Genomic DNA, 109,079 nt, shown 5'->3' with positions numbered 1-109,079 from the left:
CCGGTGAGTCATTCATGAGATTATTTACCCGGGTAAAAATTCAGCCTAATATTGCCCGGGTGAAAAAGGAGGTCAATCATGGACCGGAGCGCCCGCAAGGCTGCCTGCGCCGCCTACAAGGAACGGAAGCCAGGCTATGGCGTGTTCGCCGTCATCTGCGTCGCCACGGGGGAGACATGGGTCGGACAGAGCCGCCATCTCGACACCCAGCAGAATAGCCTGTGGTTCACGCTGAGGCAGGGAAGCTGCCCTTATGGCGCGCTGCAGACCGCCTGGAACGTCCACGGGCAGGGCGGATTCAGGTTCGAGGAGCTCGAGCGTCTGCGTGACGATTTTCCGGCCCTGACCCGCCCCAGCGAACTCAGGAACCGGCAGTCCATCTGGCGGGAGAGGCTTCGGGCGGCTGCCCTCTGATGCCGCCAGCGGCCGCGATCCTTCCTCTCCGGCGGCCTCCGCGAGGAGGGCGAGCCGGCAGGGGGAACGACCGCGGGCCGCGCCGGTTCCATGGCTGCCACCTCAACAGGATGAACGGTCATGATCCGCCGCAATGCCCTGGCCGCCCTCGCCGGCGCCACGCTGGTCCCCCTGCTGCTTCCCGCCGGCGCCCGGGCGCAGGGCACGATGCCGGCCGGCGCCATGAGCTCCGACCTCATGGAAGCACGGCAGGCGGCGCTGGCGGGCGGCACCTTCGCGCTCAACAGCAGCCAGCTCGCCGCCAGCCGCGCCGGGCAGGCGCCGGTGCGCGCCTTCGCGCAGTTCGAGGTGGCGGAGCAGCAGGCGCTGCTGCAGGCCATGCAGCTCGCCGGCCTGCCGCTGCCCGCCACGGTGATGATGCCGGGCGAGAAGCTGGCGATGCTGCAGCAGCTCGAGACGCTGCAGGGCGACGCCTTCGACACCCTCTACCTCCAGGGCCAGCGCCTCGGCCACCGGGAGCTGCTGGCGGCGCACCAGGCGCTGCGCGGCGGCGGCCTGCGGGAGGAGCGGGTGATCTCCACCCTGGCGGTGGCCAGCATCAAGCAGCATTTGGCGATGCTGCAGGCCCTCGGCGCCGGCTGAGGCAGCCGGCGGCGGCAGACCTGCCGCGCCGGCAGCGGAGCCATGCGCGGCAGGGCTGGTCTTTGTCTGGACTCGCGCGGGAGAGAGGGGTATACGCCCGCCTCCGCCGCAATCACGCCGTGCTGCGCGCTCCCCGCGTGCCAGGCCGTTGCGGCGTTTTCTTCAGGGACGCGGGAGGCCCGGCCCCAGCCTATCGGGGACAGCCGCAAGCACCGCGCGCCTCTGAGAGCGCAGAGGAACGACTATGGCGAAGAAGATCGTCGGCTACATCAAGCTGCAGATCCCGGCGGGCAAGGCGAACCCCTCGCCGCCGGTGGGCCCGGCCCTGGGTCAGCGCGGCCTGAACATCATGCAGTTCGTGAAGGAATTCAACGCGGCGACGCAGGGCATGGAGCCCGGCACGCCGACGCCGGTGGTCATCACCGCCTTCTCCGACCGCACCTTCTCCTTCATCACGAAGACCCCGCCCAACACCTACTTCCTGCTCAAGGCGGCGAAGCTGGACAAGGGCAGCCAGACCCCCGGCAAGGGTGGCGTGGTGGGCCGCGTGACCAAGTCGCAGCTGCGCGAGATCGCCGCGACCAAGATGAAGGACATGAACGCCAACGACGTGGAGGCCGCCGTGCGCATGCTGGCCGGTTCCGCCCGCTCGATGGGCATGTCCGTGGTGGAGGGCTGATCATGGCCAAGCAGGGCAAGCGTCTGAAGGCGATCTACGCCGGTCTGGACCGTGACAAGCTGTTCGCGCTGCCGGAGGCCGTGGCCACGGTGAAGGCGAACGCCAAGGCGAAGTTCGACGAGACCGTCGAGATCTCGATGAACCTCGGCATCGACCCGCGCCACGCCGACCAGATGGTGCGCTCCATGGTCTCCCTGCCGCACGGCACGGGCAAGACCGTCCGCGTCGGCGTGTTCGCCCGCGGCGCGAAGGCCGAGGAGGCGCAGGCCGCCGGGGCCGACGTGGTGGGCGCCGACGACCTGGCCGCGCTGGTGCAGGAAGGCAAGATCGAGTTCGATCGCTGCATCGCCACGCCGGACATGATGGGCCTGGTCGGCCGCCTCGGTAAGATCCTGGGCCCGCGCGGCCTGATGCCGAACCCGAAGCTCGGCACCGTGACGATGAACGTCAAGGACGCCGTGGCCGCCGCCAAGGCCGGCCAGGTGGAGTTCCGCGCCGAGAAGGCCGGTATCGTCCATGCCGGCATCGGCAAGGTCTCCTTCTCGGAGGAGCAGCTGGTCGAGAACGCGCGCGCCTTCGTCGAGGCGATCCAGCGCGCCAAGCCGACCGGCGCCAAGGGCACCTATGTGAAGAAGGTGGCGCTCTCCTCCTCGATGGGCCCCGGCCTGAAGGTGGACGTCACCTCGCTGGCCTCGGCGTAAGCCGGGCCACAGAGATACGCGCTCCGCTCCGGCGGGGTGCGGGCAAGGGGGCGGGCTGGCCCGCCCTCTGAAACCTGTCCGAGAACGCATGTGGCCCAAGGGCTTTAAGGGGGCATCCGCCCCGCAGGCGTGAGATGGGGATGCCGAGAGAGATCGCAGCCTTGGCCGCACAGGCGGCCGGGCGTGATGGCTTGGTCTTCCGCAGACTCAGACAGGCGAACCGGGGCTTGCGCGGGTGAACACCTGCGTCGGCCCCCGTGTGAACCGGCCGGACCCCCTCCACAAGGGCCGGCCACCGACGGAGACGGGAGTTGGATCGTACGGAGAAGCGTGCGTTCGTTGCCTCCCTCGCGGAGGTGTTCGCGGATACTTCCTTTGTGCTCGTCGCCCAGAACAAGGGTCTGACGGTCGCCGAGGTGAGCAATCTGCGGCGCCAGATGCGAGCGGCGGGCGCGACGTATAAGGTCGCGAAGAACCGGCTGGCCACCCTCGCCCTCGACGGCACCCGCTTCCAGGGCATCTCGCCGCTGCTGAAGGGGCCGACCGCGCTTGCGTGGTCGACCGACCCGGTGGCCGTGGCGAAGACCGCCGTGGAGTTCGCCAAGGGTAACGACAAGTTCGTGATCCTGGGCGGGGCAATCGGGAACCAGACGCTGAACGCCGATGGCGTGAAGGCCCTGGCGACCCTGCCCTCGCTCGAAACCCTGCGCGCGCAGCTGGTGGGTCTCATCCAGACCCCGGCGACGCGGATCGCTGGTGTGCTTCAGGCACCCGGCGGGCAGGTGGCGCGCGTGCTGGCGGCTTACGCCAAGAAGGACGAGGCGGCCTAACAGGCGCCTTTCGCGGAAGACCCCCCGGGCGGCCTCACTCCGCCGGCCGGGGATTGCATTCATCATGCCAAGCGATTACATCGAAGGATAGAAAACCATGGCCGATCTCGCGAAGCTGGTTGACGAGCTCTCCAGCCTGACCGTTCTGGAAGCCGCCGAGCTGTCCAAGCTGCTGGAAGAGAAGTGGGGCGTCTCCGCCGCCGCTCCGGTGGCTGTTGCCGCGGCCCCGGCCGCTGGCGCCGCCGCCGCGCCGGTTGAGGAGCAGACCGAGTTCACGGTCACTCTGGCGAGCGCCGGTGACAAGAAGATCAACGTCATCAAGGAAATCCGCACCATCACCGGCCTGGGCCTGAAGGAGGCCAAGGATCTGGTCGAGGGCGCGCCGAAGACCGTGAAGGAAGGCGTTTCCAAGGACGAGGCCGAGAAGATCAAGAAGGTCCTCGAGGAGAACGGCGCCAAGGTCGAGGTCAAGTAAGACCGTCCCGGCCCCGCGCCATGCGTGGGGCCGGGTCAGACTGGGCGAGTCGGGCAGGGACCCTCGGGTTCCTGCCCGCGACTGCGTTTCGCAGGGCAATCTTGCGGCGCGCCAGAAGGTGGGGTGACCCGCCGGCCGGGACGGTTGGGCCGGAGCGAAGGGAAGCAGGACGGGCATGAACGCGATCACGAAGTCGTTCACCGGGCGGAAGCGCATCCGGAAGTCTTTCGGGCGGCTGCCCGAGGTGGCGCCGATGCCGAACCTCATCGATGTGCAGAGAGCCTCCTACGAGGCGTTCCTGCAGATGGGGGTGGATCCGGACGCTCGCACGAATACCGGGCTTCAGGAAGTGTTCAAGTCGGTCTTTCCGATCGACGATTTCGCGGGCCGCGGCCGCCTGGAGTTCGTGCAGTACGAGCTCGAAGAGCCGAAATACGATGTCGAGGAATGCATCCAGCGCGGGCTGACTTTCGCCGCGCCGCTGAAGGTGCGCCTGCGTCTCATCGTGTGGGACGTGGATGAGGATACGGGCTCGCGCTCGGTCCGCGACATCAAGGAGCAGGATGTCTACATGGGCGACATGCCGCTCATGACGGACAACGGCACCTTCATCATCAATGGCACCGAGCGTGTCATCGTCAGCCAGATGCACCGCAGCCCGGGCGTGTTCTTCGACCACGACAAGGGCAAGACGCACAGCAGCGGCAAGTACCTCTTCGCCGCCCGCGTCATCCCCTACCGCGGCTCCTGGCTCGACTTCGAGTTCGACGCCAAGGACATCTGCTACGTCCGCGTGGACCGGAAGCGCAAGCTGCCCGCCACGACGCTGCTCTACGCCCTGGAATCCGCCCGCACCGAGCAGCTCCGCGCCGAGCGCGGCGAGGCCCTGGAGCCGGGCGAGGTCCGCGGCATGGACGCCGAGGAGATCCTCAACACCTTCTACGACCAGGTGGTGTTCCGCCGCGGGCCGAAGGGCTGGAGCCAGCCCTTCCAGCCGGAGGGCTTCCGCGGCCTGAAGCTGATCGAGAACCTGGTCGACGCCGAGAGCGGCGAGGTGGTGGCGGAGCGCGACACCAAGCTGACGCCGCGCCTGGCCCGCAAGATTGCGGAGAACGGCACCAAGGAGGTGCTGGTCTCCCGCGCCGAGCTGCTGGGCCGCTTCGTCGCCGAGGACATGGTGGACCTCACCACCGGCGAGATCTGGGCCGAGGCCGGCGAGGAGCTGACCGAGCCGAAGCTGGCGCAGATCGAGCAGGCGGGCATCGACACCCTGCCGACGCTGGCGACCGGCCAGAATGTCGGCCCCTGGCTGCGCAACACCCTGGCGGTGGACAAGAACGCCACCCGGGACGAGGCGCTGATGGACATCTACCGGGTGATGCGCCCGGGCGAGCCGCCGACGCCGGAGACCGCCGAGGCCCTGTTCCGCGGCCTGTTCTTCGACGCCGAGCGCTACGACCTCTCCACGGTCGGCCGCGTCAAGATGAACATGCGCCTGGGCTTCAGCCTGGACGACGTGCCGGACCACATCCGCACGCTGCGCAAGCAGGACATCCTGGCCACGGTCAAGACGCTGCTCGAGCTGAAGGACGGCAAGGGCCAGATCGACGACATCGACAACCTCGGCAACCGCCGGGTGCGCTCGGTCGGCGAGCTGATGGAGAACCAGTACCGCGTCGGCTTGCTGCGCATGGAGCGCGCGATCAAGGAGCGCATGGGGTCGGTCGATATCGATACCGTCATGCCGCATGACCTGATCAACGCCAAGCCGGCGGCGGCGGCGGTGCGCGAGTTCTTCGGCAGCAGCCAGCTGTCGCAGTTCATGGACCAGACCAACCCGCTCTCCGAGGTGACGCACAAGCGCCGCCTCTCGGCGCTTGGCCCGGGCGGCCTGACGCGCGAGCGCGCCGGCTTCGAGGTGCGCGACGTGCACCCGACGCATTACGGCCGCATCTGCCCGATCGAGACGCCGGAAGGCCCGAATATCGGCCTGATCAACAGCCTCGCCACCTTTGCCAAGGTGAACAAGTACGGCTTCATCGAGACGCCGTACCGCCTGGTGAAGGACGGCAAGATCGTCGGCTCGCCCCGCTACCTCTCCGCCATGGAGGAGGAGAAGCTGGTGGTCGCCCAGGCGGATGCCGAGGTGAACGCCGACAGCGGCGAGTTCCTGTCCGACCTCGTCTCCGTCCGCCAGGGCGGCGACTTCCGGCTGGTGAAGCCGGAAGAGGTGACGGCGATCGACGTCTCGCCCAAGCAGCTGGTCTCCGTCGCCGCGGCGCTGATCCCGTTCCTCGAGAACGACGACGCCAACCGCGCGCTGATGGGCTCCAACATGATGCGGCAGGCCGTGCCGCTGGTGCGCTCCGACGCGCCGCTGGTCGGCACCGGCATGGAAGCGGCCGTGGCGCGTGACTCCGGCGCCACCATCGTGGCGCGCCGTGGCGGCGTGGTGGACAGCATCGACGGCGCCCGCATCGTGGTGCGCGCGACGAGCGAGGAGGACGGCACCACCCGCGGTGTCGACATCTACCGCCTGCGCAAGTTCCAGCGCTCCAACCAGAGCACCTGCATCAACCAGCGCCCGCTGGTGAAGGTGGGCGACCAGGTGGCGACGGGCGACATCATCGCCGATGGCCCCTCCACCGAGCTGGGCGAGCTGGCGCTGGGCCGTAACGTGCTCGTCGCCTTCATGCCCTGGAACGGGTACAACTTCGAGGACTCCATCCTCATCAGCGAGCGCATCGCCAAGGATGACGTCTTTACCTCGATCCATATCGAGGAATTCGAGGTGATGGCCCGCGACACCAAGCTGGGCCAGGAGGAGATCACCCGCGACATCCCGAATGTCGGCGAGGAGGCGCTCCGCAACCTCGACGAGGCCGGCATCGTCTATGTCGGCGCCGAGGTGAACCCGGGCGACATCCTGGTGGGTAAGGTGACGCCGAAGGGCGAGAGCCCGATGACGCCGGAGGAGAAGCTGCTCCGCGCCATCTTCGGCGAGAAGGCGTCCGACGTGCGCGACACCTCGCTGCGCCTGCCGCCCGGCACGACCGGCACCATTGTGGACGTGCGGGTGTTCAACCGCCGCGGCGTCGACAAGGACGAGCGCGCCATGGCGATCGACCGCGCCGAGATCGAGCGGCTGGCCAAGGACCGCGACGACGAGAAGTCGATCCAGGAGCGGAGCTTCCACTCCCGCCTGCGCGAGCGTCTGCTGAACCAGAAGGCCTCGGGCGGCTTCAAGGGCGTCAAGGCCGGCACCGTCATCAACGACGAGGTGCTGGACCAGTTCGCCAAGGCCACCTGGCGCCAGATCGGCGTGCAGGACGACGCCGTGATGGTCGAGATCGAGGCGCTGAAGCGCGAGTTCGACGCCGCGGTCGAGAAGCTGCAGAAGCGCTTCGAGAGCAAGGTGGAGAAGCTGCAGCGCGGCGACGAGCTGCCGCCCGGCGTGATGAAGATGGTCAAGGTCTTCATCGCGGTGAAGCGCAAGCTGCAGCCGGGCGACAAGATGGCCGGCCGCCACGGCAACAAGGGCGTGGTCTCCCGCGTCGTGCCGGTGGAGGACATGCCGTTCCTGGAGGACGGCACCTCGGTCGACCTCGTGCTGAACCCGCTGGGCGTGCCCTCGCGCATGAATGTCGGGCAGATCCTGGAGACGCATCTGGGCTGGGCCTGCGCCAATATCGGCAAGTCCATCGGCGAGCTGGTCGAGGATTACCGCCGGGCCGGCGCGGCGCGCGAGGCGCTGCTCGACAAGCTCCGCGATGTCTATGGCGACGAGATCTTCGGCCGCGACATCGAGGACATGTCCGAGGACCAGCTGATCGAGCTGGGCGAGAACCTGAAGAAGGGCGTGCCCATCGCGACGCCGGTCTTCGACGGTGCCCGCATGTCGGACATCGAACAGATGCTGGACAAGGCGGGGCTCGACACCTCCGGCCAGAGCCAGCTAACCGACGGCCGCACCGGCGAGATCTTCGAGCGCAAGGTGACGGTCGGCTACATCTACATGCTGAAGCTGCACCACCTGGTGGACGACAAGATCCACGCCCGCTCCATCGGCCCCTACAGCCTCGTCACCCAGCAGCCGCTGGGCGGCAAGGCGCAGTTCGGCGGCCAGCGCTTCGGCGAGATGGAGGTCTGGGCGCTGGAAGCCTATGGCGCCGCCTACACGCTGCAGGAGATGCTGACGGTGAAGTCGGACGACGTGTCCGGCCGCACCAAGGTGTACGAGGCCATCGTCCGCGACCAGGACAGCTTCGAGGCGGGCATTCCGGAGTCCTTCAACGTCCTGGTGAAGGAGTTGAAGTCGCTCGGCCTGAACGTCGACCTGGAGAACCGCCCGGCGTGAGTGCCTCGCCGAGCCTGAACCAAACTTTGCTCAGCCGCGCCGGGTTCGCCCCGGCGCGGCGGCCTCACCTTGAGAGGACGGCCGCATGAACGAGCTGATGAAGATCCTGGGCCAGACCGGCCAGGCGATGACGTTCGATCAGATCAAGATCACCATCGCCAGCCCGGAGCAGATCCGCTCCTGGTCCTACGGTGAGATCAAGAAGCCCGAGACGATCAACTACCGCACCTTCAAGCCGGAGCGGGACGGGCTTTTCTGCGCGCGCATCTTCGGTCCGATCAAGGACTACGAGTGCCTGTGCGGCAAGTACAAGCGGATGAAGTTCCGCGGCATCATCTGCGAGAAGTGCGGCGTCGAGGTCACGTTGGCCAAGGTGCGCCGCGAGCGCATGGGCCATATCGAACTGGCCTCGCCCGTCGCCCACATCTGGTTCATGAAGAGCCTGCCCTCGCGCGTCGGCCTGATGGTCGACATGTCGCTGAAGGAGCTGGAGAAGGTCCTGTACTTCGAGAGCTACGTGGTTCTCGAGCCGGGCCTGACCGACCTCAAGCTGCACCAGCTGCTGACCGAGGACCAGTACCTCTCCAAGCAGGACGAGTTCGGCGAGGACGCGTTCTCCGTCGGCATCGGCGCCGAGGCGGTGAAGCAGATGCTCGCCGGCATCGAGCTGGACCGCGAGAGCACCCAGCTGCGCGCCGACCTCAAGGAGACCACCTCCGAGGCCAAGCGCAAGAAGCTGGTCAAGCGGCTGAAGATGATCGAGTCGTTCAAGGAGGGCGGTGCCCGCCCTGAGTGGATGATCCTCGACGTCGTGCCGGTGATCCCGCCCGAGCTGCGCCCGCTGGTGCCGCTGGATGGCGGCCGCTTTGCCACCTCCGACCTGAACGACCTGTACCGCCGCGTCATCAACCGCAACAACCGCCTCAAGCGGCTGATCGAGCTGCGCGCGCCGGATATCATCGTGCGCAACGAGAAGCGCATGCTGCAGGAATCGGTCGACGCGCTGTTCGACAACGGCCGCCGCGGCCGCGCCATCACGGGTGCCAACAAGCGCCCGCTGAAGTCGCTCTCCGACATGCTGAAGGGCAAGCAGGGCCGGTTCCGGCAGAACCTGCTGGGCAAGCGCGTCGACTATTCCGGCCGTTCGGTCATCGTCGTCGGCCCCGAGCTGAAGCTGCACCAGTGCGGCCTGCCGAAGAAGATGGCGCTGGAGCTGTTCAAGCCCTTCATCTACTCGAAGCTCGAGAAGTACGGCCACGCCACCACCATCAAGGCCGCCAAGCGGATGGTGGAGAAGGAGCGTCCCGAGGTGTGGGACATCCTCGAGGAGGTGATCCGCGAGCATCCGGTGATGCTGAACCGGGCGCCGACGCTGCACCGCCTGGGCATCCAGGCCTTCGAGCCGATCCTGGTCGAGGGCAAGGCGATCCAGCTTCACCCGCTGGTCTGCACCGCCTTCAACGCCGACTTCGACGGCGACCAGATGGCCGTGCACGTGCCGCTGAGCCTCGAGGCCCAGCTCGAGGCGCGCGTGCTGATGATGTCGACCAACAACATCCTCAGCCCCGCCAACGGCAAGCCGATCATCGTGCCGAGCCAGGACATCGTCCTCGGCCTCTACTACCTCTCGCTGGAGACGCCGGAATTCCGCGCGGCCCAGAAGGAGCTGGAGGAGATCAGGGCGCTGATCGCCGGCACCGACGGCAAGGCGCCCGAGGCGCTGGGCGCGGCGGAGAAGCGGGCGCTCAACCACCGCCCCTATGTCTTCGGCGACCTCGGCGAGGTGGAGCAGGCGCTGGCCGCCGGCTCCATCACCCTGCACACGGCCGTCATGGCCCGCGTGCCGGCGCCGCTGGAGGGGAACCCGAAGCGGCATGAGACGGTGCTGACCACGGCCGGGCGCATGATGATGGGCGCGCTGCTGCCGCGCGACCCGCGCACGCCCTACAGCCTGGTCAACCGCCAGCTCACCAAGAAGTCCATCTCGGACGTCATGGACGCGGTGTACCGCCATTGCGGCCAGAAGGAGTCGGTGATCTTCGCCGACCGCCTGATGGCGCTCGGCTTCCGCCAGGCGGCCAAGGCCGGCATCTCCTTCGGCAAGGACGACATGATGATCCCCGCCGAGAAGGAGGGGCTCATCGCGCGCACCAAGGCCGAGGTGAAGGAGTTCGAGCAGCAGTACCTCGACGGCCTGATCACGGCGGGCGAGCGCTACAACAAGGTGGTCGACGCCTGGTCGCGCTGCACGGACGAGGTGGCGGGCGCGATGATGAAGGAGATCTCCAAGCAGGAGATCGGCCGGCCCATCAACAGCGTCTGGATGATGTCGCATTCCGGTGCCCGTGGCTCGCCGGCGCAGATGCGCCAGCTGGCCGGCATGCGCGGCCTGATGGCCAAGCCCTCGGGCGAGATCATCGAGCAGCCGATCATCGCGAACTTCAAGGAGGGCCTGTCCGTCCTGGAGTACTTCAACTCGACCCACGGCGCCCGCAAGGGCCTCGCGGACACCGCGCTGAAGACCGCGAACTCCGGCTACCTGACCCGCCGCCTGGTGGACGTGGCGCAGGACTGCATCATCGTCGAGAACGACTGCGGCACCGAGCGCGGCATCACCGTGCGCGCCGTGATGGATGGCGGCGAGACGGTCTCCTCGCTCTCCGAGCGGATCCTGGGCCGTACCGCGCAGCGCGACATCGCCGACCCGGCGACGGGCGAGGTGCTGCTGCCGCGCAACACGCTGATCGACGAGCCGAGCGCCGACCTGATCGAGAAGGCGGGCGTCGAGGAAGTCTACATCCGCTCCGTGCTCACCTGCGACGCGCGCTCCGGCGTCTGCGGCTTCTGCTACGGCCGCGACCTGGCGCGTGGTACCACGGTGAACATCGGCGAGGCTGTCGGCGTCATCGCCGCGCAGTCGATCGGCGAGCCGGGCACGCAGCTGACCATGCGTACCTTCCACATCGGCGGCGCGGCGCAGCGTGGCGCCGAGCAGTCGGCGGTGGAGGCGACCAGCGACGGCACCGTGGCCGTGCTGAACCGCAACGTCGTGGCGAACAGCCAGGGCGTGCCGATCGTGATGTCGCGTAACTGCGAGATCGTGCTGTCGGACGCCAATGGCCGCGAGCGCGCCCGCTACCGCGTGCCCTACGGCGCGCGCCTGCTGGTGCTGGAGGACGGCGCGGAGGTGACGCGCGGCCAGAAGCTGGCCGAGTGGGACCCCTTCACCCTGCCGATCATCACCGAGAAGGCGGGCACCGTCGAATACGCCGACCTGATCGAGGGCATCACCCTCGTCGAGCGGCAGGACGAGGTGACCGGCCTCTCCTCCCGCGTGGTGGTGGACTACAAGCAGGCGGCGAAGGGCGCCGATCTGCGGCCCCGCATCATCCTGAAGGATGAGAAGGGCGGGATCGTCAAGCTCGCCAACGGTGCCGAGGCCCGGTACTTCCTGTCGCCGGACTCGATCCTCTCGGTCGACAACGGCGCCCAGGTCCAGGCCGGCGACGTGGTGGCCCGCCTGCCGCGCGAGAGTTCCAAGACGCGCGACATCACCGGCGGTCTGCCGCGCGTGGCCGAGCTGTTCGAGGCCCGCCGCCCGAAGGACCACGCGATCATCAGCGAGATCGACGGGCGCGTGGAGTTCGGCAAGGATTACAAGGCCAAGCGCCGCATCCTGGTGGTGCCGGAGCAGGTGGGCGACGAGCCGCCCGTGCCGCGCGAGTACCTGGTGCCGAAGGGCAAGCACGTCTCGGTGCAGGAAGGCGACTATGTGAAGGCCGGCGACCCGCTCGTCGACGGCCCGCGCGTGCCGCACGACATTCTGCGCGTGCTGGGCGTCGAGGCGCTGGCGAACTACCTGGTGAACGAGATCCAGGACGTCTATCGACTGCAGGGCGTGAAGATCAACGATAAGCATATCGAGGTGATCGTCCGCCAGATGCTGCAGAAGGTGGAGATCCTGGATCCGGGCGACACCACCTTCCTGGTGGGCGAGACGGTCGAGCGCATCGAGTTCGAGATCGAGAACGAGAAGCTGCTCGCCCGCAAGGAGCGCCCGGCGCGTGCCGAGCCGGTGCTGCAGGGCATCACCAAGGCCTCGCTGCAGACCACCAGCTTCATCTCGGCCGCCTCCTTCCAGGAGACCACCCGGGTGCTGACCGAGGCGGCGGTGGCCGGTAAGGTCGACTACCTGGCGGGCCTGAAGGAGAACGTCATCGTCGGCCGGCTGATCCCGGCCGGCACGGGCTCGGTGATGAACCGCCTGCGGGCGCTCGCCGCCCAGCGGGACGGCCAGCGCCTGCCGGGCCAGGGCGCGCTGCCCAAGCCGGGCAGCCAGGCCGCCGAGTAAGCGGATCAGGCCGCGGGGAGGGGGTCTCTCTCTCCCCGCGGCCGCTTCGGGGGTGCCCCTTACGGGGATTCACGCCCCCACAAACCCGGCCCTGCGCCGGGTGCATGGGAGCCGGGCCTTTCAAGGGCCCGGATTCAGGTGTTCGGGGGTGCGGCGCGCTTGACTCATTGGGGGTCGGGGCGTAGGTTCCGCGCCCTCGACGGGGCTTTGTCCGCCATAGGGACATAGCTTGCGGAGTTCTGGACGACAGGTTCTGGGCAACCGGCGCCGCCTCTACTTCAGGGGCTGAGGCCGGGGGCGGGACAAGCCCGAGGGGTGGCGCTGCTGCGCCGCCTTTGCGGGCGCTCTTGCTTGTCAAGGGCCTGGGCGTTCGAAATAGGGCACGAAGGGGCGTCATGCCGACGATCAACCAGCTCATCGCCACGGGGCGTGAGCCCAAGCCGAGCCGTAATAAGGTTCCGGCCCTGCAGGGCTGCCCGCAGAAGCGTGGCGTCTGCACGCGCGTTTACACCACCACTCCGAAGAAGCCGAACTCGGCGCTGCGTAAGGTGGCCAAGGTTCGCCTGGTGAACGGCCACGAGGTCGTGAGCTACATCCCGGGTGAGGGTCACAACCTGCAGGAGCACTCGGTGGTGCTGATCCGCGGCGGGCGCGTGAAGGACCTTCCCGGCGTACGCTACCACATCCTGCGCGGCGTTCTGGATACGCAGGGCATCGCCAAGCGGCGCAAGCGGCGCTCGCTGTACGGCGCGAAGCGGCCGAAGTAAGGGAAGAGAGCGATGTCGCGTCGCCACAGCGCCGAGAAGCGCGAAGTTCTGCCGGATCCGAAGTTCGGTGACATCGTCCTCAGCCGTTTCATGAACGTGCTGATGTATGACGGCAAGAAGAGCACGGCCGAGCGTATCGTCTACGCCGCCATGGACACCCTGAAGCGCCGCGGCGGTCCGAACAGCGACCCCCTGCGCCTGTTCCATGAGGCGATGGACAACGTGAAGCCGGCCGTCGAGGTCCGCTCCCGCCGCGTCGGTGGTGCCACCTACCAGGTGCCCGTCGAGGTCCGCCCGGAGCGCCGCCAGGCTCTGGCCATCCGTTGGCTGATCGAGTCCGCGCGCAAGCGTGGCGAGCACACCATGGAAGAGCGCCTCTCCTCCGAGCTGATGGACGCGGCCAACAACCGCGGCACGGCCGTGAAGAAGCGCGAAGACACGCACCGGATGGCAGAGGCCAACAAGGCCTTCAGCCACTACCGCTGGTAACGACACCCGATCGGGGACTGAAGACAATGGCGAAAGCTAAGTTTGAGCGGAACAAGCCGCACTGCAACATTGGTACGATCGGGCACGTGGACCATGGCAAGACGTCGCTGACGGCGGCGATCACCAAGGTTCTGGCGAAGTCGGGCGGTGCGTCGTTCACGGCGTATGACCAGATCGACAAGGCTCCCGAGGAGCGCGCGCGCGGCATCACGATCTCGACCGCTCACGTTGAGTACGAGACGGCGAACCGCCACTACGCGCATGTCGACTGCCCCGGCCACGCCGACTACGTGAAGAACATGATCACGGGCGCGGCGCAGATGGACGGCGCGATCCTGGTGGTCTCGGCGGCCGACGGCCCGATGCCGCAGACGCGCGAGCACATCCTGCTGGCGCGCCAGGTTGGCGTTCCGGCGCTGGTGGTGTTCCTGAACAAGTGCGACATGGCCGACCCCGACCTGCTGGAGCTGGTCGAGATGGAGGTGCGTGAGCTGCTGTCGAGCTACCAGTTCCCGGGCGACGACATCCCGGTGATCAAGGGCTCGGCGCTGATGGCGCTGGAGGACAAGTCGCCGGAGCTGGGCGAGAACGCGATCCTCGAGCTGATGGCGGCGGTGGACAGCTACATCCCGCAGCCGGAGCGCGCCAAGGACCTGCCGTTCCTGATGCCGGTCGAGGACGTGTTCTCGATCTCGGGCCGCGGCACGGTGGTGACGGGTCGCGTCGAGCGCGGCATCGTCAAGGTCGGTGAGGAAGTCGAGATCGTCGGCCTGAAGGCCACGGTGAAGACGACGGTGACCGGCGTCGAGATGTTCCGCAAGCTGCTCGACAGCGGCGAGGCGGGCGACAACATCGGCGCGCTGCTGCGCGGCACGAAGCGCGAGGACGTGGAGCGCGGCCAGGTTCTGGCCAAGCCCGGCTCGATCACGCCGCACACGCAGTTCAAGGCCGAGGCCTACATCCTGACGAAGGAAGAGGGCGGCCGCCACACGCCGTTCTTCACCAACTACCGCCCGCAGTTCTACTTCCGCACGACCGACGTGACGGGCGTGGTGAAGCTGCCCGAGGGCGTCGAGATGGTGATGCCGGGTGACAACGTGGCGATGGACGTCGAGCTGATCGCCCCGATCGCGATGGACCAGGGCCTGCGCTTCGCCATCCGCGAGGGCGGCCGCACCGTCGGCGCCGGCGTCGTCGCCTCCATCAGCAAGTAAGCGGCAGCGGAAGAAGAGACAGGCGCCAGACATGGACAGCCAGAACATCCGCATCCGCCTCAAGGCGTTCGATCACCGCGTGCTGGATGGCAGCACGCGGGAGATCGTCAACACCGCGAAGCGGACGGGCGCGCGCGTGCGTGGGCCCATCCCGCTGCCGACGGAAATCGAGCGTTTCACCGTGAACCGCTCGCCGCACGTCGACAAGAAGAGCCGTGAGCAGTTCGAGATCCGGACTCATCGGCGTCTGCTTGATATCGTCGACCCCACTCCGCAGACCGTGGACGCGCTGATGAAGCTCGACCTGGCCGCCGGCGTGGACGTCGAGATCAAGCTCTAAGGCCCGGGGAGCAATCTGCCATGGCCGCGAAGAATGGTCGCACCGGCCTGATCGCGAAGAAGCTGGGTATGACCCGGCTGTTCAACGACGACGGCTCGACCGTGCCCGTTACCGTGCTGCACCTGGATCAGGTGCGCGTGGTGGCCGCCCGCACGGAAGAGAAGGACGGTTACAATGCGGTTCAGCTTGGCTTCGGCCAGGCGAAGCCGAAGAATGTCTCGAAGCCCAACAAGGGTCACTTCGCCAAGGCGGGTGTCGAGGCGCCGAAGAAGGTCGTGGAGTTCCGCGTGGCGGCTGACGCCATGCTGGAGCCTGGCGCGAAGCTCTCCGCGAATCATTTCGTGAAGGGCCAGATCGTCGACGTGACGGGCACCTCGAAGGGCAAGGGGTTTGCCGGCGCCATGAAGCGCTGGAACTTCTCCGGCCTCGAGGCCTCGCACGGCGTGTCGATCTCGCACCGTAGCCACGGTTCGACGGGCAACCGTCAGGATCCGGGCAAGACCTTCAAGAACAAGAAGATGGCTGGCCATCTGGGCGTTGAGCGCGTGACCACGCAGAACCTGGAGGTCGCCGGTTTCGACCTCGACAAGGGCCTGCTGATGGTCAAGGGCGCGGTGCCTGGTGCGAAGGGCGGGTATGTGCTGGTTCGTGACGCCGTGAAGGTGTCGCGCCATGCCGACGCGCCGTTCCCCGCGGCCGTGGCCTGAGGGTAAGGACATGCAGGTTCCTGTCATCACCCTGGACAACGGTCAGGCCGGCGAGATCGACCTCCCGGACGCGCTGTTCGCCGCCTCCCCCCGCGCCGACATCATGGCGCGCGTGGTGCACTGGCAGCTCGCCAAGCGCCGCGCCGGCACCCACAAGGTGAAGGGCATGGGCGAGGTTTCCGGGACGACCAAGAAGCCGTATCGGCAGAAGGGCACCGGTAACGCGCGCCAGGGCTCGCTCCGCGCGCCGCAGTTCCGCACCGGTGGCGCCGTGCACGGCCCCGTCGTGCGCGACCACGGCTACTCGCTGAACAAGAAGGTCCGCCGCCTGGGCCTGATCAGCGCGCTGAGCCAGAAGGCCGCCGAGGGCAAGCTGATCGTCCTCGACACCGCCTCGCTCGGCGACGCCGCCAAGACCTCCGCCATGGCCTCCAAGGTCAAGGCGCTGGGCTGGAAGAGCGCGCTGGTGGTGGATGCGTCGGTGGAGGACGGCTTCGGCCGCGCCGTGCGCAACCTTCCGAACGTGAACGTGCTGCCCACGCTGGGCGCCAACGTTTACGACATTCTGAAGCATGACGTGCTGGCGGTGACCCGCCAGGCCGTCGAGGCTCTGAAGGAGCGGCTGGCATGAGCGAGACCGCGACCAAGAAGAAGCCCGTGATCTCGCGCGAGAAGATGTATCTGACCATCCTCGCGCCGGTCATCACCGAGAAGGCCACCGGCCTCGCGGAGCAGAACCAGGTCACCTTCAAGGTGCCGCTGACTGCCTCGAAGCCGGAGATCAAGGCCTCCGTCGAGGGCCTGTTCGGGGTGACGGTCGTCGCCGTGAACACCCTCGTCATGAAGGGCAAGACCAAGCGGGTGCGCGGCCGTGAGGGCGTGCGCTCCGACTGGAAGAAGGCGGTCGTCCGCCTGGCCGAGGGCCAGAGCATCGACCTCACCACGGGGCTCGCTTAACGCCATGGCGCTGAAGCACTTTAACCCGGTCACCCCGAGCCTGCGCGGCACGATCCTCATCGATCGTTCCGAGCTGTACAAGGGCAAGCCGGTCAAGCAGCTGACGGAGGGCAAGAGCCACTCCGGCGGCCGCAACAATCATGGCCGCATCACCGTCCGGTTCCGGGGCGGCGGGCACAAGCAGAGCTACCGCGTCGTCGATTTCAAGCGCCGCAAGTTCGATGTGCCGGCCACCGTGGAGCGGCTGGAATACGACCCGAACCGCACCGCCTTCATCGCGCTGCTGAAGTACGAGGACGGCGAGCTCGCCTACATCCTCGCGCCGCAGCGCCTGAAGGTGGGCGACACGGTCGTGGCCGGTGAGCGTGTGGACATCAAGCCGGGCAACGCGATGCCGCTCGGCTCGATCCCGGTCGGCACGATCATCTACAACATCGAGATGAAGCCCGGCGCGGGTGGCAAGATCGCCCGCTCGGCCGGCACCTACGGGCAGCTCGTCGGCAAGGACGCCGGCTACGCGCAGGTGAAGCTGATGTCCGGTGAGCTGCGCCTGGTGCGTGGCGAGTGCATGGCCTCGATCGGTGCGGTGTCCAACCCGGACAACCAGAACCAGCATATCGGCAAGGCCGGCCGCTCGCGCTGGCTGGGCCGCAAGCCGCATCAGCGCGGCGTCGTCATGAACCCTGTCGACCACCCGCATGGTGGTGGCGAGGGCCGGACCTCGGGTGGCCGCCACCCGGTGACGCCGTGGGGCAAGCCGACCAAGGGCTACAAGACCCGCACCAACAAGCGCACGGACAAGCTGATCGTCCGTCGCCGCAACGTGACGAAGGGCTGACCGCGATGTCGCGCAGTGTCTGGAAGGGGCCGTTCGTCGACGGCTACCTGCTGAACAAGGCGGACGCGGCCCGTGCGTCGACGCGCAACGAGATCATCAAGATCTGGTCGCGTCGCAGCACGATCCTGCCGCAGTTCGTCGGGCTGACCTTCGGTGTCTACAACGGCAAGAAGTTCATTCCCGTCCAGGTGTCCGAGAACATGGTGGGCCACAAGTTCGGCGAGTTCTCGCCGACGCGCACCTTCACCGGGCACTCCTCGGACAAGAAGGCGAAGCGGGGCTAAGCGATGAGCAAGCCAAAGCACGAGCGCACGCTCGCCGAGACCGAGGCGAAGGCCGTGACCCGGAACATCCGGGTCTCGCCCTACAAGCTCAACCTGGCCGCCGGGCTGATCCGTGGGAAGAAGGCGCAGGACGCGGTCGCGATCCTGACCTTCTCCAAGCGCCGCATCGCGCAGACGGTGAAGGCGACGCTGGAGAGCGCCATCGCGAACGCGGAGAACAACCACCAGCTCGACGTCGACCGCCTGGTCGTGTCGAAGGTGGAAGTGGGCCGCGCCATCGTGATGAAGCGCTTCCACGCGCGCGGCCGCGGCAAGGCGGCCCGCGTGGAGAAGTGGTTCAGCCACCTGTCCATCGTGGTTGCCGAGAAGCAGGCGGACGCCGAGCCGGCGCAGCAGGAGGCCGCGTAAACATGGGCCATAAAGTCAATCCGATCGGGCTGCGGCTCGGCATCAACCGGACCTGGGATTCCCGCTGGTTCGCCGATGCCGACTATTCCCGGCTGCTGCACGATGACCTGAAGCTTCGCAACACGCTGAAGTCGCGCCTGAAGGGCGCCGGCGTGTCGAAGGTGATCATCGAGCGCCCGGCGAAGAAGCCGCGCGTGACGATCCACGCCGCCCGCCCGGGCGTCGTGATCGGCAAGAAGGGCGCCGACATCGAGGTTCTGCGCAAGGATCTGGCCAAGCTGGCCGGGGCCGAGGTGGCGCTGAACATCGTCGAGATCCGCAAGCCGGAGATCGAGGCGCAGCTGGTTGCCGAGAGCATCGCGCAGCAGCTGGAGCGCCGCGTGGCGTTCCGCCGCGCGATGAAGCGCGCCGTGCAGTCCGCCATGCGCCTCGGCGCCGGCGGCATCCGGATCAATTGCGGCGGCCGCCTGGGCGGCGCCGAGATTGCCCGGATGGAGTGGTACCGCGAGGGCCGCGTGCCCCTGCATACCCTCCGCGCGGATATCGACTATGGCACGGCGACCGCGAAGACCACCTACGGCACCTGCGGTGTGAAGGTCTGGATCTTCAAGGGCGAGATCATGGCGCACGACCCGCTCGCGCAGGATAAGCGCGCGGCGGAGCAGGCGCCGCAGCGCTGAGGATAACGGACAATGCTTTCCCCGAAGCGCACGAAGTTCCGTAAGGCGCACAAGGGCCGTATCAAGGGCGTGGCGAAGGGCGGCTTCACGCTGTCCTTCGGCGGCTTCGGCCTGAAGGCGCTCGAGCCGGAGCGCGTCACCGCGCGCCAGATCGAGGCCGCGCGTCGTGCCATCACCCGCGCCATGAAGCGCCAGGGCCGGGTGTGGATCCGCATCTTCCCCGACGTTCCCGTCTCCACGAAGCCGGCGGAAGTCCGCATGGGTTCGGGCAAGGGCGCGCCGGAGTACTGGGCGGCCCGCGTCAAGCCTGGTCGCATCATGTTCGAGATCGACGGCGTCTCGCTCGAGACGGCGCGCGAGGCGCTGACCCTCGGTGCGGCGAAGCTGCCGATCAAGACCAAGCTCGTGACCCGCCTGGGCGCGGCGGAGGCCTGATCCTATGACCAAGATCGTGGATGTCCGCGCCAAGAGCGCGGACGAGCTGAAGACGATGTTGCTGGACCTCCGCAAGGAGCAGTTCAACCTGCGCTTCCAGCGCGCGACAGGCCAGCTTGAGGCGGTTTCCCGCATCAAGGTGGTGCGCCGCGACATCGCCCGTGTTAAGACCGTCCTGGCCGAGCAGTCCCGCTCGGCCGCCAAGGCCTGACGAGGAGACCCCGGCTATGCCGAAGCGCGTCCTCACCGGGCGGGTGGTTAGCGACAAGATGGACAAGACCGTCACGGTTCTTGTCGAGCGTCGCGTGATGCATCCGCTCTACAAGAAGTTCATCCGGCGCTCGAAGAAGTACGCCGCGCATGACGACGCCAACCTGTGCAAGGAAGGCGATGTCGTGGCGATCGAGGAGTGCCGCCCGATCAGCAAGCGGAAGACCTGGCTGGTGATCGAGCGCAACGGCGCCGCGGTCGAGACGGCCGGCTTCACCGTGGGCGCCCCCGTGGCCGCCGACGCGCAGGCCTGAGAATCGAGACTGACCGATGATCATCGTTGAGTCCAACCTCGAGGTCGCCGACAACTCGGGCGCGCGCCGCGTCCAGTGCATCAAGGTGCTGGGCGGCTCCAAGCGCCGCACCGCCTCGGTGGGCGACGTCATCGTGGTGTCCGTGAAGGAAGCGATTCCCCGCGGCAAGGTGAAGAAGGGCGACGTGCAGCGCGCCGTGATCGTGCGGACGGCCTATCCCGTCCGCCGTCAGGACGGCACCGTCATCCGCTTCGATCGCAACGCGGCCGTGCTGCTGAACAAGCAGAACGAGCCGATCGGCACCCGCATCTTCGGGCCCGTCGTGCGCGAGCTGCGCGCGCGGAAGTTCATGAAGATCATTTCGCTGGCGCCGGAGGTTCTGTAATCCATGGCCGCGAAGATCAAGAAGGGCGACCGCGTCCAGATCCTGACGGGTAAGGACAAGGGCAAGCGCGGCGAAGTGCTGCGCGTGCTGCCCGCCGAGGGCCGTGCCGTCGTGCAGGGCCTGAACATGGTGAAGCGCCATACCAAGCCGAAGGGCATGGGCCAGCAGGGCGGCATCGTGGAGAAGGAAGCGTCGCTGAACCTCTCCAACATCGCCCTGATCGATCCCAAGTCCGATAAGCCGACCCGCGTCGGCTTCAAGGTGCTTGAGGACGGCAAGAAGGTCCGGGTCGCGAAGGCCTCGGGCGAGGTGATTGACGCATGAGCGACGCCAAGGAACTGCCCCGTTTCCAGCAGCTTTACGCTGAGACGCTGCGCCAGGCCCTGACGGAGCAGTTCGGCTACCAGAACCCGATGCAGGTTCCGAAGCTGAGCAAGATCGTCATCAACATGGGCGTTGGCGAGGCCGCGGCCGATCAGAAGAAGCTCGATGCCGCGCTGGCCGAGCTGACCGTGATCGCGGGCCAGAAGCCGGTGAAGACCCTGGCGAAGAAGGCGATTGCCGGCTTCAAGATCCGCCAGGGCCAGGCCATCGGCTGCAAGGTGACGCTGCGTCGCGCCAAGATGTTCGAGTTTCTCGACCGTCTGGTGACGATCGCGCTGCCGCGCATGCGTGACTTCCGTGGCCTTCCGGGTAATAAGGGCTTTGACGGCCGCGGGAACTACGCCCTCGGCCTGAAGGAGCAGATCGTGTTCCCCGAAATCAGCTATGATAAGGTGGACGTGGTCCGCGGCATGGACATCGTGTTCGTCACGACGGCGAAGACGGACAAGGAAGCCAAGGCTCTGCTGAAGGGCTTCGACCTTCCTTTCGTCAACTGAGTTTGGAAAACCGCCCAGGTGCCCTCAGCCAGGGGTGCCGGGCAGGTTCCGGAGGATTTAAACCGCATGGCCAAGACCTCGGCTGTCGAGAAGAACAAGCGCCGCGAGCGCCTCTCGAAGCTGCATTCCGCCAAGCGCTCTGCGCTGAAGGCCACGATCATGGATCGTGAGCTGCCGGTGGAGGAGCGCTTCGAGGCGACGCTGAAGCTCGCGGAGATGCCGCGCAATGCTTCGCGCGTTCGCGTGCGCCTGCGCTGTGAGCTGACCGGCCGCCCGCGCGGCAACTACCGCAAGTTCAAGCTGAGCCGTAACGCGCTCCGTGACCTGGCCTCGAACGGCCAGATCCCGGGTCTCGTCAAGGCCAGCTGGTAAGGGGGACGCATGTCGCTGTCCGATCCGCTGGGCGATATGCTGACTCGCATCCGCAACGGGCACCGTGCCCGTAAGGCGCGCGTCACGTCTCCCGCCAGCCGCCTTCGCGCCGATGTGCTCGAAGTCCTGAAGCGTGAAGGCTTCATCCGCGCGTACCGGGCCGAGGAAGTTCGCCCCGGCATCAACGTGCTGGACATCGAGCTGAAGTATTCGGAGGGCGAGCCCGCCATCAAGGAGATCATGCGTGTCTCCAAGCCTGGCCGGCGCGTCTACTCCAAGATCAAGGAGCTGCCGAAGTTCTACAACGGGCTCGGCATTTCCATCCTCTCCACGCCGCGTGGCGTGATGAGCGACAACGAGGCCCGCGCTGCCAATGTCGGCGGCGAGGTCCTGTGCCGCGTGTTCTGAGGGAGGGATAGGTATGTCGCGCGTCGGCAAGTATCCCGTCACGGTTCCCGCCGGTGTTACGGTCGCTCTGAAGGACGGCGTCATCTCCGCCAAGGGCAAGCTGGGCGAGCTCTCGCTCCCGCTGGTCACGGATGCGGTGGATGTGTCCGTCGAGGACAACAAGGTCACGGTCAAGCCGCTGGGCTCGGACCGCCGTGCGCGCACCCTCTGGGGCACCACGCGGAGCCTGATCAACGGCATGGTCACCGGCGTCTCCGCTGGCTTCACCAAGTCCATGGAGATCACCGGCACGGGTTACCGCGCCGCTGTCCAGGGCAAGGAGCTGGTGCTGAACCTCGGCTACAGCCACGAGATCCGCTACGCGATCCCGGAAGGCATCAAGATCACCACGGAGCGCCCGACCGCCATCAAGGTCGAGGGCGTGAACAAGCAGGTGGTCGGCCAGGTTGCCGCTGAGATCCGCGCCTTCCGCGGCCCCGAGCCGTACAAGGGCAAGGGCGTGCGGTACACGGACGAGACGATCCTCCGGAAGGAGGGGAAGAAGAAGTAAGATGGCGAACAAGCTCAACCTGCTGGAGCGGCGGCGCAAGCGCCTGCGCTACCAGCTGCGCCTCAAGAGCGGTGGTCGGCCCCGTCTTTCGGTCTTCCGCTCCGGGAAGCACATCTACGCCCAGGTCATCGACGACAAGGCGGGCCGTACGCTCGCCGCGGCCTCCTCGATCGAGAAGGCCCAGCGCGAGGGCCTGCGCACGGGCGCGGACCGCGAGGCGGCGACCGCGATCGGCAAGCTGCTGGCCGAGCGCGCTCTGGCCGCCGGCGTGACCCAGGTCGTGTTCGATCGTGGTCCCTACCTGTATCACGGCCGGGTGAAAGCCCTGGCGGACGGCGCCCGCGAGGGCGGGCTGTCGTTCTAAGGAGCACAGAATATGGCACGTGAACCGAGGAGCGGCGGCGGCGGTGACCGCGATCGCCGCGGCCGGGGTCCGGACCGCAACACTGAGCGCGAGCCGGGCGACGAGCTGAAGGACAAGCTGGTCACCATCAACCGCGTCGCCAAGGTGGTGAAGGGTGGCCGTCGCTTCTCCTTCGCCGCGCTGGTCGTGGTGGGTGACGAGAAGGGCCGCGTGGGCTGGGGCGCCGGCAAGGCGCGCGAGGTTCCGGAAGCGATCCGCAAGGCGACCGAGCGCGCCAAGCGGACGATGATCCGGGTGCCGATGCGCGAGGGCCGCACCCTGCATCACGACGTGATCGGCGAGTTCGGCGCCGGCCGCGTGATCCTGCGCGCCGCCCCCGCGGGTACCGGCATCATCGCCGGCGGCCCGATGCGCGCGGTGTTCGAGACGCTGGGCATGGGCGACGTCGTCGCCAAGTGCACCGGCACCACGAACCCGCACAACATGGTCAAGGCGACCTTCGCCGCCCTGACGCGCTGCACCAGCCCCCGCGCTGTGGCCGCCCGTCGTGGCAAGAAGGTGTCCGACCTGCTCGGCCCGCGCAAGGACGCGGAGCCGGCGGCGCAGGAGGCTGCCAGTGTCTGAGGCCAAGAAGACCGTTCGGGTGACGCAGGTCGCGTCCCCCATCGGCCGCAAGCCCGGTCAGCGCGAGACGCTGATCGGTCTCGGGCTCAACAAGATCCGCCGTTCGCGCGAGCTGGAGGATACTCCGGCCGTGCGCGGCATGATCCGCAAGGTCGCGCACCTGATCCAGGTGGGCGAGACCACGGAGAAGTAAGATGAAGCTCAACGAGCTGCGCGACAACGCAGGCGCCCGCCTGAAGTTCAAGCGCGTCGGCCGTGGCATCGGGTCGGGCAAGGGCAAGACCTCCGGCCGCGGCGTGAAGGGCCAGAAGGCCCGCACGGGCGTGTCGCTGAACGGGTTCGAGGGCGGTCAGCTCCCGATCTACCGGCGGCTGCCGAAGCGGGGCTTCGTCAACCTGTTCCGCAAGGCATACGCTCCGCTGAACCTGAAGGCGCTCAACGCCGCGCTCGAGTCGGGCCGCCTGCCGGCGGACCAGCCGATCGACGAGGCGGTGCTGGAGGCGGCCGGCCTGGTCCGCACCGGCGCCAAGATCGCCGGCGTGCGCCTGCTGGCGCATGGCGAGATCAGCCGCGCGGTGACCATCACGGTCTCCGGCGCCTCGGCGGCCGCGAAGGCGGCGATCGAGGCGGCGGGCGGCACCATCACGGTGCTGGTGCCGGCGAAGGAAGCGGCGCCCGCGGCGTGACGCTTGCGCCCCCCGCCTCCGGGGGGCTAGGTGATGCATCGTCAGGGCTGGCAGCGGCGCCGCGGGAATTGCCCCCCGGCGCCGCAGTCATGTTGCCCGCCGGATGAAGAAGGGCGAAATCATGGCGTCCGCCGCCGAACAGCTTGCGGCCAACCTCAACCTCGGCGTCCTTGCAAAGGCCACCGAGCTCAAGAAGCGCATCTGGTTCACGCTGGCCGCGCTGATCGTCTACCGCATCGGCACCTACGTGCCCGTGCCGGGGGTCGATGCCGCCGTCATGGCGGACATCCTCCGCCAGCATGGCAGCGGCATCCTGGGCATGTTCGACATGTTCACGGGTGGCGCGCTGGGCCGCATGACGGTCTTCGCGCTGAACATCATGCCGTACATCTCGGCCAGCATCATCATCCAGCTCATGAGCGCGGCGGTGCCGGCGCTCGAGGCCCTCAAGAAGGAGGGCGAGTCGGGCCGGAAGAAGCTGAACCAGTACACCCGCTACCTGACGGTGCTGATCGCCGTGTTCCAGGCCTACGGCATCGCCGTGGGGCTCGAGCAGATGCAGGGCAGCTTCGGCCCGGCGGTGTACGATGCCGGCCTGTTCTTCCGCATCTCCTGCGTGGTCACGCTGGTGGGCGGAACCATGTTCCTGATGTGGCTGGGCGAGCAGATCACCGCCCGCGGCGTCGGCAACGGCATCAGCCTGATCATCTTCGCGGGCATCGTGGCCAACCTGCCCTCCGCCCTGGTGGCGACGCTGGAGCTGGGCCGCACCGGCGCCCTCTCGCCGGTGTTCATCATCGCCTTCCTGCTGATCGCGCTGGCCGTCATCGCCTTCGTGGTGTTCATGGAGCGCGCCCAGCGGCGCATCCCCATCCAGTACCCGAAGCGCCAGGTCGGCAACCGCATGTTCGGCGGCGAGAACACGCACCTGCCGCTGAAGCTGAACACGGCCGGCGTCATCCCGCCGATCTTCGCCTCCTCGCTGCTGCTGCTGCCGGCCACCTTCGCGGGCTTCGCGGCGGCGGACCCCACGGCCGATTCCTGGCTGCTGCGGGTGGCGAACATGCTGGCGCACGGGCAGCCGCTCTACATGGCGCTCTACGTGGCGCTGATCATCTTCTTCGCCTTCTTCTACACGGCCGTGGTGTTCAACCCGACCGAGACGGCGGACAACCTCAAGAAGCATGGCGGCTTCGTGCCCGGCATCCGCCCCGGCCAGGCCACGGCGGACTACCTCGACCGCGTGCTGAGCCGGCTGACGGGCGTGGGCGCCATCTACCTCTGCATCGTCTGCCTGCTGCCCGAGATCCTGATCAGCCAGTACGGCGTGCCCTTCTACTTCGGTGGCACTTCCCTTCTGATCATCGTTTCGGTCACCATGGACACGGTGGCGCAGGTGCAGTCGCACCTGTTCGCGCACCAGTATGAGGGCCTGATCCGCAAGGCCCGCATGGGCGGCGGCCGCGGCGGCACCCCGCGGCTCCGCTGAAGGGAAGGGGACGGAGCATGTGCATGAGGCCGGGAAAACAGCGCCGATGAACCTGATTCTGCTGGGGCCCCCGGGGGCCGGGAAGGGCACCCAGGCCAAGCGGCTGGAGGAGCGCCACGGCATCGCGCAGATCTCCACCGGAGACATGCTGCGCGCCGAGGTGCGGAGCGGCAGCGCCATCGGCCAGCAGGCCAAGGCGATCATGGAGGCGGGCCAGCTGATGCCGGACGCCATCATCACCGCCATGCTGGCCAACCGGGTCTCGCAGCCCGATTGCGCGAAGGGCTTCATCCTGGACGGCTTCCCGCGCACCACGCCCCAGGCCGAGGCGCTGGACGTGATGCTGCGGGACAAGGGGCTGCGGCTCGACCACGTGATCGAGCTGAAGGTGGACGACGCGGCGCTGGTCGAGCGCATCGCCGGCCGCTTCACCTGCGCCCAGTGCGGCGCCGGCTACCATGACAGCTTCAAGCCCACCGCGAAGCCGGGGGTCTGCGATGCCTGCGGCAGCACCGAGTTCGTCCGCCGCGCCGACGACAAGGCGGAGACGGTGGCCGCGCGGCTCGAGGCCTACCACCGCCAGACGGCGCCGCTGCTTCCCTACTACGACGCGCAGGGCAAGCTGAGCCAGGTGGACGGCATGGCCTCGATGGACGAGGTGGCCCGCCAGATCGAGGCGGTGCTGGGCCGCTGAGCCATCGGGGCCGCGGGCCGGGGTGGCGAGGGGGGCGGGTTTTCCGCCCCCTTTTTCATGCGGTCGTTCCGGCTTGACTCCTGGGGCGCGCCCTCGCTAAACCCGCCCCTCTCGCGGGCGGAGGCAACTCCGGCCGCGATGATGGCCGTGTCTGAGGCACTTCCGACCCCGGGCCCGGCTGATCACCTTCGCCGGACACATTCTGCCGGTACCGAACGGGAGCCCATGAAGGCTCCAGGAGCAGGTCATCGATGGCACGCATTGCAGGCGTGAACATTCCTACCAACAAGCGCGTTCTCATTTCCCTTCGCTACATCTACGGCATCGGTCCGTCGAACGCGAAGGTGATCTGCGAGCAGCTCGGCATCCCCGAGGATCGCCGCGTCAACCAGCTGACGGATGAGGAAATCCTCAAGATCCGCGAGCTGATCGACCGCGAGTACCGGGTTGAGGGCGATCTGCGTCGCGAGAACGCGATGAACATCAAGCGCCTGATGGACATGGCCTGCTATCGTGGCCTGCGTCACCGCAAGGGCCTGCCCGTCCGTGGCCAGCGCACCCACACGAACGCCCGTACCCGCAAGGGCAAGGCCGTGGCGATTGCCGGCAAGAAGAAGGTGACCAAGTAATATGGCCCGTCAGCCCACCGGTCGCCCGCGGAAGAAAGAGCGCAAGAACATTGCCTCTGGCGTGGCGCATGTCCTCGCCTCCTTCAACAACACCATCGTCACCATCACCGACAGCCAGGGCAACGCCATCGCGTGGTCCTCGGCCGGCAGCCAGGGTTTCAAGGGCAGCCGCAAGTCGACCCCGTACGCCGCCCAGGTCGCCGCCGAAGACGCCGGCCGCAAGGCGCGCGAGCACGGCATGGAGACGCTGGAGATCATGGTCTCCGGTCCCGGCTCGGGGCGTGAGTCGGCCCTGCGCGCCCTGCAGGCCGTCGGCTTCTACGTGACGGCCATCAAGGACGTGACCCCCATCCCGCACAATGGCTGCCGTCCGCGCAAGCGGCGTCGGGTCTGAGGCGAGGCTGCAGGAGAAACCGTAGTGCTCGAGCGCAACTGGCGTTCCCTGATCCGTCCCGAGAAGCTCGATGTCGAGCCTGGGGCCGACCCCTCGCGCGTTGCGACGGTGGTGGCGGAGCCGCTCGAGCGCGGCTTCGGCATGACCCTCGGCAACGCGCTGCGGCGCGTGCTGCTGTCGTCGCTGCAGGGTGCGGCGGTCACCGCCATCCGCATCGACGGCGCGCTGCATGAGTTCTCCAGCCTGCAGGGTGTGCGGGAGGATGTCACCGACATCGTCCTGAACATCAAGCGCCTGGCCATCCGGATGCAGGGCGAGGGCGCCAAGCGCCTGCAGCTCACCGCCTCCGGCCCCGGCGAGGTGACGGCGGGGCAGATCCAGACCACCGGCGACATCGAGATCGCCAACCCGGAGCTGGTCATCTGCACGCTCGACGACGGCGCCAAGCTGTCGATGGAGCTGACCGTCGATGTGGGCAAGGGCTATGTCCCCGCCTCCGAGAACCGCCCCGAGGATGCGCCCATCGGGCTGATCCCCGTGGACGCCATCTATTCCCCCGTCCGCCGCGTGGCGTACCAGGTGCAGCCGACCCGCGTGGGCCAGCGCACCGACTACGACAAGCTGGTGCTGACGGTGGAGACGGACGGCACGGTGGCGCCGGACGATGCGGTGGCGCTCGCCGCCCGCATCCTGCAGGACCAGCTGCAGCTCTTCATCAACTTCGATGAGCCTCGCGAGCGCAAGGTGGAAGAGGTGCAGGACGACCTGCCCTTCAACCGCAACCTGCTCCGCAAGGTGGACGAGCTGGAACTGTCGGTCCGCAGCGCGAACTGCCTGAAGAACGACAACATCGTCTACATCGGCGACCTGGTGCAGAAGACGGAGCAGGAGATGCTCCGCACTCCGAACTTCGGCCGCAAGTCGCTGAACGAAATCAAGGAGGTTCTCGCCTCGATGGGGCTGAGCCTGGGCATGACCGTGCCCGGCTGGCCGCCGGAGAACATCGAGGACCTCGCCAAGAAGATCGAAGAGCCGTTCTGATTTTCGGCCGCGTGAAGGAATAGGACCATGCGTCACGGGGTTGCCGGCCGGAAGCTCGGCGTTACCTCCACCCACCGTATTGCGATGCTCCGCAATATGGCGACCAGCCTGCTCAAGCACGAGCAGATCACCACGACCCTGCCCAAGGCGAAGGAGCTGCGCCCGTATGTCGAGCGCATCATCACGCTCGGCAAGCGTGGCGACCTGCACGCCCGCCGGCAGGCCTATGCGCAGATCATGGACAAGAAGGTGGTGGACAAGCTCTTCACCACCATCGCCGAGCGCTACAAGGCGCGCCAGGGTGGCTACACCCGCGTCCTGAAGGCCGGCATCCGCTACGGCGACGCCGCCGACATGGCGGTGATCGAGCTGGTGGAGCGCGACGTCGCCGCCAAGGGCCTGGATTCCGGCCCGAAGCCCGAGGTCGCCGAGACCGAGGGCCAGCAGGACGCGGCGTAAGCCGCTCCTGCCACGGCAGGGTTGAGCGGGCGGGGCGGATGGGCAACCATCCGCCCCGTCTGCGTTCGCGGGGATCTTGCGGTGGGCCGTGCCGCGGGGCTTGATGCCCGCCACAGCGGAAGGAGCGCCCCGCCATGCGTGTCTCGGTCGTGCAGATGAACCCTGGCCACGACAAGGCCGAGAACATCGCCCAGGCCACCCGGCTGGTCGAGGCGGCCATCGCGGCGGACCGGCCCGGCCTTGTCGCCCTGCCGGAGATGTGGACCTGCCTCGGCGGCGACCGCGCCACCCGCCTCGCCGCCGCCGAGGCACTGCCGCCCGAAGGCTCCGCCGCGGCGGGCGGCGAGGCCTATGAGTGCCTGCGCGGCCTGGCACGGCGCCATGGCGTGTACCTGCATGGCGGCAGCATCGCCGAGAGCGGGGCGGAGGGCGGGCGGCTGTACAACACCACCCTGGCCTTCGGGCCGGACGGCGCCGAGCTGGCGCGCTACCGCAAGATCTTCCTGTTCGACATCACCCGGCCGGACGGCAGCGGGCACCGGGAGAGCAACACCTACGCGGCCGGCGATCAGGTCGTCACCTACCGGGCGGGCGATCTCCGGGTCGGCTGCGCCATCTGCTACGACCTCCGCTTCCCCGAGCTGTTCCTGGCGCTGCGGCGGAAGGGGGCGGAGCTGATCCTGCTGCCTTCCGCCTTCACGCTGGAGACGGGCAAGGACCATTGGGAGCCGCTGCTGCGGGCGCGCGCCATCGAGACGCAGTGCTGGCTGGCCGCCCCCGCCACCTGGGGCCAGCACCAGGAGCGCGCCGGGCCGCGCCGCACCTACGGCCATTCCCTCGTCGTCGATCCCTGGGGCCATGTGGTCGCCCGCGCCAGCGACGGGAAGGGCTGGGCCACGGCGCGGCTGGACCCGGCGCTCACCGCCCGGCTGCGGCGGGACATGCCGGTGCTGGAGCACCGCGACGCCGCGCGGGTGCGCTGGGCATGACCGCCGCGCTGCTCGGCCCCGGCCATCTGGGCGACATGCCGGACCTGCCGCGGGAGCTGCACGGCCGCATCGCCTTCCTCGCCGCGCCCACGGAGGTGGCGGAATCGGCGCGGGCGCATTTCGTGGCCCTGCATGGCGATGCGCCGCCGGAGGAGGCCGCGGTGGTGGTGGCGCTGGGGGGTGACGGCTTCATGCTGGAGACGCAGCACCGCTTCCTCGGCCGCAACCTGCCGGTCTATGGCATGAACTGCGGCAGCGTCGGCTTCCTGATGAACGCCTTCCAGCCGGAGGACCTGCCGGCGCGGCTGGCCGTGGCGCAATCGGCCACGCTGCACCCGCTGCGGATGCGCGCGGTGGACGCCACCGGCACGCTGCGCGAGGCGCTGGCCATCAACGAGGTGTCGCTGCTGCGGGAGACGCGCCAGGCGGCCAAGATCCGCATCCTGGTCGATGGCAAGGAGCGCCTGCCGGAGCTGATCTGCGACGGCATCCTGGTGGCCACCCCCGCCGGCAGCACCGCCTACAACCTCTCGGCCTATGGCCCGATCGTGCCGCTCGGCGCCAACCTGCTGCCGATGACGCCCATCTCCGCCTTCCGCCCGCGCCGCTGGCGCGGCGCGCTGCTGCCGGCCGACGCGGTGGTGCTGTTCCAGATCCTGGAGCCGGGCAAGCGCCCCGTCGCCGCCGTGGCCGACAATGTGGAGGTGCGCGACATCCGCTCCGTCGAGGTGCGGGAGGACCGGAGCCTGCGCATGACCATGCTGTTCGACCCCGACCATGGCCTCTCGGAGCGGATCATCGCCGAGCAGTTCACCGTGTGATCCCCAGGCTTCGCTTCCCGTGCCTGATGCCGCCGGTCTATCGTTGCGGGTGTGCAAAAAGTTCCTGGGAGGAACGGGAATGTCGAACGGTGTCTCGCGGCGGCTGGCGCTCGCCATGCCCGCCTTGCTTCTGGGCGCCCCGCCGCTGAGCAGGCCCGGGCGGGCGCAGGGTGGCTTTCCCGCCCGGCCGGTGCGCTTCATCGTGCCCTACACACCGGGTGGCGTCTCCGACATCACGGCCCGGCTGATGGCCGAGCCGCTGGCCGGCAAGTGGGGCTTCCCCGTGCCGGTGGAGAACCGCCCGGGGGCGGATGGCATCATCGGCACCGAGGCGCTGGCCCGCGCGGCGCCGGATGGCCACACGCTGGCGCTGGTCTCGGTCGGCCACCCGGTGAACGCGGCCTTCTACCGGCTGCCCTACGACACCATGGCCGATTTCAGCTTCGTCACCCTCACCACGCGCACGCCGCTGGTGCTCTGCGCCGCGCCCGGCTTCGGCCCCTCCACGCCGGAGGAGCTGGTGCGGCATGCGAAGGACAAGCCGCCGGGCACCGTCACCTTCGCCGGCACGGGGGGCGTGGTGCGGCTGGCGCCGGTGCTGTTCGCGCAGCGGGCGGGGGTGGAGTTCACCTACGTGCCCTATCGCGGCAGCACCCAGGCGCATCCGGACCTGATGTCCGGGCGGGTGGACATCATGTTCGACACGGTGCCGGCGGCGCTGGGCCATATCCGGGCGGGCAAGCTGAAGGCGCTGGCCACCACCGGCGCCGAGCGCGCGCCGCAGCTGCCCGACGTGCCCACCATCGGCGAGGCGGCCATGCCCGGCTTCGAGGCCAGCACCTGGGGCATGGTGATCGCCCCCGCCAGGCTGCCGCCGGCGGTGCTGGCGAAGCTCTCGGCCGATTGCGCCGAGGCGGTGCGCCAGCCCCCGGTGGTGGAGCGCCATGCCGCGCTCGGCGCCGCCATCCAGACCTCCGCGCCGGAGGAGACGCGCGCCTTCGTGCAGGCGGAGATGGAGAAATGGGGCGAGGCCGCCCGCCGCGCTGGCATCCAGCCGCAGACGGTGGGCTGAGCGGGAAGGGGCGGGGGGAGAGGAAGCCCCCCCCCGCCGTGCCGTTCAGTTGGCCTTCCGCACGCCCATGGCGACGGTGCGCTCATCCATGCGCGGCTCGTAGGTGAGGCCCTTCCGCACCGCCCAGGTGTTCACCAGCTGGTAGAGCGGCGTGACCGCCACATCGTCCATGGCGAACTTCACCGCTTCCTGCAGCAGCTTCTCGCGCTGCGCGTCGTCGATGGTGGCGGCGGCGCGGGCCGTCATGGCATCCAGCTCGGGGTTGGAGTAGCGGCCGGAATTGCTGGCGCCGGTGCGCTTCTCCCGGTCGTAGGTGCCGATGATGTTGACCAGCAGGTAGCTCGCCTCGCCGGTGGTGCTGCCCCAGCCAGACAGCCGCATGCCGAATTCCTGCCGGTTGGAGCGCACCGAGAAGGTGGTCCAGGGCAGCGCCTCCACCTGGGTCTGCACGCCGATGCGGGTCCACATCTGCGCCACGGCCTGGGCGGTCTTGGCATCGTTCGGGTAGCGGTCGTTCGGGCTGTGCAGGGTCATCCTGAAGCCTTGCGGGAAGCCGGCCTCGGCCAGCAGCTTCTTCGCGCCGTCCGGGTCGTAGGCCGGCGGCTTGACGGCGGGGTTGTAGCCGAAGGTGCCGGGCGGCAGCCACTGGCCGGTGGGCTGGGCGGTGCCCTCCATGATGCGCTCGGCCAGCGCCTCGCGCTGGATCGCCATGGAGAGGGCGCGGCGCACGCGCACATCCTGGAAGGGGTTCTGCGGCAGCGGCTTGCCGGCATTGTCGGTGACGAAGGACACCTCGCCGGTGCGCGAGAAATCCGCCATCAGGTAGATCAGCCGCACGCCCTGGATCTCGGCGATGGTGATGCGGCTGTCGCGGCGCAGCCTGGCGAGGTCGCTGGAGGGCACCTGGTCGATCACGTCCACATCGCCGGCCAGCACGGCGGCGCTGCGTGCCCCGTCATTGCCGATGAAGCGGAAATTGACCTTCTCCCACGGCTCCTTGCCGCCCCAGTAGGCGTCGTTGCGCACCAGCTCGGCGCGGTCGCCGGGGCGGTAGGCCTGCAGCCGGTAGGGGCCGGTGCCGATGGCGGCCTTGCCGCTGTTGTAGTCCTCGGTGGTGGCGCCCTCGCCGGCATGGCGGGAGATGATGGAGATGGCGCCCAGCTCCACCGGCAGCAGCGGGTGCGGCGCGGCGGTGTGGAAGCGGATGGTCAGCGGATCGACCACCTCGACCTTGGTGATCGCGCGCACGAAGCCGCCCATGCCGCCCGGGCTGTTCGGCACGTTGGGCGCGCGGGCGATGCTGAAGGCGACGTCATCGGCGGTGAAGTCACGGCCATCGTGCCACTTCACGCCGGAGCGGAGCTTGAACTCCCACAGGGTGGGTTCCACGGCGCGCCAGCTCTCGGCCAGCATGGGGTAGGGCTGCGCGTTGGCGTCGCGCCCCACCAGGTAGTCGAAGACATGCATGGCCAGCGCGTGGTTGGGCGCCGCGTTGTAGAAATGCGGGTCGGCCGAGGTGACAGCGCCGCCGATGCCGATGTTCAGGGTCTGCGCCTGCGCCGGCAGGGCGACGGCCGAGAAGGCCAGCGGCACCGCGAGCAAAGTAGCGCAAAGCGATATTTTTCTTGGAATTTCCATGTTTGTTTCTCCGGACTGTCAGAACGCCGCAACCTAGCGACCCGGGGCCGCGCCTGCTACACTCCGCCGTGAAGAGGGTGTAATCTCCCGGGGGACGGTATCATGATGATCAGCATGCGGGCGGCCGCGATGGCCGCCGTTTCGGCGTTTGCGCTGAGTTCGGCGGTACCCGCCTCGGCGCAGAACCTCTCCATGGCGGTGGGCGCGCAGGTCACCTCGCTCGACCCCCACTATCATGCGCTGTCGCCGAACCTCGCCGTGGCGACGATGATCTTCGACACGCTGACGGCCTTCGATTCGGAATCCCGGATGGAGCCGGGCCTGGCCGAGAGCTGGCGCGCGGTGGAGCCCACGGTGTGGGAGTTCAAGCTCCGCCCGGGCGTGAAGTTCCACAACGGCAACGCCTTCACCGCCGAGGACGTGGCCTTTACCATCGCCCGCGTGCCGCAGGTGGTGAACAGCCCCTCCTCCTACGCCATCTACACCCGTGCCATCGAGCGGGTGGAGATCGTCGACCCGCTGACGGTGCGCTTCCACACCCGCTCGCCCTACCCGGTGCTGCCGAACGACCTCGGCCAGGTGGCGATCCTCGACAAGGAGACGCATGAGGGCGCCTCCACCGAGGATTTCAACAGCGGCAAGGTGGCGGTGGGCACTGGCCCGTTCCGCTACGTCAACTTCCGCTCGGGCGACCGGCTGGAGCTGGAGCGCAACGACGCCTATTGGGGCGACAAGCCGCACTGGGCCCGCGTGAACTACCGCATCCTGCCGAACGACGCCTCGCGCACCGCGGCGCTGCTGGCCGGCGATGTGGACTTCATCGATCAGGTGCCGACCAGCGACCTCGCCAACCTGCGCCGCAGCGACAAGGTCCGCGTCTCCGAGAAGGACGGGCTGCGCATCATCTTCCTGGCGCTGGACCACCTGCACCCGGAAGGCTCGCCGCAGATCACCGACGCCGAGGGCAAGCCGCTCGGCAAGAACCCGCTGCACGACCTGCGGGTGCGCCGCGCCCTCTCCACCGCCATCGACCGGCCGGCCATCGCCAGCCGCGTGATGGAGGGCACCTCGATGCCCTCCGGCCAGTTCCTGCCGCCCACCGCCTTCGGCGCCATCCCCGACCTCGCGGCACCCAAGGCGGACCCGGACGCGGCGAAGAAGCTGCTGGCCGAGGCCGGCTACCCGAACGGCTTCCGCATCACGCTCAGCGGCCCGAACGACCGCTACATGAACGACGCCCGCATCGTGCAGGCGATCGGCCAGATGTGGACCCGCATCGGCGTGCGCACCCAGGTGGATGCGCAGCCCTGGACCACCTTCATCAGCCGCGCCGGCCGCCAGGAATTCTCCGCCTTCCTGGTCGGCTGGGGCAGCTCCTCCGGCGAGGCGTCGAACCCGCTGCGTTCGCTCGTCGCCGGCTACGACCGTGACAAGGGCTTCGGCACCTCCAATCGCGGCCGCTATTCCAACCCCGAGGTGGACGCCAAGCTCGAAGCCGCGCTGCGCGAGCTGGACGACCCCAAGCGCGAGGCGCTGCTGCGCGACGCGACCCGGCTTGCCATGGAGGATGTCGCCATCATCCCGATCCACATCCAGAAGAACCTGTGGGCGATGCGCCCGACGCTGCAGCATGACAGCCGCGCCGACGAGCTGACCCGCGCGCAGGATGTGCGCCCCGCCAGCAGCCAGCCCGCGGCGCGCTGACGGCCATGGCGGTCTATCTCCTCCGGCGGCTGCTGCAGTCCGCCCTCGTCATGCTGGCGATGTCCGTCATTGTCTTCATCGGCGTCTATGCCATCGGCGACCCGGTCGAGATCCTGATCTCGCCGGACGCCGACCAGATGGAGCGCGAGCGCGCGATCAAGGCGCTCGGCCTCGACCTGCCGCTGTGGATGCAGTACCTCTCCTTCCTCGGCAACGCGCTGCGCGGCGATCTCGGCCGCAGCTTCGTGTTCAACGAGCCGGCGCTGCAGCTGATCCTGCAGCGGATGCCGGCGACGCTGGAGCTGGCCTTCGGCGCCATGTTCATCGCGCTGCTGATCGGCCTGCCGCTCGGCCTCTATGCCGGCCTCAAGCCCAACTCGACCGGCTCCAAGCTGGTCATGGCCGGCTCCATCCTTGGCTTCTCGCTGCCCACCTTCTGGGTGGGGCTGATGCTGATCATGGTGTTCGCCGTGCAACTCGGCTGGCTGCCCTCCACGGGCCGTGGCCCGACAGTGGAGGTGCTCGGCCTGCGCTGGTCCTTCCTCACCTGGGACGGGCTGCGCCACCTGGCGATGCCGGCGCTGAACCTGGCGCTGTTCAAGATCAGCCTCGTCATCCGCCTGACCCGCGCCGGCGTGCGCGAGACGATGCTGATGGACTACGTGAAGTTCGCCCGCGCCAAGGGCCTGAGCCCGGCGCGCGTGACCTATGTCCACGTCTTCAAGAACATCCTGATCCCGGTCGTCACCGTGGTCGGGCTGGAGCTGGGCTCCACCATCGCCTTCTCGGTGGTGACGGAGAGCGTCTTCGCCTGGCCGGGCATGGGCAAGCTGATCATCGACAGCATCAACGTGCTCGACCGCCCCGTGATCGTCGCCTACCTGATGATCATCGTGCTGATGTTCATCACCATCAACCTGCTGGTGGACCTCGCCTATTCGGCGCTCGACCCGCGGGTGCGGCTGGAGAACAAGTAAGATGAGCGCTTCCACAGCCGAAACCGCCGTGCCGCCCGCCAAGGCGCCCAAGGTCGAGACGCCGTTCCGCCGCTTCGTCTCCGAGTTCTGCGAGAGCAAGCTGGCGCTGGTCGGGCTGATCGTCTTCGCGATCATCGTCTTCATCGCCGTCTTCGCGCCCTTCCTGTCGCCGCAGAACCCCTACGACCTGGCGCAGCTCGACATCATGGACGGCCGCCTGGAGCCGGGCACGCGCGACGGCGCCGACACCATGACCTACTGGCTCGGCACCGATGACCAGGGGCGCGACATGCTCTCCGGCATCATGTACGGGCTGCGCATCTCGCTGATGGTGGGCGCGGGCTCCGCCATCATCGCCTGCGCCGTCGGCGCCTCGCTCGGCCTGCTCGCGGCTTACGCCGGCGGGCGGACCGACACCGTCATCATGCGGCTGGTCGACCTGCAGCTCTCCTTCCCGACCATCCTGGCGGCGCTGATGATCCTGGCCTTCCTGGGCAAGGGCATCTTCAACGTCGTCATCGCGCTGGTCATCGTGGAATGGGCCTACTACGCCCGCACCGTGCGCGGCACGGCGCTGGTGGAGCGGCGGCGGGAATACATCGAGGCGGCGCAGTGCCTGGCGCTGCCGACGCGCCGCGTCATCTTCCGCCACCTGCTGCCGAACTGCCTGCCGCCGCTGATCGTGGTCGCCACCATGCAGATCGCCCGCGCCATCGCGCTGGAGGCGACGCTGTCCTTCCTCGGCCTCGGCGTGCCGATCACCGAGCCCTCGCTCGGCCTGCTGATCTCGAACGGCTACGAGTACATGCTCTCCGGCAAGTACTGGATCAGCTTCTACCCGGGCATCGCGCTGCTCGTCACCATCGTCTCGATCAACCTGGTGGGCGACCAGATGCGCGACGTGCTCAATCCGCGGCTGAAGAAGTAAGGGGCGGCATGTCTCAGACCCAGATGCAGACCACCTCCATGGCCGCCACCGCCGCGGCCCCCACGCTCGAGGTGCGCGACCTGCAGACCCACTTCTTCACCCGCGCCGGCGTGGTGAAGGCGGTGGACGGCGTCTCCTTCACCGTCGGCCGCGGCAAGGTGCTCGGCCTGGTGGGCGAGTCCGGCTCCGGCAAGACGGTGACGGGCTTCTCCATCCTCGGGTTGGTGGACGCGCCGGGCCGCATCGTCGGCGGCGACATCCTGTTCCACGGGCAGAACCTGGCGAAGCTCAAGGAAGAGGAGATGCGGCAGCTTCGCGGCAACCGCATCGCCATGATCTTCCAGGACCCGATGATGACGCTGAACCCGGTGCTCCGGGTCGACACGCAGATGATCGAGACCGTGCTGGCCCACACCAAGGTCAGCAAGGAGGAGGCCCGCCAGCGCGCCCGCGACACGCTGGGCATGGTGGGCATCCCCTCGCCGGACGAGCGCCTCAAGAGCTACCCGCACCAGTTCTCGGGCGGCATGCGCCAGCGCGTGGCCATCGCCATCGCGCTGCTGCACCGCCCCGAGCTGATCGTGGCCGACGAGCCGACCACGGCGCTGGATGTCACCATCCAGGCCCAGATCCTGGCCGAGGTGCAGAAGCTTTGCGCCGAGACCGGCACGGCGATGATCTGGATCACCCACGACCTCTCCGTCGTCGCCGGCCTCGCCGACGACATCGCGGTGATGTACGCAGGCCGGGTGGTGGAGCGCGGCGCGGTGAGCGAGGTGCTCGACCAGCCGCTGCACCCCTACACCCACGGCCTGATCGGCAGCGTGCCCAGCCGCAACAAGCGCGGCGAGAAGCTGCGGCAGATCCCGGGCATGACGCCCTCGCTGCTGAGCCTGCCGCCGGGCTGCGCCTTCCGCACCCGCTGCCCCCGCGCCCAGGAGGATTGCGCCCGCGACCCGGCGCTCTCCGAGCTGATGCCCGGCCGCCTGGCGCGCTGCTTCCATCCGCATCTGGCGGCCCAGGGCTCCGCAGTCCGGGGCGCGGCCGCCGAGGGGAACCCCGCATGAGCGCGACCAGCACCGTCCGTTCCGCCGCCTCCGTGGCGGCAGGTGAGGCCGCCGCGCCGATCATCGAGCTGAAGGGCGTCTCCAAGCGCTTTTCCAAGAAGCTCGATTTCGCCGGCAAGATCGCCCAGAAGCTCGGCGCCCCGGTGAAGGACGAGACCGTCCACGCGGTGGACGGCGTCGACCTCGTCGTCCGCAAGGGCGAGGTGGTCGGGCTGGTGGGCGAATCCGGCTGCGGCAAGTCCACCCTCGGCCGCATGGTGGCCGGGATCATGCCGGCCAGCGCCGGCGAGATCTTCTGGCACGGCAAGAAGCTGGACACGCTGACGGGCGCCGAGGCGCGCAACGCCAAGCTGCAGACCCAGATGATCTTCCAGGACCCCTATGCCAGCCTGAACCCGCGCATGCGGGTGGCCGACATCGTGGGCGAGGCGCCGCTGGTGCATGGCCTGACCCGCCGTGGCGAGTGGGACGCCTATGTGGACAACCAGATGCGCCGCGCCGGGCTCGATCCGGCCTTCAAGCGCCGCTACCCGCACCAGTTCTCGGGCGGCCAACGGCAGCGCATCGGCATCGCCCGCGCGCTGGCGGTGCAGCCCGAGTTCATCGTCTGCGACGAGGCGGTGGCCGCGCTCGACGTCTCCATCCAGGCACAGATCCTGAACCTGTTCATGGAGCTGCGGCAGGAGCTGAACCTCACCTACCTGTTCATCAGCCATGACCTCGGCGTGGTGGAGCATCTCTCCGACCGCGTGGTGATCATGTATCTGGGCCGGGTGGTGGAGGAGGCGCCGGCCGAGGAGATCTTCGCCCGCGCCAACCACCCCTACACCCAGGCCCTGCTGGCCGAGGTGCCGCGGATCGAGGCGCGCAAGAAGAGCTTCGCCGGCATCAAGGGCGAGATCCCCTCGCCGCTGAACCCGCCTTCGGGCTGCCACTTCCACCCGCGCTGCCCGCACGCCTTCGCGCGCTGCAAGCTGGAGCGGCCGGCGCTGCGCGAGATCGCGCCCGGCCACAAGAGCGCCTGCCACCTGAACGACGCCGCCTGAGTTACAAGCCGGCGTGAGGGAAGGGGCCGGGGCCTTGCGGCCCTGGCCCCTTCCTTGCGAGGTGGCGCCCATGCGCGGCTTCCCGCTCCCCATCCTCCTCCCGCTCCTCCTGGCCGGCTGCGGCATGGCTGATTCGCGCGACGTGGAATTGTCCCGCACCAGCCTCATCGGACTGACGCGCGCCGACCTGTATGTCTGCGCCGGCTTCCCCACCAAGCGCGAGCGGATCGACGTGGTGCGCGAGATGCTCAGCTACGAGCTGAAGAGCGGCCAGGGCGGCGGGCTCAACCTCACCCTGCCGGTGGTGGGCGACCTGACCGTGACCGGCAGCGGCCATTACTGCCATGCCACCTTCGAGCTGATCGATGCCCGCGTCACGCGCGTGGGCTTCGCGGGGGACAAGGACATCCCCGGCGCGCCGGGCGCCTATTGCGCGCCGCTGATCCGCGAATGCCTGCGCCCCGTGGGCGCCGCCACTAGCCCGCCCGCCGAATAGGGCAGGGGAGAGGGGCCTACTCCTCCTCCGCCTCCGCCACGGGCAGGATGGCGGTTTCCTTGGCGGAGGTGATGGCGAGGATGGTCTCCGTCCGCTCCACCCCCGCCTGGCCGCGCACCTGCTCGGCCACGAAGCGCTCCAGCGCCGCGAGGTCGGGCAGGCGCAGCTTCAGCAGGAAGGTCCAGGCGCCGGTGACGTGGTGGCACTCCAGCACCGGCTCCGCCGCCCGCATGGCGATGCGGAAGGCGTTCTCCTCCCGCCCCGGCCGCATCGAGACGAAGACGAAGGCGAGCATGGGGCAGCCGATGGCGGCGGGGTCCAGGTCGGCGCGCCAGCCGCGGATGGTGCCGCGCTCCTCGAGTCGCTTCACCCGCTCGGCGGTGGCGGAGACGGAGAGGCCGGCCACCTTGGCAAGCTCGGCAAGGCCCGCCGCGCCATTGTCCTGGAGGGCGACGAGGATGTTCCGGTCGATGACGTCCATGGCGCGAGTTTATCCGGCGTTTCCCGCGCAGGAAACGTGCAAATCTCGCGGAGCAGGGTGGCCCGGAAGGGAAAAGGGGAAGGCGGAGGGGAAAATGCCCCTCCGCGGTCCGGTCAGATGTAGTGCTCGGCCAGCGGCGCGAAGCCGTTGAAGCCCTGGCTGGCATAGGTCGTGACATAGGCGCCGGTGGAAAGCAGCTCCACCCGGTCGCCGCAGTCGAGCGCCAGCGGCAGGCGGTAGTTGGACTTCTCGTACAGCGTGTCCGTGCTGTCGCAGGTGGGGCCGGCGATGGTCACCGGACCCTCGGCGCCGCCGTCATGCGGCGTGCGGAAGGCGTATTTGATGGCCTCGCCCTCGGTCTCGGCCAGGCCGCCGAAGCGGCCGATGTCGAGATACACCCAGCGCACCGGGTCGTCCTGCTCCTTGCGGGAGACCAGCACCACCTCGGCCGAGAGCACGCCGGCATCGCCCACGATGAAGCGGCCAGGCTCGATCAGGATCTCGGGCAGGGCGTTGCCGAAATGCTCGACCATGGCGCCCATGATGGCGGCGCCGAACGCGTCGATCTCCGGCACCTCGGCGCGGTAGCGCACCGGGTAGCCGCCGCCGAGATTGGCCATGCGCAGGTTGATGCCGGCGTCCTTCAGGTCGGTGAACAGCATCGCCACGCGGGCGATCGCGGCCTCGTAGGCGGCGGTGCGGGTCTGCTGGCTGCCGACATGGAAGGAGATGCCGTAGGGGTCGAGGCCGAGGTCGCGCGCCATCACCATCAGGTCGCGCGCCATCTCGACCTCGCAGCCGAACTTCTTCGACAGCGGCCACTCGGCGCCGACATTGCCCACCAGGATGCGGCAATAGACCTTGGCGCCCGGCGCCGAGCGGGCCAGCTTGCGCAGCTCCGGCTCGGAGTCGAAGGCGAACATGCGCACGCCGGCGGCGTAGGCGGCCTGGATGGCGCTCTCCTTCTTCACCGTGTTGCCGAAGGAGATGTCCTCCGGCCGGGCACCGGCGTCGAGGCAGAGGCGGACCTCCTCCAGCGAGGCGGCGTCGAAGCAGGACTGCATGTCCACCAGGCGGCCGAGGATCGGCGCGGCCGGGTTGGCCTTCACGGCGTAGTAGATGCGGGCCAGCGGCATGGCGGCCTTCAGCCGGCCATAGTTCTCCGCGACGCGGTCCACGTCCACGACAAGGCAAGGCGTCGCCGGGGCGGCGTCGCGCAGGAAGCGGGAGACCTTCGGGGTCATCGCACACCCTCCGATACGGGAGGACTGCCCCGGTTTTTGCCAGGGTCAGCCCCAAGTTGACGAAACGGTCGAACGAACCAGCGACCAAAGAGAGACCGGATGGGGGCTCGCGCCCTTCGCCGGGGTTGCCAGAACGCTTGACGTCGTTGCGTAAACCTTTGGCCGGACAAGACCGGCCTGGGGCCAGAGGCACGTGCGTACTGCGTCTGAGGGGGCATATAGAGATCTCTGCCCCGCGCGCAAAGCGTTTTCGGTCCTGCGACCCGGTTTTTTTCCGCATACCTCCCCCGCAGCGCAGGAAAGTTCCGGTGAAGAAGCGCAGGGCGGCGGGAAGCCTCGCGCGCCAAAGCCCTGCTTCAGGCGAATCCCTCCGTTTCCGCCGCGGCCAGCGCGGCGGGGCTGCCGTGCAGCCGCACCACGGCCCGCGCCGCCTCCCGCGCCAGGGCCAGGATCTCCGCCTCGGAGGGCGAGTCGGCCAGCCCCAGCGTGGCGCGCAGGAACAGGTCGCCGCGCAGCAGGGCCAGGAACTGGTCCGCCACCAGCGCCGTGTCGGTGCCGGGGCGAAGCTGGCCCCGCGCCGCCTGCTCCTCCAGCCAGCCGGCCAGCCAGTGCCGCAGCGCCTGGGGGCCGGCGGTGTAGAAGGCGCGCGCCAGCTCCGGCGCGCGGATGCACTCGGCCACCACCACGCGGTGCAGCGCGCGCACCCTTGGCTCCAGCAGGAAGCGCAGCCACCGCGCGCCCAGCGCCGCCAGGGCGGGAGCCAGCGCATGGCCCGTCCCGGCCTGCGCCGCCGAGGCCATCTCGTCCCGCATGCGCCGGCAGTTGTTGCCGACGATCTCGGCGAAGAGCGCGTCCTTGCCCGGGAAGTGCGCGTAGAGCGTGGCCTTGGAGACCTGCGCGGCGCGCGCCACCGCGTCCATCGAGACGGCGGCATAGCCTTCCGCCATGAACAGCCGCGCTGCCGAGTCGAGCACGGCGCGGCGCTTGGGGGAGGCGTCGTCGCAGCAGGGGCCGGGGAGGGGCGCGGGGGCGGTTGCGGGCATGATGCGTTGAATAGGGGGAGGAGCAGCCCGGCTTCAAGGAGGAAACTGAACGGTTCAGTTCAGTCTTGACTTGGGGTGGCGCCGGGCGCATCTGCCCTCCGAAATGAACTGAACCGTTCAGTTCCGAGGCTGTCCCGATGAACGCTCCCGTCTCCCCCGCCGCCGAAGCTGCCCGCGCCACCCCGGCCGGGCCGCCGCCCGCGCGCCGCTCCCGCCGCCGCTGGCTGCTGCGCCTGCTGCCGCTGGTGGTGCTGGCCGGCGCCGTGCTGGGCGGCGGCTGGTACTGGCAGGTGGGCCGCTTCCTGGCCGAGACGGACGACGCCTATGTGCAGGGCGACATCGTCGTGCTCAGCCCGCGCATCGAGGCCGAGGTGGCCGAGGTCCTCATTGCCGACAACCAGCGGGTGAAGGCGGGCGAGGTGCTGATCCGCCTCGACGACCGCGACGCCCGGCTGCAGCGCGACCAGGCCGCCGCCGCCTTGGCCGAAGCCGAGGCCGCCGTCACCACGGCGCGCGAGACCCTGGCCCAGCTCGCGGCGCAGGTGGATGCCAGCCAGGCGCAGATCGAGCAGGCCGCCGCCGAGCGGCAGAGCGCCCTGGCCGAGCGCGAGCGGGCCGAATCCGAGCAACGGCGCACCGCGGCGCTGGCCGGCAGCGGCTGGTCCTCCCGCCAGTCGGCCGAGCAGGCGCTGGCAGGGCAGCGCAAGGCCGAGGCTGCACTCCGCGCCGCCGATGCCAGCCGCCACGCCGCCGAGGCGGAGCTGCTGGTGCGCCAGCGCGCCGTGCCGGTGCAGCGTGCCCAGCTCGCCCAGGCCGAGGCGCGGCGGGAGCAGGCGCGCGCCGCGCTGGGCCTGGCCGAGAACACCCTCTCCTACACCGAGCTGCGCGCACCCTTCGACGGCATCGCCGGCAACCGCGCGGCGCGGCTCGGCCAGCATGTGCGGCCCGGGCAGCAGCTCATCGCCGTCTCGCCGCTGCCAGAGACGCTCTATGTCACGGCCAATTTCAAGGAGACGCAGCTCGCCGGCATGCGCCCCGGCCAGCCGGTGGAGCTGGCGGTGGATGCCTTGTCTGGCCACGCGCTGCACGGGCATGTGGACAGCTTCGCCCCCGCCACCGGCAGCCAGTTCAGCCTGCTGCCGCCGGAGAACGCCACCGGCAACTTCACCAAGATCGTCCAGCGCGTGCCGGTGAAGCTGGTGCTGGAGCCGGGGCAGGACCCGGCGCTGCTGGCGCGGCTGCGCCCCGGCCTCTCGGTGGTGGCCGAGGTGGACATGCGCGCCGACCCGCACGCGCCGCGCGGCCTGTTCTCGGCCGCCGCCGCCACGCTCGGGCTGAAGTAAGGGAAGGGAGGGCGCCACGGTGAGCGCCTCCACCGCCGCGCCGCAGCCCGTGGCGCTGACGCCGCGCGCCCGCATCGGCTTCATGGCCATGGTGTTCGGCATGTTCATGGCGATCCTGGACATCCAGATCGTCTCCGCCTCCATCGCCGAGATCCAGGCCGGCCTCGCCGCCAGCCCGGACGAGGCGAGCTGGGTGCAGACCAGCTATCTGATCGCGGAGATCGTCATGATCCCGCTCTCGGGCTTCCTGTCCCGGCTGCTCTCCACCCGGGTGCTGTTCACCCTCTCGGCCGGCGGCTTCACCCTGTTCTCGCTGGCCTGCGCCATGGCCTCCAACCTCGGCGCCATGGTGGCCTTCCGCGCGATGCAGGGCTTCATCGGCGGCGCCATGATCCCGACGGTGTTCGCCGCCAGCTTCCTGCTGTTCCCTGGCGCCAAACGGGCCTCGGCCATGGTCATCATCGGCCTCACCGCGACGCTGGCGCCGACCATCGGCCCGACGCTCGGCGGCTGGCTGACCCAGGCCTTCTCCTGGCACTGGCTGTTCCTGATCAACGTGCCGATCGGCGCCGCCATCGCCCTGGTGGTGTGGAACACGGTGGACATCGACCGCCCCGACCCCTCGCTGCTGGCGCGGTTCGACTGGTGGGGCCTGCTGTTCATGGCGCTGTTCCTGGGCAGCCTGGAATACGTCATGGAGGAAGGCCCGCGCTGGGACTGGCTGGCGGACGAGATGGTGCGCAACCTAGCGGCGGTCTGCGCCGTCTCGGGCGTGCTGTTCTTCTGGCGGGCGCTCTCGCGCGAGGAGCCGATCGTCGACCTGCGCGCCTTCACCAACCGCAACTTCACCCTGGGCTGCATCCTCAGCTTCACCATGGGCATCGGGCTGTATGGCGCGGTCTACCTGATCCCGCTCTTCCTGGGCCGGGTGCGCGGCTACAACTCCATGCAGATCGGCGAGGTGATGTTCATCACCGGCCTGTGCATGTTCCTGGCCGCCCCCGTCGTCGGCCGGCTGCTGGCGCGGTTCGATCCGCGCATCCCGCTGGCGGCGGGGCTGGTGCTGTTCTTCTGGTCGCTCCACCAGACGGCGCAGCTGACGGCGCAGAGCGCCTTCCCGGAGCTGGCCTTCCCGCTCGGCCTGCGCGGCGTGGCCATGATGCTGTGCATGGCGCCGATCAACCAGATGGCGCTCGGCACCATCCCGCCCGCGGCGCTGAAGGGTGCCTCCGGCCTCTACAACCTGATGCGCAACCTGGGCGGCGCGGTGGGGCTGGCCGCCATCAACACCCTGGCGACGGACCGCTCCTACCTGCACCGGCTGCACCTCTCCGAGCAGGTGAACTGGGCGCGGGAGGGGGTGCTCGCCTACCAGGACACGCTGGCCGGCGCCTATGCGGGGCGGCTGGGCGAGGCGGCGGCGGACGTGGCGGCGTTGGCGCGCATCAAGGCGCTGGTGGCGCAGGAGGCGCTGGTGCTGGCCTACAACGACACGCTCCTGGCCATGGCATTCTGCTTCCTGGCCTCGCTGCCGCTGGTGCTGTTCCTGCGCCGCCCCGGCCCGGGCGGCGGCGGGGACGCCCATTGACGGAAGAATTCTTCTTTTTCTGAAGAAAAAGAAGCAGAAAGACTTCTCCAGTTTGGCGTCCCGCTATCCGTCAGCGCCACGCCAAACCGACAAAAGTTTTTTGGTTCTTTTTTTCAAAAAAGAACAATTGCTTTCTAGTTCATCGCCATGCAGCGGCTGCGCGTATCCTCGCGCCGGCTGACCAGCTGGCAGGTGACCCACTTGCCCTTCTTGCGGAGCAGGTAGGCGATGCCGCCGAGATTGCCCGCCATGTCCACGATCTCCCAGCCATCGTCGAGCAGCGCCTGGAGCGGGATGGTCAGCTCCTCGTAGCGCGTCTCGATGCCGGGCTGGGTGGTCTGGGCCGGGGCCTGCGCCGGGGCCAGGCTGGCCAGGGCCAGCCCGGCCAGCAGCGCCGCCCGCCTCACCGGATCAGCCCGGAGAGCGGGCTGGAGGCGTCGGCGGCGTAGTTGCGGGGCATGCGGCCGGCGAGATGCGCGTGCCGCCCGGCCTCCACCCCCGCCTTCATGGCGCGCGCCATCCGCACCGGGTCCTTGGCATGGGCGATGGCGGAGTTCAGCAGCACCGCGTCGCAGCCCAGCTCCATCGCCTGCGCCGCCTCGCTGGCGGTGCCGATGCCGGCATCCACCAGCACCGGCACCTTCGCCTGCTCGATGATGGAGCGCAGCATGAAGGGGTTGCTGAGCCCGAGGCCGGAGCCGATCGGCGCGCCGAGCGGCATCACCGCCACGCAGCCCATCTCCTCCAGCCGCTTCGCCGCCAGCGGATCGTCGGCGCAGTAGACCATCACCTGGAAGCCGTCCTGGATGAGGGCGGCGGCGGCCTCGAAGGTGGCGGGCATGTCTGGGTAGAGGAAGGGCGGCGGTCCCAGCACCTCCAGCTTCACCAGGTTCCAGCCGCCGGCCTCGCGGGCGAGGCGCAGGGTGCGCACCGCCTCCTGCGCCGTGTGGCAGCCCGCCGTGTTGGGCAGGTAGGTGTAGCGCTTCGGATCGACGAAATCCTGCAGCATGGGCGCGTTGCGGTCGGCCAGGTTCACCCGGCGCACCGCCACCGTCACCATCTCGGCGCCGCTGGCCTCGATGGCCGCCGCCGTCTCCTCGAGCGACTTGTACCGCCCGGTGCCAACCACGAGGCGCGAGTGGAAGCGGCGGCCCGCGACCTCCCAGGAATCCTCGGTCTGGTTCTGGTAGCCGTCCATGGACTCAGCCCCCGCCAATGAAGTGCACGATTTCCAGCGTATCGCCCGCGGCCAGGGGGGTCGCGGCATAGGCGGAACGGGGCACGATCTCCAGGTTCCGTTCCACCGCCACCTTGCGCGTGTCCAGGCTGAGCGTGCCCAGCAGGTCCGCGATGGTCGCGTCCCGCTGGATGAAACGGGTCTCCCCGTTGATGGTGATCTCGATGCTGTCCGCCATGCCGCGGAATGTGGCGCGGCGCGGCGCCGGGGGAAAGGGGGGGCGGGGCATCGCCCGCCGTCTTTGCGGCCCGGCGCGGCTCAGATGGCCAGCTGCGGCACACCCGGCAGCTCCGGCCGCGCCGGCAGGGTGGCCGGAGCGGGAAGGGGAGCGGGGGCGGGTGCCTCGGCGGGCGCCTCGGCAGGCGCCTGCTGGGGCGGCGGCAGGCTCTCCTGCGCCGGGGCCGCCGGCAGGGGCGCGGCGGGGAGCGGCGCCGTGGCGGGCGCGGCCGGCGAATCGGCGGCGGCCGGGGCGGGCGGCACCGTGCCGTCCGCGGTGGGGGCGGGGCCGGGCGGGCTCTCGTTCGGCACGGTGTAGTCGGGCACGATGCGCGCCTGGGCGCCGGCGATCACCAGCACCTTCTGCCCGATGGCCAGCGGCGTCTCGTCCCGCTGCGTCACCGAGACCAGCTCGCCATTCGGCTTGCGCACGACATACTCGAAGCCGGGCGAGGAGCCGACGCCCTTCTCCACCGCCGTGCCGAGCAGCCCGCCCAGCAGCCCGCCGCCGATGCCGGCGAAGGCGGAGGTGATGTCGCCGCCGCCCACCCGCGTGCCGACCACGCCGCCGGCGGCCGCGCCGGTCACGGCGCCGGTGGTGCCATCGGCCGAGATCTCGATCTGCCGGCGGCCGACCACCACGCCCTGCTCCACCTTGTTGGCCTGCTGCACGGCGCGGCTGGCATAGGTATCGGGCGAGTAGCTCGGGCTGCAGGCGGCCAGCATGGCCAGCACGAACATGGATGTGGCGATGGCTTTCAGGCCGGTCCTGGCGGCATGGGTCATGACGGCCCCCTTCATTCTCCGCGGCTTGCGCTGCGGCGCAAACTAGAAAGCGGCGTGCCCCGTGTCATCCCGCGCCGGTGTGCCACCAGCCATACGAAGTGTTGCGGGCAAGGTGTGGCGGGCAAGGTGTCGCGGGTCAGGCGTTGCGGGCGTGGCGCGGCAGGGCTGGCGTGCCGGGCCGGGAGGAGCAGGTTTTTCCAGCGGCGCTGTAACTTTTCGTCAAATTCCTAGTATGCGTATGGAGCGGCCGGGCACGCGCGGCCCGGCGCCCTTCGCTGTCGTGACCGCCGAGGAGACCCGCCCGTGCCAGAACCGCACCCACAACGCCCGCAGGCCGCCCCGGGTCAGCGCAGCCTGCAGCCCGTTGTCTTCATCGGCTCGGCCGCGCTGACCCTTGCTTTCGTCCTGTTCGGTGCGCTGGCGCCGGATGCCGCCGGCGCCACCTTCGGGGCGGTGCAGGGCTGGATCACCGCCGATCTGGGCTGGTTCTACCTGCTGACGGTGGCGGTGTTCCTGCTGTTCGTCATCTATCTCGCCATCAGCCGCCACGGCCTGGTGCGGCTGGGGCCGAACCATTCCGAGCCGGATTTCAGCTATGCCAGCTGGTTCGCCATGCTGTTCAGCGCCGGCATGGGCATCGGGCTGGTGTTCTTCGGCGTGGCCGAGCCGGTGACGCACTTCATGGCGCCGCCGGAGGGCGAGCCCGCCACCATCGCCGCCGCCCGCGCCGCCATGCGGCTGAGCTACTTCCACTGGGGGCTGCACGCCTGGGCCATCTACGCGGTGGTCGGGCTGGCGCTGGCCTATTTCAGCTTCCGCCACGGCCTGCCGCTGACCGTCCGCTCCGCCCTCTACCCGCTGGTGGGCGACCGCATCCACGGCCCCATCGGCCATGCGGTGGACATCTTCGCGGTGATCGGCACCATGTTCGGCGTCGCCACCTCGCTCGGCCTCGGCGCCCTGCAGGTGAATGCCGGGCTGTCGCACGTGCTGGGCGTGCCGGTGGGGTTCGGCGTGCAGGTGCTGCTCATCGCCGGCATCACGGCGCTGGCCACGCTGTCGGTCGCCTCCGGGCTCGACAAGGGCATCAAGCTGCTCTCCAACGGCAACCTGATCATGGCGGCGGCGCTGATGCTGTTCGTCTTCGTGGTCGGGCCCACCACCTTCCTGCTGCGCACCTTCGTGCAGAACCTGGGCGGCTATATCGACCAGTTCGCGCTGCGCACCTTCCACATGTACGCCTATGACCCGAACAGCTGGCTGGGCGACTGGACGCTGTTCTACTGGGGCTGGTGGATCGCCTGGTCGCCCTTCGTCGGCATGTTCATCGCCCGCATCTCGCGCGGCCGCACCATCCGGGAATTCGTCCTCGGCGTGCTGCTGGTGCCCACCGGCTTCACCTTCGCCTGGATGACCGTGTTCGGCGACAGCGCCCTCTGGCTGCACCTGAACGGCGTCACCACCGCCGTCTCCACCGCCGTGCAGAACGACGTGACGCTGGCGCTGTTCGTCTTCCTCGAGCAGTTCCCGCTGGCCACCCTCTCCTCCTGGCTGGCGATGGTGCTGATCGTCACCTTCTTCATCACCTCGGCCGACAGCGCGGCGCTGGTGGTCAGCACCATCACCGCCGGCGGGCGGACGGATGTGCCGCTGTGGCAGCGCATCTTCTGGGCGGTCTCTTCGGGCGTCATCGCGGCCGTGCTGCTGGCATCGGGCGAGGGGCTGCGGGCGTTGCAGACGGCCGCCATCGCCAGCGCGCTGCCCTTCGCGGTGGTGATGCTGCTGATCTGCTACGGGCTGCTGCGCGGCCTGCAGCGCGAGGGGCTGCGGCAGGACGCGCTGGCGCAGAACCTGCCGCCGCGCCAGGGCCGCTCCTGGCAGCGCCAGCTGCAGGGCATCCTCTCCCACCCCAGCCAGGCGGAGGTCGCGCGCTTCCTCGACGAGGTGGCGGCGCCGGCGCTGCGGGCGGTGGCGGAGGAGCTGCGCGGGCGCGGCCTCTCGGCCGAGCTGGAGGCGCGCGAGGGCCGGCTGCGCCTGGTCTCGATGCCCGGCGCGCCGGAGGAGTTCCACTACGGGCTGCGCCTGCGCCGCTACGCCATGCCGAGCTTCTCCTACTTCGAGAGCGGCCCGGATGTGGCGCCGCGCGAGCATTACTGGCGTGCCGAGGTGTTCCTGGAGGATGGCAGCCAGGATTACGACGTGATGGGCCTGACGCGGGAGGAGCTGATCCAGGACGTGCTGGCCCAGTACGACCGGCACTTCCAGTTCCTGCACGCCCTCCGCTCGGTGTGAGGCCGGCGGCCCGGCGGCGGCGCAACCCGCGCCGCCGCCACCGGTTGCCCCGCAGACAACCCGGAGCCGAGGAGACCAGCATGAGCCATCACCTCTCGCCCGAGATGCGGGCCTGCATCGAGAACTGCCTCCGCTGCTACAGCATCTGCCTGTCCAGCTTCTCCGGCCATTGCCTGGAGGCGGGCGGCCCGCACACCGAGCCGGCGCATGCGCGGCTGATGCTGGCCTGCGCCGAGATCTGCCGCACCTCGGCGCATTTCATGCTGCTGGGCACGCCGCACCACCGCCACACCTGCCGGGAATGCGCCGAGATCTGCCGCGAATGCGCCGATGACTGCGAGCGCGTGGGCGGCATGGAGGAATGCGTGGCGGCCTGCCGCAGCTGCGCCGAGAGCTGCGCCGCCATGGCCGCCTGAGGGCCGCCGCCGGGGGCGGGCGCGGGCGACGCCCGGCGCGGCCCCCGGCCCGTTCCTCGCCGGCCGGCCCGCCCCGGCCGCGCGTATCGCGGCGTAACGGGGCTTGACCGCGCCGCCGCCCGGGCGGAAACCGGATGCTTGCGGTGTTCGGACCCCTCGTGTTAGGCGCCGCCGCACCGCACCGGACGGAAGCCGCACGTGAACCCGCCGCTGATCTTTGTTCTGAACGGTCCCAACCTGAACCTGCTCGGCACCCGCCAGCCGGAGATCTACGGGGCCGAGACGCTGGACGACATCGAGGCGCTCTGCGCCGAGACGGCGGACGCGCTGGACCTCGCGATCGACTTCCGCCAGAGCAACGTGGAGGGCGAGCTGATCTCCTGGGTGCAGGAGGCGCGCAACCACGCGGCGGGCATCATCATCAACCCCGCCGGCTATTCCCACACCTCGGTCGCGCTGATGGATGCCCTGCTGGCCTCCGACCTGCCGGTGGTCGAGGTGCATCTGAGCAACATTCATCGCCGGGAATCCTTCCGGCACCTGTCCTACGTGTCGCGCGCGGCACAGGGCGTGATCTGCGGCCTCGGGCCGCATGGCTACGCGCTGGCGCTGCGCGGCATCGCCGGCATCCTGGCCCAGTCCGAGCAGGACTGACGCGGCGCCAGGGCAACGGCAGAGAAAGAGGCTCCCCGAGAACGTCATGAGCGGCATTTCCTTCACCCCGGAGGCGATCCGGGCGCTGGCGCAGATCCTGCGCGAGACGGATCTGAGCGAGATCGAGCTGGCCGACGGCGAGAGCCGCCTGCGCGTCACCCGCAGCGTGACCGTGGCGCAGGTGGCGGTGGCGGCGCCTGCCCCGGTGGCGGCCGCCGCCGCGCCGGCCGTGGCCGTTCCCGCGGCCGCCCCCGCCGCGGCCGAGATCACCGCCAGCACGCCGGGCGCCGTCACCTCGCCGATGGTGGGTGTCGCCTATCTCTCGCCCGAGCCGGGCGCGGCGCCCTTCGTGCAGCTCGGCGCCCGCGTGGCGGCGGGGCAGACCCTGCTGCTGATCGAGGCGATGAAGACCTTCAACCAGATCAAGGCCCCCAAGGCCGGCACCGTGACGCGCATCCTGCTGGAGAGCGGCACGCCGGTCGAGTATGGCGAGCCGCTGATGGTGGTCGAGTAAAGGCACCCCGTGATGTTCAAGCCCGGGATGTTCAAGAAGGTGCTGATCGCCAACCGGGGCGAGATCGCGCTGCGCGTCCACCGCGCCTGCCAGGAAATGGGCATCCGCACCGTGGCGGTGCATTCCACCGCCGATGCCACCGCCATGCATGTGCGGCTGGCCGATGAGAGCGTCTGCATCGGCCCGCCGGCGGCGCGGGACAGCTACCTCAACGTCGCGGCCATCCTCTCGGCGGCCAGCATCACGGGGGCGGACGCCATCCACCCCGGCTATGGCTTCCTCTCCGAGAACGCCTCCTTCGCCGAGATGGTGGAGGCGCACGGCTTCGCCTTCATCGGCCCCACCGCCGAGCACATCCGCATGATGGGCGACAAGATCGCCGCCAAGCAGGCGATGCAGTCGCTCGGCGTGCCGCTGGTGCCGGGCAGCGACGGCGAGCTGGCCAGCCTGGAGGAAGCCCAGGCGGTGGCCGAGGCCATCAAGTACCCCGTGCTGATCAAGGCCGCCGCCGGCGGCGGCGGGCGCGGCATGAAGGTGGCCCACTCCGCCGAGGAGCTGGAGGAGGCCTGGCGCGTCGCCCGCACCGAGGCCAAGGCCGCCTTCGGCAACGACGCCGTCTACATGGAGAAGTATCTCGACCGGCCGCGGCACATCGAGCTGCAGGTGATGGCCGACATGTACGGCAACGTGGTGCATTTCGGCGAGCGCGACTGCTCCCTCCAGCGCCGCCACCAGAAGCTGGTGGAGGAGGCCGGCTCGCCCGCGCTGACGCCGGACGAGCGCGCGGCGATCGGCGCGCAGGTGACGCAGGGCCTCTCGAAGCTCGGCTACCGCAACGCCGGCACGCTGGAATTCCTGTGGCAGGACGGCCAGTTCAGCTTCATCGAGATGAACACCCGCCTGCAGGTGGAGCATCCGGTGACGGAGATGGTCTGCGGCGTGGACCTGGTGAAGGAGCAGCTCCGCGTCGCCGCCGGCGAGCGGCTGGGCTACACGCAGGAGGACATCACCTTCAGCGGCCACGCCATCGAATGCCGCATCACCGCCGAGGACCCGGAGAGCTTCGCGCCCTCGCCCGGCCGGGTGAACACCTACCACGCGCCGGGCGGGCTGGGGGTGCGGGTGGATAGCGCCCTCTACTCCGGCTACGCCGTGCCGCCGCACTACGACAGCCTGGTGGCCAAGCTGGTGGTGCACGGCAAGACGCGCGCCGAGGCCATCGCGCGGATGCGCCGCGCCCTCTCCGAGATGGTGGTGGACGGCATCAAGACCACGCTGCCGCTGCACCAGCGCATCATGGACGACGCGCAGTTCCAGTCGGGCGACTACACCATCCACTGGCTGGAGCGCTTCGTCGGCCTGCGCGGCTGAGGCCGCGTCAGGAAAAGTCCGTGCGGCCGAGGCCGCGTCGATGAATACCGGCGGCGCTTCGACAGGGCGCCGCCCCCCCCCCCCGCTGTCCCGCGCCCCGGGGCGGCAGGAAGGCGGCCGGCACCGCGAAAAAGGCGGGTTGCCCCTTTCCCTTCATCTTTTGGCTATGCCCGGGACGCAGCCTGCGCGCCTTCCTGCCGTTAACCAGGACAGGACCGCCCGCCTCACGCCTCCGGGAATGTCGATGAACGGCCCGATTTCCGTCCCCCCGCCCGCGACGCCGCAGCAGAGCGAGGCCATGCCCCCCGAGGCCCGTTCCGCCTGGCGATGGGCCGTTCTGCACCCCTGGCTGCTGCTGGGCGGTGGCGCCCTGATGGCGGCGCTGGCGCTGTTCGCGCTGCATGGCCTCTCGCGCGAGCTGGACTACGCGGCCGTGGTGGCCAGCCTCTCGGCGCAGAGCCCCTGGGTGCTGCTGGCGGCGGTGGCGGCCACGGCGCTCAGCTTCGTCGCCATGCTGGGCTATGACCTCTCGGCGCTGCGGCATGTGGCGCCGGGGGCGGTGCCGCCGCGCATCGCCGCGCTCGCGGCCTTCTGCGGCTTCGCGCTCAGCAACACGGTGGGGGTGGGGGCCTTCACCGGCGCCGCCGTGCGCTGGCGCATCTACGCCGCCGCCGGGCTGAAGCCCGAGCGCATCGCCCGGCTGCTGGTCTTCGTCACCGCCAGCTTCGTGCTGGGTCTGTTCGCCGTCGGCGCGCTCGGGCTGCTGATCACCGCCGAATCGGTCGATGACTGGTCGGGCCTGCCGCCCGTGCTGCTGCGTGGCGTCGCCCTGCTGTTCCTGGCCGCCATGGGCGGCCTGGCGCTGCTCGGGCGGCTCAGGCCCGGCGCGCTGCGCCTCGGGCGCTTCGTGCTGCGGGTGCCGCCCATGCGGCTGGTGCTGTTCCAGGGGCTGGTCTCGCTGGTCGATATCGGCGCCGCCGCCACGGTGCTGTGGCTGCTGCTGCCGGCCGGCGCGGTGGACCTGCCCTTCTTCATTGCCCTCTACGCCGTGGCCATCGCCATCGGCGCCGCCAGCCACCTGCCGGGCGGCATCGGCGTGTTCGAGGCGGTGGTGCTGCTCGCCTTCCGCGACACCGGCGTGCCGCTGGACCAGGTGGCGGCCGCGCTGGTGCTCTACCGCCTCATCTACTTCGCGCTGCCGCTGGGGCTGGCGCTGCTGCTGCTGGCCGGGTTCGAGGTCAGCCGGCGCGCGCACCTGCTGCGGGGCGGCACCCGCGCGGTGCGCGCCGCCACCCGGCTGATGCCGCGCTTCCTCGGCGCCACCGCCTTCGCCGCCGGCGCCGGGCTGCTGCTGGGCGGCGTCACGCCCCCCGCCGGTGAGATGCCCGGCCTGCTGGCCCCCGCCCTGCCGCTGCCGCTGTTCGAGGCCAGCCACCTGATCTCCAGCGTCGGCGGGCTGCTGCTGCTCTTCGTGGCGCATGGGCTGGTACATCGGCTGGACGGCGCCTGGTGGCTGGCGCTCGCCCTGGCGCTGGGCGGCCTTGTGCTCTCGGTGGCGCGCGGCGGCGGCGCGCTGGAGCTGGCGCTGCTCGCGCTGCTGGCCATCGCCCTCCTCGCCTCGCGCGAGCGGTTCGACCGCCGCGCGCGGATGCTGGCGCCGAGCTTCACCCCCGGCTGGTGGCTGGCCGCCGCGGGGGTGGTGGCCGCCGCCGCCTGGCTGCTGTTCTTCGCCCACCGGGACGTGGCGTATTCCCGCCAGCTCTGGTGGCAGTTCGAGCTGGACGCCTCCGCCCCGCGCAACATGCGCGCGGCGCTGGGGGCGGTGCTGGCGCTGTTCGCCGCCGGGCTGTGGGCGCTGCTGCGCCCCGTGCGCCACGCCACCCACCCGCCGACGCCGGAGGAGCTGGAGCGCGCCACCGCCATCCTTGCCCGGCAGGAGCGGGCGGACGCCAACCTGGTGCGGATGGGCGACAAGGCGCTGCTCTTCGCCGAGCAGGGCGATGCCTTCATCATGTATGGCCGGCGCGGCCGCTCCTGGATCGCGCTCTACGACCCGGTGGGGCCGAAGGCGCGGCGGATCGACCTTGTCTGGCGCTTCGTCGAGATGGCCGATGCCCAGGGCGGGCGCGCCGCCTTCTATCAGGTGCGGCCGGAGAACCTGCCGCTCTACATCGATGCCGGGCTGCGGCCGCTGAAGCTGGGCGAGGCGGCGCGCGTGCCGCTGGAGAGCTTCAGCCTGACCGGCAAGTCCCGCCAGCCGCTGCGCAGCGCGCTGAACCGCGCCGAGCGCGAGGGCCTCACCTTCGCGGTGCTGCCGCCCGAGGCGGTGCCGGCGGCGATGGCCGAGCTGTCCTCCGTCTCCCGCGAATGGCTGGCGCAGCACAATGCGCGGGAGAAGGCCTTCTCCCTCGGCGCCTTCGAGCCGGCCTATGTGGCGGCGCAGCCGGTGGCGGTGGTGCGGGACCCGCAGGGCGCCATCATCGCCTTCGCCACCCTGCTGGAGACGCCCGGCCACACCGCCGAGATGTCGATCGACCTGATGCGCCACCGCGCCGAGATCCCGCCCGGCACGATGGACTTCCTGTTCCTGAAGCTGATCCTGCGCGCCAAGGAGAGCGGCCACGCCTATTTCGACCTCGGCATGGCGCCGCTCTCGGGCCTGGCCGCGCACCGTCTGGCGCCGGTCTGGCACCGGCTGGGCGGGCTGGTCTTCCGCCGGGGCGAGCGCTTCTACAATTTCCGCGGCCTGCGCGCCTTCAAGGAGAAGTTCGAGCCGGTGTGGGAGCCGCGCTACCTCTGCGCCCCCGGTGGGCTGGACCCCTGGGTGGTGCTGGCCGATGTCGCCGCCCTGCAATCGGGCGGGCTGCGCGGGGTGATCGGGAAATGAGCATGCAGCGGCGTCCGCTCCTGGCCGGCCTGGCCGGCGCCCTGGCCCTGCCCCCCGCCGCCCGCGCGGCGGCGCCGCGGCGCGACACCGCCGCCTGGCTGGTGGAGATGCCGCCGCGCCAGAAGCAGGGCGACATCTTCGCCATCATCCTCTCCGGCGATGGCGGCTGGCGCGACCTGGACCGGCAGATCGGCCGCCACATGCGGGATCGGGGCATCCCCGTGCTCGGCTTCGACTGCCTGAACTGGTTCTGGAAGCGCCGCTCGCCGGAGGAGGTGGCGGCGGAGCTGGACCGCGTCATCGCCCTCTACGCCGCCCGCTGGGAGACGCCGCGCGTGGCGCTGATCGGCTACTCCTTCGGCGCCGACGTCATGCCCTTCGCCTGGAACCGCATGGCGGCGGAGAACAAGGAGAGGGTGGTGCTGATCAGCCTGCTGGCCTTCGCGAAGGAGGCGGCCTTCGAGATCAAGGTGGGGGATTTCATCGGCCTCTCCCGCCCCAGCGCGCTGCCCACCGCGCCGGAGATCCCCGGCCTGCCGCCCGCCCTGGTGCAATGCGTTTATGGCTCGGAGGAGGAGGCGGAGACGGCCTGCAACGCCTTCCAGGGCACGCCGGCCCAGCGCATCCGCATCAAGGGCGGCCACCATTTCGACGAGGACTATCCGGCCCTCGCCGAGCGCATCATGGCCCGCCTACCGCGCTGAGGCCCGCGGCCATGCCGCAGGCTGGCCTCCGGCCCCCGGCGGCGTCATGATGGGCGCCATGTCCCGCCACCTGGTGGAAATCACCCCCGACCTCCTGCTGCGCGCCTACCGCGCCGGCCTCTTTCCCATGGCGGAATCGCGCGCCGGCAACCGCCTCTACTGGCTGGACCCGGAGCTGCGCGGAGTCCTGCCGCTGGAGGGCTTCCACCTGTCCCGCCGGCTGCGCCGCACCGTGCTCTCCGGCCCCTACACCGTGACGGCGGACACCGCCTTCGCCCAGGTCATCGCCGCCTGCGCCGCCCCCGCCCCGGGGCGGGAGGACAGCTGGATCAACCCCGAGATCGAGCGGCTGTTCAACGATCTCCACCGCATGGGACATGGCCATTCGGTGGAGACCTGGCAGGAGGGCGAGCTGGTGGGCGGCCTCTACGGCGTCTCGCTGGGCGGCGCCTTCTTCGGCGAGAGCATGTTCAGCCGCGCGCGGGACGCCTCGAAGGTGGCGCTGGTGCACCTGGTGGCGCGGCTGCGGCTGGGAGGGTTCACCCTGCTGGACACCCAGTTCATCACCGGGCACCTCGCGCAGTTCGGGGCGGCCGAGATCCCCCGCGCACTCTACAAGCAGCAGCTCGCGGAAGCGGTCGAGCGGCCGGCGCGGTGGGATCTGGACAGCGCGGAGATCGAGGCGGAGATCAGGGGGATGCGGGAGTAGAAACGGAAAAGGCCAGGGGAAGGAATTCCCCTGCACCCTTGCTTTTTCCCGCCCGTCTTTTCTCTGCCCGTCAGCTGCGGGTGGGGGCGGCCCAGAGGAGGTCCTGCTCGGGCAGGGGGAGTTCCTCCAGCTCGGCCAGGAAGCTCTCCGCCCAGCGGGTGGCGGTCTGCTCCTCCAGGCCGCGCATCATGTTCTCCCAGCGCTCGCGGCGCTCGGGCAGCGGCATCTTCAACGCCTTGTCCAGCGTCTCGCCCATCGCCTCGGCATCCAGCGGGTTGACCAGCAGCGCGCCTTCCATGGTCTCGGCGGCGCCGGCGAAGCTGGAGAGCACCAGCACGCCAGGATCCTCGGGGTCCTGCGCCGCCACGTATTCCTTGGCCACCAGGTTCATGCCGTCGCGCAGCGGGGTGACGAGGCCGACACGGGCGGCGCGGTAGAACCCCGCCAGCGTGTCCCGCGCCACCGCGCGGGCCACATAGCGCACCGGCGTCCAGTCGAACTCGGCGTAGTCGCCATTGATGCGGCCAGCGAGCGAGTCCAGCTCGCGGCGCAGGTTGCGGTAGCTGGCCACCTCGTTGCGGCTGCGCGCCGCCACCTGCAGGTAGGTCACCTTGTTCAGATGCTCGGGGAAGTTGGCCAGCAGGGCGGCGAAGCCGCGCATCCGGTGCGGCAGGCCCTTGGTGTAGTCCAGCCGCTCGGCGCCGACGATCAGCGCGCGGTCGCCCATGCTGGCGGTCAGGCGCTGCGTCTCGGGGCCGTAGGCGGCCTTGCGCGCGAGTGTGGCGAAGCCGCGCGTATCGATGCCGATCGGGTGGGCGGAGAGCTGGGCGCGGCGCATCTGGCCGGCCACCTCGCCGCGCACGCCGCCGGTGGCGTCGGGCGTCAGGCCAAGGCCATCCTGGAAGCAGTTGATCATGCCCGCCAGGTCACGCTTGGTCTGCACCCCCACCAGGTCGTAGGCCAGCAGGTCGCGCAGCAGCCGCTCGGCGTCGGGAAGCGCCGAGAGCACCGCGAAGGGTGGGAAGGGGATGTGCAGGAAGAAGCCGATGCGCTGCTGGGCGCCCAGCGCCCGCAGCTCCGCCGCCATGGGGATCATCTGGTAGTCATGGATCCAGACGGTGTCCTCGGGGCCGAGCAGCGGGAGCAGCGCCTGCGCGAAATCCCGGTTCACCTTCCGGTAGGAGGCGGCCTCCGCCCGGTCGTACTCCATCAGCCCGAGGCGGAAGTGGAACAGCGGCCAGAGGGTGTTGTTGGAGTAGCCGGCGTAGAAGCCCTTGTGGTCCTCGTCCGACAGGTCGATCGTGGCGTAATCGATGCCGCCCGCTCGGACCTGGCGGGGCTCCAGGGTCGGGTTCTTGCGGGTCTCGCCGCTCCAGCCGAACCACAGCCCGCCGCTGGCCTTGAGCACGTCCTTCAGCGCCACGGCCAGGCCGCCCGCCGAGGGTTCCCCCCGCCGCGGCACCGCCACGCGGTTGGAGACGACGACTACCCGCCCCACAGACCGTGCTCCCACGAACGGCTCAAACGCATCGCCGACAGAATCAGGCCAACATGGGAATAGGTCTGAGGAAAGTTCCCCCAGAGCTGATTCCTTTTCGGGTCCAGGTCCTCTGCGAGTAGCCCCAGGTGATTCCGGCACGACAGGATGCTCCCGAACATGGCGCGCGCTTCCTCCGTCCGGCCGGCGGCAGCGAGCGCGTCCACGTACCAGAACGAACAAACGAGGAAGGCGGTTTCAGGTTTCCCGAAATCGTCAGACATATCGTAACGGTAAAGAAATCCGTCATGGATCAGCCGCCGCCCGATCATGTCGAGCGTGCCGAGGAAGCGCGGATCGGTGGCCGGCAGGAAGCCGATCTCGGGCAGCAGCAGCAGCGCCGCGTCCATCCCGTCGCTCTCGAAGCTCTCGACGAAGCTGCCGAGATGCGGCCGGAAGGCCTTCTCGCAGATCACCGCGTGCAGCTCGCGCGCCGATTTCGCCCAGCGCTCCGCCCGGTCGTGCAGCCCGAGATGCTTGGCGATGCCGGACAGCCGCGCCATGCCCGCCCAGCACATGGCCGCCGAGAAGGTGTGGATGCGCGCCCGCCCGCGGTATTCCCAGATGCCGGCATCCGGCGTCAGGGCGCGGGCCTCGGCCTGCTCGCCCAGCTTCTCCAGCAGGCGGAACAGCGGCTCGCCGGCGGGGCGGGGCAGGCGCTGGTCGAAGAACATCTGTGCCGCGGCCATGATGACCGAGCCATAGACGTCGTTCTGCACCTGCTCGGCCGCCTGGTTGCCGACCCGGACAGGACCCATGCCCAGGAAGCCCGGCAGCGCTTCCTCGATGCGTTCCGGCATGGGGAGGGAAGGCACCAGGGGGTAGCAGGGTTTCAGCACGCCGCCCGGGGAGATCGCCACCACGTTGGTGACGTAGCGGATGTACTCCTCCATCGTCCGGGTGGTGCCGAGGCGGTTCAGCGCCTGCACGGTGAACAGCGCGTCGCGCAGCCAGCAGTAGCGGTAGTCCCAGTTGCGCTCGGTGTCCGCCGCCTCGGGGATCGAGGTGGTGAGCGCCGCCACCACCGCGCCCGTCTCCTCGAAGGTGCAGAGCTTCAGCGTGATGGCGGCGCGGATCACCGCCTCCTGCCACTCGAAGGGCAGGTGCAGGCCGCGCGTCCAGTCCAGCCAGTAATTCTCCGTCTCGCGGATGAACTCCTGGCCGATCGCCTCCGCCCCCTCCGGCACCGTCTCGTCCGGGCCGAGGATGAGGGTGACGGGCTGGTCGAGCAGGAAGGGCGCCTCCTCGGCCAGGCAGGCCAGTGGCGCGTCGGTGGTGACGCGCAGCGCCGCGTCGTCGGTGAAGTAGCGCAGGTGGTTGGAGCCGGAGCGGCGCACCGGCTTGTCCCGCCCCCAATGGGCGCGCGGGCGGATGCGCAGCCGGATCAGCGGCTGGCCGGAGAGCGGCTCGATCCGCCGCACCAGCATGGGCGGGCGGAAGCTGCGGCCGAAGCGGCGGAAGCGCGGCGCGGCGTCGATGATGCGCAGCCGCCCGCCATGCTCGTCCTCCAGCTCGGTCTCCAGCACCGCCGTGTTGCGGCGGTAGGTCTGGCGGGTCTTGGTGAGCCCGATCAGCTCGCATTCCATGAACCCGTCCTGCGGCTCCGCGCCGCCGAGCAGGGCCGAGAAGATCGGGTCGCCATCGAAGCGCGGCCAGCAGAGCCAGGAGCAGCGGCCCTGCCGGTCGAACAGCCCGGCGATGATGCCGTTGCCGACGGGCGCGAGGTCGAGGGGCTGGCTCATGCCGGCAGCCGGGCGGCGATGCGGTCCAGCCAGGCCAGCACCGCGGCGGGGCCGGCGAAGTCGCGCGGGATGCGGTAGCCGGTGCCGCCCAGCGCGCGGCAGGCCTCGATGCCGAACTCGTCGGTCACGTCGTCGCCGATGAAGATGGGGGTGCGTCCGGCGAAGGGCGCGTGGCGCATCAGCCAGGAGACGGCCACGCCCTTGTCGGTGGCGCGCGGCCGCAGCTCGGCGGCGGCATGGGCGGGCAGCACCTGGAAGTCGGTGCCCTCGGCGAGGCCGCGCAGGAAGGCGGCGGCTTCCTTGCCGCGCTCCGGCACGGCGCGGAAATGCAGCACGAAGCCGTGCTTCTTCTCCTCCAGCAGCAGGCCGGGGCGGGCCTCGGCGAAGGCTTCCGCCGCCGCGCGCCAGTCCTCGGGCGGGAAGGGCGGCAGCGGCATGGGCGGGATGGCGGCGCCCGGCAGGGCGGAGGCGTCGATGATGGTGCCATGCTCGGCGGCGAAGGCGATGGGCGGCGCCTGGGTCAGGCCGCGCGCCACCTCCAGGCCGCGGCCGGTGACGATGGCGACCGCCCCGCCCAGCCCGGCCGAGAGGCGCGCCAGCAGGGCGGGGAGGTGCGGCGGCACCACCACGGCGTCCGGGCGCGGGGCGATCTCGATCAGCGTGCCGTCGAGGTCGAGGAAAAGCGCGGCCTCGCGCTGGGGCAAGGGCGGGGCGTCGGGAAAGGCGTTCTGCTCCATGACTTCCCGATATGGCCGGATGCGGGGAGATGGGGAACCCTGGGCCGGAGGACTCGCGGCGCAAATTCTCCGCCAGCGGGTGCGGCGGAGGCTCCTGGCGGGATTGTGACCCGCGCCCCGGCCGGCCGGGGCGCCGGGCCGGCCCCGCACCGTGTCAGAGGCACTCCAGCACGCGCAGGTCGTAGACCGGGTGCTCCAGCATCGACACGCCGGGCGCGTTGGCGAACATCCAGCCGCGGAACACCGGGAGGCCGCGCGAATCGTTGCGGGTCTCCAGCACCTCCAGCCAGGCGGCGGCGTCCGGCACCTCCTCCGGCGGGCGGGCGTTGCAGGCGTGCACGATCACCCGCAGCGTGCCGAAGGTGGCCGGGCGGCCGAGCGGCGTCTCCAGGATGGTGATGCGCGCCGTCACCTTGTCCAGCGCCTGGAGCTTGGCGTTGCGCTTCGGCACCCAGCCCTGGTCCTGCGGCTGGGCGCGCAGCGGCGCCTCCGCCAGCGGCGTGGCGGCCAGCAGCAGGCCGAGCAGAAGGGGGCGCAGCAGCGGGCGCAGGCGGCGCATCAGCCGGCCCCTCCGGCGCCGGGCCCGGCACGGCGCGGGCTGGGCAGGGCCTGCACCATCTCGGCCAGGATGCGGCGCATCGCCGCCTCGTCGACGCCCATCAGCACGGCATCCTCCAGCAGGTCCTGCAGCAGGGTGGCGGCCTCCCGGTGGTTCTCGGCCAGCACCTTCAGCTTCTCCCGGCAGGAGACGGGCTGGCCGTCGGCGCCCGGCCAGCGGGCGGGCGGCTCCAGGCTCATGGCCGCGCGGCGGGGGCCGGGGCGGGCGCGGGCGCCTCGCCCTCCTGCTGCCGGGCGGTGTTCGAGGTCAGTTCCGTCACCGAGAAGATGAAGCGGCCCAGCAGCGATTCGAGGCTGACGGCGGACTGGGTGATGGTGACCTCCTGCCCGTCCTTCAGCATGGTCTCGGAGCCGCCCGGCACCAGCGCCACGTACTTGCCGCCCAGCAGGCTCTCCGAGGTGATCTCGGCCGAGCTGTCGTCGGGGATGGCGATGTCGGAAGCGACGCGCAGCCGCAGCACCGCCAGGTAGGTACGCGGGTCGATGTGCTGCTCGACGACGCTGCCGACCTTGACGCCGCCGATGCGCACATCGGCGCCCGGGGTCAGACCGTCGATCCGGTCGAACTTGGCGCTGAGGGTGATGCCGCCGCCGCCGCCGACCAGGCTGCGCCCGGACTGGCCGATCGCGAACACCAGGAAGGCGGCCGCCACCAGCACCACCACGGCGCCGGTGAGGATCTCGGCGATGTTGCGGCCCTGCATGCGGCTGCCTCCGGCCTTGCCTGCGGCGATCTGTCCTGACACGGCCTCAGCCACCCGGAGTCCAGGCTTCGTAGTCGCCGGCCGTGGGGGCGCGGCGGGCGCCGGAATAGTCGTGCCCCGGCGGGCGGTAGGCCTGGGCGGTGCCGGTCAGGTTGCGCTGGTGCTCGCGCTGCCACGGGTAGCGCTTCTGCTCCGAGAGCGGCGCGTCGGTCACGTGGTGCAGCCAGCAATGCCACTCGGACGGCACGGTGGTCGGGTCCGGCTCGCCGGCATAGAGCACGAAGCGGCGCTTGCGGCCGTAGCCGAGCCAGGTCTTGCGGCTCTCGTAATAGGTGTTGCCGAAGCGGTCGGTGCCGATCTTGCTGGCGGTGAGGCCAGTGGTCAGCCGCTGCAGGAAGGACATGTCTCGGTCGGTTCCATGACTGGGCGAGGGGGTCGCGGTTACGGCCTCGCTCCGGGGGGGAGGGGGGTGTGCGCCGCCGGCTTCCTTCGCACATGCGGCGGCCGGGGAAAAGGGTGGTGCCGAGGGGGGGCACCCTTCAACGCCGGCGGAGCAGGATATTGGCCGGCTGTTTGCGCAATTACCACCAGATGCGGCTTCCGTGTGGGGCGGGGCAGCGGTAGCCTGGACGCATGGCACGGATCACGGCACGGGTTCCTGGCACTCCCTGGGCCAACACTTCCTGGAGCGGTCTCGCGCTGCGGCGCCTGCGCGCGGCGGCGGACCCCGATTCCGCGCCGCGCCCCGTCGCCCTGCCCGCGAGCTGGGAGGATGCGGCGGCCGAGGCGCTGGCGGCGCTGGCCCCCGGCACCGGCCCCGTCTCGCTGCCCGCCCTGGCCGAGGAATGGATCGGCCGCCTCGCCGCCCGCGCCGTGGCGCCGAAGCTGCTGGACGCGGCGGAGGCCGAGGCCCTGGCGCGGGAGCTGCGCGCCCTGCTGCTGGCCCGGCGCGGCGCCCCCGGCGCCAGCCTGTGGCGCAACGACACCCGCGCCGAGCCGCGCTTCGTGCTCAACCTGCCCGCCTTCCTCGACGAGGCCGGCGGCTTCGACCATGCCGCCTACGCGGCCGCCGTGGGCACCGCGGTGCGCGCGCTGGAAGTGGCCACGGGCGGCAAGGCCACGCGGCTGCGCGTCGGCTTCGCCGATCTCGCCGGGCTGCTGGCGGCGCTGGGCCTGGCCTACGACTCGGCCGCGGCGCGCGAGGTCGGCACCTGCCTCTCCGCCCTGACGCGCGGCGCCGCCGAGCAGGCCAGCGCTGCCCTGGCCGAGCACCTGGGCGCGCGCGAGCCCGCCGCGCTGCTGTGGCCGGCGCCGCCCGCCGGCTGCGCCGTGCCCGGCCTCGCCGCCGCCGCCCGCCGCGCGCTGGATGCCGCCGGCGCCACCCAGGGGCTGCGCCACGCCGGCTGCTTCGCCCTCACCGTGCCGGATGCGGTGGAGGCGCTGCTCGGCGCCGAGACGGGCGGCCTCGCCCCCGCCCAGGGCGCCACCCGCCTGGCGCATGACGAGGCCGGCCGGGTGGTGGAGCAGCCCACCCTGGCCGCGCGCCGCGCCCTCGCCCTGCAGGGGGAGCGCGCCCTGGCCCTGCTGGCCCCGGTGCCCGACTCGGCGCGGGAGGCGATGGACGCCGTCATCCGCCCCTATCTGCACGCCGCCAGCCCGGTGCCGGCGGCCCGGCCGCTGCCGGCCCGGCCGCTGCCGCCGCCGCGCCCCGCCATCGCCCCTGGCGCCGCCCCCGGCACTGGCCTGCACGGGCAGGTCTGGCGCGTCGTCGTCGGCGGCCACCGGGTCACGCTGCGCGCCACGCAGTCGGCCACGGGCGGGCTGGCCGAGGTCGGGCTCACCGCCGGCGGCAAGGAGGGCAGCGGCTTCCGCGGGCTGCTGGAAGGCTTCATCCAGGCGGTGAACATCGGCCTCGCCCGTGGCGTGCCGCTCTCCGACTATGTCGGCAGCTTCGCCTACACCCGCTTCGGCCCCGCCGGCGCGGTGGAGGGCGACCCCGAGATCCTCTGCGCCACCTCGGTGCTGGACTGGGCCTTCCGCCGGCTGGCCATCGCCCATCTCGGCGGCGAGGCGGCGCGGCGCCTCTGGCCCGACCCCTCGCTCGAGGAATGCGCGGTGGAGGCCACCGGCACGCCGGGCGACCGTGGCCCGCTGCTGCCGCTCGACCTGCCGGCGCAGCCCTCGCCCGCCGCGCGCCGCCGCACCCTCCGCCTGGTGGGCTGAGCGGCGCCTTCCCCTTTTCCGCCATTCCCGCCGACACCCAATAGCCACCGAACACAAGGAGACGTCCCATGGCCGGACGCATCGAGGCGCGCCTCGCCGAGCTTGGCATCACCCTGCCCGTGCCGGCCGCGCCGGTCGCCAACTACGTGCCCTTCACCATCGTCTCGGGCGGCACGCTGGTCGTCGTCTCCGGCCAGGTGCCGATGCGCGAGGGCAAGGTGGCCTTCACCGGCAAGCTCGGCGAGGTGATCGACATCGAGACCGGGCAGCAGGCGGCGCAGCTCTGCCTGGTGAACGTGCTGGCGCAGCTCAGGGCGGCGGTGGGCGACCTCGACCGGGTGACGCGGGTGGCGCGCCTCGGCGGCTTCATCGCCTGCGCCCCCGCCTTCACCCAGCACGCCCAGGTGATGAACGGCGCCTCGGACCTCGCCGTGGCGGTGTTCGGCGAGGCGGGGCGGCATGCGCGCAGCACCATCGGCGTGCCCTCCCTGCCGATGGACGCGGCGGTGGAGGTCGAGGGCCTGTTCGAGGTGGCGGCGTGAGCACGGCGCTGCCGGCGATCGAGGTCAGCGACGCGCCGGACGCCGATGCGGAGGACGTGGTGCTGAAGGGCATCATCGCCTTCAACGAGGCGGCGGTGGGCCCCTCCGGCCGCCGCCCGCTCTCGGTGCTGGTGCGCGACCCGCAGACCGGCGCCGTCCGCGGCGGCCTGACCGGCCGCACGGACAAGAAGTGGCTGTTCATCGAGCTGTTCTGGCTGCCCGAGGATCTGCGCCGCGGCGGCCTCGGCGCCGAGCTGATCGCGCGGGCGGAGGCGGAGGCGAAGGCGCGCGGCTGCGTCGGCGCCTGGCTCGACAGCTACAGCTTCCAGGCCCCTGCCTTCTACATCAAGCAGGGCTACACCGAGTTCGGCCATGTGCCGGACAACCCGGTGGGCCACACCCGGCACTTCTTCCGTAAGGTGTTCTGAGGGGCGCAAGGTGTTCTGAGGGGCCAAAAGAAGCCGGGCCGGGGAATTCATTCCCCCGGCCCGGCTTCCTACATGGGGCGCTGACAGACAAGGCGGAGGCGGATGGCGGCAGGATTGGGTTTGCTGGGCGAGGGACTGGCCCGGCTCACCAGCGAGGCGGAACGGGCGCTCAACGAGACGACGCTGCGCATCGCCATCACCGGCCTCAGCCGCTCCGGCAAGACGGTGTTCATCACCTCCCTCATCGCCAACCTGCTGGCGCTGGGGCGGGGGCGGGACACGCTGCCGGCGCTGCGCCGCCGCATGGCGGAGGAGGGGCGCCGCATCCAGGCGGTGCGGCTGGAGCCGGCCGGCACCCAGGCGCTGGACTGGTTCGACGCCGCCGACAAGCTGCGCGACCTGGCCGGCGCCACGCCGCACTGGCCGCCCCGCACCAGCGACCTGGCCAGCGCCACCCTGACCCTGGTGGTGGAGCGCCCCGGCGACTGGGGCCGCTGGCTGCCGGCGCGGCGGGTGCGGCTGGAGATCCTGGACTATCCCGGCGAGTGGCTGCTCGACCTGCCGCTGCTGGAGCAGAGCTACGAGGAATGGTCGGCCGCCACGCTGGCGCAGCTGCGCCAGCCGCCGCGCGCCGCCCTGGCCGGGGATTTCCTGTCCTTCCTGGCCGGGCTGGACCGCAACGCCCCAGCCGACGATGCCGTGGCCAAGCGCGGCTTCCTGCTCTACCGCGACCTGCTGGCGGCGGCGCGCGACCGGCACGGGCTGCGCTGGCTGCAGCCGGGCCGCTTCCTGGTGCCTGGCCCCAAGGGCGAGAGCCCGATGATGTGGTTCTTCCCCCTCTCCGGCCAGGGCAGCCCGGCCGCGGGCAGCCTGCGCGCCGCCCTGGCCGAGCGGTTCGATGCCTATCGCGACGACATGCGGCGCAGCTATTTCGACCCCTGGTTCGCCCGCTTCGACCGGCAGGTGGTGCTGGTCGACGCGCTGGGCGCGCTCTGCGCGGGCGAGGGCGCCTTCACCGATGCCCGGCAGGCGGTGGCGCAGATCGCCCGCGCCTACGATGCCCGCTCGCGCTCCCGCTGGCTGGGGCTGCGCACGCTGCGGCGCGTGGCCTTCGTCGCCACCAAGGCGGACTACGTGCCGCAGGCGCAGCGTGGCGACTTCCTCTCGCTGTTCCGCGGCATGGTGGGCACGCACGGCCATGCCGGCGGCCCGGCCATGATCCATGCCGCGATCGCCGCGCTGCGCTGCACGGAGGAGGGCGAGCCCGCTCCCGGCGGCGCGCCGGTGGTGCAGGGCGTGCCGATGGGCGAGACGCGGCGGCGGCCCTTCCGCCCCGGCCAGATCCCGCCGCAACCGCCGGCTCCCGACGATGCGTTCTGGCGCCGGCCCTATTTCGAGCTGCCCGTGTTCCGCCCGCCGGTGATCGACCCGGACGGCCGGGAAGGGCTGCCACACCTGGAGATGGACCGGCTGATCGCCTGGCTCCTGGAGGATGCGCTGTGACCTGCCCGGACCGCACTATCCCGGACCGCCCCACCCCGCGAGGCCCCCGGTGAACGCCGGCCCCGGCTGGGCCGACGAGCCCGAGCGCCCGCGCACCGCCACCCGCGCGCCGGAGCCCGTGCTGGCCGGCGATCTTGGCCCCGCCTTGCTGCCCCCGGCCGAGGGCGGGCTGGTCCGCCATGGCGAGCCGGTGGCATTGCAAGGGCCTGGGCCGCTGGCGGGCGCCGGCTGGCTGGCCTCGCTCGGCACGGTGGGGCTGGCGGCGGGGCTGCTGGTGCTGGGCAGCTTCGGCCTCTGGCTGGGACTGATGGTGGCGGATCTGTTCACCGCCTCGCCCGTGCTGGGCTGGCTGGGCAGCGCGCTCGGCCTCGGCGTGGGCGGGCTGCTGGCGGTGGCGGCGGGGCGGGAATGGCGCGCGCTGCGCCGGCTCGACTCGCTGGAGCGGCTGGCCGCCCGCGTCCGCGAGACTCCGGACGCCGCCCCGCCGCCGCCCGCGCTGCTCGACTGGGCGGAATCCGTGGCGCGCCGCCTGCCGGAGGCGGCGCCCGCCGTGGCCACGCTGCGCCGCGCCACCACCATGGCCGAGGCGCGCGGCCTGCTCTCCGCCGGGCTGCTGCCGGTGCTGGACAAGCAGACCCGGAGCTTGGGCGGGCAGGCGGCGCGGCAGGTCTTCCTGACCACCGCCGTGCTGCCCTCCCCGGCGCTGGACGCGGTGGCGATGGGCTGGCTCGGCCTGCGGCTGATGCGCCAGGTGGCGGTGCTGCACGGGGTGCGCCCCGGCACCTTCGTGCTGGGCCGGCTGCTGCGGCGGCTGGCGCTCTCCGCCGGGCTGGCGGCGGGCGCCGACATCGTCACCGAGGCCGGCGTGGAGCAGCTGGTGGAGGGCCATGCCGCCAAGCTGGCGGGCGGCGCCGCGGGGGCCGCGGTGGCCGCGCGCCGCATGGTGCGCCTGGCCGGCGCCACCGCCCTGGCCTGCCGCCCGCTCTAGGACCGGGCTTCCCCGCGCGGGAGAGAGAAGCGGGCGCGGGGCGCCGCCCCGCCTTGCGCGTTCCCGGTTGCGGCGCACATGCTGGGCCATGCCCGATGGTGCCCCCGAGCTGACCCTGCGCCTGCATCCCGCCATCGCGGAGATTCCCGCGGCGGAGTGGGATGCCTGCGCGGGGGACGACAACCCCTTCGTCAGCCATGCCTTCCTGTCGGTGCTGGAGGACAGCGGCTCGGCCTCCGCCCGCACCGGCTGGCTGCCGCAGCACGCCGCGCTGCGCGACCCGGAGGGCCGGCTGCTGGCCGTGGCCCCGGCCTACGCCAAGAGCCACTCCTATGGCGAATACGTGTTCGACCATGCCTGGGCGAATGCCTTCGAGCGCGCGGGCGGGCGCTACTACCCGAAGCTCCAGGTGGCGGTGCCGTTCAGCCCGGTGCCGGGGCCGCGCCTGCTGGCCCGCCCGGATTCCGGCCTGCCGCCGGGCGCGCTGGCCCAGGCCCTGGCGCAGGCGGCGGAGCAGCTCGGCCTGTCCTCCGCCCATGTCACCTTCTGCACGGAGGCCGAGTGGCACGCGCTGGGCGAGGCCGGCTGGCTGCGGCGCATCGGCACGCAGTTCCACTGGAGCAATGCGGGCTATGGCAGCTTCGAGGATTTCCTCGGCGCCCTGTCCAGCCGCAAGCGCAAGCAGCTGAAGCGCGAGCGGCGGGACGCGCAATCGGCCGGGCTCACCTTCCGCACGCTGCGCGGCGCCGAAATCACGCCGCGCCACTGGGCCGCCTTCCACCGCTTCTACATGGACACGGTGGACCGCAAATGGGGCAGCGCCTACCTGACGCCGCGCTTCTGGCCGCTGCTGGCCGAGCGGCTGGGCGAGCGGGTGGTGCTGATGGTGGCCGAGCAGGAGGGCCGCCCCGTGGCCGGCGCGCTGAACCTGATGGGGCGGGAGGCGCTCTACGGCCGCAACTGGGGCACCACGGTGGAGACGCCCTTCCTGCATTTCGAGCTCTGCTACTACCAGGCCATCGACTTCGCCATCGCGCACGGGCTGAAGCGGGTGGAGGCGGGGGCGCAGGGGCAGCACAAGATCCAGCGCGGCTACCTGCCGGTGCCTACCTATTCGGCGCACTGGATCGGCCATGGCGGGCTGCGCCGCGCCGTCGCCGAGTTCCTGGACGCCGAGCGCCCCGCCATGCTGGAGGAGATGGCGGCGCTGGCCGAGGCCTCGCCCTTCCGCCAGGAGGACTAGGCGGAGGACTGGGCGCGCCCCCGCTTGGCGCCACCCCGGAAGCCTGCGACCCTGCGCGCGTCAATGGCCGCGCCGGAGCCGCATGCTGACCGCCTATCTCCAGTTGGGTTCCTCGATGGCGCTGGTCGGCCTCAACGTGGCGGTGGCGAAGCTGCTGGCGGGCGCCCTGCCCATCGCGCTGATCGTGCTGCTGCGCTGCCTGCTGGCCTGCGCGGTGCTGTGGCCGCTGGCCCGGCTGCGCGAGGGCGGCGCCATCCCCTCCGGCGCCGTGCTGCGCAACCTGGCGCTGCAGGCGGCGCTGGGCACGCTGCTCTACAACGCGGCCCTGCTCACCGGGCTGCGCCACACCTCGGCGCTGGAGGCGGGGCTGGTGCTGGCCACACTGCCGGCGGTCATCGCCCTCGGCTCGGCGCTGTGGCTGCGCGAGCGCCTGCCGCCCCGGCAATGGGCGGCGGCGGGGCTGGCGGTGGGCGGCATGGCGGCCATCACCCTGGCGCGGCTGGCCGGCGAGGGCGGGCAGGGCGGCAGCCTGCTCGGCAACGCGCTGGTGTTCCTGGGCGTCTGCGGCGAGGCGGCCTATGTGCTGCTGGCCAAGCGCATCGCCGGCCGGGTGCCGGTGTTCACCGCCAGCCTGTGGATGCAGCTGTGGAGCGCGGCCCTGATGCTGCCCTTCGCCCTGCCGGTGCTGGGGGGCGTGGCGGCGCTGGCCTCGGCCGAGGTCTCGGCGCTGCTGGTGTTCCACAGCCTCACCGCCTCGGTGCTGTGCCTGCTGCTCTGGTATGCCGGGCTGCAACGGGCGCCGGCGGGGGTGGCCGGCATCTTCACCGTGTTCCTGCCGGCCACCGCCGCGCTGGTGGCGGTGGCGCTGCTGGGCGAGCATTTTTCCCCGATGCACGGCGCCGGGCTGGGGCTGATGCTGGCCAGCATCGGGCTGGCCACCTGGCCGGGGAGGCGGCGCGCATGAAGGCCTGGGTCTCCTGCACCGGCGCCGCGCTGCTGGCGCGGGACGCGGCCGACTGGGCCGCGCAGCTTTCCTACGCCCAGGCCGGGCAACTCTCGGAGGTGCAGCGGGCGCAGCGGGAGAGCTGGCGCGCCCTCATCGTCACGCTCCAGGCGGCGCTGCGCGAGGCGGGCGGCGAATCCTGGCAGGTGCTGCTGGAGGTGGAGATGCTGCGGCTGGAACGCCGCATCGACGCCGTGCTGCTGACCGACCGCGCGGTGCTGGTGCTGGAATACAAGCACGGCGCCACCGGCTTCGCCGCGCCCGACCTCGCCCAGGTGGAGGATTACGCGCTCGACCTGTTCGACTTCCACGCCGCCAGCCGGGCGCACCCCGTGGTGCCGCTGCTGCTGGCGAGCGGCGCGGCGGCGCCGGTGAACCAGTGGCCGATCTTCCTCCCTGGCGTGACGACGCCGGTGCTGCGCGCCAGCCCCGCCAGCCTCGGCGCGCTGCTGCGCGGCATCCAGGCCGCCATCCCCGCCCCCGCCGCGCCGCTCGACGCCGCCGCCTGGGAGGCGGCGCCCTACCGGCCGGTGCCCACCATCATCGAGGCGGCGCGGCGGCTGTTCGACCGGCACGGGGTGGAGGCCATCGCCACGGCGCGGGCCGATGCGCGCAACCTCACCCGCACCACGGCGGCCATCCGCGCCGCCATCGGGCAGGCGCGGGCGGAGGGGGCGCGGCGCGTGGTGTTCGTCACCGGCATCCCCGGGGCGGGCAAGACGCTGTGCGGGCTGAACCTGGCCTTCGGCCCCGCCGCGGAAGGCAGCACCGCCTTCCTCACCGGCAACGCGCCGCTGGTGGCGGTGCTGCGTGGCGCGCTGGAGCGGGATGCGCGGGAGGCGCAGGGCCGCGGCGCCCGCCAGCCGCGCCGCGAGGCGCGCGCCGTGCTGCAGAACGTGCACCGCTTCCTGGAACACCATGTCCGCCACCCGGCCGAGGCGCCGCCCGAGCATGTGGTGGTGTTCGACGAGGCGCAGCGCGCCTGGGACGCCGCCCAGGCGGGGCGGGACACGCAGCGCCGCAGCTCCATCCTCACCACCTCCGAGCCCGGCCACATGCTGGAGATCATGGCGCGGGTGCCGGGCTGGTCCGTCATCGTGGCGCTGATCGGCAACGGGCAGGAGATCAACACGGGCGAGGCCGGGCTGGCCGAATGGGGCCGGGTGATCGGCGCCAGTTGGGCCAAAGGGGGCGGTGGCCTCTGGGGGGCGGTGGCGGCGCCGCGCGCGCTCTCCGCCGCGGAGCCGGCGCAGCGCCTGGCGGAGGGCCACCCGCCCTGGCTCACGCTGGAGGAGGATCTGGACCTCACCGTACCGGTGCGCTCCATCCACCACGAGCGCAGCGCGCAATGGGTGGCGGCGGTGCTGGAGGAGCGGCCGGAGGAGGCCGCCGCCATCGCCGCCGATCGTTCCACGGGGGGCGGGCTGCCCTTCTTCCTGACGCGCGACCTCGGCGCGCTGCGGGCCGGGCTGCGCGCCCGGGTGCGGGGGCTGCGCCGGGCGGGGCTGGTCTGCTCGGCCAAGGCGAAGCGCCTGCGCGCCGAGGGCCTGGGCGCGCAGCTGCACGGCGCGGATGACGAGGTGGTCAACTGGTTCCTCAACCGCTGGCCGGATGTGCGCGGCTCGGACGCGCTGGAGGTCTGCGCCACGGAATATGCCTGCCAGGGGCTGGAGCTGGACGTGGTGGGCCTGGCCTGGGGCGGCGACTTCATCCGCGGCGCCCAGGGCTGGCAGGCCCGCCGCTTCGCCGGGCAGGACTGGCAGCGCGTGGCCTCGCCCGAGACGCGGCGCTACCTGCGCAACACCTACCGCGTGCTGCTGACGCGCGCCCGGTACGAGACGCTGATCTACGTGCCGCGCGGCGACGAGGCGGACCGCACCCGTCCGCCGGCCGAGTTCGAGGCCGTGGCCAATTACCTGCAACGCTGTGGCGTTGGAGTGTTTTGAAAACACGTTCTTTTTTGGAAAAAAGAACCAAAAAACTTTTGTCAGTTTGGCGTGGCGCGGGTGGATAGCGGAACACCAGACTCGAAAAGTCTTTTTGCTTCTTTTTCTTCAGAAAAAGAAGATCTCCGACAACACCCCTTCCTCTTCCGCGTTGGCCGTCCAGCACGCCACGCAGCGGAAAGGGAACAGCCATGGCCAAGACGGTCGGGGACTTCGTCTGGGAACGCCTCGGGCAATGGGGCGTCCGCCGGGTCTATGGCTATCCGGGCGATGGCATCAACGGGCTGATCGGCGCGCTGGACCGGGCGAAGGAGCGCATGCCCTTCGTGCAGGTGCGGCACGAGGAGATGGCCGCCTTCATGGCCACCGCCCACGCCAAGTACACGGGCGAGGTGGGGGTGTGCCTGGCCACCTCCGGCCCCGGCGCCATCCACCTGCTGAACGGGCTGTACGACGCCAAGGCGGACCACATGCCGGTGCTGGCCATCGTCGGCCAGCAGGCGCGGGCGGCGCTGGGCGGCCACTACCAGCAGGAGGTGGACCTCTCCGCGCTGTTCAACGACGTGGCGGATTATGTGCAGCAGGCCAGCGTGCCCGAGCAGATCCGCCACCTGATCGACCGCGCCATGCGCATCGCCCAGGGCGAGCGCAAGATCGCCTGCCTGATCCTGCCCAACGACCTGCAGGAGCTGGAGGCGGTGGAGACGCCGCCGCACGCGCACGGCACCATCCACAGCGGCGTGGGCTATGCCGCGCCCCGCGTGGTGCCGGAGCCGCAGACGCTGCAACAGGCGGCCGAGGCGCTGAACGCCGGCGAGCGCGTGGCCATGCTGGTCGGCGCCGGTGCGCTCGGCGCCACGGACGAGGTGCTGGCGGTGGCCGATGTGCTGCAGGCCGGCATCGCCAAGGCGCTGCTCGGCAAGGCCGCGGTGCCGGACGACCTGCCCTGGGTCACCGGCTCGATCGGCCTGCTCGGCACCGAGCCTTCCTGGAAGCTGATGCAGGAATGCGACACGCTGCTGATGGTGGGCAGCGGCTTCCCCTATTCCGAGTTCCTGCCGAAGGAGGGGGCGGCGCGCGGCGTGCAGATCGACCGCAACCCCTCGATGCTCAGCCTGCGCTACCCGATGGAGGTGAACCTCGCCGGCGACTCGGCCGCCACACTGCGCGCCCTGCTGCCGCTGCTGAAGCGCAAGGAGCCCGGCAAGTGGCGGGACCGCATCGGCGGCTGGACGGAGGATTGGTGGGCGCTGCTGGAGAAGCGCGCCATGCAGGCGGCCGAGCCGATCAACCCGCAGCGCGTCTTCTGGGAGCTCTCCCGCCGCCTGCCGGAGCGCGCCATCATCGCCGCCGATTCCGGCTCCACCACCAATTGGTATGCGCGGGACGTGAAGCTGCGGCGCGGCATGATGGCCACCCTCTCCGGCGGGCTGGCCAGCATGGGCAGCGGCATGCCCTACGCCATCGCCGCCAAGTTCGCGCATCCGGAGCGGCCGGTGGTGGCCATCGTGGGCGACGGCGCCATGCAGATGAACGGCATGAACGAGCTGCTGACCGTGGCCCGCTACTGGAAGGAATGGTCCGACCCGCGGCTGGTGGTGATGGTGCTGAACAACCGCGACCTGAACCAGGTGACCTGGGAGCAGCGCGTGATGGGCGGCGACCCGAAGTTCCTCGGCTCGCAGAGCCTGCCGGAATTCTCCTACGCCGCCTTCGCGGAACTCGCCGGGCTGCGCGGCATCGCGGTGGACGACCCCGAGCGCGTCGGCCCCGCCTGGGACGAGGCGCTGGCCATGGACCGCCCCGTGGTGCTCGACTTCCGCACCGACCCGAACGTGCCGCCGCTGCCGCCGCACATCACGCTGAAGCAGGCGCAGGCCTTCATGCGCAGCATGTTCGGCGAGCCGGAGCTTGGCAGCGTGCTGGCCAACACCGCGCGGCAGGTGGCGAGCCGGGTGTTGCCGAAGCGCGACTGAACCGGCACGCGCGGCGGCTTTCGCGAGAGGTTTCCTTCTGTTGCAAGCCTTTGTCGTGGTAGGCTGAGACACCCGCTCAGCAACAGATGACTGAGGCCATGCCGCGCGCTTACGCCGATCGTTCTTCCGACCCGTCTTCCGGCAGCCCCGAGGGCCGCCTGGCCGCCGGCACGCGCCGCTTCGCCTCGCCCGCCGTGCAGGCGGCACTGCGGCGGCGCGGCGCCGAGCTGCTGGGGCTGGTGCTGGCGCTGGGCGGCCTCGGGCTGCTGCTGGCGCTGATCAGCTACAACCCGGCCGATCCCTCGCTGAACACCTCCGCCACGCGGGCGCCGACCAACCTCGCCGGGCCGGGCGGCGCCATCGTCTCCGACCTGCTGCTGCAGGGCTTCGGCTGGGGCGGCTACCTGCCGGTGGGGGTGATGCTGGGCTGGTCCTGGCGGCTGGCCACGCATCGCGGCCTCGCGCCCTTCGTGGGGCGGGTGGCGGCGGTGCTGGCGGCGGCGCCGATGCTGGCCGCCGCCATCGCCCTGGCGCCGCTGCCGGAAGGCGCCCCCACCCTGGCCGGGCCGGGCGGCGCCGCGGGCGAGCTGCTGCTGGGCAAGATCCTCGGCCTCGCGGGCGGCCTGTTCGGCCCCTTCGGCTCGGTGATCGGGCAGGTGGGCACGGTGGCGCTGGCCGGCTCGCTCTCCTTCGCCGCGCTGGGCGTGCCGCTGCTGGCCTGGCGGCAGGCGGGCCGCGCCGCCGGCCATGCCGCGCGCAGCGGCGCCGGCATCACCGGGCGCGTGCTGCGCCGCACCGTGGCCGCGCCCGCCGCCCCGCCGCCGCACTACGCCGCCCCCTGGGAGGAGGTGGAGGATGAGGCCGAGCGCGGCCCCGGCCTCGGCACCCGCCTGGCGGCGCCGTTCCGCGCCATGGGCGGCATGCTGGCCCGCCGCCGGGCGGAGGCGCCCTCGCCGCAGCTGGCCGCCATGCTGCGTGCCGCCGATGCCGCCGCCGCCGAATCGGCGCCGCCCCATGCCGCGCTGCGCGGGCCGCGCCAGATGCCGGTGGTGCCGCCGCCCGGCCGCCGCGTCTCCACGGCCCCGCCCCGCCCCGAGGCGGAGGAGGAGGATGACGAGGCCCTGCCGCGCCTGCTGCCCGAGGCCACGCCCGAGCTGCGTGCCCCCCGTGGTGGCGAGCGTGGTGGCGAGCGGGGTGGCGAGCCGCGCGCCATTGCCCTCCGTGGCGACCTGGAGCTGCCGCCGCCGCCGCCCGTGCGCAGCCCCGCGCCGCCGCCGCGCCCGGCCGAGCCGATGCCGCCGCGCCGCGCCACCCGGCCGGAGCCGCAGCCCGTGGCGCAGTTCCAGCTGCCGCCGCTCGACCTGCTGACCCCGCCCCCCGCGCGCCGCGCCAGCGGCCCGGACGAGGCGGCGCTGCAGGCCAATGCCCGGCTGCTGGAGACGGTGCTGGAGGATTACGGCGTGCGCGGCCGCATCGTCGAGATCCGCCCCGGCCCGGTGGTGACGCTCTACGAGCTGGAGCCGGCCCCCGGCACGAAATCCGCCCGCGTCATCGGCCTGGCCGACGACATCGCCCGCAGCATGAGCGTGATGGCGGTGCGCATCGCCACCGTGCCGGGGCGCAACGTCATCGGCATCGAGCTGCCGAACGACAAGCGGGAGATGGTGTTCTTCTCCGAGATGATGGCGGCCGAGGACTGGGTGCGCCACACCGCCCGCCTGCCGCTGGCGCTCGGCAAGGATATCGGCGGCGCGCCCGTCATCGCCGACCTGGCGCGGATGCCGCACCTGCTGATCGCCGGCACCACCGGCTCGGGCAAGTCGGTCGGCATCAACACCATGATCCTGTCGCTGCTCTACCGGTTCAGCCCGGATGAGTGCCGCTTCATCATGATCGACCCGAAGATGCTGGAGCTGTCGGTCTACGATCGCATCCCGCACCTGCTGGCGCCGGTGGTGACGGAGCCACCGAAGGCGATCGGCGCGCTGAAGTGGACGGTGCGCGAGATGGAGCGGCGCTACCGCGCCATGAGCCAGCTCGGCGTCCGCAACATCGGCGGCTACAACGAGAAGGTGCAGGCGGCGCTGGCGCGCGGCGAGGTGCTGACCCGCCGCGTGCAGACCGGCTTCGACCCCGACACCGGCAAGCCGGTGTTCGAGGACCAGCCCCTGGCGCTGGCGCCGCTGCCGATGATCGTCGTTGTCATCGACGAGATGGCGGACCTGATGATCGTCGCCGGCAAGGAGATCGAGGCGGCGGTGCAGCGGCTGGCGCAGATGGCGCGCGCCGCCGGCATCCACGTCATCATGGCGACGCAGCGTCCCTCGGTGGATGTCATCACCGGCACCATCAAGGCCAACTTCCCGACGCGCATCTCCTTCCAGGTGACCAGCAAGATCGACAGCCGCACCATCCTGGGCGAGATGGGCGCCGAGCAGCTGCTCGGCCAGGGCGACATGCTGCACATGGCCGGCGGCGGCCGCGTGGCCCGCGTGCACGGCCCCTTCGTCTCGGATGCCGAGGTGGAGAAGGTGGTGGAGTTCCTGCGCGAGCAGGGCGAGCCGGCCTATATCGAGGAGGTCACCGAGACCGATGACGAGGAGGGCGGCGAGTCCGGCCTCTCCGGCATCGCCGGCGCCGGCGATGGCGAGAAGGGGCTGTTCGACCAGGCCGTGGCGCTGGTGACGCGCGAGGGCAAGGCCAGCACCTCCTTCATCCAGCGGCACCTCTCCATCGGCTACAACCGCGCCGCCAAGCTGATCGAGCAGATGGAGAAGGAGGGCGTGGTCGGGCCTGCCAACCATGTCGGCAAGCGCGAGGTGCTGGCGCGGCGCAGCGACGATGACTGAGCGGGCGCCGGGGGAGGCTTCCGCCCCGGCGGCCGGCTTCACCATCCGCCGCCTCGGCCCCGGGGATGCCCCGCTGTTCCGCGCGCTGCGGCTGGAGGCGCTGGAGCGCCACCCCGAGGCCTTCGGCGCCAGCCTGGAGGATGAGGCGGCGCAGCCCGAGGCCTGGTTCGCGGCGCGGCTCGAGGACAGCGCCGTCTTCGCCGGCTGGCAGCCGGGCGCGGCGGAGCCGGAGGGGCTGATGGCGCTCGCCCTGCCCCGCGCGGCCAAGACGCGGCACAAGGGGCTGCTCTGGTCGGTCTACCTGCGGCCCGGGGCACGCGGCAGCGGCCTGGCACCGGCCCTGCTGGCGGCGGTGCTGGACCATGCGCGGGGCCGGGTGGAGGAGGTGCGGCTCAGCGTGGTGGCAGGCAACGACACGGCCCGGCGGCTCTACGAGCGCGCCGGCTTCACCGCCTGGGCGCTCGAGCCGCGCGCGCTGAAGGTGGCGGGGCGCTACTTCGACGAGGTGCTGATGCGCCTCCGCCTCGTGGCGGACTGAGCGGCGCGGCGCGCGCCGCCCTCCTCTGGCGTGCAGGCCACGCCCATGCGCCGCAGCCGGCGGGAGAATCCCGGGTCCGCCGTCACCACCGCGAAGGGGATGCCCAGCACCAGCGGCCCGAGGAAGGGCAGGCCCCAGATCCAGGCCGTGCCGCCCGCCGCCAGCAGCGCCGCCATCAGCGCCACGCCCAGCGCCGTGGGCGCCCGCAGCAGCCGTGCCGCGTCGGCCCAGCGCACGCCCAGCGCATCCCGGTTCTGCGGCTGCCAGCCGGTGCGGCCGGCGAAGGGCAGGGCCAGCAGGAACAGCGCCTTGCTGGCCAGGCTCACCGGGTCCAGCAGCGTGGTGAAGCCGGTCTCGGCGAGTGCCCCGCGCAGCACGGCGCGGCGGCCGCCATAGGCTGCCGCGCGCTCCGGCCGCAGCAGCAGCTCCAGGTAGCCGGCGAGCTTCGGCGCGTGGATCGCCGCCCAGTTGGCCAGCAGCAGCGCCGCCAGCGCCCCTGGAGGCGTGGCCGCGCCGCCGCCGGTGGCGGCGTTCAGCACCGCCGCCACCAGCACCAGCAGCCAGAGCGGCGCCGAGAGGAACAGCAGGATGGCCTGCGCCAGCTGCCAGCGGCCCATCGGCGTCAGCCCCGGCAGGCGCAGCAGCCGCCAGTACTGCATGTTGCCGGCGCCCCAGCGCCGGTCGCGGATGAGGAAGTCCGGCAGGGTGGGCGGGTTGCCCTCCAGGCTGCCCGCCTCGATAGGCAGGCAGCGCACCTTCCAGCCGGCGGCGTGCAGCCGCACCGCCTCGATCTGGTCGTGGCTGAGGATGGGGCTGCCATCGGGCAGCGGCTCCAGCCGGGCATGGGCGCGGAAGGGCGCCACGCGCAGCAGGGCGTTGTGCCCCCAGTAGGGGCCCTGGTCGAGCTGCCACCAGGCCTGGCCGGTGGCCCAGCTCCGCATCCCCGCCCGCATGCCGTACTGGAACAGCCGGGTGAAGGCGCTGCGCGCCGGCCGGCCGACGATGAGCTGCTGGACGATGGCCAGCCTGGAATCCGCCTCCATCACCGCCACCAGCCGCAGCACCGCCTCGGCCGACATCTCCGAATCGGCGTCGAGGCAGAGGAAGAATTCGTGGCCGGCGCCGTGGCGGTCGAGGAAGTCCATCACGTTGCCGGCCTTGAAGCCGGTGTTCCGCGCGCGGCGGCGGTAGCGCACCGCCACGGGGCGGCCGGCGCGCAGCCGGGCGAAGCCGGCGATCGCCGCCTCCTCCCGCGCGGCGAGGGCCGGCTCCTGCGTGTCGGAGAGGAACCAGAGGGTGAAGCGGTGGCCCGCCCCGGCCGCCTCCAGCCCGTCCAGCAGCCGGGCGAGGGGGGGCAGCACCCCCGCCATCGCCTCGTTGCGCAGGCAGACGACGATGGCGGTGGCGGCGCGGGGCGGCGGCGGCGCGGCGCGCAGGAGCTGCGGCACCACCCGCGCCGCTGGCTCGGCGTGGCGCAGCCGCAGCGCGAGGCCCACCAGCGCGTTGCCGGCGCAGAGGCAGCTCCAGGGCAGGGTGCCGAGCCAGGCGGCCAGCAGCACCCCCTCCCACAGGGTCCAGCCGCCGGGGGCGAGCACCCGCAGCATCAGCAGCAGGAGCCCCAGGCCCAGCGCCAGGCAGAGGCTGAGAAAGGCCGCGCGGCGAAGGCGCGGCCGCTCGGGCGGCGCGGGGGGAAGCGGCGCGGGAGGAAGCGGCGGGGGGGGCGTCACGCGCCGCTTCTGGCCGGCGATCGTGGCGGGATTGCGCCGGCTTCGTGGAAAGTTCGGGGGCCGCGGCGCGCCGGCCCCCGCTTCCATCAGGCCGGGGCGGCGATGCCGAGCGAGGCGGCGGTCTGCAGCAGGCCGGTCCAGGTGTCGGGCTGCAGCGGCACGCCGCGGGCCAGGCGCTCGGCGCGGGTGCGGGCCTCCGGCTCGCCGGGCAGCAGCACGGGCTGGCCGGGCTTCGCCGGGCGGCTCGAGGCCACCCACTCCACATAGGCCTGGCCCATCTCCTGGAAGGCCGCCTCGGTGCCGAAATGCGCCGGCGAGAGGTAGATGGAGAGCATGCCGTTGGTGATGCGCCCGCGCCCCTCCACCGGGCCGGAAGTGCCGCCGGCGGTGAAGGCGCCGGCCAGCAGCTCGCACATCAGCGCGAGGCCCGAGCCCTTGTGCTCGCCGAAGGCGCGGATGGCGCCGGCGCCGCCCGCCGGGTTGCGCGGCCCGATCGGCGGATAGTCGCCATACAGGGTGTGCGGGTCGCCCGAGAGGGTGCCGTCCGGCTCGATCAGCGCGTCCTTCGGCAGCGCCTTGCCGCCATTGGAGGCGACCAGCACCTTGCCCTCGGCCACATGCGAGGTGGCGAAGTCCAGCACCACGGGGCGGCCCTGCAACGGCGCGCCGATGGCGATGGGGGCGGTGGAGAAGCGCCGCTCGACGCCGCCGAAGGGCGCCACCAGCACGGAACCCGCCACGTTGACGAGGTGGATGGAGATGAGCCCCTCCGCCAGCGCCATCTCGGCATAGTGGCCGATGCGGCCGACATGCCCGGCGTTTCGCAGCGCGATAACGGCGGCGCCGTGCTGCTTCGCGCGGGCGATGCCCATCTCGGCGGCCTGCCGCGCCACGGTCTGGCCGAAGCCGAAATCGGCGTCGAGCAGGGCGAAGGCGCCGCCATCGGTGACGATTCGCGGGGTGCGGCCGAAATGCACATGCCCCGCCTGGTGCCACTCGATGTAGCGCGGCACCCGCACCACGCCGTGGCTGTCATGCCCGGCGAGGTTGGCGCCGAGCAGGTGGTGGGCGATGCCCGCCGCCTCCTCCGCCCCGCTGCCGGCGGCGACGAAGATGTCGCGCACCAGGGTCTCCAGGGTTTTGGCATCGATCAGCACGGGGGGATGGGCGTCCATGGGGCGTTCCTGCACGTTTCTTGGTGCGTGCAGCATGGCGCACGGGGCGCGCTTGGCAAGCCATGCCGCGCGCGCCCCGCCTCCGCCGTCACGGCATCGCCGCCACCTTCTGCGCCTGCGCCGCCTGGAAGCGGTTCCAGGTGGGGGTCACCAGCATCTCGTTGATGCAGACCCGCTCCGGCATGGTGGCGACGAACAGCACGGCCTGCGCGATGTCCTCCGGCTGCAGCATCCGCGCCCGCTCCTCGGCCGGCACCGGCTCGGGGCGGAAGTCGAGGATGGGGGTCACCACCTCGCCCGGGCAGATGCAGGTGGAGCGGATGTTGTGGATGCCGTTCTCGGCGTTCAGCGAGGCGGAGAGGGCGACGAAGCCGCTCTTGGCCGCGATGTAGCCGGGGCCGGAGACGGCGGAGACGCCCTTGCCGGCCATCGAGGCGATCTGCACGATCAGCCCGCCGCCCTGCGCCTTCATCCCTGGCAGCACTGCCAGGCTGGTAAGGAAGGGCGCGCGCAAATTGCCATCGACCAGCGTGCCGACATCGCCGGCGGAGAGCTGGTGCCAGTGGCGGCGCGGCACGTTGACGCCGGCATTGTTCACCAGCAGGCCGATGCCGCCCAGCGCCCCGGCCACCGCGGCGGTGGCCTGCTCCACGGCGGCGGCATCCGTCAGGTCGGCGGTGACGATGTGCGACTCGGTGCCCGCCGGCAGCAGCGCCGCCGTCTCCTCCAGCGGCGCGCGGCGCCGCCCGGTGAGCGCCAGCCGCCAGCCGGCCCCCGCCAGCGCCACCGCGACGGCGCGCCCGATGCCGGTGCCAGCCCCTGTCACCCAGGCGGTCTTGTTCATGCCTCGCTCCCTGACGTCAGAGGACCCGTCCCGATTGCGGGTCCAGGATGTGCATGTTGCTCATGTCCACGGCCATCGGCAAAGGCTGGCCGGGCGCGGCGGGGGCCAGGGGGTCGACGCGGCCGCAGATCTCGGCGCCCGCCATCTTGAAGTGCACCAGGGTCTCCATGCCCATCGGCTCGGTCACCTCGGGCGTCGCGGTCATCGGCGCGAAATGCGGGCGGTCGAGGTTCTTGGCCTCGGTCAGGTGCTCGGGGCGGATGCCGAACAGGATCTCCCGGCCGGCGAGGTTCTGGTAGCGCGCGGTGCGCTCGGCCGGCACGGGCAGCACGATGTCGTTCGGCAGGTGGACGCGCAGCGCGCCGGCGCCGTTCTCCAGCCGGCCGGGGATGAAGTTCATCGCCGGGCTGCCGATGAAGCCGGCGACGAAGCGCGTCTTGGGGTTGTGGTACAGCTCCTGCGGCGAGCCGACCTGCTCGATGATGCCGCCATTCATCACCACCACGCGGTCGGCCAGCGTCATCGCCTCCACCTGGTCATGGGTGACATAGACGGTGGTGGTGCGCACCGTCTGGTGCACCTTCTTGATCTCGGTGCGCATCTGCACGCGCAGCTTGGCGTCGAGGTTGGAAAGTGGTTCGTCGAAAAGAAAAACCTTCGGGTCGCGCACGATGGCGCGGCCCATGGCAACGCGCTGCCGCTGGCCGCCCGAGAGCGCCTTCGGCTTGCGCTCCAGCAGCGGCGTGATGTCGAGGATGCGGGCCGCGTTGTCGACGCGCCGCTTGATCTCCTCCTTCGGGAACTTCCGCAGCATGAGCCCGAAGGCCATGTTGTCGAACACCGTCATGTGCGGGTAGAGCGCGTAGTTCTGGAACACCATGGCGATGTCGCGGTCGCGCGGCGGCACGTCGTTGATGACCTTGCCGCCGATGGCGATCTCGCCATCCGAGATTTCTTCCAGTCCCGCGATCATCCGCAGCGTGGTGGACTTGCCGCAGCCGGAGGGGCCGACCAGCACCACGAACTCGTGGTCCGCGATGTCGAGGTCGATGCCCTTCACGGCCTGCACGCCACCCTCATAGGCCTTCACCACCTTGCGGAGCGTTACCTGCGCCATTCTTCGTTCTCCTCCCTCAGCCCTTGGTGGCGCCGGCCGTCAGGCCCGCGATGTAGTAGTCCATCAGGAATGCGTAGACGAGCAGCGGCGGCAGCGCGGCCATCAGCGCGCCGGCCATGATCTTACCCCACTGGAAGGTGTCCGCCCGGATCAGGTCGGAGACGATGCCGACCGTCAGCACCATCTGGTCCGAGGAGACCAGGAAGGCGATCGGGTAGATGAAGGCCGCCCAGCTCACCGTGAAGGCGAAGATCATCGCCGCCAGGATGCCCGGCAGCGCCACGGGGATGAAGATCTTCCACAGCATCTGCAGGTGCCCGGCGCCGTCGATCAGCGCCGCCTCGTCCAGCTCCTTCGGGATGGAGGCGAAGTAGCCGATCATGATCCAGGTGCAGAAGGGCACCGTCAGCGTCGGGAAGATCAGCACCATGGCCCACATGTTGTTGTACAGGCCGAGGCTGCCGATGATCTGGAACATCGGGATGAAGAGCAGCGTCTCCGGCACCAGGTAGGTGAGGAAGACGCCGGTGGCGAGGGTGGCGCTGCCCCAGAACTTCATCCGCGCCAGGGCGAAGGCCGCCATCACCGAGATGATCATGCTGATGACGACGGTGCAGGTGGTGACGATGACCGAGTTGCGGAAATGGATCAGGTAGTTCCCCTCGGTCAGCAGCTCCCAGTAGTTCTGCAGCGTCGGCGCCGAGACGATCCAGGGGTTGCCCGAGAGGTCGGCGATCTCGGCCGAGCTCTTCAGGCTGGTCATCAGCATGTGGAAGGGCGGGATCATGAAGAACAGCACGAAGACGGCCAGCGCGATGTAGGCGCCGATCAGCGCCCAGCGCCGTTCCCGCTTCAGGCTGCCATGCTTGATCTCGGCGGGGACGAAGGGTGTCGCGGTGGTGCTGCTCATCTCACGCCATCTCCTTCGAGCGCTTGTTGACGCCGCGCAGCGTGAAGATCGCGAAGACCGCCAGCAGCGGGAACATGAACAGGCTCACCGAGGCGCCGAGCGGGATGTCGCCCGACTGGATGCCGACCTGGAAGGCGTAGGTGGCGAAGACATGCGTGGTGTCCTGCGGCCCGCCATTGGTCAGGATGCGGACGATGTCGAAATTGGCGAAGGTGACGATCAGGCTGAACAGCACGGTGATCGAGATGATGTTGCGCATCATCGGGAAGGTCACGTAGCGCAGCTTCTGCCAGCCGCTCGCGCCGTCGATCGCCGCCGCCTCGTAGAGCTGGTCGGGCACCGACTTCAGCGCCGCGAGGTACATGATCATGAAGAAGGGCGAGCCGTACCAGACATTGACCAGGATCACCGAGAAGCGTGCCCAGCCGGCCTGGCCGAGCCACGGCACCGGATCGACGCCGATGCCCATCAGCGCCCAGTTGAAGGCGGAGTAGGATGGGTCGAACAGCCACCACCAGGCCAGCGTCGAGATGGCGGGCGGGATCACCCAGGGCACCAGCAGCATGCCGCGCCATTTCCGCTGCCCCTTGGAGGGGAGCGCGTGCAGCACATGCGCCAGGACAAAGCCGATCAGCGCCTTCAGCAGCACCGCCGAGACGGCGAACAGCACCGACTGGAACACCACGTTCCAGAAGGTCTCGCGCCCCAGCAGGAAGGTGAAGTTCTCCCAGCCGATGAAGCGCGTCATGCGCTTGTTCAGCATGGAGAGGTAGAGCGCGTAGAGGAACGGATAGACCACCAGCCCGAGGATCAGCAGGATCAGCGGCAGCGTCAGCAGGAAGGCGACGGTGGAATTCCGGCGCGACAGGCGCTTCAACGCGCCGCCGCGCGGCGGCGCGGCGGCCGGAGCGGCCGGTACGGAGAGCGTGCCTTGGGACATCCCAGACTCCCTCGCGGTTGCGGGAGATGATGCGGGGCGCGCGGGCCGCTGCCGGCCCACGCGCCCCCTTCAGCCTATGGCCGGCGCGGCCATCAGCCGCGCTTGAAGCCTTCGATCTCGCGTTCCGCCCAGGCGATGGCGCGGTCCGGCGTCTCGTTGTTCTGCACCACGCGGGCGATCATCTTCGCCTGGATGCCCTGGTTGTACATCTGCACCGCGATCTCCGGCGGCGCCGGGTAGCAGGCGATGAACTGCTGCGAGTTGTGGTGCGGCTTGACCGGGTAGTTGTAGACCACGCCCGGCGGCGGGCCCTCCGTCTCCCAGGTCTTGAAGTCGGTCATGCTGGTGAAGGGCGGGATGTCGTAGCCGTTGCTGGCCTTGACCATCAGCTCCGCCTGCTCGCGCTGGCTGAGGTATTCCACCAGCGCCTTCGCCGCGCCCTTGTTGCGGCTGAAGCTCCAGACGCCCCAGAAATACGGCAGGTAGGGGGTGAAGCGCCCCTGCGCGCCCGCCGGGGCGGGGAAGCTCCAGCACTGCTCGGCCACCTGCGGCGCGTCGCGCTTGGCCACCGCCCAGGCGGAGGGCGGGTTGAAGATCAGCGCCGACTTGCCGGAGATCAGCGCCCGGTTGTTCGAGGCGTCGTCCCAGGAGAACACGTCGCCCGGCAGGAAGGTGCAGAGCTGCTTGGCGTATTCCAGCACCTTCCGCACATTGTCGGACTTGGCGGTGATGTCGCCCTTGCTGTTCACCAGCTCGGCGCCGAAGGAGCGGAACAGGCTGCCGATCCAGTCCGTCGCGTCGGTGAACTGGCCGATCGGCAGGCCGAAGGAGAAGCCCGCCTTGTGGCTGGCTTCCGCCGCCTTCAGGAAGGTGTCCCAGTTCCAGTTGCCGGCGGTGCTGCCGGGGTTGGCGTTGGCCGGGAACATCGCCTGGATGTCGATGCCCGCATGCTGCTTCAGCAGGTCCATGCGGCCGAGCGCCGGCTTGTTCTGGCTGCCGGAGATGGCCGGCACGGCGCGCCACTTGCCCTCCACCTTCGCCAGGTATTCGACGATCGGGTTCAGCGCGCCGTATTTCCCGCTGAGCCGGCCCATGATGTCGTCCATGGGTTCCAGCAGCTCGGACTTGGCATGCACCTCCCAGGTGGGGAAGGAGAGCATGTCGTGGCCCTGCTTCGCCTGGCTCTCGGCGGCGATGGTCAGCAGGTTCTTGTTGCCGACCGAGGTGATGAAGTCGAGCTGGATCTCGACCTTGTTCTTCTGCCCCCAGTCCATGACGATGCGGCGCATCTCGTCATTGCCGGCGGGAACCCAGTGGTCCCACAGGCCGAGGGCCAGCCGTCCGCCGGACGTCTGGCCATGCACATTCACCAGGGGGAGAGCGCTGGCCGCGGCGCCCAGCGCGCCCGCGCGCAGCACACCGCGACGGGTAAACCCGTTGCCTTCCATTCGGTAACCTCCTTGCAAGGACGGCTTCCGCCGCCACGGGCCTTATGGCCACTCGTTGCGGGAAGGAGGTTAGGCGGTGGTGGCGCGTCCTTGCAACGTTTCCTGCATCGCCGCGCGCCGCCTTGCCGGCATTTCATCGCGCAACCAGGATGCGCGCCATGCAGATCGAACGCTTCGAGGCCATCGTCATCGGCGCCGGCATGGCGGGCGCCACCGCCGCGGCGCATCTCTCCGCCACCCGCCGCGTGGCGCTGCTGGAGGCGGAGGAGAGCGCCGGCTACCACACCACCGGCCGCTCCGCCGCGCTGTGGGAGCCGAACTGGGGCAACCCGGATGTGCGCGCGCTGACCCGCGCCTCCCGCGCCTTTCTCGATTCACCGCCGCCCGGCTTCGGCACGGTGCCGCTGGTGCGGCCGCGCGGCGCGCTGCACCTGGCGCCGGCGGAGCAGGTGCCGGCGCTGGAACGGGCGCTGGCCGAATGCCCGGATTTCCGCCCCCTGACGCCGGAGGCGGCGCGCGCCCTGGTCCCCGCCCTGCGCCCCGGCTACGCCGCCGCCGCGGCGCTGGAGCCGGATGTGCTGGATATCGACGTGGCGGCGCTGCACCAGGGCTTCCTCGGCCAGCTCCGGCGCGCCGGCGGCGTGCTGGCGCTGCGCCGCCGCGCCGGCCGCGTCTGGAGGGAGGCCGGGCTGTGGCGGGCCGAGACCGCCACGGGCGAGGTCTTCGCCGCGCCCGTGCTGGTCAACGCCGCCGGCGCCTGGGGCGACGCGGTGGCGCGCGCCGCCGGGTTGCGCCCGCTCGGCCTGCGGCCGCTGCGCCGCACCGCGCTGATCGTCGACCCGGCCCCCTGGGCGGTGGCGGAGTGGCCGCTGCTCGGCGATGTCGGCGCCAGCTGGTACGCCCGCGCCGAGGCGGGCGGCCGGCTGATGCTCTCCCCCGCCGACGAGACCGCCTGCGACCCCTGCGACGCAGCGCCGGAGGAGATGGACATCGCCATCGCCGTGGACCGGGCGGCGCAGGCGCTCGACATCGCGGTGCGCCGGGTGGAGCATGCCTGGGCCGGGCTGCGCAGCTTCCTGCCGGACCGCTCCCTGGCGATCGGCCCGGCCGAGGAGGCGGGCTTCTTCCACATGATCGGGCAGGGGGGCTATGGCATCCAGACGGCGCCGGCCCAGGGCGCGCTGCTGGCCGCCCTGGTCAACGGCACCGACCCCGGGCCACTCTCCGCCATCCTGCCGCTGGTCGATCCGCGCCGCTGCCACGAGGTGACTGCATGAACGCCATCCTTCCGCCGCTTCCCACCCATGCCGACGTGCTGGCCGCCGCCGCGCGGCTGCGTGGCCGCGTGGTGCGCACGCCGATGCTGCGCCACCCGCTGCTGGACGAGATCGCCGGCGGCACGGTGCTGGTGAAGCCCGAGCCCTTGCAGCGCACCGGCAGCTTCAAGTTCCGCGGCGCCACCAACGCCGTGCTGAAGCTGACGCCCGAGCAGCGCGCGGCGGGGGTGGTGACGCATTCCTCCGGCAACCATGGCCAGGCCGTGGCCTGCGCCGCCGCCGCCGAGGGCGTGCGGGCGCTGATCGCGATGCCGCAGGACGCCCCCGCCATCAAGGTGGAGAGCACCCGCCGCTGGGGCCCCGAGATCACCTTCTTCGACCGCGCCACGACGGACCGCGAGGTGCTGGCGGCGCGGCTGGCCGGGGAGCGCGGCGCCACCGTGCTGCCGCCCTTCGACCATCCCGACGTCATCGCCGGCCAGGGCACGCTGGCGCTGGAGCTGGTGGAGGATGCGCGCGCCGCCGGGCACGAGCTGGAGGCGCTGGCGGTGTGCACCGGTGGCGGCGGCCTCATCGCCGGCTGCGCGCTGGCCATCGAGGGCGCCTCGCCCGGCACCGAGGTCTGGGCGGTGGAGCCGGAGGGGTGGGACGACACCGCCCGCTCGCTGGCCGCCGGCGAGCGGCTGGCCAATGACGGCCACGGCGCGCTGCTGTGCGACGCGCTGCTCTCCATGCGCCCCGGCGCACTGACCTTCGCGGTGAACCAGGCACGGCTGAAGGCGGGCGTGGCGGTGAGCGAGGCGGAGGTGTTCCGCGCCATGCGCCTGGCCTTCGAGGCGCTGAAGATCGTGGTGGAGCCGGGCGGCGCGGTGGCGCTGGCGGCGGTGCTGGCGGGCAAGGTGCCGGCGCGCGGCCGCACGGTGGGGCTGGTGCTCTCCGGCGGCAATGTGGACCCGGCGGTGTTCGCGCGCGCCCTGTCAGCGAGCCCCATGGCGGCATGACGGGGCCGCTGCGCCGGCTGCGAATCAGCACCCTGTCGCTGCTGGCGGGGCTGGCGGGGGGCGGCGCGGCCTTCGGCTTCGGGCTGCACTGGCTGCACGCCGCCCTGGCCGGCTGGTGCGCGCTGGTGCTGGCGCATCTGGCGCTGCTGCTGCGCCGCCTCTGGTCCGCCGGGCCGGAGGCGATGCGCCGCCACGCCGAGATCACCGATGAGCGCCGCGTCATGGTGCTGACGCTCTCGCTGCTCGCCGCCGCCACCTCGGTGGCGGGGGTGGGGCTCGACGTGGCGATGCGCCCGGGCGGCATCCCCGCCTTCGGCGTGGTGACGGTGGCGCTCTCCTGGCTCTACATCCACACGCTGTTCGCGCAGGACTATGCGCGGGAGTTCTATCTCACCGGCGGCGGCATCCGCTTCCATGGCGGCGCCGGGAATCCGGCCTTCTCCGAGTTCCTCTATCTCTCCATCGGCGTCGGCACGACCAATGGCGTGACGGATGTGGACACGCATTCGGCGCCGATCCGCCGCATCGCCACGCTGCACAGCATCATCGCGTTCTTCTTCAACACGGTGATCATCGCCGGCACGGTCGGCATCGTCGGCGGCCTGCTCGGCGGATAGCGGCGGGCCGGGGGCGCTTCCTCCCCCGGCCCGGCCTCTCAGTGGCCCATCGTGTCGTCGCGGAAGGCCGTGCTCGGCGTCGGGATGGAGGCCGCCTCCGGCGGACCCTTCAGCCCGTGCAGGGCGGGCGGGATGGCCGGCTCGGTTGCCCAGTTGTGGCTGTGCACCAGGCCGTCGTCGAAATCGTCGTCATGCGTCATGGTCGTGTTTCCCTGTGTCCTGCGTTGCTTACTTGGCCATTGCCGGCGCGTGCGCGGCGTCGTGGCCATCGTTGTGGAACTGGGCCGTCTCGGTGCTGTGCGCCATGGCGGTGGTGCTGGCGGTGCCGCCCGAGGCGGCGGTGGCCACCGCGTCGAAATAGCTGACGCCCACCTCGCGCTGGTGGCGCGTGGCGGTGTAGCCCTCCGCCTCGGCGGCGAACTCGGCCTGCTGCAGCTCGGAATAGGCCGCCATGCCGCGCTCCTTGTAGCCGCGGGCGAGCCGGAACATGCCGTAGTTCAGCGAGTGGAAGCCGGCCAGCGTGATGAACTGGAACTTGTAGCCCATCTCCCCCAGCTCGCGCTGGAAGCGGGCCGCCGCCGCCTCGCCCATCTTGCGCTTCCAGTTGAAGCTGGGCGAGCAGTTGTAGGCCAGCAGCTTGCCGGGGAACTCGCGGTGGATGGCCTCGGCGAAGGCGCGGGCGTCGTCGAGGTCGGGGTCGGAGGTCTCCCACCACAGCAGGTCGGCATAGGGCGCGTAGGCCAGGCCGCGGGCGATGGCGTACTGCTTGCCCACGCCTGGCTTGATGCGGTGGAAGCCCTCGGCCGTGCGCTCGCCGCTGATGAAGGGGCGGTCCCGCTCATCGACATCGGCGGTGAGGAGCTGGGCGCTCTCGGCATCGGTGCGGCAGAGCAGCACGGTGGGCACGCCCTCCACATCGGCGGCGAGGCGCGCCGCGTTCAGCGTGCGGATGTGCTGGCTGATCGGCACCAGCACCTTGCCGCCGAGATGGCCGCACTTCTTCTCGCTGGCCAGCTGGTCCTCGAAATGCACGCCGGCGGCGCCGGCCTCGATCATCGCGCGGGTCAGCTCATAGGCGTTCAGCGCGCCTCCGAAGCCGGCCTCGGCATCGGCGATGATCGGCGCCATCCACGGGGTGTCGTCCTGCGCCTTGCCCTGCGCCGCCTCCATATGGGCGATCTGGTCGGCGCGGCGCAGCGCGGCGTTGATGCGCTTGATCACCTTCGGCACCGAATCCACCGGGTAGAGGGACTGGTCCGGGTACATCTCGCCGGCCGAGTTGGCGTCCGCCGCCACCTGCCAGCCGGAGAGGTAGATGGCCTTCAGCCCCGCCTTCACCTGCTGCAGCGCCTGGTTGCCGGTGAGCGCGCCCAGCGTGTTCACATAGGGCTCGCTGTGCAGCAGCTGCCACAGGCGGCGGGCGCCCATCTCGGCCAGGGTGTGCTTCACCCGGAAGGAGCCGGCCAGCGCCTCGACCTCGGCCGGCGTGTAGTCGCGGCGGATGCCGGCGAAGCGGTCGCCGGAGGAGCCGCTGGCGGCGCCGCCATCGGGGGCGCGGAGGGGGGCGGGGATGTGACGCATGCCTGGGGTCTCCTGATGCTGCTTGAGGCGCTCGGCCTGTGCGTCAATAATTCACATTGCGGGCGCGAAGTTCACCCGGCATCTTGCTGTTGCAGGCGCAACAAGGTGGCGGGCTTTACAGTCCGGCCCGTAAATCTGTAAAGGCTGTAAAGAATGTCCCGCCCGCTGATCGGCCGCACCGTCCGGCGCCTGCGCCAGGAGCAGGGGCTGACGCAGCAGGCCCTGGCTGCCCGCCTCGGCATTTCCGCCAGCTACCTGAACCTGATCGAGCACGACCAGCGCGCCGTCACCGCCGCGCTGCTCATCAAGCTGGGCCAGACCCTGCAGGTCGATCTCGCCGCCCTCTCCGGCAACCAGGAGCGGCAGCTCGAGAGCCAGCTGCGCGAGGTGCTGGCCGATCCGCAGCTCGGCCTGGAGGCCTTGCCGGAGGAGGAGCTGCGCCTGCTCGCCGGCAGCGCGCCCAATGCCGGTCGCGCCATGCTCGCCCTCTACCGCGCGCTGCGCGTGGCGCGGGAGGATGCCAGCGGCATCGCGCTCCCCAGCGGCCGGCGCATCCTGCTGCCCACCGAGGAGGCGCGCGACTTCTTCCACGAGCGCGCCAATGTCTTCCCGGCGCTGGAGGCGGTGGCGGAGCGCATCGGCGCCGAGCTGGGCGCGGCGCCCGCCGAGCTGAACCACGCCATCGCCGAGCGGCTGCGCCACCGGCACGACCTGCGCGTGCGCGTCGTGCCGCTGGAAGGGAGCCTGCGCCGCTACGACCCCGCCGCGCGGCTGCTGGAACTCTCCGAGCACCTGCCGCGCGAGAGCCGCGGCTTCCAGATGGCCTTCCAGCTCATGCTGCTGGAGGCGCGCGAGGCGGTGGAGGAGATCCTGGCCCCCGCCGCGCCCAGCACCCAGGAGGCGGCGGCGCTGATCCGCATCGGCCTGCTCAACTACGCGGCCGGCGCGCTGCTGATGCCCTATGCCGCCTTCCTCGCCGCCGCCCGCGCCCTGCGGCACGATCTCGACCTGCTGGCCGCGCGCTTCGGCGTCAGCTTCGAGCAGGTGGCGCACCGCCTTTCCACCCTGCAACGGGAAGGGGCGCGCGGCGTGCCCTTCTTCTTCCTGCGCGTCGATCCCGCCGGCAACGTGGACAAGCGCTTCTCGGCGGCGGGCTTCCCCTTCGCGCGCTTCGGCGGCTCCTGCCCGCGCTGGGTGGTGCACACCGCCTTCGCCACGCCGGGCGCCCTGCGCGTGCAGCTGGCCGAGCTGCCGGACGGCGCCGCCTTCCTCTGCTTCGCCCGCACCGTCACGGGGCCGAGCCGGTGGGGCGAGCCGGCGCCGGTGCATGTCGTCGCCATGGGCTGCGATCTCGGGCGGGCCGCGGAGGTGGTCTATGCGGACGGGCTGGACCTCCAGCGCGCGCGCACCGGCATCGGCCTCTCCTGCCGCCTGTGCGACCGTGCCGAGTGCCGCTCCCGCGCCTTCCCGCCGCTGGAGCACCGGCTCAACCTGGACCCGCACGAGGAAAGCGCGGCACCCTACCGGTTCTCGAAGTAGCGGGGGCGCCGCCCCCGCGCCTCCGCCGGGGTGACAGGGTCACCCCGGACCCCGCCAGTTCCTTCAGGGCCGCCGCATGCGAATCCTCCTGCTCAACGGCAACACCGACAGCGCGATGACGGAGCGGATGCGCGCGCTGGCCACGGCGGCGCTGCCGCGGCTCGGCCTGGCGCATGTCGCGCTCGTGCCCGCCACGGCGCGCTTCGGCGCGCGCTACATCGCCAGCCGGGTGGCGGCGGCCATCGCCGGGCACGCGGTGCTGGAGCAGGTGGCGGAGCACGCCGGCAGCGTGGATGCCATCGCCATCGCCTGCTTCGGCGATCCGGGGCTGGACGCGGCGCGGGAGCTGGCGGGCATCCCCGTCACCGGCATGGCGGATGCGTCGCTCGCCCTCGCGCTCGCCGCGCATCCGCGCGTGGCGCTGCTGACGGGTGGCGCCGCCTGGGTGCCGATGCTGGAGGAATTCGCCCTCTCCCGCGGCTGGCCGCGCGAGCGCGTGCTGGTGCGCGCCGTGGCGCCGACGGGCGACATGATCGCGCGCGAGCCGGAGCGCGCCCTGGCCCTGCTGGCGGGTGCGGCGGAAGACGCCGTGGCGGAGGGCGCCGCCTGCGTGGTGCTGGGCGGCGCCGGGCTGGCCGGGCTGGCGCCCGCTCTCGCGCCGCGCCTCGCCGTGCCGGTGCTGGACAGCCTGGAATGCCTGCTGCGCCACACCGCCACGCCGCTGCCCGTGCCGCCCCCGCCGGGCCGGACGCCGACCGCCGGCCTCTCCCCCGCCCTGGCGGCCCGGCTGGCGCCTTGACGTGCTGCGCCGCAGCAGGCAGGCAAACGCCCATGTCCAAGACCGACCTCGCCTCCCCGGCGCCGCCCTATCATGACCTCATCGGCATCCGCCTCACCGAGTGGCGGGATGGCTATGCCTGCGTCGTCTGCGACGCCGATGCGCGCCACCACAACCGCAGCGGCATCGTCCATGGCGGCGTGATCCTCTCGCTGCTCGACCAGGCGGCGGCCTTCGCCGGCCTCTGGTGCAGCGTGCCGGGCAACATCCGCAAGGCGGTGACGATCGACCTAGATTGCCGCTTCACCGGCCAGGTGTCGGAGGGCGAATTGCGGGCCGAGGGCAAGGTGGTCTCGCGCGGCCGCAACATCTTCTTCGCCCGCACCGAGGTGTTCGACGCGGCGGGCAAGATGGTGGCCTTCGGTGCCTCCACCCATCGCTGGCGCGCCGGCAGCGAGACGGTGGAAGGCAGCCCGGCGGGCTGACGGAAAGAGATGGCGGTGGGCCGGGGGTAGATGTCCTTCCTGACCCCTGTCGCCGCGCTTGTGTCCTAGGCCAGCCCGGCATCCTCGAAGGCTGTCCATCCGCACAGCAGGTGGCGGCTCTCCCGCCCGAAGACGTAGAGATTGCCGCCGCCACGCCCCGGCTGGTCCTCGGCGCGGGAGATCGGCCGCCCGGCGAGGTGGCAGAGCAGCAGCGCCCCCACCGCCCCATGCGCGACGATGGCCACCTCGCCCGTGCTCTCCGCCAGCACCGCTTCCACCGCCGCCACCATGCGGGCCTGGGCGTCCACCGCCCGCTCCCAGCCGCGCACGCTCTCCTCGGGCCGGGCGAAGAAGGCATCGGCCATCGCCTCGAACTCGGCCGGGTGGAGGTAGCCGGTGGCGCTGCGGTCGTTCTCGCCGAGGCCAGGATGCACCCGCACGGGCAGGCCGGTGGCGGCGGCGAGGCATTCCGCCGTCTCCCGCGCCTTGCGCTCGGCGCTGCTGGCGATGTGCCGCAGGCCCCGCGCCCAGGGGAGCCGCGCCAGCGCCTCCGCCCGCGCCCGGCCGCGCGGGGTGAGGCCCCATTCGGTGACCGCCACGGCGGGGTCGATCGCCACCTCGGGGTGGGTGAGCAGCCAGGCACGGCTCATCGCCGGGGCTCCCTGACGGTCAGGAGGATGGCGCCGCCCAGCGCCAGGAAGCCCAGCACGGTGGCCATGCCGGCGCGCTGGCTCTGCGTGGCGGCGGTGACGAGGGCCAGCACCGCCGGCCCCATGAAGCCGGTGATGCGCCCCGAGAGGGCGAAGAGGCCGAAATGCGCCGCCACCTCGTCCGGCGGCGCCAGTCGCGCCATGTAGCTGCGCGAGGCCGATTGCGCCGGCCCGATGAACAGGCCGAGCGCCAGGGCCAGCGCCCAGAACATGCTCTTGTCCTCGGCCAGCACCACGCCCAGGCCGAGCCCCAGCAGTGCCGCCAGTGCCACCAGGATGGTGCGCCGCGCGCCCAGCCGGTCCTCCAGCAGCCCGAAGCCGGCGGCGCCCAGCCCGGCGGTGACGTTGAGCGCGATGCCGAACAGCAGGATCTCGTCGAAGCCCATGCCGAAGGTGCCGGCGGCGTAGATGGCGCCGAAGGCGAACAGCGTGTTCAGCCCGTCCGTGTAGAACAGCCGCGCCAGCAGGAAGCGCGCCAGCACGGGGTTGCGCGGCAGCCCCCGCAGCAGAGCGCCGATCTCGCCCACGCCCTGGCGGATGGCCGTGCCCCAGGCCGGGCGCGGCGGCGGCGGGTCGGGCAGCAGCACCAGCACCGGCCAGCCGAAGCCCAGCATCCACACCGCCACCAACAGGGCGGTGGCGCGCACATGCTCGGCGGCGCCGCGGTCCAGGCCGAGGGGCGAGGGGTCGGGCCGCACCAGCAGCAGCAGCGCCACCACCAGGCAGGCGAGGCCCCCCGCATAGCCCAGCCCCCAGGCGAGGCCGGAGAGCCGCCCCACCCGCTCGGGCGGCGCCACTTGCGGCAGCATGGAATTGTAAAACACCGTGCCCAGCTCGAACCCCACCGTGGCGATGCCGACGCAGGCCAGCGTCCAGAGCGCGCTGCCAGGGGAAGGCGTGGCGAACCAGACCAGGCCGGTGGCGATGGCGGTGAGCAGGGTGCAGGCCAGCAGCATCATCCGCCGCCGCCCGCCGGCATCGGCCACGGCGCCGAGCAGGGGGGAGAGCAAGGCGATAGCGATGCCCGCCCCCGTCTGCATCCAGCCCCACTGGGCCTGGCCGGTGGCGGGGTCGGGCGCGATTCCCTGGGTGAAGTAGGCGGCGATGACAAAGGTGGAGACGACGGTGGGGAAGGCGCTGTTGGCCCAGTCATACAGGGCCCAGGCCCAGGCCTGGCGCGAGAAGCGGGTGTTCATGGGGGGGCAGACTGCCCCGGAGGAAGGCCGGGGGGAATGAATTCCCCCCGGACCCCCCATCTTTTTCTGCCGGTCAGGCGATGCGGGAGAGTTCCCGCACCGCCACCGTCACGCCCGCCAGGTCGGGGCGCGAGGCCGCCTCCTGGGCGATGCGCATGGCCGTCTCCGCCTGCGGCAGCGCGCCCTTCAGCGCGCGGGCGGCAAGGCGGGTCTGCAGTTCGGCCAGGTCGTCCAGCAGCGCGGCCTTGGCGCGGGTGCCGAAGGGGCCGTTGGCCGGGGCCTGCGTCGCCGCCAGCCGCAGGCCGGGGAGGTGGAAGCTCTCCCCCACCGCGGCCCAGGCGCGGGCGGCCTCGTCCGGCGGGACGGCGGCCTGGGCGGCGAGCCGCACGATGGCCGGCGCCGCCTCCAGCGCCGGCGCCGCGGCGACGAGGCGCGCCAGATCGCCGGGCAGCCCCGCCTCGGCCAGCGGGCCGGGCTGGGCCTGCGCCGTCTCGGCGGCCACCAGCGCGCCGATGCCGGGGCTGAGCTTCGCCAGGGCTTCCTCCAGCGGCAGCGCCGTCTCCGGCATGGAGAGCAGCTCCCGCGCCGTGGCGGCCAGCAGCTGGCGCAGCGCCAGCATCGCCGCGTGGCGCGCCTCGGCCGGGGCGGCGGCGGTGTCGGCCGCGTCCATGGCACCGGCCAGGCCCAGCAGGCGGTCGGCCAGGATGGTGGCGCGGGCGGCGGCGGCGGGCTCGCTGCCGGCGGCCAGCCGCGCCAGCCCGGCCGGGCCGAGCCGGTTGGCCACCTCATTGGCCAGGATGGTGGCCAGCAGCTCCCGCCGCAGCCGGTGCCGGGCGATGTAGGGGGCGTAGTCCCGCTGCAGCGCGGTGGGGAAGTAGCCCTCCAGCAGCGGCGCCAGCGCCGGGTCGTCCGGCAGGCCGCTGTGCTCGATCGCCTCGGCCAGCCACAGCTTGGCGAAGGGCAGCAGGGCGGAAAGCTCCGGCCGGGTCAGCGGCACCTGGGCGGCGATGCGGTCGGCCATGCCGGCGGCATCGGGCAGCCCGGCCACGGCGCGGTCGAGAAGGCCGGTGGCCTCCAGCCGCGCCATCAGCGCAGCATGGGCGGGCAGCGCCTCCGCCCCCGCCTCGGCCTCCAGCGAGACGGCCAGCGATTGCTGCGCGTTGTCGCGCAGCACGAGCGCGGCCACCTCGTCGGTCATGGCGCGCAGCAGCGCGTCGCGCTGGCGCTCGGTCAGCGCGCCGCTGGCCCGGGCATCGGCCAGCAGGATCTTGATGTTCACCTCATGGTCGGAGGTGGAGACGCCGGCGGAGTTGTCCAGCGCGTCGGTGTTCATCCGCACGCCCTGGCCATCGGCGCCGAGCCGCGCCGCCTCGATGCGGCCCGCCTGCGTCACGCCGAGATTGGCGCCCTCGCCGATGATGCGCGCGCCCACCTCGCGCCCGTCGATGCGGATGGCGTCGTTGGCGCGGTCCCCCGCCTCGGCCTGGCTCTCGGTGGAGGCTTTGATGTAGGTGCCGATGCCGCCGAAGTAGAGCAGGTCGACCTTCGCCCGCAGGATGGCCTTCATCACCGTCGCCGGGTCCGGTTTCTCCGCCTCGATGCCGAGCAGCGCGCGGGCCTGCTCCGAGAGCGGGATGAAGCGGGCATTGCGCGGATAGACGCCGCCGCCCTCGCTCACCAGCCGCACGTCGTAATCGGCCCAGGAGGAGCGGGGCAGGGCGAAGAGCCGCGCGCGCTCCTCATAGGCGCGCGCCGCGTCGGGCTCGGGGTCGATGAAGATGTGGCGGTGGTCGAAGGCCGCCAGCAGCCGGGTCTGGCGCGAGACCAGCAGCCCGTTGCCGAACACGTCGCCCGACATGTCGCCGACGCCGACCATGCTGAAGGGCTCGCGCTGGATGTCCCGGCCCAGCTCGGCGAAGTGGCGGGCGATCATCACCCAGGCGCCCTTGGCGGTGATGCCCATCGCCTTGTGGTCGTAGCCCTGGCTGCCGCCGGAGGCGAAGGCGTCGTCCAGCCAGAAGCCGTATTCCTGCGCCAGGCCGTTGGCGATGTCGCTGAAGGTGGCCGTGCCCTTGTCGGCGGCGGCGACGATGTAGGGGTCGTCCCCGTCGCGGCGGACGACATCGGCCGGCGGCACCACCGTCTCGCCCTGGAGGTTGTCGGTGATGTCCAGCATGCCGCGGATCAGCGTGCGGTAGGCGGCGATGCCGGTGGCCATGAAGGCCTCGCGGTCCGCGGCCGGGGGCACATGGCCCTTCAGCACGAAGCCGCCCTTGGCGCCGGTCGGCACGATGACGACGTTCTTCAGCCGCTGCGCCTTCATCAGCCCGAGGATCTCGGTGCGGAAATCCTCCCGCCGGTCGCTCCAGCGGATGCCGCCGCGCGCAACCGGGCCGGCGCGCAGGTGGCAGCCCTCCATGTGCGCGGCATGGACGAAGATCTCGCGCCAGGGGCGGGGCAGCGGCATGTCGCCGGCGCGCGCGCTGTCGATCTTGAGCGAGAGGTAGGGCTTGCGCTGGAAGTAGTTGGTGCGCAGCACGGCATCCAGCGCGGTGCGCAGGCGGGCGAGGATGCGGTCCGTGTCCGGGTCCTCCATGCCCTCCATCAGCGCCGCCCACTCGGCTTCCAGGGCGCGCCCGGCGGCCTCGCCGCTGCCGGCGCGGGCGGGGTCGAAGCGGGCGTTGAACAGGTCCACCAGCAGCCGCGCGGCGCGCGGCTCGGCGGCCAGCGCCGTCTCCACCGACCCTTGGGCGAAGGCGAAGCCCACCTGCTTCAGCCAGCGGAAAAGGGCGCGCAGCAGCCAGGCCTCGCGCCAGGCGAGGCCGGCCCGCGCCACCAGGCGGTTGAAGCCGTCCACCTCCACCCGGCCGGACTGGAGCGCCTCCAGCGCCTCCAGCAGGGCGGGGAAGCGCGCCTCCTCCAGGTCGGTGCCGGCCTCCAGGGTGAAGACGTGCAGCACCGCCCGCAGCGCCCCGTTGTCCCGCAGGTGGAAGGGCTGCTCCTCGATGGCGCGGAGGTCGAGGCTCTCGAACAGCGGCAGCGCATCGGCCAGCGGCAGCGGGCCGCCGGGGTGGATCAGCCGCAGCGTCAGCGCGCGCGGCCCGGCGCCGGGCAGGCGCTCGATGCGCGCGGCCGGGCGGCCGGCGGCCAGCGCCGCCTCGGCCAGGTTCAGGTCGGCCACCGCCGTGGTGGCGGAGACGGTCTCGGCATAGGAATCGGGAAAGGCATCGGCCCAGCGGGAGAGCGCCTCGGCGGCGCGCGCCTCGCCCAGCTCGGCGGTCAGCGCCTCGCCCAGCCGGTCGGTGAAGGAGCGGGCGGCCTGGGCGACCGCCGCCTCCAGCGCCGCATCCTCGACGCTGGAGACGTGCCCCGGCACGGTGCCGACGATGTAGTGCACCCGCGCCAGCGGCGTGTCGCCCAGCGCGATGTGGAAGGCGGAGAGGCGGCCGCCGAAGGCGCGCGCCAGCATGGCGCCCACCTTCTCGCGCAGCCGCGTGTCGAAGGTGTCGCGCGGCAGCCAGGCGATGGCGGAGACGAAGCGCTCGAACGGGTCGCGCCGCAGGTAGAGGGCGGGGCGGGGGCGGATGAACAGGTCGAGCGCCCGCCGCGCCCCCTCCAGGATGGAGTCCTCGTCGGCCTGGAACAGCTCGTCGCGCGGCCAGGTGTCGAGGATGTTGCGCAGCGCGCGGCCGTCATGGCTCTCCGGGTTGACGCCGGCGCGGTCCAGGATGCGCTCCACCTTGGCCGAGAGCCAGGGGATGCTGCGCGGGTTGCGGTTGTAGGCGGAGGCGGCGAACAGGCCGAGGAACAGCCGCACGCCGACCACCGCGCCATCCGCGCCGAACACCCGCGTCGCCACCACGTCGGCGTGCTGCGGGCGGTGGACGCGGGCGCGCATGTTGGCCTTGGCGATGGCCAGCGGCGCGCCGTCGCGCAGCGAGGCGCGCACCGCGGCGGGAATGGCGCCGAGGTCGCGCAGCGCGTCGAACACCGGCAGGCCCTCGTCGCGCAGCAGGCCGAGATGGTCCTCGGCGCTGTCGCTTGCCCCCGCCGTGCCGAAGCGGATCAGCCGGTGGCCGAGGAAGACGAAATTGTCCTCCGCCATCCAGCGCAGGAAGGCCTGGCCGGCGGCGGCCTCGGCCGAATCCTCACGGGCGATCTCGGCCTCGGCCGCGCGCAGGCGCTGCAGCACGGCGGGGAAGTCGGCCACGGCGAGGCGCGTCTCGGTGAGCGCCCGGCGCAGCGCCGCCTCGGTGGTCTCCCAGCCCTCGTCCGGCGCCTCGCCGCCGCCGCCGAGCAGCCGCGCCGTGGCGGGGGCGATCTCGACATGCATCATGCTCTCGGCCGCGCCGCCCTCAGCGAAGCCTTCCAGCCTGCCGGCGGCGTCGCGCGCCACGCGCAGCACCGGGTGCAGCAGCCGGCGCGGGGTGCGGCCGGAGAGGGCCAGGGCCGCCAGCACGCTGTCCACCAGGAAGGGCATGTCCTCGGTGACGATCTCGGCCACCGCCACGGCGCCGCGGCCGGGGCCGGGGGGCAGCAGCCGCACCTTGGCCGCGCCCGGCTTCCGCTCGGCGGCGAAGGCGTAGAGGCTGGCGGTGGCGGCGGCGATGCGCTCCGGCGGCTCGGCCGCCAGCTCGGCGGTGGGCAGCGCCTCGGCCAGGCGGTGCAGCAGCGCCGCGGCGGCCGGCGGCAGGGCGGGCGCCTGCTGCCGCAGGGCCTCCTCCGCGGCGCGCAACAACTCCGCGCGGGCGCCGCTCTCGCGGCTCTGGCCATCCGGCATGCTGGGCTCCTTTTGAGTCGGATGCCTCAGAGGATCGGCCAGGGTCAGGCCCGGTTCAAGCCACCCGGTGCCGCAATGCGATGCAATTTGCATAAATATTCAGCGGAGGTTGCGCGCGGCGATTGAACTCTCCCCCGTGACCGCCGGGCCGCTCCAGGGCTATCGTGGCGGCCATGATCCGCACGCTCGCCGACCTCCTCGCCCCCGTCACGCCGGAGCAGTTCTTCGCGGAGTATTACGACAAGCAGCCGCTGCACGTGCAGGGCGGCGCCGCGAAGTTCGCCCCCGTGCTCTCCTGGCGCCAGATCAACCGGCTGCTCGACCAGACGCATATCTGGTCCAGCCAGTCGCTGAAGCTGGTGATGGACGGAACCCCGGTGCCGCCGGAGCAGTACTGCACCCGCGCCACCAGCCGCGACAACGCCGCCGTGCAGCAGCCCAACGCGGCGCTGGTGCAGCAATGGGTGAAGCGCGGCGCCTCGCTGGTGATGAACGACGCCGACAGCCTGACCCCCGGCCTCACCGCCGTCTCCGAGGCGCTGGAAGGCGCCGGGCTCGGCAAGGCGCAGGCCAACGTCTACATCTCCTGGCAGAGCCACAAGGCCTTCCCCGCGCATTTCGACACGCATGACGTCTGGGCCGTGCAGGTGGAGGGCGAGAAGACCTGGAACATCTGGGAGGGCCGCGCCGAGTGGCCGATCCCGCACCCGGTGTTCCGCAGCCTGGGCCAGGCGCATCACGAGCAGGCCAAGGGCCGGCTGCGCGGGCAGGTGACGCTGAAGACCGGCGACCTGCTCTACCTGCCGCGCGGCTGGTACCACGACGCCCTGGCCGAGGCCCCCGCCTCGGTGCATGTGGCCTACGGGGTGCACGCGCCGCTCGGGATGGACCTGATGAACATCCTGGTGGAGCGCGTGCTCTACGAGACGCCTTTCCGCCAGCCCCTGCCGCGCCAGGATGGAACCGCCGCCGCGCGCTTCGCGTTGACCAGCCGTGCGGTGCAACTCGGGCAGCGCCTCTCGGAGCTGACGCGGGATCCCAAGGTGATGGAAGTGCTGACGAAATTCGTGGCCGACTACCGCTATGCCCGCGGCGGCAACGACCTGCTAGCGGCGCGCGGCATCGCCGCCCCCGCCGCCCCGGAGGCGGCGGGCGGCGGGGAGGGCGCGGCCTTCCGCGTGGTCGCCCCCGGCGCCAAGGCGGTGCGGCGCGGCACGGAATGGGTGCTCAAGACCCCCAATGGCGCGCTGCCCCTGGCGCAGCCCGAGGCCGAGGCCACCAACTGGCTGCTCGCCCGCCCCGACGGCACCGAGGCCGAGCTGCGCGGCGCCCACCCCGCCGTGGATGCCGCCGCGCTGCTGCGGCGCCTGGCCGAGGCCGGGCTGCTGGCGCCGACATGACCCTGCTCCTGCCCGCCGCCCTGCTGGCCCTGGCGCTCGCGCCCCTGCTGGCGGGCTCCGCCCTGGCGCAGCCCCGCGCCGCCTTCAACTGCGTCGGCGCCGAGAAGCTGGAGGACGACGTCTTCGAGGTGCCCTTCACCGCGCGCAGCGCCCGCCCGCCGGAGGCGGCGCGCACCCCCGTGGCCGCCGCCGCCGCCCTGGCCAAGGCGGCGCCGGAGCGCAACATCTGCGTGCTGGGCCATGCCATCCGCGAGGGCGGCCAGGCCACCAGCACCCAGCTCGCCGCCCGCCGGGCCCGGGAGGTGGCGGAGATGCTCTCGGTCGGCCACGGCGTCGAGCGGGACCGCATCCGCGCCGAGGCGCGCAACCCCGGCTTCAGCCAGCGCACCGCCAACCGCGAGGCGCGCAGCGTGACCATCGTGGTGCTGCCCGCCCGGCCCTGAGGCTTTCCCCAGACCCGCCCACCAGACCCGCCCGCCAGACCCGCCGTCATCCAGGAGAACGATGCCATGCCCCGCGAGATCGCCCGTGCCCAGGCGGCGGCGTGCCGTGTGGAGACGGGGAAGGGCTTCCGCCTGGCCGATTTCTCCACCCGCGGCGCGGTGGAGGACCTGCCGCGCGAGGCCGCCGAGAGGCTGCTGCGCGAGGGCACCAAGCGCCTCGCCGAGCTGCAGGACCGGCTGGCGGCGCAGGACCGGCACGCGCTGTTCGTCATCTTCCAGGCGATGGACGCGGCGGGGAAGGACGGTGCCATCAAGCACGTCTTCTCCGGCGTGAACCCGCAGGGCTGCACGGTGCACTCCTTCAAGGCGCCGGGGCCGGAGGAGCTGTCGCAGGATTTCCTGCGCCGCCACGTGGCGCGGCTGCCGGCGCGGGGGCAGATCGGCATCCACAACCGCTCCTGGTACGAGGAGGTGCTGATCGCCCGCGTCCATCCCGCGGTGCTGGCCCGGCAGGGCCTGCCCGAGGAGGTGGTGACGCCGCGCATCTGGGATGAGCGGCTGGAGGACATCGCCGCCTTCGAGCGCTACCTGGCGCGCCAGGGCGTCGTCGTGCTGAAGTTCTTCCTGCATCTCAGCCGGGAGGAGCAGCGCGAGCGCTTCCTCTCGCGCATCGACCGGCCGGAGAAGAACTGGAAGCTGGATGCGAGCGACGTCGCCGAGCGGCGTCACTGGGATGCCTACCAGCAGGCCTACGAAGCCGCCATCCGCGCCACCGCCGCGCCGCACGCCCCCTGGTACGTGGTGCCGGCCGACCGGAAGTGGCTGACCCGCCTGCTGGTGGTGGAGGCCGTGGTGGAGGCGCTGGAGGCGATCGACCCGCACTATCCCCGGCTCGACGCTGAGGGGCTGGCCCGCCTGCACGCCGCCCGCACCGCGCTGCGGAACGAGGCGGACTGAAAAAAAGCGGGCGTCGCCAGAGGCGCGCCCGCAAACCGGCAAAGGAAGGAAGGCGCGGGGAACTGCTTCCCCGCGCCTTCCAGGCGGCTTCAGCGGCGCGCCGTCATCAGCCCCAGCACGAAGCCGATGGCGCCGGCCACCAGCAGCGCCGTCACCGGCTGCTGCTCCACCTGGCGCACCACGCGCTCGCCGGCATGCTGGGCGTAGTCGCGGGCCTCGCCATAGACCTCCTGCACGCGGCCGGCGGCCTGGCGGCTCATGCCCTCGGCCTGGTGGCCCTCATCGCCGGTCAGGTTGCCGAAGCCTTCCTGCGCCTTGCCGGCCAGGTTCTGGGCGCTGCCCTCAAGGCGATCGGTGTTCATCGTGCTTGTTCTCCTTCTCAGGGGTGGGTTCAGCGAAAGGAAGCCGCGCGGGCCACCACGGCGCGGGTGCCGGCGCGGGCACCCAGCAGCGAGACAATGGCACCCAGCAGCAGCGCGGCGAAGGCCCAGTACGCCGCGGTGGCAGCCGCGGTGGCGGCGGTGTCGGCGGCCTGGCGGGCCTGCTCCTCGGTGCGCTGCAGGGCCTGCTGCGCTTCCTGCTCGGTCTGCTGGATGCGCGTGCGGGCCTCGTCCTGGCTGATGCCGGCCTCGGCGGCCACCAGGGCGGCCAGGCGATCCTGCTCGGGCTGCGCGAGCTGGCCGTCGGTGACGCGGCGGCCCACCAGGCGGCCGATCTCGGCCTTGCGCTGGTCGCTGTTCATCGCGGCAGGGTCGGCATTGCTGGCGGTGAGGGCGTTCTGCGCGCGCTCGATCGCCGACTGCGTGACGGACTGGATGGTGCCGGTATCCGTGCGGTCGGCGGCCTCGTTGCCCACCATGGCGGTGACGTTGCCGGCACCCTGCGCCAGGCCGCCCAGCATGCTGGAGAGGCCGGTGGTGGCGGTGCTCACCGCGCCGCTGACGACGCTGCCCAGCAGGAAGGCGGAGACCAGCGTGCTGGTGGCCCACATGGCCAGGCCGTGCAGGCTGCCATCGGTGCCGTCGGCCGTGCCGGAAAGCCGCGCGGCCGCGTAGGCGCCGAGCCCCAGGCCGATCAGGTGCGAGACCAGCAGCCAGATGCCGCCGCCGATGCCGAGCGTCGAGGCGTCCGGCGTCGCGCGTTCCGCCGCGTCGACGAGATTGGCGCCGATGGCGGCGCCGAGGATGTTCAGCATGGCGCCCACTGCCAGCGCGATCACCGCGCCAGCCAGCACGGCACCCCAGGAGATGCGGGTGGGCAGACGCGGCGAGCCCTGCACGGCCGCGGTCGCATCAGGGCCGGCATAGGCGCCGGCAGCGGTTCTGGTATTCATGATCGTGGGTGTCCATGGCCGGTGCCGCCCCGCCATCACGCCGGCCGCCGGCCCTCAGGGCTCCAGCGGGATCCGGCGCAGACGGAAACCGGATGCCGCGGCCTGCAGCGTCCGGTCAGCCTGTTGTTCGCAGCCTGTCGCGGGCCCCTCGTCGGGAGCGGCCCGCCACAAGCGGGCCTTACGAGCGGAAGGTGTCCCGCACGGCGTCCTTGGCGTTGCCGACGGCGCCCTGCGCCTTGCCCTCGGTCTTGTCGGCCTTGCCCTCGGCCTGGGTCGAGTGGTCGCCAGTGACCTTGCCGACAGCGTCCTTCACGGCGCCCTTGGCCTGCTTGGCGGCGCCTTCGATGCGGTTCTTGTCCATGGCTTTCCTGCCTTTCTTCTCTTCGGAAGGGCCAGATGGCGCTTCCGGCCGTGTGTGTGACGGCTCACGGGAAGAACGGCCCAGCCCAGCATTGGGTTGCGTGGGGCTGCCGCAGGCCGGAGCGGGGCAGCAATGCGGAGAGCGGGGCAGGCCCGGCGGCAGGCAGCCGGGAAAGAAGGAAACAGGCGAAGAAAAGGGTGAGCGGAGGCGGGCGCCAGGGATGAAGGGGGAGGGGGCGGGCCCCTCCCGCCCGCTTCAGCTCCGCTCGTAGAGCAGGCGGGCGCGCAGCGTGCCGGGGATCTGCCGCAGCGCGGCCAGCACGCCCTCAGGGTCGGCCACCTGGTCGGCGTCCACCACCACGTAGCCGATCTCGGGGTCGGTCTGCAGGTACTGGGCGCTGATGTTCAGGCTGAAGCGGCTGAACACCTCGTTCAGCGCCGCCAGCATGCCGGGCACGTTGCGGTGCACATGCATGTAGCGGGTGCCGCTCGGGCGGGCGGGCAGCGTCACCTCGGGGAAGTTCACCGCGCCGAGCGTCGCGCCCGAGTCGGAGTAGTCGGACAGCTTGCGCGCCGTCTCCTCGCCGATGCGCTCCTGCGCCTCCTCCGTGCTGCCACCGATATGCGGGGTGAGGATGACGTTCGGCAGGCCCTGGAGCGGCGAGACGAAGCGCTCGCCATTGCGCTTCGGCTCCTCGGGGAAGACGTCGGCGGCGGCGCCGAGCAGGTGGCCCTCGCGCAGCGCCACGGCCACGGCGTCGAGATCCACCACGCGGCCGCGGGCGTTGTTGATGAGGATGGCGCCCGGCCGCATCGCCGCCAGCTCCGCCGCGCCGATCAGCCCGGTGGTCTCCGCGGTCTCGGGCACGTGCAGGCTGACCACGTCGGCGGCGGCCAGCAGGTCGCGCAGGCTGGCGGCGGCCACCACGTTGCCGTGGCCCAGCTTCGGGACGGTGTCGTAGTAGATGACGCGCATGCCGAAGGCCTCGGCCAGCACCGAGAGCTGGCTGCCGATGTTGCCGTAGCCGACGATGCCGAGCGTCTTGCCGCGCACCTCGCGCGAATGGGTGGCGGACTTGTCCCAGCCGCCGTCATGCGCCGAGCGGGAGCGGTCCGGGATGCGGCGCAGCAGCATGACGATCTCGCCCATCACCAGCTCGGCCACCGAGCGGGTGTTGCTGAAGGGCGCGTTGAACACCGGGATGCCGAGGCGCTTGGCGGTGGCCAGGTCCACCTGGTTGGTGCCGATGCAGAAGCATCCCACCGCGATCAGCCGATCCGCCGCCTCCAGCACCTCGGCGGTGAGCTGGGTGCGGGAGCGGATGCCCAGCAGGTGCACCCCCTGCAGCGCCGCCTTCAGCGCCTCCCCCTCCAGCGCCTTCGACTCGCGCTGGATGTTGGTGTAGCCGGCGGCCCCGAGCAGCGCGATGGCGCTGTCCGCCACGCCTTCCAGCAGCAGGATGCGGATTCGGTCCTTGGGGAGGGAGATGCGTTGGTTCGGCATGGCAGGCTCAATGCCTGCGCGGCTTCCGTTCGTGAAGTGCGAAACCGGCAGGCGTGTCACGCGTTCCGCACGAGGCCGCTGCCTGCGAAGTCGGCACACGCTGCCGCGAGCCTGGGCATGGCCGCGCCCCATGCATGGCCCCATGCGGCGAGCGAGGGGCAAAGCCTTTGTTTTTTCTTGCCCCGGAAGGCCGCCAGGACCATCTCCGCGGGCTCATGCCTCGCCCTTTCCAGAAGAAGCGGGGACTAGCATCCGGAGATTCCCACCATGGCTGTTGAGACGATGGAAATGCCGCTGGCCGTGCGCCGCCGCGCCACGATGGACGCGCTGGCGGAACTGGCCGAGGGCGGCCTGGCCGAGCGCATGCGGCTGGACGCCGCCGCGCGCGTGCTGCGCACCGCCCGCCGCGCCGTGGACATGACCGGCCGGGTGATGGCGCTGCCGCCCGTCATGCAGGGCTGGGACCCTGCCGCCACCACCGCGCGCGAGCATGTCGAGACGCTGACGCCGCGCCAGATCGACGCGCTGCTGGCCGAGGGATCGCGCTGGGCGGCCGCCCTGCTGCGCGCCGAGCCGGAGCTGCGCCGCGCCGCCTGAGGCAGGGGAGGGCGGGGGCGCCGTTCCCCGGGTCCTCTCCCGCCGTGCCGCCTTCAGCCCCGGTGCGGGCCGATGTCCCAGGGGGGCGCGCTGCGCCTCGTGCCGGGCCTGGCCGGGAGTGAGGCCGATGTCGCGCAGCATGCGCGGCTCCATCCCCGCCAGATCCTGCCGGGTGCGGATGACGCGCAGGATCAGGCGCAGCGCCTCCAGCCAGCCGCGCGGATGCGTGGCGCGCGGCGCGGAACGCAGGACCGGGGAAGAATGGAAGCCGGAGCCGAGCTGGGCGGACATGGTTCGGGGCCTTTCATGCACCGAGAGGTTCATCACCCCGGCACGATGCATGCGCATCCGTAATAAGGAAAACGAATTGTTTTGACGCAAGGCATCAGCGGCGCTGATATGGCGCCATGCTTGCCCTGCCGCCCGGACTGGACCCCGACCTGCTCCGCTCCTTCGTGCTGATCGCTGAGGGGGACAGCGTCACCCGCGCCGCCCAGCGCGTCGGGCGGACGCAATCGGCGGTCTCGATGCAGATGCGCCGGCTGGAGGAGATGCTGGGCCAGCCCCTGCTGGTGCGCGGCCCGCGCGGCTTCTCGCTGACGCCGCACGGCGCCTGGCTGCTGGAGCGCGCGCGCCCCTGGCTGACCATGCATGACGAGATGCTGGCCAATTTCCGCGCCACCGACATCGCCGGCGCGGTGCGGCTGGGCACCCCGGACGATTATGTGCTGCTCTGGCTGCCGGACATCCTGGCCCGATTCGCGGAAAGCCACCCGGCGGCCGAGCTGGAGGTGATCTGCGCCCCCTCCACGGAATTGCTGGAGCGGATGGATCGGGGCGAGCTGGACCTCACCCTCTATTCGGCCGGCAATGAGCGCGGCCAGGCCGGGGTGCCGCTGTGGCGCGGGCCGCTGCACTGGGTGGGCTCGGCCGCCCATGCGGTGCACCGGCAGACGCCGCTGCGGCTCTCGCTGGCCCCGCCCTCCTGCGTCTGGCGCCGGGCGGCCACGGCGGCGCTGGACGCAGCCGGGCTGCCCTGGCGCGTCACCTACCTCTCCAGCGCGCAGATGGGCACGCATGCGGTGGTGCTGGCGGGGCTCGCCATCACGGTGGGGCTGGCCGGGCCGTTGCCGCCCGGCCTGCGCGTGCTGGGCCCGGAGGAGGGATTGCCGCCGCTGCCCGAGTTCGAGATCGCCCTGGCCCAGCGTTCCGAGAGCCCCGGCACCCGGGCGCTGGCCCGGCACATCATCGACAGCTTCAGGCACGAACCCGGGGGGCTACCAAACCATGCTTGATGGAACGGCCCGCGGAATGCTCTCATCCCCGTAAGGAAGGAAGGGGAAGGCCGCCGCCGCCCAGGGACCGCGATGTTCCGGATGCGGAGGCCCGCCCCTTTCGCGGCCTTGCCTTCACCGCCCCCGGGAGAGTGGGCGGGGAGGCCATGCGGAGAGAGGACGTTCAACAATGCTGATTCAACGCCGTGGCCTGATGGTGGCCGCGACGGCCGGTGGCCTGGCCGCCGGAGGGCTGGCCAGCCCCACCGTGTCGCGCGCCCAGACATCCTGGCCTGACCGGCCGATCCGGCTGATCGTGCCCTGGCCGCCGGGTGGCAGCACCGACACGGTGGGCCGCATCTTCCAGCCGAAGCTGCAGGAGATCCTGGGCAAGCCGGTGGTGATCGAGAACCGCGGCGGCGCCTCGGGGGCGATCGGCGCGGGCGAGGCGGCGCGGGCCGAGCCGGACGGCTACACCTGGGTGCTGGTGTACGATACCCAGGCCACCAATGAGAGCGTGATGCGCCTCCCCTTCAAGACCATGGAGGCCTTCACCCCGGTCAGCCTGGTGGGCACCGGGCCGCTGGCGCTGGTGGCGCACCAGACCACCCCTTACCGCAGCTACAAGGACATCGTGGAGGCGGCCAAGAAGGCGCCCGAGACGCTGAACTTCGCCACCAGCGGCGTCGGCGGCCTGGCCCATGTGGCGACGACCCTGCTGCAGCAGCAGGGCGGCTACAAGCTGGTGCATGTGCCCTATCGCGGCGGTGGCCCCGCCACGCAGGACGCGGTGGCGGGCCATGTGCCGCTGTTCATGTCGAATGTGGTGGTGATCAAGCAGCATATCCGCGCCGGGACGCTGCGGCCGGTGGGCGTGACCACCCGGGGCGAGAGCCGCCACGTGGAAGGGGTGAAGAGCTTCGCCCAGCAGGGGGCGGGGGATTTCGAGGCGCCGACCTGGTGGGCGCTGCTCGGCCGTGCCGGCACGCCGCAGCCCATCGTGGACAAGATGTACGACGCGCTGGCGAAGGCCCTGGCCGACCCGGTGGTCCGCCAGAAGATCGAGGAGCAGGGCGCGGATGTTACGGCCAGCACGCCGGATGCCTGCGCCCGTTTCCTTCAGAGCGAGATCGCCAAGTGGGGCAAGGTGATCCGCGACAACAACATCCAGGCGGACAGCTGAGCCTGTCCCCGCCCCGCCGGCCGGCGGGGCGGGGT

112 protein-coding genes and 1 pseudogene (1 of these 113 running past the window's edge) are annotated in these 109,079 nt (G+C 71.3%); 80 read left to right on the top strand and 33 right to left on the bottom strand.

Features of this window, described 5'->3' with window-relative positions; genetic code table 11:
- Positions 1-16, bottom strand: partial view of a DUF2239 family protein gene (locus CR165_RS16160; protein ID WP_109517976.1) — the 5' portion only. The gene continues 584 nt to the left of window position 1, outside the view; the window shows 16 of its 600 coding nt (coding positions 1-16); it begins with the start codon at positions 14-16; its stop codon lies beyond the left edge, outside the window.
- 62 nt (positions 17-78) lie between these two features.
- Here CR165_RS16160 and CR165_RS16155 point away from each other — a divergent pair, with 62 nt between their 5' ends.
- The 41 genes from CR165_RS16155 (at position 79) to CR165_RS15955 (ending at position 31,950) form a co-directional block, all read left to right on the top strand.
- Complete coding sequence (locus CR165_RS16155; RefSeq protein ID WP_109517975.1) at positions 79-414, top strand: GIY-YIG nuclease family protein; 336 nt, start codon at positions 79-81, stop codon at positions 412-414.
- A gap of 120 nt (positions 415-534) precedes the next feature.
- Positions 535-1,056 carry a DUF4142 domain-containing protein gene (locus CR165_RS16150; RefSeq protein ID WP_109517974.1) on the top strand — a complete coding sequence of 174 codons (522 nt, stop codon included), beginning with the start codon at positions 535-537 and terminating at the stop codon, positions 1,054-1,056.
- A 244-nt stretch (positions 1,057-1,300) separates the two neighbouring features.
- On the top strand, positions 1,301-1,735 hold the full coding sequence (gene rplK, locus CR165_RS16145; RefSeq protein WP_109517973.1) for a 50S ribosomal protein L11: 435 nt from the start codon (positions 1,301-1,303) through the stop codon (positions 1,733-1,735).
- A 2-nt stretch (positions 1,736-1,737) separates the two neighbouring features.
- A complete protein-coding gene (rplA, locus tag CR165_RS16140; RefSeq protein WP_109517972.1) occupies positions 1,738-2,436 on the top strand; it encodes a 50S ribosomal protein L1 in 699 nt (232 codons plus the stop codon).
- Positions 2,437-2,747: 311 nt separating this feature from the next.
- Positions 2,748-3,266 (top strand): 50S ribosomal protein L10, encoded by a 519-nt coding sequence (gene rplJ, locus CR165_RS16135; protein ID WP_099097360.1) that lies wholly within the window; start codon positions 2,748-2,750, stop codon positions 3,264-3,266.
- Positions 3,267-3,363: 97 nt separating this feature from the next.
- A complete protein-coding gene (gene rplL, locus CR165_RS16130) occupies positions 3,364-3,741 on the top strand; it encodes a 50S ribosomal protein L7/L12 (RefSeq protein ID WP_109517971.1) in 378 nt (125 codons plus the stop codon).
- A gap of 175 nt (positions 3,742-3,916) precedes the next feature.
- Complete coding sequence (gene rpoB / locus CR165_RS16125) at positions 3,917-8,098, top strand: DNA-directed RNA polymerase subunit beta (RefSeq protein ID WP_109517970.1); 4,182 nt, start codon at positions 3,917-3,919, stop codon at positions 8,096-8,098.
- Positions 8,099-8,183: 85 nt separating this feature from the next.
- Complete coding sequence (gene rpoC / locus CR165_RS16120) at positions 8,184-12,449, top strand: DNA-directed RNA polymerase subunit beta' (protein WP_109517969.1); 4,266 nt, start codon at positions 8,184-8,186, stop codon at positions 12,447-12,449.
- A gap of 395 nt (positions 12,450-12,844) precedes the next feature.
- Positions 12,845-13,216, top strand: a complete 372-nt coding sequence (gene rpsL, locus CR165_RS16115) for a 30S ribosomal protein S12 (RefSeq protein WP_099097356.1) — start codon at positions 12,845-12,847, stop codon at positions 13,214-13,216.
- A 12-nt stretch (positions 13,217-13,228) separates the two neighbouring features.
- A complete protein-coding gene (rpsG, locus tag CR165_RS16110; RefSeq protein WP_109517968.1) occupies positions 13,229-13,705 on the top strand; it encodes a 30S ribosomal protein S7 in 477 nt (158 codons plus the stop codon).
- Positions 13,706-13,731: 26 nt separating this feature from the next.
- Positions 13,732-14,919, top strand: coding sequence for an elongation factor Tu (tuf, locus tag CR165_RS16105; RefSeq protein WP_109517967.1), 1,188 nt, complete (start codon positions 13,732-13,734; stop codon positions 14,917-14,919).
- Positions 14,920-14,950: 31 nt separating this feature from the next.
- Positions 14,951-15,259: a 30S ribosomal protein S10 gene (gene rpsJ, locus CR165_RS16100; RefSeq protein ID WP_007004401.1), complete on the top strand. Its 309-nt coding sequence runs from the start codon at positions 14,951-14,953 to the stop codon at positions 15,257-15,259.
- A gap of 20 nt (positions 15,260-15,279) precedes the next feature.
- Positions 15,280-15,966, top strand: a complete 687-nt coding sequence (gene rplC, locus CR165_RS16095) for a 50S ribosomal protein L3 (RefSeq protein WP_109517966.1) — start codon at positions 15,280-15,282, stop codon at positions 15,964-15,966.
- 10 nt (positions 15,967-15,976) lie between these two features.
- The gene (rplD, locus tag CR165_RS16090; protein WP_109517965.1) at positions 15,977-16,597 is read left to right on the top strand and encodes a 50S ribosomal protein L4; all 621 of its coding nucleotides are present in this window, start codon (positions 15,977-15,979) and stop codon (positions 16,595-16,597) included.
- 29 nt (positions 16,598-16,626) lie between these two features.
- Positions 16,627-16,923, top strand: coding sequence for a 50S ribosomal protein L23 (locus CR165_RS16085; RefSeq protein WP_456316321.1), 297 nt, complete (start codon positions 16,627-16,629; stop codon positions 16,921-16,923).
- 4 nt (positions 16,924-16,927) lie between these two features.
- The gene (gene rplB / locus CR165_RS16080; protein WP_109517963.1) at positions 16,928-17,761 is read left to right on the top strand and encodes a 50S ribosomal protein L2; all 834 of its coding nucleotides are present in this window, start codon (positions 16,928-16,930) and stop codon (positions 17,759-17,761) included.
- A gap of 5 nt (positions 17,762-17,766) precedes the next feature.
- Complete coding sequence (gene rpsS, locus CR165_RS16075) at positions 17,767-18,045, top strand: 30S ribosomal protein S19 (protein WP_109517962.1); 279 nt, start codon at positions 17,767-17,769, stop codon at positions 18,043-18,045.
- Between the two features lie 3 nt (positions 18,046-18,048).
- Positions 18,049-18,453 carry a 50S ribosomal protein L22 gene (gene rplV / locus CR165_RS16070; RefSeq protein WP_109517961.1) on the top strand — a complete coding sequence of 135 codons (405 nt, stop codon included), beginning with the start codon at positions 18,049-18,051 and terminating at the stop codon, positions 18,451-18,453.
- Positions 18,454-18,455: 2 nt separating this feature from the next.
- Positions 18,456-19,133: a 30S ribosomal protein S3 gene (rpsC, locus tag CR165_RS16065; protein WP_099096422.1), complete on the top strand. Its 678-nt coding sequence runs from the start codon at positions 18,456-18,458 to the stop codon at positions 19,131-19,133.
- A 12-nt stretch (positions 19,134-19,145) separates the two neighbouring features.
- Positions 19,146-19,568 carry a 50S ribosomal protein L16 gene (gene rplP, locus CR165_RS16060; protein ID WP_099096423.1) on the top strand — a complete coding sequence of 141 codons (423 nt, stop codon included), beginning with the start codon at positions 19,146-19,148 and terminating at the stop codon, positions 19,566-19,568.
- A 4-nt stretch (positions 19,569-19,572) separates the two neighbouring features.
- On the top strand, positions 19,573-19,779 hold the full coding sequence (rpmC, locus tag CR165_RS16055) for a 50S ribosomal protein L29 (protein ID WP_109517960.1): 207 nt from the start codon (positions 19,573-19,575) through the stop codon (positions 19,777-19,779).
- Positions 19,780-19,795: 16 nt separating this feature from the next.
- Positions 19,796-20,092: a 30S ribosomal protein S17 gene (rpsQ, locus tag CR165_RS16050; RefSeq protein WP_109517959.1), complete on the top strand. Its 297-nt coding sequence runs from the start codon at positions 19,796-19,798 to the stop codon at positions 20,090-20,092.
- 16 nt (positions 20,093-20,108) lie between these two features.
- Positions 20,109-20,477, top strand: a complete 369-nt coding sequence (rplN, locus tag CR165_RS16045) for a 50S ribosomal protein L14 (protein WP_109517958.1) — start codon at positions 20,109-20,111, stop codon at positions 20,475-20,477.
- A 3-nt stretch (positions 20,478-20,480) separates the two neighbouring features.
- Entirely contained in the window at positions 20,481-20,801 is a 321-nt protein-coding gene (gene rplX / locus CR165_RS16040) for a 50S ribosomal protein L24 (protein WP_109517957.1), read from the top strand.
- On the top strand, positions 20,798-21,358 hold the full coding sequence (rplE, locus tag CR165_RS16035; protein ID WP_109517956.1) for a 50S ribosomal protein L5: 561 nt from the start codon (positions 20,798-20,800) through the stop codon (positions 21,356-21,358). The genes rplX and rplE overlap by 4 nt, the downstream gene beginning before the upstream one ends.
- A 66-nt stretch (positions 21,359-21,424) precedes the next feature.
- Positions 21,425-21,730, top strand: coding sequence for a 30S ribosomal protein S14 (gene rpsN / locus CR165_RS16030; protein ID WP_109517955.1), 306 nt, complete (start codon positions 21,425-21,427; stop codon positions 21,728-21,730).
- 9 nt (positions 21,731-21,739) lie between these two features.
- Positions 21,740-22,138, top strand: a complete 399-nt coding sequence (gene rpsH, locus CR165_RS16025; protein ID WP_109517954.1) for a 30S ribosomal protein S8 — start codon at positions 21,740-21,742, stop codon at positions 22,136-22,138.
- A gap of 13 nt (positions 22,139-22,151) precedes the next feature.
- The gene (gene rplF / locus CR165_RS16020) at positions 22,152-22,688 is read left to right on the top strand and encodes a 50S ribosomal protein L6 (protein WP_109517953.1); all 537 of its coding nucleotides are present in this window, start codon (positions 22,152-22,154) and stop codon (positions 22,686-22,688) included.
- 1 nt (position 22,689) lies between these two features.
- Positions 22,690-23,052 carry a 50S ribosomal protein L18 gene (gene rplR, locus CR165_RS16015; RefSeq protein WP_109517952.1) on the top strand — a complete coding sequence of 121 codons (363 nt, stop codon included), beginning with the start codon at positions 22,690-22,692 and terminating at the stop codon, positions 23,050-23,052.
- A gap of 12 nt (positions 23,053-23,064) precedes the next feature.
- Positions 23,065-23,676, top strand: a complete 612-nt coding sequence (gene rpsE / locus CR165_RS16010; RefSeq protein WP_109517951.1) for a 30S ribosomal protein S5 — start codon at positions 23,065-23,067, stop codon at positions 23,674-23,676.
- Positions 23,669-23,869 (top strand): 50S ribosomal protein L30, encoded by a 201-nt coding sequence (gene rpmD, locus CR165_RS16005; protein WP_007004420.1) that lies wholly within the window; start codon positions 23,669-23,671, stop codon positions 23,867-23,869. The genes rpsE and rpmD overlap by 8 nt, the downstream gene beginning before the upstream one ends.
- Before the next feature lies 1 nt (position 23,870).
- Entirely contained in the window at positions 23,871-24,362 is a 492-nt protein-coding gene (gene rplO, locus CR165_RS16000) for a 50S ribosomal protein L15 (RefSeq protein WP_109517950.1), read from the top strand.
- A 121-nt stretch (positions 24,363-24,483) separates the two neighbouring features.
- Positions 24,484-25,851, top strand: a complete 1,368-nt coding sequence (gene secY / locus CR165_RS15995; RefSeq protein ID WP_109518032.1) for a preprotein translocase subunit SecY — start codon at positions 24,484-24,486, stop codon at positions 25,849-25,851.
- A 46-nt stretch (positions 25,852-25,897) separates the two neighbouring features.
- Positions 25,898-26,545, top strand: coding sequence for an adenylate kinase (locus CR165_RS15990; protein ID WP_109517949.1), 648 nt, complete (start codon positions 25,898-25,900; stop codon positions 26,543-26,545).
- A 251-nt stretch (positions 26,546-26,796) separates the two neighbouring features.
- Complete coding sequence (gene rpsM, locus CR165_RS15985) at positions 26,797-27,174, top strand: 30S ribosomal protein S13 (RefSeq protein WP_099096437.1); 378 nt, start codon at positions 26,797-26,799, stop codon at positions 27,172-27,174.
- 1 nt (position 27,175) lies between these two features.
- On the top strand, positions 27,176-27,568 hold the full coding sequence (gene rpsK, locus CR165_RS15980) for a 30S ribosomal protein S11 (RefSeq protein WP_099096438.1): 393 nt from the start codon (positions 27,176-27,178) through the stop codon (positions 27,566-27,568).
- A 24-nt stretch (positions 27,569-27,592) separates the two neighbouring features.
- Complete coding sequence (locus CR165_RS15975; RefSeq protein WP_109517948.1) at positions 27,593-28,609, top strand: DNA-directed RNA polymerase subunit alpha; 1,017 nt, start codon at positions 27,593-27,595, stop codon at positions 28,607-28,609.
- Positions 28,610-28,636: 27 nt separating this feature from the next.
- Positions 28,637-29,068: a 50S ribosomal protein L17 gene (gene rplQ, locus CR165_RS15970; protein WP_109517947.1), complete on the top strand. Its 432-nt coding sequence runs from the start codon at positions 28,637-28,639 to the stop codon at positions 29,066-29,068.
- A 134-nt stretch (positions 29,069-29,202) separates the two neighbouring features.
- Positions 29,203-30,057, top strand: coding sequence for a carbon-nitrogen hydrolase family protein (locus CR165_RS15965; protein ID WP_109517946.1), 855 nt, complete (start codon positions 29,203-29,205; stop codon positions 30,055-30,057).
- 35 nt (positions 30,058-30,092) lie between these two features.
- Positions 30,093-30,878 carry an NAD kinase gene (locus tag CR165_RS15960; RefSeq protein ID WP_245906487.1) on the top strand — a complete coding sequence of 262 codons (786 nt, stop codon included), beginning with the start codon at positions 30,093-30,095 and terminating at the stop codon, positions 30,876-30,878.
- Positions 30,879-30,957: 79 nt separating this feature from the next.
- Positions 30,958-31,950, top strand: coding sequence for a tripartite tricarboxylate transporter substrate binding protein (locus CR165_RS15955; protein ID WP_181378197.1), 993 nt, complete (start codon positions 30,958-30,960; stop codon positions 31,948-31,950).
- Between the two features lie 45 nt (positions 31,951-31,995).
- On the opposite strand, the gene CR165_RS15950 is transcribed toward CR165_RS15955, so the two are convergent.
- Positions 31,996-33,588: an ABC transporter substrate-binding protein gene (locus CR165_RS15950; protein WP_109517943.1), complete on the bottom strand. Its 1,593-nt coding sequence runs from the start codon at positions 33,586-33,588 to the stop codon at positions 31,996-31,998.
- Positions 33,589-33,690: 102 nt separating this feature from the next.
- Between CR165_RS15950 and CR165_RS15945 the strand changes: the two genes are divergently transcribed.
- From CR165_RS15945 to CR165_RS15920, 6 genes are all read left to right on the top strand, one after another.
- Positions 33,691-35,292, top strand: coding sequence for an ABC transporter substrate-binding protein (locus CR165_RS15945; RefSeq protein ID WP_109517942.1), 1,602 nt, complete (start codon positions 33,691-33,693; stop codon positions 35,290-35,292).
- A gap of 5 nt (positions 35,293-35,297) precedes the next feature.
- A complete protein-coding gene (locus CR165_RS15940; RefSeq protein ID WP_109517941.1) occupies positions 35,298-36,269 on the top strand; it encodes an ABC transporter permease in 972 nt (323 codons plus the stop codon).
- A gap of 1 nt (position 36,270) precedes the next feature.
- Positions 36,271-37,197 (top strand): ABC transporter permease, encoded by a 927-nt coding sequence (locus CR165_RS15935; protein ID WP_109517940.1) that lies wholly within the window; start codon positions 36,271-36,273, stop codon positions 37,195-37,197.
- Between the two features lie 8 nt (positions 37,198-37,205).
- Entirely contained in the window at positions 37,206-38,264 is a 1,059-nt protein-coding gene (locus CR165_RS15930) for an ABC transporter ATP-binding protein (RefSeq protein WP_219929769.1), read from the top strand.
- Positions 38,261-39,310 carry an ABC transporter ATP-binding protein gene (locus tag CR165_RS15925; RefSeq protein ID WP_109517939.1) on the top strand — a complete coding sequence of 350 codons (1,050 nt, stop codon included), beginning with the start codon at positions 38,261-38,263 and terminating at the stop codon, positions 39,308-39,310. The genes CR165_RS15930 and CR165_RS15925 overlap by 4 nt, the downstream gene beginning before the upstream one ends.
- A gap of 70 nt (positions 39,311-39,380) precedes the next feature.
- Positions 39,381-39,806: a hypothetical protein gene (locus CR165_RS15920; protein ID WP_109517938.1), complete on the top strand. Its 426-nt coding sequence runs from the start codon at positions 39,381-39,383 to the stop codon at positions 39,804-39,806.
- 16 nt (positions 39,807-39,822) lie between these two features.
- On the opposite strand, the gene CR165_RS15915 is transcribed toward CR165_RS15920, so the two are convergent.
- The 3 genes from CR165_RS15915 to CR165_RS15905 form a co-directional block, all read right to left on the bottom strand.
- Positions 39,823-40,287, bottom strand: coding sequence for an Lrp/AsnC family transcriptional regulator (locus tag CR165_RS15915; RefSeq protein ID WP_109517937.1), 465 nt, complete (start codon positions 40,285-40,287; stop codon positions 39,823-39,825).
- A gap of 113 nt (positions 40,288-40,400) precedes the next feature.
- Positions 40,401-41,531 (bottom strand): type III PLP-dependent enzyme, encoded by a 1,131-nt coding sequence (locus CR165_RS15910; RefSeq protein ID WP_109517936.1) that lies wholly within the window; start codon positions 41,529-41,531, stop codon positions 40,401-40,403.
- 356 nt (positions 41,532-41,887) lie between these two features.
- Positions 41,888-42,574 carry a TetR/AcrR family transcriptional regulator gene (locus CR165_RS15905; RefSeq protein ID WP_109517935.1) on the bottom strand — a complete coding sequence of 229 codons (687 nt, stop codon included), beginning with the start codon at positions 42,572-42,574 and terminating at the stop codon, positions 41,888-41,890.
- Between the two features lie 137 nt (positions 42,575-42,711).
- Here CR165_RS15905 and CR165_RS15900 point away from each other — a divergent pair, with 137 nt between their 5' ends.
- Positions 42,712-43,917: an HlyD family secretion protein gene (locus CR165_RS15900; RefSeq protein ID WP_109517934.1), complete on the top strand. Its 1,206-nt coding sequence runs from the start codon at positions 42,712-42,714 to the stop codon at positions 43,915-43,917.
- A gap of 19 nt (positions 43,918-43,936) precedes the next feature.
- Positions 43,937-45,505, top strand: a complete 1,569-nt coding sequence (locus tag CR165_RS15895; protein WP_245906485.1) for a DHA2 family efflux MFS transporter permease subunit — start codon at positions 43,937-43,939, stop codon at positions 45,503-45,505.
- A gap of 134 nt (positions 45,506-45,639) precedes the next feature.
- On the opposite strand, the gene CR165_RS15890 is transcribed toward CR165_RS15895, so the two are convergent.
- Genes CR165_RS15890 through CR165_RS15875 form a run of 4 tightly spaced genes read right to left on the bottom strand, consistent with a single transcriptional unit; the run spans position 45,640 to position 47,744 of the window.
- Positions 45,640-45,912 carry a hypothetical protein gene (locus CR165_RS15890; protein ID WP_109517933.1) on the bottom strand — a complete coding sequence of 91 codons (273 nt, stop codon included), beginning with the start codon at positions 45,910-45,912 and terminating at the stop codon, positions 45,640-45,642.
- Positions 45,909-46,703 carry a thiazole synthase gene (locus CR165_RS15885; RefSeq protein WP_109517932.1) on the bottom strand — a complete coding sequence of 265 codons (795 nt, stop codon included), beginning with the start codon at positions 46,701-46,703 and terminating at the stop codon, positions 45,909-45,911. The genes CR165_RS15890 and CR165_RS15885 overlap by 4 nt, the downstream gene beginning before the upstream one ends.
- 4 nt (positions 46,704-46,707) lie before the next feature.
- A complete protein-coding gene (gene thiS / locus CR165_RS26285) occupies positions 46,708-46,971 on the bottom strand; it encodes a sulfur carrier protein ThiS (RefSeq protein WP_245906484.1) in 264 nt (87 codons plus the stop codon).
- A 29-nt stretch (positions 46,972-47,000) separates the two neighbouring features.
- Complete coding sequence (locus CR165_RS15875) at positions 47,001-47,744, bottom strand: outer membrane lipoprotein (RefSeq protein ID WP_109517931.1); 744 nt, start codon at positions 47,742-47,744, stop codon at positions 47,001-47,003.
- Between the two features lie 303 nt (positions 47,745-48,047).
- Between CR165_RS15875 and CR165_RS15870 the strand changes: the two genes are divergently transcribed.
- The 8 genes from CR165_RS15870 to aat all read left to right on the top strand — a co-directional run bounded on the left by CR165_RS15870 (position 48,048) and on the right by aat (position 57,291).
- Positions 48,048-50,036 carry a BCCT family transporter gene (locus CR165_RS15870; protein ID WP_219929768.1) on the top strand — a complete coding sequence of 663 codons (1,989 nt, stop codon included), beginning with the start codon at positions 48,048-48,050 and terminating at the stop codon, positions 50,034-50,036.
- An 80-nt stretch (positions 50,037-50,116) separates the two neighbouring features.
- Positions 50,117-50,452, top strand: a complete 336-nt coding sequence (locus tag CR165_RS15865) for a four-helix bundle copper-binding protein (RefSeq protein ID WP_109517930.1) — start codon at positions 50,117-50,119, stop codon at positions 50,450-50,452.
- Positions 50,453-50,650: 198 nt separating this feature from the next.
- On the top strand, positions 50,651-51,106 hold the full coding sequence (gene aroQ, locus CR165_RS15860) for a type II 3-dehydroquinate dehydratase (protein WP_109517929.1): 456 nt from the start codon (positions 50,651-50,653) through the stop codon (positions 51,104-51,106).
- Between the two features lie 46 nt (positions 51,107-51,152).
- A complete protein-coding gene (gene accB / locus CR165_RS15855) occupies positions 51,153-51,620 on the top strand; it encodes an acetyl-CoA carboxylase biotin carboxyl carrier protein (protein ID WP_109517928.1) in 468 nt (155 codons plus the stop codon).
- A 27-nt stretch (positions 51,621-51,647) separates the two neighbouring features.
- Positions 51,648-52,991 carry an acetyl-CoA carboxylase biotin carboxylase subunit gene (accC, locus tag CR165_RS15850; RefSeq protein WP_109518027.1) on the top strand — a complete coding sequence of 448 codons (1,344 nt, stop codon included), beginning with the start codon at positions 51,648-51,650 and terminating at the stop codon, positions 52,989-52,991.
- Between the two features lie 244 nt (positions 52,992-53,235).
- Complete coding sequence (mprF, locus tag CR165_RS15845) at positions 53,236-55,878, top strand: bifunctional lysylphosphatidylglycerol flippase/synthetase MprF (RefSeq protein WP_245906483.1); 2,643 nt, start codon at positions 53,236-53,238, stop codon at positions 55,876-55,878.
- 2 nt (positions 55,879-55,880) lie between these two features.
- Positions 55,881-56,582: a virulence factor family protein gene (locus tag CR165_RS15840; RefSeq protein ID WP_109517926.1), complete on the top strand. Its 702-nt coding sequence runs from the start codon at positions 55,881-55,883 to the stop codon at positions 56,580-56,582.
- Between the two features lie 58 nt (positions 56,583-56,640).
- Positions 56,641-57,291: a leucyl/phenylalanyl-tRNA--protein transferase gene (aat, locus tag CR165_RS15835; protein WP_109517925.1), complete on the top strand. Its 651-nt coding sequence runs from the start codon at positions 56,641-56,643 to the stop codon at positions 57,289-57,291.
- A gap of 70 nt (positions 57,292-57,361) precedes the next feature.
- Here the strand turns inward: aat and CR165_RS15830 are convergent, their stop codons facing one another.
- The 7 genes from CR165_RS15830 to CR165_RS15800 all read right to left on the bottom strand — a co-directional run bounded on the left by CR165_RS15830 (position 57,362) and on the right by CR165_RS15800 (position 63,032).
- A complete protein-coding gene (locus CR165_RS15830) occupies positions 57,362-58,789 on the bottom strand; it encodes an alpha,alpha-trehalose-phosphate synthase (UDP-forming) (protein WP_109517924.1) in 1,428 nt (475 codons plus the stop codon).
- On the bottom strand, positions 58,777-60,570 hold the full coding sequence (locus tag CR165_RS15825; protein ID WP_109517923.1) for a glycoside hydrolase family 15 protein: 1,794 nt from the start codon (positions 60,568-60,570) through the stop codon (positions 58,777-58,779). The genes CR165_RS15830 and CR165_RS15825 overlap by 13 nt, the downstream gene beginning before the upstream one ends.
- Positions 60,567-61,307: a trehalose-phosphatase gene (otsB, locus tag CR165_RS15820; RefSeq protein WP_109517922.1), complete on the bottom strand. Its 741-nt coding sequence runs from the start codon at positions 61,305-61,307 to the stop codon at positions 60,567-60,569. The genes CR165_RS15825 and otsB overlap by 4 nt, the downstream gene beginning before the upstream one ends.
- 154 nt (positions 61,308-61,461) lie before the next feature.
- Positions 61,462-61,866, bottom strand: coding sequence for a DUF2155 domain-containing protein (locus tag CR165_RS15815; RefSeq protein WP_109517921.1), 405 nt, complete (start codon positions 61,864-61,866; stop codon positions 61,462-61,464).
- Entirely contained in the window at positions 61,866-62,105 is a 240-nt protein-coding gene (locus CR165_RS15810; RefSeq protein ID WP_109517920.1) for a hypothetical protein, read from the bottom strand. Before CR165_RS15810 ends, CR165_RS15815 begins: the two co-directional genes overlap by 1 nt.
- Positions 62,102-62,629, bottom strand: a complete 528-nt coding sequence (gene mlaD / locus CR165_RS15805; RefSeq protein WP_109517919.1) for an outer membrane lipid asymmetry maintenance protein MlaD — start codon at positions 62,627-62,629, stop codon at positions 62,102-62,104. Before mlaD ends, CR165_RS15810 begins: the two co-directional genes overlap by 4 nt.
- Before the next feature lie 46 nt (positions 62,630-62,675).
- Positions 62,676-63,032, bottom strand: coding sequence for an NADH-ubiquinone oxidoreductase subunit NDUFA12 family protein (locus CR165_RS15800; RefSeq protein WP_109517918.1), 357 nt, complete (start codon positions 63,030-63,032; stop codon positions 62,676-62,678).
- Positions 63,033-63,262: 230 nt separating this feature from the next.
- On the opposite strand from CR165_RS15800, the gene CR165_RS15795 reads away from it, so the two are divergent.
- The 11 genes from CR165_RS15795 to CR165_RS15740 all read left to right on the top strand — a co-directional run bounded on the left by CR165_RS15795 (position 63,263) and on the right by CR165_RS15740 (position 77,868).
- Positions 63,263-64,852, top strand: coding sequence for a TSCPD domain-containing protein (locus CR165_RS15795; protein ID WP_109517917.1), 1,590 nt, complete (start codon positions 63,263-63,265; stop codon positions 64,850-64,852).
- A 68-nt stretch (positions 64,853-64,920) separates the two neighbouring features.
- Positions 64,921-65,394 (top strand): RidA family protein, encoded by a 474-nt coding sequence (locus tag CR165_RS15790; protein ID WP_109517916.1) that lies wholly within the window; start codon positions 64,921-64,923, stop codon positions 65,392-65,394.
- Positions 65,391-65,822 (top strand): GNAT family N-acetyltransferase, encoded by a 432-nt coding sequence (locus CR165_RS15785; RefSeq protein ID WP_245906482.1) that lies wholly within the window; start codon positions 65,391-65,393, stop codon positions 65,820-65,822. The genes CR165_RS15790 and CR165_RS15785 overlap by 4 nt, the downstream gene beginning before the upstream one ends.
- A 102-nt stretch (positions 65,823-65,924) precedes the next feature.
- The gene (locus tag CR165_RS15780) at positions 65,925-67,325 is read left to right on the top strand and encodes a YcjX family protein (RefSeq protein ID WP_109517915.1); all 1,401 of its coding nucleotides are present in this window, start codon (positions 65,925-65,927) and stop codon (positions 67,323-67,325) included.
- A 49-nt stretch (positions 67,326-67,374) separates the two neighbouring features.
- Positions 67,375-68,313 carry a DUF697 domain-containing protein gene (locus CR165_RS15775; RefSeq protein ID WP_109517914.1) on the top strand — a complete coding sequence of 313 codons (939 nt, stop codon included), beginning with the start codon at positions 67,375-67,377 and terminating at the stop codon, positions 68,311-68,313.
- A gap of 88 nt (positions 68,314-68,401) precedes the next feature.
- Positions 68,402-69,556, top strand: coding sequence for a GNAT family N-acetyltransferase (locus tag CR165_RS15770; protein WP_109517913.1), 1,155 nt, complete (start codon positions 68,402-68,404; stop codon positions 69,554-69,556).
- Between the two features lie 82 nt (positions 69,557-69,638).
- The gene (locus tag CR165_RS15765) at positions 69,639-70,520 is read left to right on the top strand and encodes a DMT family transporter (protein WP_245906481.1); all 882 of its coding nucleotides are present in this window, start codon (positions 69,639-69,641) and stop codon (positions 70,518-70,520) included.
- Positions 70,517-72,505 (top strand): DUF2075 domain-containing protein, encoded by a 1,989-nt coding sequence (locus CR165_RS15760; RefSeq protein ID WP_109517912.1) that lies wholly within the window; start codon positions 70,517-70,519, stop codon positions 72,503-72,505. The genes CR165_RS15765 and CR165_RS15760 overlap by 4 nt, the downstream gene beginning before the upstream one ends.
- Positions 72,506-72,696: 191 nt before the next feature.
- Positions 72,697-74,481 carry a thiamine pyrophosphate-requiring protein gene (locus CR165_RS15750; protein ID WP_109517910.1) on the top strand — a complete coding sequence of 595 codons (1,785 nt, stop codon included), beginning with the start codon at positions 72,697-72,699 and terminating at the stop codon, positions 74,479-74,481.
- 98 nt (positions 74,482-74,579) lie between these two features.
- Positions 74,580-77,330, top strand: coding sequence for an FtsK/SpoIIIE family DNA translocase (locus CR165_RS15745; protein WP_245906479.1), 2,751 nt, complete (start codon positions 74,580-74,582; stop codon positions 77,328-77,330).
- Positions 77,323-77,868 carry a GNAT family N-acetyltransferase gene (locus tag CR165_RS15740; RefSeq protein ID WP_109517909.1) on the top strand — a complete coding sequence of 182 codons (546 nt, stop codon included), beginning with the start codon at positions 77,323-77,325 and terminating at the stop codon, positions 77,866-77,868. The genes CR165_RS15745 and CR165_RS15740 overlap by 8 nt, the downstream gene beginning before the upstream one ends.
- Here CR165_RS15740 and mdoH read toward each other — a convergent pair.
- The 7 genes from mdoH to CR165_RS15705 form a co-directional block, all read right to left on the bottom strand.
- Positions 77,823-79,595, bottom strand: a complete 1,773-nt coding sequence (gene mdoH / locus CR165_RS15735) for a glucans biosynthesis glucosyltransferase MdoH (protein ID WP_245906478.1) — start codon at positions 79,593-79,595, stop codon at positions 77,823-77,825. The genes CR165_RS15740 and mdoH overlap by 46 nt on opposite strands.
- A gap of 86 nt (positions 79,596-79,681) precedes the next feature.
- Positions 79,682-80,770 carry a malate/lactate/ureidoglycolate dehydrogenase gene (locus CR165_RS15730; RefSeq protein ID WP_109517907.1) on the bottom strand — a complete coding sequence of 363 codons (1,089 nt, stop codon included), beginning with the start codon at positions 80,768-80,770 and terminating at the stop codon, positions 79,682-79,684.
- Positions 80,771-80,858: 88 nt separating this feature from the next.
- Positions 80,859-81,614, bottom strand: a complete 756-nt coding sequence (locus CR165_RS15725; protein WP_109517906.1) for an SDR family oxidoreductase — start codon at positions 81,612-81,614, stop codon at positions 80,859-80,861.
- Between the two features lie 16 nt (positions 81,615-81,630).
- Positions 81,631-82,731, bottom strand: a complete 1,101-nt coding sequence (locus CR165_RS15720) for an ABC transporter ATP-binding protein (protein ID WP_109517905.1) — start codon at positions 82,729-82,731, stop codon at positions 81,631-81,633.
- 16 nt (positions 82,732-82,747) lie between these two features.
- On the bottom strand, positions 82,748-83,641 hold the full coding sequence (locus CR165_RS15715; RefSeq protein WP_109517904.1) for a carbohydrate ABC transporter permease: 894 nt from the start codon (positions 83,639-83,641) through the stop codon (positions 82,748-82,750).
- Between the two features lies 1 nt (position 83,642).
- On the bottom strand, positions 83,643-84,581 hold the full coding sequence (locus tag CR165_RS15710; protein ID WP_109517903.1) for a carbohydrate ABC transporter permease: 939 nt from the start codon (positions 84,579-84,581) through the stop codon (positions 83,643-83,645).
- 92 nt (positions 84,582-84,673) lie between these two features.
- Positions 84,674-86,029 carry an ABC transporter substrate-binding protein gene (locus CR165_RS15705; protein ID WP_109517902.1) on the bottom strand — a complete coding sequence of 452 codons (1,356 nt, stop codon included), beginning with the start codon at positions 86,027-86,029 and terminating at the stop codon, positions 84,674-84,676.
- A gap of 158 nt (positions 86,030-86,187) precedes the next feature.
- Here CR165_RS15705 and CR165_RS15700 point away from each other — a divergent pair, with 158 nt between their 5' ends.
- The 3 genes from CR165_RS15700 to CR165_RS15690 are packed head-to-tail and all read left to right on the top strand — an operon-like array spanning position 86,188 to position 88,924.
- On the top strand, positions 86,188-87,306 hold the full coding sequence (locus CR165_RS15700; protein ID WP_245906475.1) for an NAD(P)/FAD-dependent oxidoreductase: 1,119 nt from the start codon (positions 86,188-86,190) through the stop codon (positions 87,304-87,306).
- The gene (locus CR165_RS15695) at positions 87,303-88,307 is read left to right on the top strand and encodes a threonine ammonia-lyase (RefSeq protein ID WP_109517900.1); all 1,005 of its coding nucleotides are present in this window, start codon (positions 87,303-87,305) and stop codon (positions 88,305-88,307) included. Before CR165_RS15700 ends, CR165_RS15695 begins: the two co-directional genes overlap by 4 nt.
- Entirely contained in the window at positions 88,304-88,924 is a 621-nt protein-coding gene (locus tag CR165_RS15690; protein WP_109517899.1) for a DUF1345 domain-containing protein, read from the top strand. The genes CR165_RS15695 and CR165_RS15690 overlap by 4 nt, the downstream gene beginning before the upstream one ends.
- A gap of 38 nt (positions 88,925-88,962) precedes the next feature.
- Here CR165_RS15690 and CR165_RS25100 read toward each other — a convergent pair whose 3' ends face one another.
- Both CR165_RS25100 and aceA read right to left on the bottom strand, forming a co-directional pair.
- A complete protein-coding gene (locus CR165_RS25100; RefSeq protein WP_181378196.1) occupies positions 88,963-89,124 on the bottom strand; it encodes a hypothetical protein in 162 nt (53 codons plus the stop codon).
- A gap of 28 nt (positions 89,125-89,152) precedes the next feature.
- Positions 89,153-90,505, bottom strand: a complete 1,353-nt coding sequence (aceA, locus tag CR165_RS15685) for an isocitrate lyase (RefSeq protein ID WP_109517898.1) — start codon at positions 90,503-90,505, stop codon at positions 89,153-89,155.
- A gap of 153 nt (positions 90,506-90,658) precedes the next feature.
- On the opposite strand from aceA, the gene CR165_RS15680 reads away from it, so the two are divergent.
- From CR165_RS15680 to CR165_RS15670, 3 genes are all read left to right on the top strand, one after another.
- Positions 90,659-92,044 carry a helix-turn-helix domain-containing protein gene (locus tag CR165_RS15680; protein WP_109517897.1) on the top strand — a complete coding sequence of 462 codons (1,386 nt, stop codon included), beginning with the start codon at positions 90,659-90,661 and terminating at the stop codon, positions 92,042-92,044.
- 76 nt (positions 92,045-92,120) lie between these two features.
- On the top strand, positions 92,121-92,843 hold the full coding sequence (locus CR165_RS15675; protein WP_109517896.1) for an aspartate/glutamate racemase family protein: 723 nt from the start codon (positions 92,121-92,123) through the stop codon (positions 92,841-92,843).
- 32 nt (positions 92,844-92,875) lie between these two features.
- Positions 92,876-93,307: a PaaI family thioesterase gene (locus CR165_RS15670; protein WP_109517895.1), complete on the top strand. Its 432-nt coding sequence runs from the start codon at positions 92,876-92,878 to the stop codon at positions 93,305-93,307.
- A 65-nt stretch (positions 93,308-93,372) separates the two neighbouring features.
- Here the strand turns inward: CR165_RS15670 and CR165_RS15665 are convergent, their stop codons facing one another.
- The 3 genes from CR165_RS15665 to CR165_RS15655 all read right to left on the bottom strand — a co-directional run bounded on the left by CR165_RS15665 (position 93,373) and on the right by CR165_RS15655 (position 99,993).
- Positions 93,373-93,957, bottom strand: a complete 585-nt coding sequence (locus CR165_RS15665; protein WP_109517894.1) for a histidine phosphatase family protein — start codon at positions 93,955-93,957, stop codon at positions 93,373-93,375.
- A complete protein-coding gene (locus tag CR165_RS15660; protein WP_109517893.1) occupies positions 93,954-95,213 on the bottom strand; it encodes an MFS transporter in 1,260 nt (419 codons plus the stop codon). Before CR165_RS15660 ends, CR165_RS15665 begins: the two co-directional genes overlap by 4 nt.
- A gap of 73 nt (positions 95,214-95,286) precedes the next feature.
- Positions 95,287-99,993, bottom strand: coding sequence for an NAD-glutamate dehydrogenase (locus CR165_RS15655; protein ID WP_109517892.1), 4,707 nt, complete (start codon positions 99,991-99,993; stop codon positions 95,287-95,289).
- Positions 99,994-100,166: 173 nt separating this feature from the next.
- On the opposite strand from CR165_RS15655, the gene CR165_RS15650 reads away from it, so the two are divergent.
- The 3 genes from CR165_RS15650 (at position 100,167) to CR165_RS15640 (ending at position 102,793) form a co-directional block, all read left to right on the top strand.
- Positions 100,167-101,393, top strand: a complete 1,227-nt coding sequence (locus CR165_RS15650) for a cupin domain-containing protein (protein ID WP_109517891.1) — start codon at positions 100,167-100,169, stop codon at positions 101,391-101,393.
- The gene (locus CR165_RS15645; RefSeq protein WP_109517890.1) at positions 101,390-101,836 is read left to right on the top strand and encodes an OmpA family protein; all 447 of its coding nucleotides are present in this window, start codon (positions 101,390-101,392) and stop codon (positions 101,834-101,836) included. Before CR165_RS15650 ends, CR165_RS15645 begins: the two co-directional genes overlap by 4 nt.
- A 66-nt stretch (positions 101,837-101,902) precedes the next feature.
- Positions 101,903-102,793, top strand: a complete 891-nt coding sequence (locus tag CR165_RS15640) for a PPK2 family polyphosphate kinase (protein WP_109517889.1) — start codon at positions 101,903-101,905, stop codon at positions 102,791-102,793.
- Positions 102,794-102,882: 89 nt separating this feature from the next.
- On the opposite strand, the gene CR165_RS15635 is transcribed toward CR165_RS15640, so the two are convergent.
- The 4 genes from CR165_RS15635 to serA all read right to left on the bottom strand — a co-directional run bounded on the left by CR165_RS15635 (position 102,883) and on the right by serA (position 105,990).
- A complete protein-coding gene (locus CR165_RS15635) occupies positions 102,883-103,155 on the bottom strand; it encodes a CsbD family protein (RefSeq protein ID WP_109517888.1) in 273 nt (90 codons plus the stop codon).
- 29 nt (positions 103,156-103,184) lie between these two features.
- A complete protein-coding gene (locus CR165_RS15630) occupies positions 103,185-104,126 on the bottom strand; it encodes a hypothetical protein (RefSeq protein ID WP_245906474.1) in 942 nt (313 codons plus the stop codon).
- A gap of 178 nt (positions 104,127-104,304) precedes the next feature.
- On the bottom strand, positions 104,305-104,487 hold the full coding sequence (locus CR165_RS15625; protein WP_109517887.1) for a CsbD family protein: 183 nt from the start codon (positions 104,485-104,487) through the stop codon (positions 104,305-104,307).
- A gap of 255 nt (positions 104,488-104,742) precedes the next feature.
- Positions 104,743-105,990: a phosphoglycerate dehydrogenase gene (gene serA, locus CR165_RS15620; RefSeq protein ID WP_109517886.1), complete on the bottom strand. Its 1,248-nt coding sequence runs from the start codon at positions 105,988-105,990 to the stop codon at positions 104,743-104,745.
- 267 nt (positions 105,991-106,257) lie between these two features.
- Here serA and CR165_RS25695 point away from each other — a divergent pair, with 267 nt between their 5' ends.
- Positions 106,258-106,587: a hypothetical protein gene (locus CR165_RS25695; RefSeq protein WP_245906472.1), complete on the top strand. Its 330-nt coding sequence runs from the start codon at positions 106,258-106,260 to the stop codon at positions 106,585-106,587.
- Positions 106,588-106,701: 114 nt separating this feature from the next.
- On the opposite strand, the pseudogene CR165_RS26130 reads toward CR165_RS25695, so the two are convergent.
- A pseudogene (locus tag CR165_RS26130) lies at positions 106,702-106,878 on the bottom strand (DUF1127 domain-containing protein); the annotation flags it as partial.
- Positions 106,879-106,994: 116 nt separating this feature from the next.
- On the opposite strand from CR165_RS26130, the gene CR165_RS15610 reads away from it, so the two are divergent.
- Positions 106,995-107,882: a LysR substrate-binding domain-containing protein gene (locus CR165_RS15610; RefSeq protein WP_109517884.1), complete on the top strand. Its 888-nt coding sequence runs from the start codon at positions 106,995-106,997 to the stop codon at positions 107,880-107,882.
- Between the two features lie 169 nt (positions 107,883-108,051).
- Entirely contained in the window at positions 108,052-109,044 is a 993-nt protein-coding gene (locus CR165_RS15605; protein ID WP_181378194.1) for a tripartite tricarboxylate transporter substrate-binding protein, read from the top strand.
- Positions 109,045-109,079: the final 35 nt, after the last annotated feature.

It is taken from the genome of Teichococcus aestuarii (assembly GCF_003116135.1).
Classification (GTDB): Bacteria; Pseudomonadota; Alphaproteobacteria; order Acetobacterales; family Acetobacteraceae; genus Pseudoroseomonas; species Pseudoroseomonas aestuarii.
Note: the sequence above shows the minus strand (reverse complement) of the source record. Positions and strands in the feature narration are given on the sequence as shown.

Excerpts from the sequence above, each read along its gene's own strand:
- CR165_RS15960 (WP_245906487.1), top strand. The coding sequence starts at position 30,093 with ATGCCGGACCTGCCGCGGGAGCTGCACGGCCGCATCGCCTTCCTCGCC.
- CR165_RS15705 (WP_109517902.1), bottom strand. The coding sequence starts at position 86,029 with ATGGAAGGCAACGGGTTTACCCGTCGCGGTGTGCTGCGCGCGGGCGCG.
- CR165_RS15695 (WP_109517900.1), top strand. The coding sequence starts at position 87,303 with ATGAACGCCATCCTTCCGCCGCTTCCCACCCATGCCGACGTGCTGGCC.
- rplF (WP_109517953.1), top strand. The coding sequence starts at position 22,152 with ATGTCGCGCGTCGGCAAGTATCCCGTCACGGTTCCCGCCGGTGTTACG.
- rpsL (WP_099097356.1), top strand. The coding sequence starts at position 12,845 with ATGCCGACGATCAACCAGCTCATCGCCACGGGGCGTGAGCCCAAGCCG.
- CR165_RS15915 (WP_109517937.1), bottom strand. The coding sequence starts at position 40,287 with ATGGACGTCATCGACCGGAACATCCTCGTCGCCCTCCAGGACAATGGC.
- serA (WP_109517886.1), bottom strand. The coding sequence starts at position 105,990 with ATGCCGAACCAACGCATCTCCCTCCCCAAGGACCGAATCCGCATCCTG.
- rpsS (WP_109517962.1), top strand. The coding sequence starts at position 17,767 with ATGTCGCGCAGTGTCTGGAAGGGGCCGTTCGTCGACGGCTACCTGCTG.
- CR165_RS16150 (WP_109517974.1), top strand. The coding sequence starts at position 535 with ATGATCCGCCGCAATGCCCTGGCCGCCCTCGCCGGCGCCACGCTGGTC.
- CR165_RS15750 (WP_109517910.1), top strand. The coding sequence starts at position 72,697 with ATGGCCAAGACGGTCGGGGACTTCGTCTGGGAACGCCTCGGGCAATGG.
- CR165_RS15815 (WP_109517921.1), bottom strand. The coding sequence starts at position 61,866 with ATGCGCCGCCTGCGCCCGCTGCTGCGCCCCCTTCTGCTCGGCCTGCTG.
- CR165_RS15700 (WP_245906475.1), top strand. The coding sequence starts at position 86,188 with ATGCAGATCGAACGCTTCGAGGCCATCGTCATCGGCGCCGGCATGGCG.
- CR165_RS15745 (WP_245906479.1), top strand. The coding sequence starts at position 74,580 with ATGCCGCGCGCTTACGCCGATCGTTCTTCCGACCCGTCTTCCGGCAGC.
- mlaD (WP_109517919.1), bottom strand. The coding sequence starts at position 62,629 with ATGCAGGGCCGCAACATCGCCGAGATCCTCACCGGCGCCGTGGTGGTG.
- CR165_RS15990 (WP_109517949.1), top strand. The coding sequence starts at position 25,898 with ATGAACCTGATTCTGCTGGGGCCCCCGGGGGCCGGGAAGGGCACCCAG.
- CR165_RS15885 (WP_109517932.1), bottom strand. The coding sequence starts at position 46,703 with ATGGACGGCTACCAGAACCAGACCGAGGATTCCTGGGAGGTCGCGGGC.
- rplO (WP_109517950.1), top strand. The coding sequence starts at position 23,871 with ATGAAGCTCAACGAGCTGCGCGACAACGCAGGCGCCCGCCTGAAGTTC.
- CR165_RS15675 (WP_109517896.1), top strand. The coding sequence starts at position 92,121 with ATGCGAATCCTCCTGCTCAACGGCAACACCGACAGCGCGATGACGGAG.
- CR165_RS15635 (WP_109517888.1), bottom strand. The coding sequence starts at position 103,155 with ATGAACACCGATCGCCTTGAGGGCAGCGCCCAGAACCTGGCCGGCAAG.
- CR165_RS15650 (WP_109517891.1), top strand. The coding sequence starts at position 100,167 with ATGATCCGCACGCTCGCCGACCTCCTCGCCCCCGTCACGCCGGAGCAG.
- CR165_RS15690 (WP_109517899.1), top strand. The coding sequence starts at position 88,304 with ATGACGGGGCCGCTGCGCCGGCTGCGAATCAGCACCCTGTCGCTGCTG.
- CR165_RS15800 (WP_109517918.1), bottom strand. The coding sequence starts at position 63,032 with ATGTCCTTCCTGCAGCGGCTGACCACTGGCCTCACCGCCAGCAAGATC.
- rplV (WP_109517961.1), top strand. The coding sequence starts at position 18,049 with ATGAGCAAGCCAAAGCACGAGCGCACGCTCGCCGAGACCGAGGCGAAG.
- rplX (WP_109517957.1), top strand. The coding sequence starts at position 20,481 with ATGGCCGCGAAGATCAAGAAGGGCGACCGCGTCCAGATCCTGACGGGT.
- CR165_RS15935 (WP_109517940.1), top strand. The coding sequence starts at position 36,271 with ATGAGCGCTTCCACAGCCGAAACCGCCGTGCCGCCCGCCAAGGCGCCC.
- rplP (WP_099096423.1), top strand. The coding sequence starts at position 19,146 with ATGCTTTCCCCGAAGCGCACGAAGTTCCGTAAGGCGCACAAGGGCCGT.
- CR165_RS15780 (WP_109517915.1), top strand. The coding sequence starts at position 65,925 with ATGGCGGCAGGATTGGGTTTGCTGGGCGAGGGACTGGCCCGGCTCACC.
- CR165_RS15765 (WP_245906481.1), top strand. The coding sequence starts at position 69,639 with ATGCTGACCGCCTATCTCCAGTTGGGTTCCTCGATGGCGCTGGTCGGC.
- CR165_RS15900 (WP_109517934.1), top strand. The coding sequence starts at position 42,712 with ATGAACGCTCCCGTCTCCCCCGCCGCCGAAGCTGCCCGCGCCACCCCG.
- CR165_RS15610 (WP_109517884.1), top strand. The coding sequence starts at position 106,995 with ATGCTTGCCCTGCCGCCCGGACTGGACCCCGACCTGCTCCGCTCCTTC.
- rpsC (WP_099096422.1), top strand. The coding sequence starts at position 18,456 with ATGGGCCATAAAGTCAATCCGATCGGGCTGCGGCTCGGCATCAACCGG.
- CR165_RS15725 (WP_109517906.1), bottom strand. The coding sequence starts at position 81,614 with ATGAACAAGACCGCCTGGGTGACAGGGGCTGGCACCGGCATCGGGCGC.
- rplB (WP_109517963.1), top strand. The coding sequence starts at position 16,928 with ATGGCGCTGAAGCACTTTAACCCGGTCACCCCGAGCCTGCGCGGCACG.
- CR165_RS15605 (WP_181378194.1), top strand. The coding sequence starts at position 108,052 with ATGCTGATTCAACGCCGTGGCCTGATGGTGGCCGCGACGGCCGGTGGC.
- CR165_RS15630 (WP_245906474.1), bottom strand. The coding sequence starts at position 104,126 with ATGAATACCAGAACCGCTGCCGGCGCCTATGCCGGCCCTGATGCGACC.
- CR165_RS15770 (WP_109517913.1), top strand. The coding sequence starts at position 68,402 with ATGCCCGATGGTGCCCCCGAGCTGACCCTGCGCCTGCATCCCGCCATC.
- CR165_RS15665 (WP_109517894.1), bottom strand. The coding sequence starts at position 93,957 with ATGAGCCGTGCCTGGCTGCTCACCCACCCCGAGGTGGCGATCGACCCC.
- rplN (WP_109517958.1), top strand. The coding sequence starts at position 20,109 with ATGATCATCGTTGAGTCCAACCTCGAGGTCGCCGACAACTCGGGCGCG.
- aceA (WP_109517898.1), bottom strand. The coding sequence starts at position 90,505 with ATGCGTCACATCCCCGCCCCCCTCCGCGCCCCCGATGGCGGCGCCGCC.
- otsB (WP_109517922.1), bottom strand. The coding sequence starts at position 61,307 with ATGGAGCAGAACGCCTTTCCCGACGCCCCGCCCTTGCCCCAGCGCGAG.
- CR165_RS15825 (WP_109517923.1), bottom strand. The coding sequence starts at position 60,570 with ATGAGCCAGCCCCTCGACCTCGCGCCCGTCGGCAACGGCATCATCGCC.
- CR165_RS15920 (WP_109517938.1), top strand. The coding sequence starts at position 39,381 with ATGCGCGGCTTCCCGCTCCCCATCCTCCTCCCGCTCCTCCTGGCCGGC.
- mprF (WP_245906483.1), top strand. The coding sequence starts at position 53,236 with ATGAACGGCCCGATTTCCGTCCCCCCGCCCGCGACGCCGCAGCAGAGC.
- CR165_RS25100 (WP_181378196.1), bottom strand. The coding sequence starts at position 89,124 with ATGACGCATGACGACGATTTCGACGACGGCCTGGTGCACAGCCACAAC.
- CR165_RS15710 (WP_109517903.1), bottom strand. The coding sequence starts at position 84,581 with ATGTCCCAAGGCACGCTCTCCGTACCGGCCGCTCCGGCCGCCGCGCCG.
- rpsM (WP_099096437.1), top strand. The coding sequence starts at position 26,797 with ATGGCACGCATTGCAGGCGTGAACATTCCTACCAACAAGCGCGTTCTC.
- rplE (WP_109517956.1), top strand. The coding sequence starts at position 20,798 with ATGAGCGACGCCAAGGAACTGCCCCGTTTCCAGCAGCTTTACGCTGAG.
- rpsN (WP_109517955.1), top strand. The coding sequence starts at position 21,425 with ATGGCCAAGACCTCGGCTGTCGAGAAGAACAAGCGCCGCGAGCGCCTC.
- rplR (WP_109517952.1), top strand. The coding sequence starts at position 22,690 with ATGGCGAACAAGCTCAACCTGCTGGAGCGGCGGCGCAAGCGCCTGCGC.
- CR165_RS15840 (WP_109517926.1), top strand. The coding sequence starts at position 55,881 with ATGCAGCGGCGTCCGCTCCTGGCCGGCCTGGCCGGCGCCCTGGCCCTG.
- rplQ (WP_109517947.1), top strand. The coding sequence starts at position 28,637 with ATGCGTCACGGGGTTGCCGGCCGGAAGCTCGGCGTTACCTCCACCCAC.
- CR165_RS15955 (WP_181378197.1), top strand. The coding sequence starts at position 30,958 with ATGTCGAACGGTGTCTCGCGGCGGCTGGCGCTCGCCATGCCCGCCTTG.
- CR165_RS16155 (WP_109517975.1), top strand. The coding sequence starts at position 79 with ATGGACCGGAGCGCCCGCAAGGCTGCCTGCGCCGCCTACAAGGAACGG.
- CR165_RS15930 (WP_219929769.1), top strand. The coding sequence starts at position 37,206 with ATGTCTCAGACCCAGATGCAGACCACCTCCATGGCCGCCACCGCCGCG.
- CR165_RS15720 (WP_109517905.1), bottom strand. The coding sequence starts at position 82,731 with ATGGCGCAGGTAACGCTCCGCAAGGTGGTGAAGGCCTATGAGGGTGGC.
- rplK (WP_109517973.1), top strand. The coding sequence starts at position 1,301 with ATGGCGAAGAAGATCGTCGGCTACATCAAGCTGCAGATCCCGGCGGGC.
- rpoB (WP_109517970.1), top strand. The coding sequence starts at position 3,917 with ATGAACGCGATCACGAAGTCGTTCACCGGGCGGAAGCGCATCCGGAAG.
- CR165_RS15925 (WP_109517939.1), top strand. The coding sequence starts at position 38,261 with ATGAGCGCGACCAGCACCGTCCGTTCCGCCGCCTCCGTGGCGGCAGGT.
- tuf (WP_109517967.1), top strand. The coding sequence starts at position 13,732 with ATGGCGAAAGCTAAGTTTGAGCGGAACAAGCCGCACTGCAACATTGGT.
- secY (WP_109518032.1), top strand. The coding sequence starts at position 24,484 with ATGGCGTCCGCCGCCGAACAGCTTGCGGCCAACCTCAACCTCGGCGTC.
- CR165_RS15865 (WP_109517930.1), top strand. The coding sequence starts at position 50,117 with ATGAGCCATCACCTCTCGCCCGAGATGCGGGCCTGCATCGAGAACTGC.
- CR165_RS15905 (WP_109517935.1), bottom strand. The coding sequence starts at position 42,574 with ATGCCCGCAACCGCCCCCGCGCCCCTCCCCGGCCCCTGCTGCGACGAC.
- CR165_RS15760 (WP_109517912.1), top strand. The coding sequence starts at position 70,517 with ATGAAGGCCTGGGTCTCCTGCACCGGCGCCGCGCTGCTGGCGCGGGAC.
- CR165_RS15795 (WP_109517917.1), top strand. The coding sequence starts at position 63,263 with ATGGCACGGATCACGGCACGGGTTCCTGGCACTCCCTGGGCCAACACT.
- CR165_RS15740 (WP_109517909.1), top strand. The coding sequence starts at position 77,323 with ATGACTGAGCGGGCGCCGGGGGAGGCTTCCGCCCCGGCGGCCGGCTTC.
- rplC (WP_109517966.1), top strand. The coding sequence starts at position 15,280 with ATGGCCGCGAAGAATGGTCGCACCGGCCTGATCGCGAAGAAGCTGGGT.
- CR165_RS15730 (WP_109517907.1), bottom strand. The coding sequence starts at position 80,770 with ATGGACGCCCATCCCCCCGTGCTGATCGATGCCAAAACCCTGGAGACC.
- rpsQ (WP_109517959.1), top strand. The coding sequence starts at position 19,796 with ATGCCGAAGCGCGTCCTCACCGGGCGGGTGGTTAGCGACAAGATGGAC.
- rplA (WP_109517972.1), top strand. The coding sequence starts at position 1,738 with ATGGCCAAGCAGGGCAAGCGTCTGAAGGCGATCTACGCCGGTCTGGAC.
- aat (WP_109517925.1), top strand. The coding sequence starts at position 56,641 with ATGTCCCGCCACCTGGTGGAAATCACCCCCGACCTCCTGCTGCGCGCC.
- CR165_RS25695 (WP_245906472.1), top strand. The coding sequence starts at position 106,258 with ATGGCTGTTGAGACGATGGAAATGCCGCTGGCCGTGCGCCGCCGCGCC.
- rpsH (WP_109517954.1), top strand. The coding sequence starts at position 21,740 with ATGTCGCTGTCCGATCCGCTGGGCGATATGCTGACTCGCATCCGCAAC.
- thiS (WP_245906484.1), bottom strand. The coding sequence starts at position 46,971 with ATGCCCCGCCCCCCCTTTCCCCCGGCGCCGCGCCGCGCCACATTCCGC.
- CR165_RS15670 (WP_109517895.1), top strand. The coding sequence starts at position 92,876 with ATGTCCAAGACCGACCTCGCCTCCCCGGCGCCGCCCTATCATGACCTC.
- CR165_RS15790 (WP_109517916.1), top strand. The coding sequence starts at position 64,921 with ATGGCCGGACGCATCGAGGCGCGCCTCGCCGAGCTTGGCATCACCCTG.
- rpsK (WP_099096438.1), top strand. The coding sequence starts at position 27,176 with ATGGCCCGTCAGCCCACCGGTCGCCCGCGGAAGAAAGAGCGCAAGAAC.
- accC (WP_109518027.1), top strand. The coding sequence starts at position 51,648 with ATGTTCAAGAAGGTGCTGATCGCCAACCGGGGCGAGATCGCGCTGCGC.
- rpsG (WP_109517968.1), top strand. The coding sequence starts at position 13,229 with ATGTCGCGTCGCCACAGCGCCGAGAAGCGCGAAGTTCTGCCGGATCCG.
- rpsJ (WP_007004401.1), top strand. The coding sequence starts at position 14,951 with ATGGACAGCCAGAACATCCGCATCCGCCTCAAGGCGTTCGATCACCGC.
- CR165_RS15640 (WP_109517889.1), top strand. The coding sequence starts at position 101,903 with ATGCCCCGCGAGATCGCCCGTGCCCAGGCGGCGGCGTGCCGTGTGGAG.
- CR165_RS15625 (WP_109517887.1), bottom strand. The coding sequence starts at position 104,487 with ATGGACAAGAACCGCATCGAAGGCGCCGCCAAGCAGGCCAAGGGCGCC.
- CR165_RS15945 (WP_109517942.1), top strand. The coding sequence starts at position 33,691 with ATGATGATCAGCATGCGGGCGGCCGCGATGGCCGCCGTTTCGGCGTTT.
- rpmC (WP_109517960.1), top strand. The coding sequence starts at position 19,573 with ATGACCAAGATCGTGGATGTCCGCGCCAAGAGCGCGGACGAGCTGAAG.
- CR165_RS15910 (WP_109517936.1), bottom strand. The coding sequence starts at position 41,531 with ATGACCCCGAAGGTCTCCCGCTTCCTGCGCGACGCCGCCCCGGCGACG.
- CR165_RS15645 (WP_109517890.1), top strand. The coding sequence starts at position 101,390 with ATGACCCTGCTCCTGCCCGCCGCCCTGCTGGCCCTGGCGCTCGCGCCC.
- rpoC (WP_109517969.1), top strand. The coding sequence starts at position 8,184 with ATGAACGAGCTGATGAAGATCCTGGGCCAGACCGGCCAGGCGATGACG.
- CR165_RS15875 (WP_109517931.1), bottom strand. The coding sequence starts at position 47,744 with ATGACCCATGCCGCCAGGACCGGCCTGAAAGCCATCGCCACATCCATG.
- CR165_RS15715 (WP_109517904.1), bottom strand. The coding sequence starts at position 83,641 with ATGAGCAGCACCACCGCGACACCCTTCGTCCCCGCCGAGATCAAGCAT.
- CR165_RS15680 (WP_109517897.1), top strand. The coding sequence starts at position 90,659 with ATGTCCCGCCCGCTGATCGGCCGCACCGTCCGGCGCCTGCGCCAGGAG.
- CR165_RS15940 (WP_109517941.1), top strand. The coding sequence starts at position 35,298 with ATGGCGGTCTATCTCCTCCGGCGGCTGCTGCAGTCCGCCCTCGTCATG.
- accB (WP_109517928.1), top strand. The coding sequence starts at position 51,153 with ATGAGCGGCATTTCCTTCACCCCGGAGGCGATCCGGGCGCTGGCGCAG.
- CR165_RS15660 (WP_109517893.1), bottom strand. The coding sequence starts at position 95,213 with ATGAACACCCGCTTCTCGCGCCAGGCCTGGGCCTGGGCCCTGTATGAC.
- CR165_RS15965 (WP_109517946.1), top strand. The coding sequence starts at position 29,203 with ATGCGTGTCTCGGTCGTGCAGATGAACCCTGGCCACGACAAGGCCGAG.
- CR165_RS15655 (WP_109517892.1), bottom strand. The coding sequence starts at position 99,993 with ATGCCGGATGGCCAGAGCCGCGAGAGCGGCGCCCGCGCGGAGTTGTTG.
- rplL (WP_109517971.1), top strand. The coding sequence starts at position 3,364 with ATGGCCGATCTCGCGAAGCTGGTTGACGAGCTCTCCAGCCTGACCGTT.
- CR165_RS15810 (WP_109517920.1), bottom strand. The coding sequence starts at position 62,105 with ATGAGCCTGGAGCCGCCCGCCCGCTGGCCGGGCGCCGACGGCCAGCCC.
- CR165_RS15950 (WP_109517943.1), bottom strand. The coding sequence starts at position 33,588 with ATGGAAATTCCAAGAAAAATATCGCTTTGCGCTACTTTGCTCGCGGTG.
- rplD (WP_109517965.1), top strand. The coding sequence starts at position 15,977 with ATGCAGGTTCCTGTCATCACCCTGGACAACGGTCAGGCCGGCGAGATC.
- rpsE (WP_109517951.1), top strand. The coding sequence starts at position 23,065 with ATGGCACGTGAACCGAGGAGCGGCGGCGGCGGTGACCGCGATCGCCGC.